General features: G+C 57.4%; 80 protein-coding genes and 2 tRNA genes (1 of these 82 running past the window's edge). 59 read left to right on the forward strand and 23 right to left on the reverse strand.

What is annotated here, in order from left to right; all coding sequences use genetic code 11:
• Positions 1-1,470: 1,470 nt before the first annotated feature.
• The 21 genes from Q4P78_RS07410 (at position 1,471) to Q4P78_RS07510 (ending at position 26,385) form a co-directional block, all read left to right on the forward strand.
• Positions 1,471-2,349 carry a thioredoxin domain-containing protein gene (locus tag Q4P78_RS07410; RefSeq protein ID WP_303339725.1) on the forward strand — a complete coding sequence of 293 codons (879 nt, stop codon included), beginning with the start codon at positions 1,471-1,473 and terminating at the stop codon, positions 2,347-2,349.
• 151 nt (positions 2,350-2,500) lie between these two features.
• Positions 2,501-3,538, forward strand: a complete 1,038-nt coding sequence (locus Q4P78_RS07415) for an HAD-IIA family hydrolase (RefSeq protein WP_303339726.1) — start codon at positions 2,501-2,503, stop codon at positions 3,536-3,538.
• 9 nt (positions 3,539-3,547) lie between these two features.
• On the forward strand, positions 3,548-3,820 hold the full coding sequence (locus Q4P78_RS07420; RefSeq protein WP_303339728.1) for a hypothetical protein: 273 nt from the start codon (positions 3,548-3,550) through the stop codon (positions 3,818-3,820).
• The gene (locus Q4P78_RS07425; RefSeq protein WP_303339729.1) at positions 3,820-4,560 is read left to right on the forward strand and encodes a TlyA family RNA methyltransferase; all 741 of its coding nucleotides are present in this window, start codon (positions 3,820-3,822) and stop codon (positions 4,558-4,560) included. Before Q4P78_RS07420 ends, Q4P78_RS07425 begins: the two co-directional genes overlap by 1 nt.
• 533 nt (positions 4,561-5,093) lie before the next feature.
• A complete protein-coding gene (locus tag Q4P78_RS07430) occupies positions 5,094-6,125 on the forward strand; it encodes an NAD kinase (RefSeq protein ID WP_303339730.1) in 1,032 nt (343 codons plus the stop codon).
• A complete protein-coding gene (recN, locus tag Q4P78_RS07435; RefSeq protein WP_303339731.1) occupies positions 6,122-7,828 on the forward strand; it encodes a DNA repair protein RecN in 1,707 nt (568 codons plus the stop codon). The genes Q4P78_RS07430 and recN overlap by 4 nt, the downstream gene beginning before the upstream one ends.
• Before the next feature lie 281 nt (positions 7,829-8,109).
• Positions 8,110-9,807: a CTP synthase gene (locus Q4P78_RS07440; RefSeq protein ID WP_303339732.1), complete on the forward strand. Its 1,698-nt coding sequence runs from the start codon at positions 8,110-8,112 to the stop codon at positions 9,805-9,807.
• 271 nt (positions 9,808-10,078) lie between these two features.
• Positions 10,079-10,858 carry an NUDIX hydrolase gene (locus tag Q4P78_RS07445; RefSeq protein ID WP_303339733.1) on the forward strand — a complete coding sequence of 260 codons (780 nt, stop codon included), beginning with the start codon at positions 10,079-10,081 and terminating at the stop codon, positions 10,856-10,858.
• Between the two features lie 3 nt (positions 10,859-10,861).
• A complete protein-coding gene (locus tag Q4P78_RS07450) occupies positions 10,862-12,004 on the forward strand; it encodes a site-specific tyrosine recombinase XerD (protein WP_303339734.1) in 1,143 nt (380 codons plus the stop codon).
• Positions 12,005-12,122: 118 nt separating this feature from the next.
• Positions 12,123-12,983: a ParA family protein gene (locus Q4P78_RS07455; RefSeq protein ID WP_303339735.1), complete on the forward strand. Its 861-nt coding sequence runs from the start codon at positions 12,123-12,125 to the stop codon at positions 12,981-12,983.
• 357 nt (positions 12,984-13,340) lie between these two features.
• Positions 13,341-14,366 carry a ScpA family protein gene (locus Q4P78_RS07460; protein ID WP_303339736.1) on the forward strand — a complete coding sequence of 342 codons (1,026 nt, stop codon included), beginning with the start codon at positions 13,341-13,343 and terminating at the stop codon, positions 14,364-14,366.
• On the forward strand, positions 14,363-15,247 hold the full coding sequence (gene scpB / locus Q4P78_RS07465; protein ID WP_303339737.1) for an SMC-Scp complex subunit ScpB: 885 nt from the start codon (positions 14,363-14,365) through the stop codon (positions 15,245-15,247). Before Q4P78_RS07460 ends, scpB begins: the two co-directional genes overlap by 4 nt.
• 106 nt (positions 15,248-15,353) lie before the next feature.
• Positions 15,354-16,424, forward strand: a complete 1,071-nt coding sequence (locus Q4P78_RS07470; RefSeq protein ID WP_303339738.1) for a pseudouridine synthase — start codon at positions 15,354-15,356, stop codon at positions 16,422-16,424.
• A 50-nt stretch (positions 16,425-16,474) separates the two neighbouring features.
• Complete coding sequence (locus tag Q4P78_RS07475) at positions 16,475-17,614, forward strand: prephenate dehydrogenase (RefSeq protein WP_303339739.1); 1,140 nt, start codon at positions 16,475-16,477, stop codon at positions 17,612-17,614.
• A gap of 112 nt (positions 17,615-17,726) precedes the next feature.
• Entirely contained in the window at positions 17,727-18,440 is a 714-nt protein-coding gene (cmk, locus tag Q4P78_RS07480; protein ID WP_303339740.1) for a (d)CMP kinase, read from the forward strand.
• 67 nt (positions 18,441-18,507) lie between these two features.
• Positions 18,508-20,085 (forward strand): ribosome biogenesis GTPase Der, encoded by a 1,578-nt coding sequence (der, locus tag Q4P78_RS07485; RefSeq protein ID WP_303339741.1) that lies wholly within the window; start codon positions 18,508-18,510, stop codon positions 20,083-20,085.
• Positions 20,086-20,394: 309 nt separating this feature from the next.
• Positions 20,395-20,468: transfer RNA gene (locus Q4P78_RS07490), tRNA-Pro, on the forward strand.
• A 73-nt stretch (positions 20,469-20,541) separates the two neighbouring features.
• A complete protein-coding gene (locus Q4P78_RS07495; protein ID WP_303339742.1) occupies positions 20,542-21,570 on the forward strand; it encodes a DMT family transporter in 1,029 nt (342 codons plus the stop codon).
• Between the two features lie 411 nt (positions 21,571-21,981).
• Positions 21,982-23,619: an L-lactate permease gene (locus Q4P78_RS07500; protein WP_303339743.1), complete on the forward strand. Its 1,638-nt coding sequence runs from the start codon at positions 21,982-21,984 to the stop codon at positions 23,617-23,619.
• Positions 23,620-24,065: 446 nt separating this feature from the next.
• Positions 24,066-25,697: an L-lactate permease gene (locus Q4P78_RS07505; RefSeq protein WP_303339744.1), complete on the forward strand. Its 1,632-nt coding sequence runs from the start codon at positions 24,066-24,068 to the stop codon at positions 25,695-25,697.
• Between the two features lie 310 nt (positions 25,698-26,007).
• Positions 26,008-26,385, forward strand: coding sequence for a DUF1304 domain-containing protein (locus Q4P78_RS07510; protein WP_303339745.1), 378 nt, complete (start codon positions 26,008-26,010; stop codon positions 26,383-26,385).
• A gap of 128 nt (positions 26,386-26,513) precedes the next feature.
• On the opposite strand, the gene Q4P78_RS07515 is transcribed toward Q4P78_RS07510, so the two are convergent.
• Positions 26,514-27,131, reverse strand: a complete 618-nt coding sequence (locus tag Q4P78_RS07515) for a methylated-DNA--[protein]-cysteine S-methyltransferase (RefSeq protein WP_303339746.1) — start codon at positions 27,129-27,131, stop codon at positions 26,514-26,516.
• A 221-nt stretch (positions 27,132-27,352) separates the two neighbouring features.
• Here Q4P78_RS07515 and Q4P78_RS07520 point away from each other — a divergent pair, with 221 nt between their 5' ends.
• The 6 genes from Q4P78_RS07520 (at position 27,353) to Q4P78_RS07545 (ending at position 35,252) form a co-directional block, all read left to right on the forward strand.
• Positions 27,353-28,606, forward strand: coding sequence for a DUF6287 domain-containing protein (locus Q4P78_RS07520; protein WP_303339747.1), 1,254 nt, complete (start codon positions 27,353-27,355; stop codon positions 28,604-28,606).
• A 189-nt stretch (positions 28,607-28,795) separates the two neighbouring features.
• The gene (locus Q4P78_RS07525) at positions 28,796-29,509 is read left to right on the forward strand and encodes a hypothetical protein (RefSeq protein WP_303339748.1); all 714 of its coding nucleotides are present in this window, start codon (positions 28,796-28,798) and stop codon (positions 29,507-29,509) included.
• Between the two features lie 370 nt (positions 29,510-29,879).
• A complete protein-coding gene (locus Q4P78_RS07530) occupies positions 29,880-31,448 on the forward strand; it encodes an Hsp70 family protein (RefSeq protein ID WP_303339749.1) in 1,569 nt (522 codons plus the stop codon).
• Between the two features lie 78 nt (positions 31,449-31,526).
• Positions 31,527-33,080 carry an Hsp70 family protein gene (locus Q4P78_RS07535; RefSeq protein WP_303339750.1) on the forward strand — a complete coding sequence of 518 codons (1,554 nt, stop codon included), beginning with the start codon at positions 31,527-31,529 and terminating at the stop codon, positions 33,078-33,080.
• Positions 33,081-33,177: 97 nt separating this feature from the next.
• Positions 33,178-34,521 (forward strand): hypothetical protein, encoded by a 1,344-nt coding sequence (locus tag Q4P78_RS07540; RefSeq protein WP_303339751.1) that lies wholly within the window; start codon positions 33,178-33,180, stop codon positions 34,519-34,521.
• Between the two features lie 32 nt (positions 34,522-34,553).
• The gene (locus Q4P78_RS07545; RefSeq protein ID WP_303339752.1) at positions 34,554-35,252 is read left to right on the forward strand and encodes a nucleotide exchange factor GrpE; all 699 of its coding nucleotides are present in this window, start codon (positions 34,554-34,556) and stop codon (positions 35,250-35,252) included.
• Positions 35,253-35,370: 118 nt separating this feature from the next.
• Here Q4P78_RS07545 and Q4P78_RS07550 read toward each other — a convergent pair whose 3' ends face one another.
• From Q4P78_RS07550 to Q4P78_RS07565, 4 genes are all read right to left on the reverse strand, one after another.
• Positions 35,371-36,090, reverse strand: a complete 720-nt coding sequence (locus Q4P78_RS07550) for a hypothetical protein (protein WP_303339753.1) — start codon at positions 36,088-36,090, stop codon at positions 35,371-35,373.
• A gap of 416 nt (positions 36,091-36,506) precedes the next feature.
• Positions 36,507-38,063: a glycerol kinase GlpK gene (gene glpK / locus Q4P78_RS07555; RefSeq protein WP_303339837.1), complete on the reverse strand. Its 1,557-nt coding sequence runs from the start codon at positions 38,061-38,063 to the stop codon at positions 36,507-36,509.
• A 61-nt stretch (positions 38,064-38,124) separates the two neighbouring features.
• Entirely contained in the window at positions 38,125-38,922 is a 798-nt protein-coding gene (locus tag Q4P78_RS07560) for an MIP/aquaporin family protein (protein WP_303339754.1), read from the reverse strand.
• A 452-nt stretch (positions 38,923-39,374) separates the two neighbouring features.
• Positions 39,375-41,135, reverse strand: coding sequence for a glycerol-3-phosphate dehydrogenase/oxidase (locus tag Q4P78_RS07565; protein ID WP_303339755.1), 1,761 nt, complete (start codon positions 41,133-41,135; stop codon positions 39,375-39,377).
• A 143-nt stretch (positions 41,136-41,278) separates the two neighbouring features.
• Between Q4P78_RS07565 and Q4P78_RS07570 the strand changes: the two genes are divergently transcribed.
• The gene (locus Q4P78_RS07570) at positions 41,279-42,226 is read left to right on the forward strand and encodes a sugar-binding transcriptional regulator (protein WP_303339756.1); all 948 of its coding nucleotides are present in this window, start codon (positions 41,279-41,281) and stop codon (positions 42,224-42,226) included.
• A gap of 65 nt (positions 42,227-42,291) precedes the next feature.
• Here Q4P78_RS07570 and Q4P78_RS07575 read toward each other — a convergent pair whose 3' ends face one another.
• The 6 genes from Q4P78_RS07575 to Q4P78_RS07600 form a co-directional block, all read right to left on the reverse strand.
• Complete coding sequence (locus tag Q4P78_RS07575; RefSeq protein ID WP_303339757.1) at positions 42,292-44,340, reverse strand: S-layer homology domain-containing protein; 2,049 nt, start codon at positions 44,338-44,340, stop codon at positions 42,292-42,294.
• A 441-nt stretch (positions 44,341-44,781) separates the two neighbouring features.
• Positions 44,782-47,346, reverse strand: coding sequence for a hypothetical protein (locus Q4P78_RS07580; RefSeq protein ID WP_303339758.1), 2,565 nt, complete (start codon positions 47,344-47,346; stop codon positions 44,782-44,784).
• A gap of 182 nt (positions 47,347-47,528) precedes the next feature.
• A complete protein-coding gene (locus Q4P78_RS07585; protein WP_303339759.1) occupies positions 47,529-48,209 on the reverse strand; it encodes a hypothetical protein in 681 nt (226 codons plus the stop codon).
• 465 nt (positions 48,210-48,674) lie between these two features.
• The gene (locus tag Q4P78_RS07590) at positions 48,675-49,331 is read right to left on the reverse strand and encodes a hypothetical protein (RefSeq protein WP_303339760.1); all 657 of its coding nucleotides are present in this window, start codon (positions 49,329-49,331) and stop codon (positions 48,675-48,677) included.
• Between the two features lie 12 nt (positions 49,332-49,343).
• Entirely contained in the window at positions 49,344-50,723 is a 1,380-nt protein-coding gene (locus tag Q4P78_RS07595) for a 6-pyruvoyl tetrahydrobiopterin synthase (protein ID WP_303339761.1), read from the reverse strand.
• A 228-nt stretch (positions 50,724-50,951) separates the two neighbouring features.
• Positions 50,952-51,854 (reverse strand): LysR family transcriptional regulator, encoded by a 903-nt coding sequence (locus Q4P78_RS07600; protein ID WP_303339762.1) that lies wholly within the window; start codon positions 51,852-51,854, stop codon positions 50,952-50,954.
• A 470-nt stretch (positions 51,855-52,324) separates the two neighbouring features.
• Between Q4P78_RS07600 and Q4P78_RS07605 the strand changes: the two genes are divergently transcribed.
• The 7 genes from Q4P78_RS07605 to Q4P78_RS07635 all read left to right on the forward strand — a co-directional run bounded on the left by Q4P78_RS07605 (position 52,325) and on the right by Q4P78_RS07635 (position 63,198).
• Positions 52,325-55,819 carry a bifunctional proline dehydrogenase/L-glutamate gamma-semialdehyde dehydrogenase gene (locus Q4P78_RS07605; protein WP_303339763.1) on the forward strand — a complete coding sequence of 1,165 codons (3,495 nt, stop codon included), beginning with the start codon at positions 52,325-52,327 and terminating at the stop codon, positions 55,817-55,819.
• Between the two features lie 339 nt (positions 55,820-56,158).
• On the forward strand, positions 56,159-56,545 hold the full coding sequence (gene gcvH / locus Q4P78_RS07610) for a glycine cleavage system protein GcvH (RefSeq protein ID WP_303339764.1): 387 nt from the start codon (positions 56,159-56,161) through the stop codon (positions 56,543-56,545).
• Between the two features lie 655 nt (positions 56,546-57,200).
• A complete protein-coding gene (locus Q4P78_RS07615) occupies positions 57,201-57,980 on the forward strand; it encodes a MerR family transcriptional regulator (protein ID WP_303339765.1) in 780 nt (259 codons plus the stop codon).
• A gap of 257 nt (positions 57,981-58,237) precedes the next feature.
• Positions 58,238-58,807 carry a MerR family transcriptional regulator gene (locus tag Q4P78_RS07620; protein ID WP_303339766.1) on the forward strand — a complete coding sequence of 190 codons (570 nt, stop codon included), beginning with the start codon at positions 58,238-58,240 and terminating at the stop codon, positions 58,805-58,807.
• A gap of 245 nt (positions 58,808-59,052) precedes the next feature.
• Entirely contained in the window at positions 59,053-59,961 is a 909-nt protein-coding gene (locus tag Q4P78_RS07625) for a ParA family protein (protein ID WP_303339767.1), read from the forward strand.
• A gap of 224 nt (positions 59,962-60,185) precedes the next feature.
• Positions 60,186-61,646, forward strand: coding sequence for a mycothione reductase (locus tag Q4P78_RS07630; protein ID WP_303339768.1), 1,461 nt, complete (start codon positions 60,186-60,188; stop codon positions 61,644-61,646).
• Positions 61,647-61,788: 142 nt separating this feature from the next.
• Positions 61,789-63,198, forward strand: coding sequence for a zinc-dependent metalloprotease (locus Q4P78_RS07635; RefSeq protein ID WP_303339769.1), 1,410 nt, complete (start codon positions 61,789-61,791; stop codon positions 63,196-63,198).
• Between the two features lie 108 nt (positions 63,199-63,306).
• Here Q4P78_RS07635 and Q4P78_RS07640 read toward each other — a convergent pair whose 3' ends face one another.
• Positions 63,307-64,314 (reverse strand): S9 family peptidase, encoded by a 1,008-nt coding sequence (locus Q4P78_RS07640; RefSeq protein ID WP_303339770.1) that lies wholly within the window; start codon positions 64,312-64,314, stop codon positions 63,307-63,309.
• 175 nt (positions 64,315-64,489) lie between these two features.
• Here Q4P78_RS07640 and Q4P78_RS07645 point away from each other — a divergent pair, with 175 nt between their 5' ends.
• From Q4P78_RS07645 to Q4P78_RS07680, 8 genes are all read left to right on the forward strand, one after another.
• On the forward strand, positions 64,490-65,392 hold the full coding sequence (locus tag Q4P78_RS07645; RefSeq protein WP_303339771.1) for a hypothetical protein: 903 nt from the start codon (positions 64,490-64,492) through the stop codon (positions 65,390-65,392).
• A 104-nt stretch (positions 65,393-65,496) separates the two neighbouring features.
• Entirely contained in the window at positions 65,497-66,777 is a 1,281-nt protein-coding gene (locus Q4P78_RS07650) for a PDZ domain-containing protein (protein WP_303339772.1), read from the forward strand.
• A gap of 198 nt (positions 66,778-66,975) precedes the next feature.
• Positions 66,976-69,984, forward strand: a complete 3,009-nt coding sequence (locus Q4P78_RS07655; protein ID WP_303339773.1) for a UPF0182 family protein — start codon at positions 66,976-66,978, stop codon at positions 69,982-69,984.
• A 168-nt stretch (positions 69,985-70,152) separates the two neighbouring features.
• A tRNA-Met gene (locus tag Q4P78_RS07660) sits at positions 70,153-70,226 on the forward strand.
• A 112-nt stretch (positions 70,227-70,338) separates the two neighbouring features.
• A complete protein-coding gene (locus Q4P78_RS07665) occupies positions 70,339-71,199 on the forward strand; it encodes a PHP domain-containing protein (RefSeq protein ID WP_303339774.1) in 861 nt (286 codons plus the stop codon).
• Between the two features lie 813 nt (positions 71,200-72,012).
• Positions 72,013-73,410 (forward strand): hypothetical protein, encoded by a 1,398-nt coding sequence (locus tag Q4P78_RS07670; protein WP_303339775.1) that lies wholly within the window; start codon positions 72,013-72,015, stop codon positions 73,408-73,410.
• 370 nt (positions 73,411-73,780) lie between these two features.
• Entirely contained in the window at positions 73,781-74,092 is a 312-nt protein-coding gene (locus tag Q4P78_RS07675; RefSeq protein ID WP_303339776.1) for a type II toxin-antitoxin system RelE/ParE family toxin, read from the forward strand.
• Positions 74,085-74,372 carry an addiction module antidote protein gene (locus Q4P78_RS07680; protein WP_303339777.1) on the forward strand — a complete coding sequence of 96 codons (288 nt, stop codon included), beginning with the start codon at positions 74,085-74,087 and terminating at the stop codon, positions 74,370-74,372. Before Q4P78_RS07675 ends, Q4P78_RS07680 begins: the two co-directional genes overlap by 8 nt.
• Positions 74,373-74,460: 88 nt before the next feature.
• On the opposite strand, the gene Q4P78_RS07685 is transcribed toward Q4P78_RS07680, so the two are convergent.
• The 4 genes from Q4P78_RS07685 to Q4P78_RS07700 form a co-directional block, all read right to left on the reverse strand.
• Positions 74,461-75,738, reverse strand: a complete 1,278-nt coding sequence (locus tag Q4P78_RS07685; RefSeq protein ID WP_303339778.1) for a site-specific DNA-methyltransferase — start codon at positions 75,736-75,738, stop codon at positions 74,461-74,463.
• Between the two features lie 9 nt (positions 75,739-75,747).
• The gene (locus tag Q4P78_RS07690) at positions 75,748-77,331 is read right to left on the reverse strand and encodes a DEAD/DEAH box helicase (RefSeq protein ID WP_303339779.1); all 1,584 of its coding nucleotides are present in this window, start codon (positions 77,329-77,331) and stop codon (positions 75,748-75,750) included.
• A gap of 389 nt (positions 77,332-77,720) precedes the next feature.
• A complete protein-coding gene (locus Q4P78_RS07695) occupies positions 77,721-77,942 on the reverse strand; it encodes a DUF3107 domain-containing protein (RefSeq protein ID WP_303339780.1) in 222 nt (73 codons plus the stop codon).
• Between the two features lie 101 nt (positions 77,943-78,043).
• Entirely contained in the window at positions 78,044-79,288 is a 1,245-nt protein-coding gene (locus tag Q4P78_RS07700) for a glutamyl-tRNA reductase (protein ID WP_303339781.1), read from the reverse strand.
• Positions 79,289-79,506: 218 nt separating this feature from the next.
• Between Q4P78_RS07700 and hemE the strand changes: the two genes are divergently transcribed.
• The 5 genes from hemE to hemC all read left to right on the forward strand — a co-directional run bounded on the left by hemE (position 79,507) and on the right by hemC (position 85,768).
• The gene (gene hemE, locus Q4P78_RS07705; RefSeq protein ID WP_303339782.1) at positions 79,507-80,676 is read left to right on the forward strand and encodes a uroporphyrinogen decarboxylase; all 1,170 of its coding nucleotides are present in this window, start codon (positions 79,507-79,509) and stop codon (positions 80,674-80,676) included.
• A gap of 185 nt (positions 80,677-80,861) precedes the next feature.
• A complete protein-coding gene (gene hemG / locus Q4P78_RS07710) occupies positions 80,862-82,325 on the forward strand; it encodes a protoporphyrinogen oxidase (protein WP_303339783.1) in 1,464 nt (487 codons plus the stop codon).
• An 84-nt stretch (positions 82,326-82,409) separates the two neighbouring features.
• Positions 82,410-83,189 (forward strand): hydrogen peroxide-dependent heme synthase, encoded by a 780-nt coding sequence (gene hemQ / locus Q4P78_RS07715; RefSeq protein WP_303339784.1) that lies wholly within the window; start codon positions 82,410-82,412, stop codon positions 83,187-83,189.
• Positions 83,190-83,391: 202 nt separating this feature from the next.
• Entirely contained in the window at positions 83,392-84,579 is a 1,188-nt protein-coding gene (locus Q4P78_RS07720) for a ferrochelatase (protein WP_303339785.1), read from the forward strand.
• A 109-nt stretch (positions 84,580-84,688) separates the two neighbouring features.
• Entirely contained in the window at positions 84,689-85,768 is a 1,080-nt protein-coding gene (hemC, locus tag Q4P78_RS07725) for a hydroxymethylbilane synthase (protein ID WP_303339786.1), read from the forward strand.
• Between the two features lie 230 nt (positions 85,769-85,998).
• On the opposite strand, the gene hemL is transcribed toward hemC, so the two are convergent.
• On the reverse strand, positions 85,999-87,345 hold the full coding sequence (hemL, locus tag Q4P78_RS07730; protein WP_303339787.1) for a glutamate-1-semialdehyde 2,1-aminomutase: 1,347 nt from the start codon (positions 87,343-87,345) through the stop codon (positions 85,999-86,001).
• A gap of 324 nt (positions 87,346-87,669) precedes the next feature.
• Between hemL and Q4P78_RS07735 the strand changes: the two genes are divergently transcribed.
• A complete protein-coding gene (locus Q4P78_RS07735; RefSeq protein ID WP_303339788.1) occupies positions 87,670-88,398 on the forward strand; it encodes a hypothetical protein in 729 nt (242 codons plus the stop codon).
• Positions 88,399-88,549: 151 nt separating this feature from the next.
• On the opposite strand, the gene Q4P78_RS07740 is transcribed toward Q4P78_RS07735, so the two are convergent.
• Entirely contained in the window at positions 88,550-89,893 is a 1,344-nt protein-coding gene (locus Q4P78_RS07740; RefSeq protein ID WP_303339789.1) for a threonine/serine exporter ThrE family protein, read from the reverse strand.
• A gap of 173 nt (positions 89,894-90,066) precedes the next feature.
• Here Q4P78_RS07740 and Q4P78_RS07745 point away from each other — a divergent pair, with 173 nt between their 5' ends.
• From Q4P78_RS07745 to Q4P78_RS07755, 3 genes are all read left to right on the forward strand, one after another.
• On the forward strand, positions 90,067-90,762 hold the full coding sequence (locus Q4P78_RS07745) for an exonuclease domain-containing protein (protein WP_303339790.1): 696 nt from the start codon (positions 90,067-90,069) through the stop codon (positions 90,760-90,762).
• A 107-nt stretch (positions 90,763-90,869) separates the two neighbouring features.
• Positions 90,870-94,646 (forward strand): PD-(D/E)XK nuclease family protein, encoded by a 3,777-nt coding sequence (locus Q4P78_RS07750; RefSeq protein WP_303339791.1) that lies wholly within the window; start codon positions 90,870-90,872, stop codon positions 94,644-94,646.
• Between the two features lie 16 nt (positions 94,647-94,662).
• On the forward strand, positions 94,663-98,769 hold the full coding sequence (locus Q4P78_RS07755; RefSeq protein WP_303339792.1) for an ATP-dependent DNA helicase: 4,107 nt from the start codon (positions 94,663-94,665) through the stop codon (positions 98,767-98,769).
• Between the two features lie 251 nt (positions 98,770-99,020).
• On the opposite strand, the gene Q4P78_RS07760 is transcribed toward Q4P78_RS07755, so the two are convergent.
• Both Q4P78_RS07760 and Q4P78_RS07765 read right to left on the reverse strand, forming a co-directional pair.
• Positions 99,021-99,545 carry a M48 family metallopeptidase gene (locus Q4P78_RS07760; RefSeq protein ID WP_303339793.1) on the reverse strand — a complete coding sequence of 175 codons (525 nt, stop codon included), beginning with the start codon at positions 99,543-99,545 and terminating at the stop codon, positions 99,021-99,023.
• Between the two features lie 239 nt (positions 99,546-99,784).
• Complete coding sequence (locus Q4P78_RS07765; RefSeq protein ID WP_303339795.1) at positions 99,785-101,731, reverse strand: ATP-dependent helicase; 1,947 nt, start codon at positions 101,729-101,731, stop codon at positions 99,785-99,787.
• Between the two features lie 227 nt (positions 101,732-101,958).
• Here Q4P78_RS07765 and Q4P78_RS07770 point away from each other — a divergent pair, with 227 nt between their 5' ends.
• From Q4P78_RS07770 to Q4P78_RS07790, 5 genes are all read left to right on the forward strand, one after another.
• On the forward strand, positions 101,959-102,918 hold the full coding sequence (locus tag Q4P78_RS07770) for a phosphotransferase (RefSeq protein WP_303339796.1): 960 nt from the start codon (positions 101,959-101,961) through the stop codon (positions 102,916-102,918).
• A gap of 621 nt (positions 102,919-103,539) precedes the next feature.
• A complete protein-coding gene (locus tag Q4P78_RS07775) occupies positions 103,540-104,373 on the forward strand; it encodes a uroporphyrinogen-III synthase (RefSeq protein WP_303339797.1) in 834 nt (277 codons plus the stop codon).
• A gap of 414 nt (positions 104,374-104,787) precedes the next feature.
• Positions 104,788-105,780: a porphobilinogen synthase gene (hemB, locus tag Q4P78_RS07780; protein WP_303339798.1), complete on the forward strand. Its 993-nt coding sequence runs from the start codon at positions 104,788-104,790 to the stop codon at positions 105,778-105,780.
• A gap of 192 nt (positions 105,781-105,972) precedes the next feature.
• Positions 105,973-106,992: a DUF262 domain-containing protein gene (locus Q4P78_RS07785; RefSeq protein ID WP_303339799.1), complete on the forward strand. Its 1,020-nt coding sequence runs from the start codon at positions 105,973-105,975 to the stop codon at positions 106,990-106,992.
• Position 106,993: 1 nt separating this feature from the next.
• Positions 106,994-107,593: a HEPN domain-containing protein gene (locus Q4P78_RS07790; protein ID WP_303339800.1), complete on the forward strand. Its 600-nt coding sequence runs from the start codon at positions 106,994-106,996 to the stop codon at positions 107,591-107,593.
• 508 nt (positions 107,594-108,101) lie between these two features.
• Here Q4P78_RS07790 and Q4P78_RS07795 read toward each other — a convergent pair.
• Entirely contained in the window at positions 108,102-110,201 is a 2,100-nt protein-coding gene (locus Q4P78_RS07795) for an AMP-binding protein (protein WP_303339801.1), read from the reverse strand.
• Between the two features lie 12 nt (positions 110,202-110,213).
• Entirely contained in the window at positions 110,214-111,308 is a 1,095-nt protein-coding gene (locus Q4P78_RS07800; protein ID WP_303339802.1) for a carboxylesterase, read from the reverse strand.
• 174 nt (positions 111,309-111,482) lie between these two features.
• Between Q4P78_RS07800 and Q4P78_RS07805 the strand changes: the two genes are divergently transcribed.
• Both Q4P78_RS07805 and Q4P78_RS07810 read left to right on the forward strand, forming a co-directional pair.
• Positions 111,483-112,223, forward strand: coding sequence for a 1-acyl-sn-glycerol-3-phosphate acyltransferase (locus tag Q4P78_RS07805; RefSeq protein WP_303339803.1), 741 nt, complete (start codon positions 111,483-111,485; stop codon positions 112,221-112,223).
• Between the two features lie 264 nt (positions 112,224-112,487).
• Entirely contained in the window at positions 112,488-113,867 is a 1,380-nt protein-coding gene (locus Q4P78_RS07810) for a class II 3-deoxy-7-phosphoheptulonate synthase (protein WP_303339804.1), read from the forward strand.
• A gap of 109 nt (positions 113,868-113,976) precedes the next feature.
• On the opposite strand, the gene Q4P78_RS07815 is transcribed toward Q4P78_RS07810, so the two are convergent.
• On the reverse strand, positions 113,977-115,343 hold the 3' portion of the coding sequence (locus Q4P78_RS07815) for a serine/threonine-protein kinase (protein WP_303339805.1). Its footprint extends 235 nt past the window's final position; the window shows 1,367 of its 1,602 coding nt (coding positions 236-1,602); its start codon lies off the right edge, out of view; the stop codon is at positions 113,977-113,979.

Raw genomic sequence — 115,343 nt, forward strand, 5'->3', positions numbered from 1 at the left:
CTTTTCAAGATGTTGTGTTGTTTGCGTTCACTGTATGGTTTTTGGGTAATAACCCCGTTTGGGTTGTTTGGAGAGGTTCTGGGGTCACGGTTGTGGTTCTGGGGTCTCTCTTTTTTGTGGTTGTGTGGTTGTTGGGGGTGTCTTTGGGTGCCCCTTTTTTTTGTGTGTGTTTTGGGTGCGGGGGTGGAAAGGGGTTTGTGCTGATGCTCGTGGCGCCGTGTATTTGAATTGATGGGCTAATGCGAGGGAGGAGTCCCAGGTACTAGTATTGTTGAGACCAGTAGCGTGTGTTTTTTGCCTGTTCGTCAGAGGCTCATCCCATACGACTACTGACAGGCTGTGAGCGTAGATAATGCTCATTGAGTCATGAAATACTCTACTCAATAGACACTTTGCCCGCTCACAGCTTGTCGGTAAATATCGTTCTTGGGCATGGGCTGGGAATAGCACATCAGGTCAATATGGGCGCATAGGACGGTCCCCAGACAACTGCGTTCTTTCAGGCCACTGGCATGTGCTTCTTACCTGATCGTCAGAGGTCCATTCCATGCGGGTGTATAAGATACCCGCTCACCTCGCGAATACTATTTTTCATCGCGAGGGAAGACACCCCTCGCGACAAAAAATAGTATTCGCGACACGGAAAGAAAACATAGAGCACTCAAGAAAAAAAAGGGGGAGAAGCCCCAGAAACGTTACCACTCCGAAGTTGGGGAAAAGAGCACTGGGCAATGCGTGGGGAAGGTGAGAAGCGTAGAACCCCATTCTCCGTCCCCTCTCAGGACTGTACGCGGATAAGCCCCAACCATCTGCAGAGTGTGAGAGGTAATGGGGAACCCACACGGGAGATCAGGGAATCCAGCCATCTTGGGAACGCAAGATACAGACCAAAGCCAAGCAGAAAAGAAAAGCAGCAATCTCGGGAACTGGAGCAGGGCAGAGGAAAAGGTTGAGCGCTATTAGCCTGGACATTTCGTTCCAGCGAAATGATCAGGGTCGTGCGCGAACGCCTTTTCCTCGCACCGCGACCCAACCTCAGAAAGCCTGGGTCTAAAGAGCATCATCCCTGGCGAATGTTTTAGCCACAGCCTTGCCGGATTGGTGACCACAGCCTTGCCGGATTGGGGTAAAAAGATATGTAATCGGGTTCAAGATGCAGAATCTATGAGACCGATAACACAAGTAAACGCACAGAACCTATGAGACTAATAAGGCATACAAACACATAGAATCTATGAGAGCATGAGAGCATGAGAGCACTCAGATACGCAGAATCTAGTAGACGTATATAGCCATTAGATAGCCAGAAATTCACTAAATTAGTTGTAATGTAAAATTTTGCTCAAAGCGTGAGAACCCACATTTTGGGTCATAAACTAGCGTTCCGCCCAGAGCTTAGGTAGGGTAGATAAAGATACCTCCGGCGCGTGCTCTCAACAACGCGCCTCCACGAGATATAAAGGAGCAGGTATGTCTACTGACGCCCGCGAAAAAGCCCGCCAGCTCGCAGCTAAGCAGGCGAAGAACAATACTGCTGCATCGAGCCGTCGTTGGATTCAGCTGACCGTGTTGCTGGTTGTTGCGGCTCTGGTCGCTGTCTTTGCGTTTGTGTTTTATCAGAACCAGAACTCGAAGATCCCGAACTCCGGTCCGGTGCCGGCTAGTGCGAACCAGTACGGCGGTATTGTGCTGACCAAGGACGGCATTGTAAAGAATGCGTCCTCCGAGCAGACCCGTAATCTTGAGGCTCTGGGCACCTCCACTGTGAGCATTAACCCGACCCTGAACGGCACCCCGGATGCAACCGCCCACGCGCTGCCCCTGGGCATGCAGAATGCTGAGGAGTCCGCGAAGAACGGCCAGGCTGTGCGCGTGACCGTGTTCCAGGATTTCAACTGCATCCACTGCCGCGAGTTTGAGGAGCGTTACGGCGAGGAGATTCAGAAGCTGGTTGAGGACGGCACCATCACTCTTGAGGTGCGTAACCTGATCTTCCTGGATCGTGTTTCCCCGACTCAGTACTCTTCTCGTACCGCCAATGCAGCCTACGCTGTGGCGAACCAGGTGTCGACCACCCAGTACCTGAACTTCCAGCGTGAGCTGTTCACCTACCAGGGTAAGAAGGACCTGACCAACCAGGAGATCGCTGATATTGCTTCGAAGTACGGTGCTGATATCTCTTCGGATTTGAACGAGAATAAGTGGCGCCCCCTGGTGGATGTTCTGAACACTGAGTCTGTGAATAACGGTATTGCCGGTACTCCGACCGTGTTTGTGGATGGCGACCAGTACACCGGTAGCGATTTTAGTGCTTTCTTGAAGCAGAAGATTGACGCGAAGAAGAAGTAGTTTTTCGCTTCGATAGCCCTCGTGCGTATGCGCGGGGGCTATTTCTTTTGCCCCGGTGTGCGTGTGGGCGCGGAGCCTCTGGGGTTGGCGGGGCGCCTGAGCGTAGAATAGAGGAAGATGTACAGCGTATGGCTGATGAAAGGTTTGACTAATGGCTTCGTTGATTGAGTCCTATGATGCTCTGCTTTCGGATTTGGACGGTGTGGTGTACGCCGGTCCATTTGCGATTGAGGGTGCTCCGCAGGCTCTGAACCGTGTGCAGGCAAGCGGTATCCCGGTGGTGTTCGTGACCAATAATGCCTCGCGTTCTGTGGAAACCGTGGCGCAGCATCTGCGCGATTTGGGCGTTGAGACCGACGCGGACCACGTGGTGAGCGCGGCGCAGGCGGCGGCTCGTGTGCTGGCTGAGCGTTTGGATGCGGGCGCTAAGGTGCTCGTTACCGGTACCGAGGATTTGGCGGATTGCATTCGCGAGGTGGGTCTGGTGCCGGTGCGTTCTCAGGCGGAGGAGCCTGTTGCTGTGGTGCAGGGCTTTAATCCGAAGATAGTCTGGGAGGATTTGGCGGAAGCTGCCTACACCCTGGCGGATCCGGAGGTGCTGTGGCTGGCGACCAATACCGATCAGTCGATCCCAAAGGAGCGCGGCATCGCCCCGGGTAATGGCACCCTGGTGGCTGCTGTGGGTACTGCAACGCGTCGCACTCCGCTGGTGGCGGGTAAGCCGGAGGCTCCGATCTTCCACGCTGCGGCTCAGTCTGTGAATTCGCAGCGCCCGGTGATTGTGGGCGATCGTTTGGATACCGATATTCTGGGCGGTCACCGTGCGCAGATGGATAGCGCCCTGGTACTCACCGGCGTGCAGAGCTACGCCGATGTGATTGCGGCTGTTCCCGACCAGCGCCCGACCTATGTGCTGCGCACTCTGGAGGATTTCTTTGCTGAGTATCCTCAGATTGACGTCATGTATGAGGGCTATGAGACCATTGCCTACGGCCCGAAGTGGCAGGCTATTGTGCGTGGAGATTCGATTCATATGTATGCCCCGGAGGGCTTTGCTGCCGATGAATCTTTTGCCGGTAGCGAGTCTGAGCTAGAGGCATGGCGTGTGGCTATTGCTGCCTGGTGGGCAAGCTACCCGAGCGAGGCGAAGACCCCGAGCTTTGTTAATATGCCCGGTCAGGATTCCTAAGGCACCTCTATGAGCATGAACGATAACCTGAGCGTTCAAGAGCGCGCCGCTATAGAAGGTGTGGAGCCCTCGGCTCTTGAATCTGCGATTCAGAACGAAGAACAGGCATTCTTTGAATCGCTCAAGGAGCTGGATATTCAGGCGCTGGTATCCGGGGAAAGCGACGCCCAAGAGCAGCTGGAGAGCCTGGTATCTACCCTGGAAGAATCTGTCCAGGAGTTGAGCGAACCGGAGAGCGCCTCCACCGCTGAACCGGGCAATTCTGAAGACAAAGGAGAATAGTGGCTGAGCGCCTGGATAAATACCTCGCCGCGCACGGGCTGGCCTCTTCGCGCACCCTCGCGGCGAAACTCATTGCCGCAGGAGACGTACACATTAATGGCCGAGCCATACGCAAAGCCTCCTATATGGTGCAACCCGAGGACACCCTGCGCGTGCTGGCCAGTGAGCTGACCGAGTACGTTAGCCGCGCCGGGCATAAGCTTGCCGGTGCCCTGGATACCTTCAGCGAGATTAGCGTGGAGGGTAAGCGCTGCCTGGATGCGGGCGCCTCCACGGGCGGTTTTAGCGATGTGCTGCTGCGCCGCGGAGCCGAGCAGGTGTGCGCCGTGGATGTGGGGCACGACCAGCTGGTAGACGCAATACGTCACGATGAGCGAGTGCAGGTCTATGAAGGCATGAACGTGCGCTATATGACCCCTGAGGATATTGGCGGTCAGGTGGATCTGACGGTCTCTGACCTGTCCTTTATTTCGCTGACCCTGGTGATGAAGGCTCTTGCCGAGGCGACTGCCCCGGGAGGGGATCTGGTGCTGATGGTTAAGCCTCAATTTGAGGTGGGTAAGCACCAGATTAACCGCGGCGGCGTGGTGCTGGACGAGGCAGTACAGCAGCAGGCTGTGGATCGTGTGCTGATGAGTGCTGTGGAGCACGGGCTGCAGGTGCGCGGTACAGTGCCTTCGCCTCTGCCCGGTCAGGACGGTAACCGTGAGTATTTCCTCTGGTGCGTAAAGCCCGTTTAGAAGTACAGAGCGAGTAGGGAACAATGCGGGGTGTAGAGACTATCTACACCCTGCACTGTTCTATCGTATAAGGATGCTCGCCAGGAGAACACAAGGTGCTGGGAAAAAAGCGCCTGAAGGGTACCGCCACCCCCCTTTGTTCCTATACAAATAATCAAGGTTGAAACAGGTCTCCTTGATCGAGGTATAGGAATTAGAAGTGCGATTCGCACGCTTCTGAGTATCACCCGTCTGGTAGGCGTAATTGTGCAGCTGTACCTAGTCGTTCAGGAAATCCAGAAGCTTAATTTGGTCTTCAATATCTACATCCTGATGAATTACTGATACGGGTACATTCTGCGCTGGGCCTTCCAATCCTGCAGCGCCCAGTCCATAGAAAGAGGCCGACAGAGGAGAAACGTTCGGGAGGCAATCCATGCTCTGCACGAAATAATCTTCGAATATGCGCGTGACACGCCCCAATTCGCAGCCCATGGTGTAGTATGGGTATACGAGATAATTTATCGGGATTATCTTCGATAGAAAGGATTGTCATGAGCGCGCGCACCGAGCGTAAAATCCTCGTCTTCGCCCACACCGGGCGCAAGGAAGCACGAGATGCCGCACGTCAAACCTGTGCGCAGCTGCACCACGCCGGGCTCATTCCTGTCATGAGTCGCTCCGATCTGGAGGCACTCATGGAGAACTGGCAGCAGCCCGTACCCGTGCAAATGCTACACGAAAGCGTGGCGCTCAATGATATTGAACTTGGCGTGGTCCTCGGTGGTGACGGCTCCATTCTGCGTGCCGCCGATATGGTTCGCCACACCGAAATTCCCCTGATCGGCGTGAACCTCGGCCACGTGGGCTTCCTTGCCGAATCCGAAGAAAGCGATCTGAGTGAAACCGTCGAGTGTATCGTCAACCGCGAATACGAGGTTGAAGAGCGCATGGCAATCGATATTGAAGTCTGGCACGAGAGCAAATGCGTGCACAAAAACTGGGCACTGAATGAAGCCAGTGTGGAAAAAGGCGATCGCGGCAAAATGATCGAGGTCATTATTGAGGTCGACCGCCGACCGTTGAGCACCTTCGGCTGCGATGGTGTGGTCATGGCAACCCCCACCGGTTCCACTGCCTATGCATTCTCCGGAGGCGGCCCTGTAGTCTGGCCTCAGGTGGAGGCGATTCTCATGGTTCCCCTATCTGCCCACGCCCTCTTTGCACGCCCCCTGGTGACCTCGCCCGACTCTATGATGGCGGTTGAGATCCTACCCGATAATCAGGCTCCCGGTCTGCTCTGGTGCGATGGCCGCCGAACCTGCGAACTGCTACCCGGTAGCCGTATCGAGGCACGCCGCAGCCCCAAGCCCGTGCTGTTGGCGCGCATCCACCCCGCTCCCTTCTCGGAGCGCGTGGTGCGTAAATTTGAGTTGCCCATTCGCGGCTGGCGTGGCCCGCAGGGGCATCGTTCTCGTGTTCCTCATCTGGATACTCAGGGTGCAAAAGCGAACGATAATTCTACGAACAATGATTCTCTAAACATTTCTGACGTGCCGGAAACTCAGGAAGGAGCGAAGCAATGATTGAAGAAATCCATATCCGCGATCTGGGTATTATTACCGATGCCCGCCTGCCCCTAGAGCCCGGCCTGTCCGTACTCACCGGCGAAACCGGCGCGGGTAAAACCATGGTCGTTACCGCCCTAGGTATGCTGCTGGGCAATCGAAGCGATGCGACCAGCGTGCGCAATGGCGCCAAGAATGCGCTCGCAGAAGCGGTCATTCGCCTACCCAAAAACCACGCCGCTTTGGACTTGGCTCATAACGCCGGCGGCACCGTGGAAGACATTGACAGCGAAAGCTCCGAGCTGCTGCTGGCACGCACCGTTAACGCCTCCGGCCGATCCCGTGCCCATGTGGGTGGTTGTACCGCACCCATTGGTACCCTGGCAGATATTGGCCGAACCCTGGTTGCCGTCCACGGTCAGTCTGATCAGCTGCGCCTGAAATCCAGCAGCGAACAGCGCCATGCCCTGGACTCCTACGCCGGTGCGCCCCTGGTTCAGGCACTGGAGGAATACCGCGGCGTGTACGAGCGATACCGTGCGGTTGCCTCGGCGCTGAAAGAAATGCGTGAAAACGCCCGCGCCCGCGCTCTGGAAGCTCAGACCCTGCAGGGCGCCCTGGCAGAAATCGACGCCGTCGCACCCGTAGAAGGCGAAGATGAAGCGCTGCGTGTTGAAAGCATGAAACTCATGAATGTGGAGGCTCTACGTCAGGCCTCCGCTATCGCCTCCGCAGCTCTTTCGGGCAGCGAGTATAGCAGTGGGGACGAAAGTAACGTACTTGCTCTGCTGGATGCTGCCCGCACCGCCCTTGCCGCCCAGTCCTCCTCCGACGAGGCACTAGCGGCCCTGACTGAGCGCGTGAATGAAGTGCTGATCCTAGCCACCGACGCCGCCAGCGATCTGGCATCCTATATGGCATCCCTGGATAGTGACGGCCCGGGGCGTTTGGCGCAGGTTCAGGAGCGCCGCGCGGCTCTCAAAACCCTTACCCGCAAATACGGCGCCGATATTGCCGAAGTGCTCGCATGGGCTGAAGAATCCCGTGTGCGTCTAGAGAGCCTGGACGATAACCCCGCACGTCTTGAAGCCCTCGAAAATGAGCTGGTACAGCTGCGTAAAAACCTCGGTGAATCCGCTCAAAAGCTTATGCGTATGCGCCAAGAGGCCGCGCAGAAGCTTGCGCACGCCGTGAGTGAAGAACTCACCGCACTTGCCATGCCCAACGCCAGCTTGGTTGTTGAGGTCAGTGAAGCTGAGAAATTCTCTGCCCACGGTAAAGACAGCGTGAGCTTTATGCTCGCGCCCCATAAAACCGCGGTGCCCCGCCCCCTGGGTAAGGGCGCCTCCGGTGGTGAGCTCTCGCGCGTGATGCTCGCTCTGGAAGTTGTGCTTGCAGAAGTCGACCCGGTACCCACCTTTATCTTCGATGAGGTGGACTCGGGTGTGGGTGGTAAAGCAGCTATCGAAATCGGTCGCCGTCTAGCCATGCTCGCCAAGCATGTACAGGTTCTGGTGGTCACCCATCTGCCGCAGGTTGCTGCCTTTGCCGACCAGCACATCCTCGTGCTCAAAAATGACGATGCTTCCTTATCCAAGGTGCAGGTACTGAGTGAAGAAGAGCGCGTGGTGGAGCTGGCGCGTATGCTCTCCGGTCACGATCAATCCGAGGCTGCTCAGGAGCACGCTCGTGAGCTGCTGGCGGCTGGTCGCCAGGTCTAGCCCGGCAGCAGGGCTTCTCCCTGTCATATGGGCAGGGGAGAAGCGTAAGAAGCGGTGTGGATGAAAGCAATAACACCTTCGAACACACGCCCCAAAACAGGGCACAAAGCCCGCCGCTGGTATAGAGTAGAGGGTAGGGAATAAAAGCCCGCCCAGGGTACTTATAGTGCCTAAAGAGTCGAGACGCTACAGGCGCTATACAGCGCCTAAGCAGACCGGCTACCCCCTAATACAGGGATTCGCCCACCGGTGAATCCCTCCTTGAGATAGGAGTAGTACAAATGGTATCCTTGAATTCCGTGGTGAATGAAAATATTAACGCGAATAATGCGTCTTCCAACGGCAAGGTAACCCGCCAAATCTTCGTAACCGGCGGCGTTGCATCCTCCCTCGGCAAGGGTCTCTCTGCCTCCTCTCTCGGTAACATCCTGCGTGCACGCGGCCTGTCCGTAACCATGCAGAAGTTCGACCCCTACCTGAACGTCGACCCCGGTACCATGAACCCCTTCCAGCACGGTGAAGTGTTCGTAACCGACGACGGCGCAGAAACCGACCTCGACATTGGACACTACGAGCGTTTCCTCGATGAGAACCTCGACCAGTCCTCCAACGTGACCACCGGACAGGTATACTCCACCGTCCTGGCAAAGGAACGCCGCGGCGAATACCTCGGGGACACCGTACAGGTCATCCCCCACATCACCGATGAAATCAAGGCACGCATGCGCCACGCAGCGCAGGGCGAAAACGCACCCGACATTATCATCACCGAAATCGGTGGCACCGTCGGCGATATCGAATCCCTGCCCTTCATGGAAGCAGCACGCCAGGTACGTCGCGATGTAGGACGCAACAACGTCCTGTTCCTGCACGTCTCCCTCGTGCCCTTCATCGGCCCCTCCGGCGAGCTGAAGACCAAGCCCACCCAGCACTCCGTTGCAGCACTGCGCGGCCTGGGTATCCAGCCCGACGGTCTGATCCTGCGCTGTGAGCGCGACGTGCCCGATAGCCACCGCAAGAAGATCGGCAACGCATGCGACGTGGATGTTGAAGCAGTTATCTCCTGCCCCGATGCACCCAGCATCTACGACATCCCCAAGACCCTGCACTCCCAGAAGCTGGATGACTACATCCTGCGCTTCTTCGGCATCGAAGCACCCGAGCCCGACTTCACCAAGTGGGACCGCCTGCTCAACGCAGTGCACAACCCCGCATCCGAGGTCAACGTAGCACTGGTCGGTAAGTACATCGACCTGCCCGACGCATACCTCTCCGTCTCCGAAGCACTGCGCGCCGGCGGCTTCGCAAACAATGTGAAGGTCAACATCAAGTGGATCGCAGCTGATCTGTGCGCCACCGAAGAAGGCGCAGCACACCAGCTGCGCGACATGGACGCAATCCTCGTACCCGGTGGCTTCGGCATCCGCGGCCTGGACGGCAAGATCGGCGCACTGCGTTACGCCCGCGAAAACAAGGTACCCACCCTGGGTATCTGCCTGGGTATGCAGTCCATGGTGATCGAGTACGCACGTAACGTGCTGAACCTGCCCGAAGCATCCTCCACCGAGTTCGATCCGGAGACCCCCGTCCCCGTGATTGCAACCATCGAAGAGCAGAAGCAGTTCGTCGACGGTGCAGGCGATATGGGCGGCACCATGCGTCTGGGTCTGTACCCGGCAACCCTGGTTGAGGGTTCCCAGGTTGCCAAGGCATACGGTGCAACCGAAGTGGCTGAGCGTCACCGCCACCGCTACGAGGTGAACAACGAATACCGCGAGCAGCTGGAAGCAGCAGGCCTGCGTATCTCCGGTACTTCCCCGGATTCCTCCCTGGTGGAGTACGTGGAATTGCCCGCTGAGGCTCACCCCTACTACGTGGCAACTCAGGCACACCCCGAGTACCGTTCCCGTCCGACCGTGGCACACCCGCTGTTCAACGGTCTGATCTCCGCGGCTATTGACTTCCGCGATGCTAAGTAAAGACATATAGGTCTTGAACCAAAGGCTCGTAACCGAAGAGGTTACGAGCCTTTGATGTTTTCTGAGCGTGAGTTTTTGAGGCTGGGTCGCGGTACGAGGAAAAAGCATTCGCGCACGAGCTATCATATTTCGCGAGGGCGAAATCTGTCAGCTAATAGCGCTCAACCTTCCCTCTACCTGCTCCTGCTTCTTAAGATGGCTGGCATATTGCCCCTCACGTCCCTGAAAAGGGGCAGCGGAAGGGGAGAAGCCGAACGGATAAAATGGGTGTATGACCTCGAAGAATACCTCCTACGCGCACCAAATAGTAGTTACCGAACATGACGGACACACTGTGCCGGTTGAAGACCTCGAATCCATCCGACCCATTACCGGCCGGAGTCTGCGCTACCACGGATACGTAGTACAGATGATGGAAGAAACCTTTATGCTCAATGAGCATGAAGAACTGCGTCGCGACGTAGCCTCCCTACCCGGTGCCGTAGCGGTAGCCGCCGTGAACGAAAAGAACGAGATCTTGCTACTGCGCCAATACCGCCACCCCACGCGCCTGCTTATGTGGGAAATCCCCGCCGGGCTACTTGATAATGACGGACTGAGCGCCGAAGAAATCGCAGCAGGAGCTAATGAAGCCCCCTTCGCCGTCGCCGTGCGCGAACTGGCAGAAGAAGCCGACCTTCGCGCCGAAACCTGGCACTCCCTCGTAGACTACTTCAGCTCCTCCGGACAATGCGATGAAGCCAGCCGCATCTACCTGGCACGCAACCTGAGCGAAGTGCCGGTGCACGAACGCCACGAACGCAGCGCCGAAGAAGCCGAAGCAATCTTCGCCTGGGTACCCCTGGAGAAAGCCGTAGCCCTGGTACTGGGCGGAAAAATCCACAACGGTATGACCGCCCAAGCAATCATGGCAAGCTATGTTGCCTCCCTCAACTCCTTCGAAGGACTGCGCCCTGCCGAAGATTCCTGGGATTTCCACCCCTATCGTTCGGGCCGCCGCACCCGCTATAGCGAGGGCGAATACCCCACCCTCGAAGAGAAGAAGGCGTAGCCGGTGGGGGAACAAACCGCCCTCGAAGAATATATTGAACAGTATGTGATTCACGTGCGCGCCGAAAAAGGCGCCAGTGAACATACTGTTGAATCCTATGCCCGGGATTTGCGCCGCTACGCGCGAGTGCTACAAGCGCGCGGCATCGTGGATGCAACCTCCATCCGTACCGCTGATGTGCGCTTCTTTATGCGCGAACTGGCAGACCCCACCATCCCCATGCCGGTGCGCCTTAGCGCCGCGGAAGCAGAAGAGAGCCTAACAGAGCTCATTATGAGTTCTTCCATGGGACGCGCGCCCAAGAGAAACGCGCAAGCGCCCGAATCCGCACAACCTGCCTCCCCGACAGATAATGCTGAGAGCCTGGATGCTCTCAAAGAGCTACCCCCGGCATTGGGCGCCAACTCCATTGCGCGCGCCATGGCATCAGTACGCGGCGCCCATGCCTTCTGGTTTGAAACCCGCATGCTCGAACAGGACGTTGCCGCCCCGGTCAAACCCCCGAAACTCACCAAACGCCTACCCAAAGCAGTCAGCGTTGAGGATATTCAGCGCTTGCTGGCAGTACCCAATACCGAAACCCCGGCGGGATTGCGCGAGCGCGCCATGCTGGAATTCCTCTACGCCACTGGCGCGCGCGTGAGCGAAATGCTCGGCGCCGATATTGACGATATCCACCTGGGCAAAACCACCGTGGATGATCATGGGCAGAGCGTGAGCCTACCGGGCTATGTGCGTCTTTTCGGCAAGGGATCCAAGGAACGCCTGGTGCCCCTGGGCTCCTACGCTCAGCGGGCAATTGAAGAGTATATGGTGCGCGCTCGCCCTTCTTTTGTGGCTCATGGCGCGGGTACTTCGGCTCTTTTTGTTAATGCCCGCGGGCAGCGTCTGAGCCGTCAAACCGCCTGGACCATGCTTAAAGAAGCCGCGGCAGAGGCTGGACTGGGGCAGGAGTTCTCCCCGCACTCCATGCGTCATTCTTTTGCCACTCATCTGCTGCAGGGTGGGGCTGATATTCGCGTGGTGCAGGAGCTGCTGGGCCACGCCTCGATCGCCACCACGCAGATTTATACCAAGGTGACTCAGGACGCGATGGCGGAGGTGTATCGTTCGGCTCATCCGCGTGCGCACTACCGCGCGGGCTAGAACGGAGGCATAATTGGCTGTTCGCTACGGGTTTCTGCTCGTATTTTCGCCCGTGGGCGTGTTTCTGCGGTAATCTTGACTTTAGAGTTTTTGTTGAATTTGGAGAAGGTAAACGACGTTGACCCAATCACAGGTAGAAGAATTCGGACCGACCGGGCGCCCCTTCCGCGTCTACCCGGACCCGAAGCCCCTGACCAGCCACGGACCCGCCCGCATTATTTCGATGGTGAATCAGAAGGGCGGCGTGGGTAAGACTACCTCGACTATTAACCTGGGCGCCGCTCTTGCTGAGTGCGGTCGCAAGGTGCTGATGGTCGACTTCGACCCGCAGGGCGCGCTCTCCGCAGGTTTCGGCGCGAACCCGCACGAGCTGGATTTGACCGTCTATAACGTCATGATGGACCGCAAGGTCGATATTAAAGACGTTATTCTGCACACCAATGTGGAGAATATTGACCTGCTGCCCGCCAATATTGACCTCTCCGCCGCTGAAGTGCAGCTGGTGAATGAGGTTGCGCGTGAGCAGGTGCTGGCAAGCGCCCTGCGCAAGGTACAGGATGAGTACGATGTGATCCTCATTGACTGCCAGCCCTCCCTGGGCCTGCTGACCGTCAACGCCCTGACTGCCTCGGACGGCGTGATTATTCCGCTGATTTGTGAGTTCTTCGCTCTGCGTGCTGTGGCTCTGCTGGTGGATTCCATTGAGAAGGTGCAGGATCGTCTGAACCCGAAGCTGGAGATTACCGGCGTGCTGGCGACCATGTTCGATGCGCGTACCTTGCACTCTAAGGAAGTGCTGGCGCGTATTGTGGACGCCTTTGGCGATAAGGTTTTCGACACGGTGATCAAGCGTACCGTGAAGTTCCCGGATGCGACCGTGGCGGCTGAGCCGATTCTCTCTTACGCCTCGAATCACCCGGGTGCGCAAGCGTACCGTCAGGTGGCTCGTGAGCTGATTTATAAGGGCGGTGCTCCCTAAACCCTTAGGGGTAAGCATAGGCGGGGTGTTTCTTTTCGGCTGTGCTGCTGCCGGTTACTTCCGGTGGCGGTACAGGCAGAGGAGAAGCACCCCGTTTTCGTATCCTGGGGTGCCACGTTTTTGTGTTCCGTGTGCGCCCGAAAACAGGGGGTAAGCAGACGCTCGCGGGGCTGCTGGCAAGCGCTGGAGAGGCGCGGGCGCAGCTTCTGCTGTGGGGTGCATCCACCTCGAGAATCCCATAAATCTCTTGTTTTTAAGGCGCCCAGAGGGTAAAATTGTAAGTAGCTCTGTGCTCTATACAGATGCTCGTGTGCGGTGAAAATCCGCACCTCTCAAACTCTAAGGAGATAAGGTCGTATGACCACAGTCGCTGCCGAGACGGTACCGACATCGAACCCGCAGAATGCGGAGCCTACGGTGGACGGTGCAGTCTTTACCGTGAACCTGCCGAATTTCTCGGGTCCTTTTGATTTACTTCTCACCCTTATTACCCGCCGCCAGCTGGATATTACCGATATTGCCCTGGCGGAGGTTACCGATGAGTTTATCGCCTATATTAGCCAGCGTTTCCCCCTGGGCACTCCCGCCCTGGAAGAAGCCAGCGAATTTCTGGTGACCGCTGCGACCCTGCTGGAGCTCAAAACCCTGCGTCTGCTACCCACACACCGTGAGCCGACCGAGGCGGATGTGGCTCTGCTGGAGGCGCGCGATCTGCTCTTTGCTCGCCTGCTGCAATACCGTGCGTACCGTCAGGTTGCCGATATTTTTGCTTCCCGCTGGGCCGCTGAGGCGCAGCGTTTTGCGCGCACGGTCAGCCTGGAGGAGAAATTCGCTAAGGCTCTACCGGAGCTGGTTTTCGATGTGGGTGTGGAAGAGTTCGCATCTATTGCGGCGGCGGCTTTTGCTCGTGCTCAGAGCGCCGAGCATCGGGATCAGAAGGAACCGGAACAGCTGGTTGAAGAGCTGAACGAACATCTGCATTCTTCGGTGACGACCATTGCCGAGCAGGAGCGTTTCGTGCTCGATACGCTTTCTGTAGCGCCCGGCGAGCCGGTGGATTTTAGAACCCTGGTGCGCGGTGCCGGTAGTGTGCAGGTTGCGGTGGTTCGCTTTTTGGCGCTACTGGAACTCTATAAAGACGGCGCGGTGCAGCTGAGCCAGGAGCAGAGCCTGGGACAATTGCGCGTGAGTGCCGGTGAGCGTTTTGAGGTGCGTGCCGCGGGCTTTTTCACCCGCGAGGACTATGAATCCTATCTGGCTGAGCGCGACTCGAGCAAGCGTGAAACTCTTGAGCCCGGTGCCTTGCAGGTCAGCGAGATAGAGTCGGAATCTGCACATGAACCTGCACAGGATACAGAAGAATCGGAAGGGGAGTATCAATGAGCGGCGAACGTTTTGAGGATCAATTTACTCCGGATGATTTGGATATTATTCTGGGTGGCTCCTGGGGCGCTGAGGATGAACCGGTAGAAGAAACGGCTGAGCCTGTATCTGAAACTATTGCTGACTCTGCTGAGTCCGAGCCCGCACCAGAACCGGAAGAGGCAGATATAGTACGAGCCTCCTTACCGAAATCTGCCTCCCGCACGAGTGCCAAGCAGGAACCTCAGCAGGCAGTACCTGCCGATAGCGATGATGAATTTGCCCGCGTGGAGCGCATCCCCGGCGGCGTAAAATCCGCCATTGAAGCGATTCTTGCGGTTGCCGACACCCCGGTGAGCGTGCGCGAATTTGCCGCTGCTCTCATTGTGCCCGAGCGCCGAATCGAAGCGGCGCTGGACGAGCTGGTGCGCGAATATAACGGCGATAGCGATTCGGAAGACCCCCACAAGGCTGAACCCCGCGGCTATGAGCTGAGGCAGATTGCCGGCGGCTGGCGCCTATACTCCCGGGCGGAATTTTCCCCCTGGGTGGCGCGCTTTGTTACCCGCAGCCACAGTGCCAAACTGACCCGCGCCGAGCTGGAAACCCTAGCGGTTATCGCCTACCAGCAGCCGGTCAGTCGCAGCGCCATGAGCGCTGTGCGAGGAACCAGCGCCAATGCGGCGGTGCGTAAACTACTGCAACGGCAGCTCATACGAGAGGCGGGCAAAGAGGGCGGCACTATGCTTTACGAGACCACCGAGCTGCTGCTGACCAAGCTGGGGCTTGAATCCTTAGAACAGCTACCGGAGCTGGCGCCCCTGCTACCGGATGAAACCGAAGCAAGCGTGCTCGCCGAAGGTACCGAACGATCCGGCGCTCCCGATACGCTCGATAGCTAGTCAATAGACATATGTAGCTCAGCGGACTCCCGGGTGCATAAGACTTTAGATAAGACCTTAGATAACCGGTGATAAGCACCGGCATAGACAAGAAAAGAGACAAACCATGGCATATGGAAACAACGCACGACGCGGCGGAGCGGCAAGCTCCCGCGGCGCAAAGCCCGGCGCACGCACCGCAAAGGGCGCCCCCAAGGGCGGCAAGGGCTTTAAGGGAGCCTCCGCCTCCAAGTCCAGCAAGTACGGCGCACCCAAGGGCGGCGCTGGCGCTCGCGGCAAGTTCTCCGAGCTGCCCAAGCGCGAACGCCGCGCACCGGGTCGCCCCTACCGCTCCGGCGAAGCATTCGCCAATGAGCGCGGCGAGTACCGCGTATCGAATAACTATGCCGGTCCGCACCGCCCCCGCCGCCCGCGCAATGCCCCGGTGGACCACTTCGACTTCTACGATAATGACGGCGTGCGCCTGCAGAAGCTCATGGCGCAGGCTGGCGTGGCATCCCGTCGAGTGTGTGAAGAAATGATCCTTGAGGGTCGCGTGACCGTCAACGGTGAAGTGGTGCGTGAGCTGGGCGTGCGCGTCAAGCCCGAAGATGTCACCGTGCAGGTGGACGGCATGACCGTGCAGACCAACGACAAGCTCATTTACATGGCGTTCAATAAGCCCGCCGGCGTGGTCTCCACCATGGAAGACCCCGAGGGCCGCCCCTGCATTAAGGACTTCCTGCGCTCCTCCATGACTACCCGCGTATTCCACGTGGGTCGTCTGGACGTTGAGACCGAGGGTCTGCTGCTGCTGACCAATGACGGCGAGCTGGCGAACCGCCTGACTCACCCCTCCTACGAGGTGCCCAAGACCTACCTGGTTCAGGTTCACGGCCCGGTGGAGCCCGGTATTGGTGCTCAGCTGAAGAAGGGCGTTCGCCTGGAAGACGGCGTATCCCGCGTAGACACCTTCAAGCTGGTGGACTCCACCCCCGGCCACGTGCTGATCGAGGTCACCATCCACTCCGGTAAGAACCGCATTGTGCGCCGTATGTTCGACGCTGTCGGCTACCCCGTGGAGAAGCTGGTGCGCGTGGAAATGGGCCCGATTCGTATCGGTTCCCAGAAGCAGGGCACGATCCGTAACCTCTCCAAGGTTGAGATTGGCCACCTGCTGGCATCGGTGGATATGTAATCAGCTAAAAGCTAGCCAGAAGCGTATAAGCCTAAGAGAAGGTGCAGATCGTGACTGAAAACCACGACCCCATCCTCAGCCCCCAGCTGAGCGGGCCGGTGCTCATTATTGGCACCGGTCTGCTGGGCGCGTCCATCGGTCTGGGGCTGCGCGCGGCAGGTCTGAGCGTGTACCTGCAGGATATTTCGCCCACCGCCGAGGCAGTCGCCACCGATATCGGCGCCGGCGTGCCTTTGAGCGCCGTTCAAGCTCGGGCTGAAGCAGGTGGTGAAGAATTCACCCCTCCGAGCCTGGTTATTGTGGCGGCACCCCCGGATATTGCCGGACAGGTGGTCGCAAGCGCACTGAACACCTACCCGCAGGCGCTGGTTACCGATGTCGCCTCGGTCAAGGTGCAGGTGCTCGACCAGGTGCTGGCATCGGGTGCGGATGCGCGCCGCTATGTGGGCTCGCACCCCATGGCAGGACGCGAAAAATCCGGCCCCGTGGCAGCACGCGGTGAGCTTTTCCAAGCACGCCCCTGGATTATCTGCCCGCACGAAGCCTCCAGCCCCAACGGGGTGAAAATGATTCGTGCGCTCGCGGGTGAGCTCGGATCCATTATTACCGTGCTGGATGTGTACGAGCACGACCAGACCGTGGCGCTGATTTCCCATGTGCCTCAGGCAATGAGTTCCCTGCTGGCTTCTCGTCTGCAGGATACCCCGCTATATGCTCTGGGGCTTGCCGGTCAGGGCCTGCGCGATACGGTACGCATCGCGGCAAGTGACGCGAATCTCTGGGTACAGATATTCGCTGCTAATGCCCAGCCGGTCGTCCAAACCCTCTACGGAGTGCGTGAAGACCTCAACCGTCTCATCAACACCCTAGAGAACCCCACCGGCCCCGGCGCTCGCTTGGACCTCGCCCAGCTCATGAGCGAAGGCAACGCCGGTGTGGCGCGAATCCCCGGCAAACACGGCACCTCGCCTACCGCCTTCTCACGCCTGACCGTACTGGTGGACGATACACCCGGCACGCTCGCCCGGCTGCTCGCCGATATTGGAGAGCTCGAGGTCAATATTGAAGATTTGCGTCTGGAACACTCCACCGGTGCGCAAGTCGGTATGGCGGAAATCTCCGTCAACCCCTCCAAACATGATGGACTGGTCAAAGGACTGAGCGAACGCGGCTGGAAGGTCGTAAAATAACCACAAGCACCCGCGCGCCGCATCCGCCGTGAAGAACCCGGCGCGCATAGAGACAAATGCGCAGCCGCCTCAGCGCGGCACAACGAGCACAGGCACAGCAGAAAGAGACGATATGCACGAGAACCCCAAACTCACCGTCGCCATGGACGGCCCCTCCGGCAGCGGCAAATCCTCCGTCGCCAAAGAAGTAGCACGCCACTTCGGTCTGGCATATCTGGACACCGGCGCCATGTACCGCGCCGCCACCTGGCATGTACTCGACCAGGGCATTAGCCTGGACGACAAAGCAGCCATCGCCCAGGCAGTCAAAGCCATGAACCTTATCTTCAGCTGCAACCCCGCAGAAGAAGAAATCATGGTCGGCACCCGTGATATTCGCGAAGCAATCCGCGGCGAAGAAGTCTCCAACGCCGTCTCCGCAGTAGCCAGCGTGCCCGAAGTGCGCGAACACCTCATCGCCCTGCAGCGCTCGGCCATCGACCACGCCATGAACGGTATGGTTGCCGAAGGCCGCGACATCACCACCGTTGTCGCTCCCGATGCGGACGCGCGCATTCTGCTCACCGCCAGCGAAGAAGTACGCATGCGCCGCCGCGGCCTGGAACTGGCAGATAAGGGAGATAGCCAGGATTTGACCAAGCAGATTAGCGAACGCGACGCTAAAGACTCCAAGGTCAACAACTTCATGCAGGCTGCAGAAGGCGTAGAACTGATCGACAGCAGCGAGATGGACTTCAACGAAACCGTCAACGCCGTGATCAACTCCATTAACGCGCAGGTCAAAGCCAAGCGCGCCGCGGCAAGCAACGCCGACGAACTCGAATAAACGTTAGACAGCCCGCCGGGTTCTGCACAAGAAACCGCGCACGGGCACAGCAGGAAAAGGAGCCACCATGGCTGAAGAAAACTACGAAGACTACGAAGCCAAATACCTCGACGGCGGCGAAGACGATATCGCAGAACGCCTGGCAAGCATTGACGACGAAACCGCCGAACAGCGCGCACAGGCGCTGCTTGACGGTCTGGACGACTACGAACTCGACGAAGAAGACCGCGCGCTCCTGGGCGCATGGGGCTTCGATATTGACGAGCCCGAAGAGCAGCTCGCAGACCCCGTCGTAGCCATCGTCGGCCGCCCCAACGTTGGCAAGTCCACCATTATTAACCGTATCCTCGGCCGCCGCGAAGCAGTCGTGGAAGACAAGCCCGGCGTGACCCGCGACCGCGTCTCCTACAAGGCAGAATGGCTCGGCAAGCACTTCACCCTGGTCGACACCGGCGGTTGGGAAGCCGACGCACGCGGTATCGACGCGCAGGTCGCCCACCAGGCAGAAATCGCCATTGAACAGGCAGACGCCGTGATCCTCGTAGTCGACGCGCGCGTGGGTGTCACCGCCAGCGATGAGCACATTGTGCGCATGCTGCGCCGCTTCAAGCGCCCTATTATCCTCATGGCAAACAAGATCGACGACGCGCACCTTGAGCCCGAAGTGTACGGTCTGTGGTCTCTGGGTATGGGTCAGCCCTTCCCCGTTTCCGGTCTGCACGGCCGAGGCCTGGCAGATGCCCTGGACGAACTGCTGGAAGTGCTGCCCGAACACTCCCAGTTCGCAGAACCCGAAGCCCCCGGCGGCCCCCGCCGAGTGGCTCTGATCGGTCGCCCCAATGTCGGCAAGTCCTCCCTGCTGAATAAGCTTGCAGGTAGCGAACGCGCCGTGGTCAACGACCTTGCAGGCACCACCCGCGACCCCATTGACGAAGTCATCGAACTCGGTGGCAAGCTCTGGCGATTTGTCGATACCGCGGGTATCCGCCGCCGCCAGCACATGGCAAAGGGCGCTGAATTCTACTCCTCCCTGCGCACCCAGACCGCCCTGGAACGCTCCGAGGTGGCAGTGATTCTGCTGGATGTCTCCGAACCGCTGAGCGAACAGGACGTGCGTATTATCCAGACCACCATTGAGTCCGGTCGCGCCATGGTGCTCGCCTTCAATAAGTGGGACACCCTGGATGAAGACCGCCGCTGGGATCTGGAACGCGAAATTGAGCGCGACCTGGCACATGTGAAGTGGGCGCCGCGCGTGAACATTTCCGCAAAGACCGGCTGGCACAAGGATAAGCTCGTACCCGCCCTGGAGCACGCGCTCGAGTCCTGGGACTCTCGTATCCCCACCGGCCGCCTGAATGCATTCCTGGGCGAAATCGTTGCAGCACACCCGCACCCGGTGCGCGGTGGTAAGCAGCCGCGTATCCTCTTCGGTACGCAGGTCTCCTCCCGCCCGCCGAAGTTCGTGCTGTTCACCACCGGTTTCTTGGATCCCGGCTACCGCCGATTCATTACTCGCCGTCTGCGCGAAACCTTCGATTTCACCGGTACTCCCATTGAGATTTCGATGCGTGTGCGTGAGCGCCGTTCCCTGGGCGAGCGTCAGAGCGCCAAGGCTAAGAAGAACTCCAAGGGTCGTCGCTAATCGATAGCTCCTGGAGCCTAAGCCTTTCTTGATTCCGCGTGCGACAATGGAAGCGGGAGCTACAGGCTAAGAAGAGAGTCATAGATTTCTACCATTAGTGGTTTGGAAATCTATGGCTCTCTTTGTCTGTACCCAATCCGGATAGCCAGCCACAGCCTTGCCGGATAGCCAGCCGCAGCCTTGCCGGATTGGGTAGTAAGAAACCGGAAATGTAGAGTGTGATTGAGGTAACTAGAAAAAAGGCTGATTTGAGTTGCACGAGCCCAAAATGGCCTGTATAGTAGTATGAGTGTTCAGGAGAACACGGAACGGGTTGTGGCGCAGCTTGGTAGCGCACTTGACTGGGGGTCAAGGGGTCGCAGGTTCAAATCCTGTCAACCCGACAGACAAAGTCCCGGATGGAAACATCCGGGACTTTTTCGTATCTACAAGGCAAACAATATCAAAGTACAGCAGATGAGCACACACAATACTCAACCCGAATCTCATCAGACACATACCGGCAGTCATCGCGCCGTCGGCTATGCCCCTGTCCCAGAACCCGGGCATCATGCGCACCCGCTCAAGGGCATCCTGCTCTGCCTGCTCGCCGTAGTACTCTGGGGTGCTATGTACCCGGTAGCCGACCACCTGGCGCACACGGTCAATATGTTCCACGCGACCCTAATCCGCTACGGCACTGTAGCGCTGATTCTTGCCGCCATGCTCTACCGTGCAGAAGGTAAAAAAGCCTTCCACCTGGAGGGGCACGGTGTGAACCTCTGGCTGCTCGGTTCTGCTGGTTTTGGTGGTTTTGGTCTGACGGCGCTCACGGCTCTCTCGTACACCTCCAGCACGAATATTAGCCTGATGATGGCGACCATGCCCGCCATTAGCGCCGTGATTGCAGGTATTGCCACGCGTACCCTGCCGCCGCGCTACACCATGGCGGCTATTGTGATTGCATTTGCCGGTGTGTCCCTGGTGCTCACCAATGGCGACTACACTCACCTGATTTCCTCCCAGGATGCGCTCGGGGTGGCTCTCGCGCTCTTTGCCGCGATTTGCTGGGTGCTGTACACGCGCGGATCCAGCTCCTATGAGCATTGGTCCACCCTGCGATTTAGTGCACTGACCACGCTGCTTTCGGTACCTTCTATTGCTGCGGCGACCCTGATCGCTACCGCTGTGGGCTATATTCAGCCGCCCGGTTTGCAGGATATTCTCGGTGGCTGGTTTGAACTCGGGTATCTGATTATCTTCGCGGGTCTGCTGGCGGTTATCTGGTGGAACGAGGGTAATAAGATCATTGGCCCGGTCAATGGCACTCTCTTTGTGAACCTGGAACCGGTCACTACTTTTGTGGTGGTGGCGTGCATGACCGCAACCCTACCCTCGGTGCCCGCTGTGCTTGGTTCGCTGCTGGTTATTGCTGGCCTGGTGATGAATAACCTGTATGTGCGCCGTGAGCTCAAAGACGCTGAACAGGCCGAGTCTAAGGCATAGACCTCTGGGGTGCCGGTTGTCTACATAATAGAATCTCAATACCCGCGGGGTGCGTATGGGAGCGGCTGCTCTGATGCGCACCCCGTTGTGTATATGGTTTTGCGGAGTGAAAAGTAGGGCTTTAAAGCACACATTTCTAAAGGTTTAGGTAGACCTTAATGTAAAGGTGCACAGTGAACTATGAGCTTGCAGTCACTTTGTGGGAATATGTGGTTTTATGTGGGAATAGGGGAGTAGAGTAAGAAGTGGAAAAGCTCTTAGGCTCCCCGCAGGAAATCATGAGATAGTGCGGTGACCTAGGGTTTCATCCCGACATGTGCACGTGGCGATAACCTATCAACCGGCAAACCGAAACCCACATAAACCAACATGTGGGCTCGGGTTGCCCCTCACCTGCCTCAAGGAATAGCCATGTGGTCACAAGTCTACGACCCGCTGAATCAGCCCATTCTCTCAGCCCTGGTTGCTGCCATCCCCATTATTTTCTTCCTGCTCGGCTTGACCGTGCTCAAGCTCAGCGGCCTAAAATCAGCCATTATCTCCCTGGCGCTCGCCGTGGTCATCGGAATGATGGTCTTCGGCATGCCCGGCAGCGTTGCTGCAGGAGGCATTCTCTACGGTTTCCTATCCGGCGCCTGGCCAATCGGCTGGATCGTGCTCATGGCGGTCTGGCTCTACCGCCTGAGCGTGCGCGCCGGTAATTTCTATATTGTGCGCGCCTCCATCTCCTCCATTTCTACAGACCAGCGCGTGCAGATGCTGCTGATTGCCTTCGCTTTTGGCGGCTTTTTGGAAGGAGCAGCGGGCTTCGGAATCCCGATCGCTATCTGCGCCGCGCTACTCGTCTCCCTGGGTTTCAACCCGCTCAAGGCATCCATGCTGGCGCTCATCGGTAACGTAGCCTCGGGTGCATACGGTGCTATTGGCATTCCCGTCACCAACGGCGCGGAAAAAGGCGGTGTGGCACTGGCGCACCTGAGCGCAGATATGGTGCCCGTGCTGCAAATCTTTGCCCTGCTCACCCCTGTGCTCATGGTTGCTATTCAGGACGGTCTGCGCGGTCTGCGCGAAACCGGTCTGGTGGCTCTGGCAGCCGGTGCCGTCTATAGCGGCGCCCAGTCCCTCATGCTTGCCACCATGGGCAGCCCCGAATTGGTGGATATCATTCCGCCGCTGCTTTCTCTGATTGCTCTGGCGCTTATTGCCCGCGTGTGGCAGCCGAAAAATATTTACCGTGAACCCACTGCACTCAGCCTTGAAGAACTGGAACAGCAGGGCAGTGAACACTATAGCTTCAAGCAGGTGATGGCCGCCTGGAGCCCCTTCTACTACCTGTCCATTGTGATTCTGCTCTGGTCTACCGCTATGAAGCCGCTCTTTGCTGTCGGTGGTGCCCTGTCCTGGACGAGTATTACCTTCCCCATTCCCGGCGTGCACCTGGCAGTGCAGCAAACGGCACCCATTGTCGCCAACCCCACCCCGGTCAAGGCAGTGTACACCTGGCAGATTCTGGGAGCCTCGGGCACCGCGATCCTGGTCGCGGCTCTGATTACCGTGCTCACCGCAAACATCACCTGGAAGCAGGCTGGCGAGGAACTGGTCGGTACCTGGCATCAGCTCAAGAGTCCGATTCTAATGATCTGCCTGGTCATGGCGGTCGCTAATGTGATGAACTACGGCGGTATGATTTCGGCTATCGCCCTGGCTCTTGCCGGTGCGGGTACTCTCTTCCCGGCGTTCTCGCCCATTGTGGGTTGGATTGGTGTGTTCGTGACCGGTTCGGTGGTCAATAACAATACTCTCTTTGCCGGTTTGCAGGCGACCACCGCCCAGCAGATTGGCGCGACCCCGACCCTGCTGGTGGCTGCCAATACCGCCGGTGGTGTGATGGCTAAGATTGTCTCCCCGCAGTCCATTGCGATTGCCGCGGCGGCGGTGGACTCCGCCGGTCAGGAAGCAAAGATTACCTCCATGTCGATCCGCTATAGCCTGGGGCTGCTGGTGCTGCTGTGCGCCTGGGTGTACCTGCTCTCCCTGGTGGGCGCTTAGCGCCCGCTTGAGGGCCTGAGGGGTCTGAGAAGAAATACTGCAGCCGGATGCGTTCCTTCTGTTCTTCATCAGGTGCGCATCCGGCTGTGCTGTATTGTGTTTTCTCTTCGCGGACTCTCCTGTGTTCTCTTGGGGGTGCTGTGTTTTGCGCATAAAAATCAGCTGTGACTGGGTATAACTATAAGGATTCTCATGGTAGGGTGGTCTTTAGGTAAAACTGCATTAAAGGGACCTGTGCACTGCACATAGACCGCAGGCGATGAGCCCTCGAGATACTCTCGATAATTCACAGCCCGCGGAATATTTACGATATGCTGCACGTTGTACCCAAAGACACACTGCCGTTCGCCCGAGCACCCACAAGGAGCCCGGAAGAACGGCATTTCCATCGCACTATTTCCACAGTACTGGGTGGCAACCCCGCCCAGGGAAGGAACCAGCACTCGATGCTACAAAACTACGACCCGCTCAATAACACGGTGCTCTCAGCACTCGTGGCAGCGCTCCCCATCATTTTCTTCCTGCTCGGACTGACCCTGCTTAAGCTCAAGGGTATTACCGCAGCACTCATCTCCCTGGCGATCACTGTCGGCGTGGGCGTGCTCCTCTTTGGACTGCCCTTCACCGCCGCAGCAGGCGCCATCGGCTACGGCTTCCTCTCGGGCGCCTGGCCTATTGGTTGGATCGTGCTCATGGCGGTCTGGCTGTACCGCATTAGCGTGCGCGCCGGTAATTTCGATATTGTGCGCTCCTCCATCTCCTCCATTTCTACCGACCAGCGCGTGCAGATGCTGCTGATTGCCTTCGCATTCGGCGGCTTTTTGGAAGGCGCTGCGGGCTTCGGTATCCCCATCGCGATCGCTGCGGCAGTGCTCGTCTCCCTGGGCTTCAACCCTCTGAAGGCTTCCCTGTACGCGCTGATCGCAAACGCATCCACCGGCGCATACGGCGCGATCGGTATCCCCGTGACCACCGCAGCCACCCAGGGCGGCGTGGAACTGGCACCCCTGTCCGCAACCATGGTGCCCGTCCTGCAGATCTTCGCAGTGATTATCCCCGTTATCCTGGTGACCATTCAGGACGGTATGCGCGGCCTGCGTGAGGTCGGCCCCCTGGCGCTGCTGGTTGGTCTGATCTTCTCCGGCACCCAGTCCCTGCTGCTGCTTGGTATGGGTAGCCCCGAACTGGTGGATATTATCCCGCCGCTGGTCACCCTGGTGGCTCTGGCGCTGATCATGCGCGTATGGCAGCCCAAGAACATCTACCGCGAACCCACCGCCCCCACCCTGGAAGAGGTGCAGGCACAGGCATCTGAGAAGCACACCGCAGCTCAGATCCTCAACGCGTGGAGCCCCTTCGTGTACCTCTCCGTGGTAATTCTGCTCTGGTCCACCCTGCTCAAGCCGGTCTTCGCTAAGGGCGGCGCCCTGGCATGGACCACCATCACCTTCCCCGTGCCCGGCGTACACAACGCTATGCACAAGATGGTCAAGGGCGTAGAAACCGCGATCCCCGTCAATTACTCCTGGGCAATCCTGGGCGCATCCGGTACCGCGATTCTGGTGGCGGCACTGATTACCGTGCTGACCGCAAACATCACCTGGAAGCAGGCTGGCGAGGAACTGGTCGGTACCTGGCACCAGCTCAAGACCCCGATTCTGATGATCTGCCTGGTCATGAGCGTTGCAAACGTTATGAACTTCTCCGGTATGACCACCTCGATCGCGCTCGCAGCGGCAGCCGCAGGCTCCATTTTCCCGCTGATCTCCCCGATCATTGGTTGGATTGGCGTGTTCGTGACCGGCTCGGTGACCAATAACAACGTGCTGTTTGCAAACCTGCAGGCAACCACCGCGCATACCATTGGTGTTGACCCGACCATGCTGATCGCGGCAAATACCGCCGGTGGTGTGATGGGTAAGATCGTTTCCCCGCAGTCCATTGCGATTGCGGCTGCGGCGGTGGATTCCGCCGGTCAGGAATCGAAGATTACCTCTATGGCGATTAAGTACAGCGCTATTCTGCTGGCTCTGGTCTGTGTCTGGACCTTTGTCCTCTCGCTGTTCATGGCTCACTAAATCCTATAGCGTGAGCTGAGCCCGGTGTGTAGGTTTTCTACACCCAAGCTCGAGGCGGCGGGTGCCTTCTTCTCAAGGAGGCGCCCGCCGCCTTTGTCTTTTCTGTTTGGCTCTTCTTCGGGGCGGTATGTCCTGGGAGCTGTTATGCTCTCGGGCGAGGCACGGCGTGTCTCGAATCATGCGCCCCTGTGTTTAGGGGAACAGCAGCAGGACTGCAAAAGCAAGAAGTGCCTTGTCAAAAGGGGAGTAGAATAGTGCCTTGTCGCCGTTATACCGGCGGCGTATCACTACTCAGATTATGGAGAAAACAATGACTATTGCACTGAGCATTTTCGCCCTGCTGGCGATCGCCCTGCACGTATACATCTGGTACATGGAGACCTTCCTCTGGGCAAAGGAAGCCGGCATGAGGACCTTCGGCATGAGTCGCGAATTCGCAGAATCCACCCGCGAAATGGCAGCAAACCAGGGCCTGTACAACCTCATGCTTGCAGGTATTGGTGCAGCCGGCCTGGCACTCTTCTGGGCAGGTCAGAGCGCAGTGGGCGCGGCTCTCATGTACGCGGGCATCGGCTCCATGCTGATTGCCGGTCTGTTCCTGTTCGTCACCTCGCCGAGCAAGCGCCGCCCGGCAACTATTCAGCTGACCTTCCCGCTGCTGACTGTGCTAACTCTGCTCTTTGTATAGATAGGGATATAGCGGATACGGACTTAGTAGAAGCACATGTACATAGACACCTTATGTTTAGGTAGACACGTTATAACTTGTCTACCTAAACATAAGGTGTCTATGTATATATATGGGGCTATAGGCTCCTAAAAGAGCCTACCGGCGCGAACCTCCTCAGGCTCCTCCAAATCGAGCAGGAATTTCTTACGCTCAATACCACCGGCATAACCGGTCAGATCCCCATGAGAACCCACCACGCGGTGGCAGGGGATAATAATCGAAATCTTATTGCGACCCACCGCCTGACCGACCGCCTGCGCCGGAGCACCCGGACCAACAATACGCGAAATCTCACCGTAGGTGGTGGTGTACCCGCTGGGCACGGTTTTGAGATGCTCCCAGACCATGAGTTGAAAATCGGTACCCTCGGGGTCAAGAGGCAGGTCGAACTCGGTGCGCTTGCGGGCGAAGTATTCATCCAGCTGAGCCATGGTGCGTGACAGAAGGCGCGCGGCGGGCACATAGTCATGCTCGGTGGCTTCTTCCGCCTGCTGCCCGATGGAATCAGCGATTTCTTGGGCTTCGGCGGCAATACCTCGCGGATCCTCAATCAGCTCGCCCAGCTCATGGGGCAGGGGATAGTGCGCCTGGTTCTGATACCACACGCCGGTAATAGCGTGACCGTTGGTGGCGATATCCAGCACGCCAATGGGGGAGGAGTAGTGAGCGTGCCATCGCGCGGCTGATTGCTGAGTATCGGTCATTATTCCTCCCGGGGTCTTTCTTTTTATTGTAGAGTGTGAGCGGAGGAATACACAGCTTATTGCGTGATGAATCGGGATTATATAGAGACGGGGTTAGTGAGCGGCGGAATATTTTCACCGGCGATATTGTCGATCATATAGTGTGTGTGCGTGCTATTCTAATGCTCGCGGGGCAAAAGCGCTCTGCATCTATGACACTCATACTCACACATTTAAAGGACATGATGAAAACTCTTCGCCATGCCGCGAGCCTGCTTGCCGCGGGCACACTCCTACTTGCCGGATGCTCATCCCCGGCAGCTACCTCCACTTCTGCAAGTAGCGCCTCCGGTTCTGCCAGCGCAGCGGAGGCAAGCCCCAGCGCCTCCTCCAGTTATTCTTATTCGCCCAGCCCCTCGGCTGCTGCGAGCGCCCAGCCGAGTCCGACGGTGCCCGGAGCTTCGATGAACCTGGCTGAGATTACCAAAGGCAACTACGCCAGCGTAGAAGGAATCTGGTCGAATAGCGAACAGAGCCTGACTATTACCCCGCAGGGTATCTCCTGGAATCATAACTCTCAGCATTTTGCGCAGATTGAGGGCACTACTTTTGCCCTGAAAACCTATCGGGAGACCTATAACCGTGCGCCCGACTACCCGGAGAAGTTGGAGGTGGCGCGTGAGGTTTCTGGCGTGGCTGATATGGCGTGGATTTATGCCTATAACGGTAACCGTCCTGCACCGTATGATGAGCGTGCTCGTCTGGTGTTTTTCCCCGCGGGCGTTCCGGCGGTGCACCCTGATCTGAATAATCAGCCCATTGATTCGGATGTATCTAAGCCGCGTATTTTGGCGCTACCGGGTAATGACGTGGGGCGTATGCAGCCTACACCGGATAAATTCAAGGATTATATTCTGACTGCTAAGACGGATAGTCCCGCAGCGAGTGCTTCGGCGAGCTACTCTTATTCGCCGAGTCCTTCGGCAGGTAGCGGCTCGCAGGCTTCCTCTGACTCCAAGGCTATTCCCTCTTACGCTACAAAGATTACGACGGTGAGCCCGAGCGGTAAGTACGCGACGATTCAGACTCCCTCAAAGAATATTGGGTGCGATATTTATATGGAGCAGAACACTCTGCTGTGCCTTGGCTGGTCGTGGAACGAGAACGAAGAGATGAAGGAATCGACAGTTCCCGAGAGCATGAAAAATCGTACGGATTTGCCCCGTTATATGCGCTACTTGGGTGTTCCCGCGATTACGCTCAATACCGGTGAGATGAAGATCGGTCCGAAGAGCGATTCTCCGAACTTCATGGGTGGTAACGGTCTGAAGGAAGATATGATTCCGGCGGGTCAGGTTATTCCCTACGGCACCACCGTGTATTACGGTGATTTTGTGTTTTCTTCGGAGGAGAACGGTTTGACCGTGTGGAATGCAAAGACCGGTCACGGTGCATTTTTGAACCGTGAGGGTGCGACCCCGATTAAGAAGTCGTAACAGATCCTATCTGGGGAAAGTTGAGGGTCGTTTGAGAGAAGTTTAGCTTCTCCCAAACGACCCTCTACTTTTTAAAATATTTTATAGGTAAAGTATTTAGTTGGAATCACAAATTGACTTGACAAAAGTGCGGGGGGGGGGGGCATTCTTGGAAATGCACCGTTTATATCGTTGTTCAAGGAGAACGAAGTGACCCAACCCTCGGCTGTCGGTAACGTGACCGAAAACAGCACTGATTTTATGCTTGCACCCGGTGAAGCGAATGTCTATGGCGACCGCTTTCTGATTTCCATTATCGCTCCCTACCTCAAGGGTCAGATGATGTGCTCCACCACCCGTTTTGTGTTCAAGGTCCCGAACACTCTCTTGGGTATTATCCCGGTGGGTAGCAATGAAAACACTATGCCTATTTCTGCTATTGCTGCAGTATCGACCTCAAGCAAGCTGCGTGTCGGTCGTGCCATTCTGGCTCTGATTTTTATCCTCGTGGGCCTCTCCTCCTTCGGCGGAGGCACCGGTGGTGCAATTATGACCGGTATTATCTGTACCTTGCTGGGTATTTCTTTCGCAGCAACCTGCATGCCGATGGTTCTCCTGGTACAGAACCACGCCGGTGGTGCAACCGCTCTGGAAGTTGCGATTTTCGAGCGCGCTAAGCTGGAGCGTTTCCGTCAGGAACTGCAGAACCGTGTCTTTGCTGATATGAGCCAGATTCGTCATGATCAGGCACAGCAGACTCAGAACCAGCAGCTGAATATTCAGCAGATGCAGCTTCAGCAGCAGATCCCGCAGCCTACTCAGCAGCAGATTCCCCAGCCGGCTCCTCAGCCGCAGCAGATCCCGCAGCCTACTCAGCCGCTGCCTCAGCCTAACCAGCAGCCGTACGGCTACCAGCAGGGCTAGCAGTAATTTTATAGTCTCCCGCACGGTTCCCTTTTTAGCTGATTATCGGTAATTTTCTGGCTGTGATGTTGCCGTGCGGGTTCCTCTCTCAAAGCGAGCGGAGTTTCACCGCGTGAGTCTGAATCTATAGGCTCTCTTGCGCTGAGGCTCCGCTCGTTTTCCTCTAAACGTGTGTAATGAAGTGGCTTGACACAATAGCGGTCCATTTTGAGTAGAAACCGTGTGATATATCTCTGCTGGTTATCGCGAATTTCTAGTATGGATTTAGCCACGCGCTGTCTCTTTTTCGTTCTATATTTTCCAGATAGAGCACCGAAGCACGCTCTTCACACTACGTATTCCATCATCGATTAGAATAAGGAACCTTCATATGGGTATTGCCGTCGGTATTGACCTGGGTACCACGAACTCTGCTGTCGCTGTGCTGCGACCTAACGGAAAACCGGAGATTCTGAAGAACCGTGAAGGTTCTTCCACTACTCCTTCGGTGGTACTCTTCCAAGACTTTGGTGCGGGCGATGAGCCTTTGATCGGTGAGCAGGCAAAGCGCTCCGCCGAGCAGAGCCCCGATGATGTGGTGCAATACGTTAAACGCTATATGGGTGACCCCACCTGGCGCTTCGACGCCCAGAGCGGCGCTCGTTATAGCTCGGAAGAAGTCTCCGCACTTATCCTTAAGCGTCTGAAGGAAGATGCTGAACTGGCGCTCGGGGCGCCCGTGACCGACGCTGTGATTACCGTGCCCGCATATTTTGACGATGCACGCCGTACCGCAACCCGCCACGCTGGTGAGATTGCGGGTTTGAAGGTGCTGCGCGTGATTAATGAGCCCACTGCGGCGGCTCTTTCCTACGGAGTAGACACCAAAACCAACGGTAATGTGATGGTTTATGACCTAGGTGGCGGTACCTTTGACGTAACCATTTTGAGTATTCACGGTAATGAATTTACTGTTGCCGCAACCGATGGCGATCGTAACCTGGGCGGTTTCGACTTTGATAATGCCTTGATGAAGTATCTGAACGGAGCTTTCCAGAAACAGGGCGCGCCGGATATGTTTGAGGATATCGACCTGATGGTTGCGTTGCGCGAGCGTGCAGAAAGCGCTAAAAAGACTCTCTCAACGGTGGAAGCAGCTCAGGTGACCATGAATATTTATGGTCGCCCCTACCGTGTGCAGATTACCCGTGATATTTTTGACCTGCAGATTACCTCTCTGCTGACTCGCACCCAGGAAATTATGGAAGACACTCTGGAAGCCGCGGGACTGACCTGGTCTGATATTGACCGTGTGCTTCTGGTGGGTGGCTCGACTCGTATTCCCGCGGTGCAACAGAAGATTAAAGAGATGTCTGGCAAGACACCTGAGCTGGGTGTTAACCCCGATGAAGCTGTAGCGCTGGGTGCCGCTATTCAGGCAGCCCTCTCACAGGCTGAGCCGGAACCCGAGCCTGAATTTGAGGGTCTCATTGGCGGTCGTAGCGCTGTTGAAGGTCTTATTGGTGGCCCCATTAAGGTTCAGGACGTTACCAGCCAGGGGCTGGGCGCTTTGGTGTATGAGGAGGGGACAGATATCCTCATCAACTCGGTGATTATTCCGAAGAACTCTCCTGTCCCCGGCGAGTATGAGAAGACTTTTTATACTCGTGAAGAAGGGCAGACAGGGTCAAATGTTCAGGTTACTCAAGGTGATGATACAGACCCGGACTTTGTGACTGTTGTAGGCACTGGAGCACTCGACTATGATGCTCCTCGTCCCAAAGGGTCACCGATTAAATATATTTACCGCTACGACATCAACCAGATTATTGAAGTTGAGCTTATTGATATGACGACCAATAAATCAATGGGTACCTTCCAGATTGATCGTATTGCCAACCTTAAACAAGAAGAGGTTGAAGAAGCAGCAGTCCGTATTGGCGGCATGACCATTATGTAGTCTTTGGGCTACAAGCCACCCCTCAATTTTAGAAACAATTACACACTTCCGATAGATAGATCCCAAGGAGATAAACGTATGGGCGTTGCAATTGGTATTGACCTGGGTACCACCAACTCGGCTGTTTCGGTGGTTCGTCCCACCGGTCTGCCTGAAGTACTGAAGAATAAGGAAGGTGATCCGATTACTCCCTCGGTGGTTCTCTTCCAGTCTTTCGGCGGTCCGGATGAGCCCCTGGTGGGTGAGCAGGCAAAGCGCCAGGCAGCAGCATTCCCGGAGGATATCGTTCAGTACGTTAAGCGCTTCATTGGCGATCCCTCCTGGAAGTTCGAATCCTCCTCGGGCACCTCTTATACCGCAGAAGAAGTCTCCGCAATCATCCTCAAGCGTCTGAAGGAAGATGCAGAGCTGGCGCTTGGCGAAGAGGTCACCGACGCCGTGATTACCGTGCCCGCATATTTTGACGATGCACGCCGTACCGCAACCCGCCAGGCAGGTCAGATTGCAGGCTTGAACGTTCTGCGCGTGCTGAACGAGCCCACCGCGGCAGCTCTGTCCTACGGTGTGGAAGCCGATGCCAATGGTACCGTGCTGGTCTACGATCTGGGCGGCGGTACCTTCGATATCACCATCCTGAAGATTGCCGGCACCGAATTCGAGGTTGTAGCAACTGACGGCGACCGCAACCTGGGCGGCTTCGACTTCGATAACGAGCTGATGAAGCACCTGAACGAAGAACTGAAAAAGCAGGGTGCTCCCAACGCTTTTGAAGATCCTTCGCTCATGGCAGCCCTGCGTGAAAAGGCAGAGTTTGCCAAGAAGGCACTCTCCACCGTGCCGAAGACTAATGTTCAGTTCTCCGCAGAGGGCAAGCACTACCGTGTGGCGCTGACCCGAGAAGAATTCCAGGAGGTCACTCAGAGCCTGCTGAACCGCACGGAAGAATTGGTCGCAGATGTGCTGGACGCTGCAAAGATGACCTGGGCTGATATTGACAAGGTTTTGCTGGTGGGTGGTTCGACCCGTATGCCCGCTGTACGTGAACTGGTGGAGCGTATCTCCGGTAAGAGCCCGGAACTGAATGTGAACCCGGACGAAGCAGTGACCCTGGGTGCCGCTGTACAGGCAACCTTGGAAGGCGATGTAGAGGTCAGCACCGAGCAGGTCGGCTCCAAGTCCACTATTGAGGGCTACCTGGGTGGTCCGGTAACCATTAGCGATGTCACCAGCCAGGCACTCGGCGTGATCCTTTTCAAGGAAGACGGCGTCACCGAGTACAACCGCGTGATGATTGAACGCAACGAGAAGGTTCCCGCCACCGCGGAGATTAACGTAAAGACCGCGATTGATCGCATGACTGCCGTGCATGTGAAGGTGACTCAGGGCGATGATAGCGATCCGGAGATGGTCACCATTGTGGGCGAAGGCCAGCTGGCTCTGCCTCCCTACCCCAAGGGATCTCCGTTGCGTGTCTCCTACTCCTATGATGTGGATCAGACCGTGGTCGTGGAAGTCTTTGACCTGACCGCTGATAAGTCCCTGGGCACTATCGAGATTGAGCGTGTGGCAAACCTGGGCGAGGGTGACCTTGCTGAGTTTGAAGAGAAGATTGGCGGTATGCAGATTAACTAATCTGTAGCATGCAGAGTACCCCGGCAGAGGAAAATATAATATCACTTTGCCGGGGCGCTGTTCATTGTATATAGCCGCTCACCAGTACAGGAGCTTTATGGAATACTCCAATTACTACGAACTGCTTGATATCCCGCAGGACGCAGATACCCAAACCATTAAAGATGCTATTCGTGCAGTTCGCCGTCGCTATCGTGTGCTCACCGAATCTCCAGACATGGAGAAACGCTCTAAAGGTGAGCGTATTATGGCTGATTTGGCGGAAGCTGAAAAAACTCTATACGATGCGCAGCTGCGTGCAGATTACGATGAGCAACTTCTGAACGAAGAATCATATGAATATGAGGACGAATCGGAAGAAGAATATGAAGATGAGGAGGACGAAGAATACGAGGATGAACCTCAGCCCTATAATCCGAATTATGACGACGAGGAAGAAATCCTTCGTCGCGCAGAATATATTCGGTGGGAACGTCAGCGTAAAGCAGAAGAGGAAGCACGCCGTCGACACGAGGAACAGGAACGCCGCCGCAAAGAACAAGAGCGTGCGCGTTACGAGGCTGAACAGCGTCGCCGTGTGGAGGCAGCCAAGACTTGGCATGAGTCTGTACTAAAGTACCGTCAGGCCCGCGACTTTAAGAATATGCTGCATGCTGCTCAGAATCTGACAGAGCTTGATCCCAAGAGCCTGGTGGGTTGGGAAGCACTCGCAGAATCGCAACTAGAATGGGGAAAATACAACGAAGCGATGATGGCTCTCTCCCGAGCCCGCCAGCTGAGTAGAGGACCTTCGGATTATCATACCTATCTGGAAGGCCTGATTTTGGGTAATCAAGGAAACGGCCAGCGGGCGGTTGAAATTTTCCTGGATCTTGTTAACAAAGAGCCTAGTAATGCCGATTATATTGCGAAGTATATTTGGTCTCTTCGTGTGGCGCGCCAAGTAACTCATGCGGTGAGTGAAGGTGAGAAAGCACATCAAGCTTTTCCTGAAGATACTGGGATTTCTCGCCAATATGGAAATGCGCTCTATGATGTAGCTGAGGCCTCGGCGTACACACACAATGGCAGAGTGTACATCACGAGTTCCCAACAGGTGCATACCTATCAAGAGTCGCTTGCAAAGATTAAAGAGCTTATTCCTCAGGTGCCAGAATTGCAAAACTTAGCAGATCTCTTGCAAGAGAATATTAAAATTGCCATGGGTCGCCAATTGCGTCCTGGCAGCATATTGGTTCGAGTTGCGTGGGTTGCACTCGTTATTTCTGGTTTTAATCTGATTGGCTCAGTGTTTTCTTTGGTTGTTGTGATTTCTGCCTTAGAACTGGCTTCATCTATTGCTCTTCTGATGCCTGTATTAATGCAGCTTGGGATTATATGGCTATGTTTCAATTATGTATATCCCCGTACTTGGCGTATTAATAAGGCCATCTATGGCTAACCTTTTAAATTTCACCGATAGAAAGGACTATCATGTCTGATACCCCTCAGGAGAGTCAGCAGACTCCGGCTGCTGTCTCCGCAGAATACAGCGAAGAGATCAGCACCCGCAGCATTACCGTCTCGGCATTCGTCACCCCCGGCTTTGAAGAGAAGGTGTTGAGCGAACTGAACGATCTGTGCACCCGCTTCTCTCATAAGATTGCAGAGGACCGTGCCAAGAACCAGCTCATCGTCTCCCTGCAGCAGAGCCTGAAGGAACGCGATGAGCAGGCTCGCGGCGAAGCCTACCGCGGTATGTTCCGCGAAGTACTGGTAGCCCTGGACCGCCTGATGGATCAGGAACCCTCCGAACAGCTGAACGCATCTGTACGCGAAGAAATCCTGGACATTTTTGCCTTGCGCGGTCTGGAACGCATCGAAACTACCGGTGCCTTTGACGCCTCCGTGCATGAAATCGCTGCGGTTGTTCCCGCCACGGACGCGAACCCGGCAGGTAGCATTGTGCATGAGGAAAAGGAAGGGTTCATGCTGGGCGAGCGTGTGCTGCGACCGGCGCGAGTGGTTGTTGCCAATGACATCCCCGCACCCGACCTGTCGACCATTCCGGCACCTGTTCCTCCGGTTAAAATTCCCGTTGTAGAAACTATTTCTAGCGAAGAGAATACTGAGGTAGCGGAAGAGGAACAGAACGAAGACACTGCTGTTCTCGAAGTTCCCGAGCAGAACTAACCCACTGCACCTGTTTGGGCGACTTTTCCTCGTTTGGGCGAACTTTTATCGCTCCAAACAAGGAAAAGTCGCCCAAACCCGTTTAAATTACGGGGAAGCTAGGGCTCTTTCTAACGGGTTACTTACGGATACGAGGTGCGTTTTTCGTCTCCATATGGAACGCAGGTCCCGAGAGGTTACGCGGGGTGGAGCAGGTTACCTCATTGCGGTACCTTACTGACATGGAGCAGTGGAAATCCTGGATATCCTTATGCCCGCCCTGACCGCCAGTCCACGGGTCAAATGGAGTAGTGAAGTATTCCTTCAGAATCTCTAGAGCATGGTCGCAATCCACCGGGCCCTGATCCACATAAATGACTGATTCTTTACTGGTCACGGGCGCAGACGCAGAACCCGGGCAGTAGCCATTTGAGGCAATGGTTACGGACTGCGCGGGTGCACTACTCTCCTGAGGCGCTGGATCAGCTTGAGCAGCTGCGCTGCTTTCCTCAGGCTCTGGAGAGGAGACCGTGCTCGGTTCGGTGCTTTCAGAAACAGTGCTTTCCGAGGTAGCTGATTCAGATGCGCTAGGAGTGCTGGGCAGAGGTTCTTCAGTTGCCAACGTTGGCAAAGGAGAAACACTTGCCTGGCTCGGTTCAAATGATGCTGAAGTACTCACGCTCGGAGAAACACTGGGAGAACTCGAAATACTGGGGCTTGCGGACACCGAAGCGCTGGGGCTTGGTACAGGCTGGGATGCAGGGCTGCATCCTGCGAGCCCAAGGGCAGTGCAGAGCAGTAACGAGGGCAGGAACGCGACGCGATGTGCGCGCTGGGCGCGGGGGATGGACGGGGTCATCAGAGGGGTCCTCTCTTAGATAGACTTCTCTATTTTCGGTGGAAATGAGCATGACTTTAAAGCCCCAGTTGGGCTAAGTCATAGTCACACAATAGTTAAGAGCCCGCACGGCATAGGAGAGGAAGACCCCTTGCGTACCGGCAGATGTTGAGAGTACACAGCACATGCACTCTCAACATGAACTTTATACTTTTACTCTAGCAGAGTTGATGCGGGTGTGTTCGCTATGGGGCCATCTGAGCGATTCGACCATCTTTGAGTCAGATAAAAAGGGCAGTTAGGGCGAATCTAAACTTCACCCACACAAGGAAAAGCCGCCCAAACGCATTTAAAACAATAGGGCGCCGTCTCACATGAAAATATTCATGTAAGAGGCGCCCTATAACAGTGCTAACAGCCCTAATGAGCGTTAGTGACTAGGCAGTGGGAACGTCCTCATCCACCCAGTCCAGGGTGCGGGAGACAGCCTTCTTCCACAGGCGGTACTGGCGAGCCACCTCGTCAGCGTCCATCTGCGGCAGCCAGCGCTTATCCTCAGCCCAGTTAGCCACCACATCAGCCTCACCGGCCCAGAAACCAACCGCAATACCGGCAGCATATGCCGCACCCAGAGCGGTGGTCTCCACAACCTTCGGGCGGATCACGGGCACGCCGAGAATATCAGCCTGGAACTGCATCAGGAACTCATTAGCGGTCATACCGCCATCCACACGCAGCTCGGAGAGCTCCACACCGGACGCCTCATTCATCGCATCCAGCACCTCGCGAGTCTGGAACGCGGTAGCTTCCAGAGCAGCGCGCACAATATGCGCTTTGTTCACGTAGCGGGTCAGACCCACAATCACACCGCGAGCATCGCTACGCCAATGCGGAGCGAACAGACCCGAGAACGCCGGAACAACATAGCAACCGCCGGAATCCTTCACCGAGGTAGCCAGAGCCTCCGACTCGCTCGCGTGACCAATCAGACCCAGGTTATCGCGCAGCCACTGAATCAGCGAACCGGACACAGCCACCGAACCCTCCAGGGCGTAGACCGGCTTCTGATCGCCAATCTTGTACGCCACGGTGGTCAGCAAACCGTTATCGGAGAACACGGGCTCCTCACCGGTGTTCATCAGCATGAAGTTACCGGTGCCGTAGGTGTTCTTTGCCATGCCCTTCTCGAAGCACGCCTGGCCGAAAGTAGCAGCCTGCTGATCGCCCAGAATACCCGCAATCGGGGTGCCACGCAGCAGACCGGTCGGGCGGCCATAACCGTACACCTCGGAGGAGGACTTAATCGCCGGCAGCATGGACATGGGAATACCCATATCCGCGGCAATCTGCGGATCCCACTCCAGGGTGCGGATATTCATCAGCAGGGTGCGGGACGCGTTGGTCACGTCGGTGACGTGCACGCCGCCGTCAACACCACCGGTCAGATTCCACACAACCCAGGTGTCGGTGTTACCAAAGAGCAGGTCGCCACGCTCTGCGCGCTCGCGAGCGCCCGGAACATTGTCCAGAATCCACTTAATCTTAGGTCCGGAGAAGTAGGTGGAGAGGTTCAGACCCACGATATCGTGGTACTTGCCCACGCCTTCTTCGCCAGCCAGTTCGTCCACGATATCCTGGGTGCGGGTGTCCTGCCAGACGATTGCGTTGTATACGGGTTCGCCGGTGTTCTTATCCCACACCACGGCGGTTTCACGCTGGTTGGTAATACCGATGGCGGCGATATCGTGGTGGTTGACCTCGGCATTTGCCAGGCAGGTTGCGACAGCCTTGCGTACGTTCTCCCAGATTTCGATGGGGTCGTGCTCCACCCAGCCGGCCTTGGGGAAGATCTGCTCGTGTTCGAGCTGACCGACGGAGACGTTCTCGCCCGCCTTGTTGAACAGGATGGCGCGGGAGCTGGTGGTGCCCTGGTCGATAGCGAGCACGTACTTACGTTCAGCGTTGAGGGTTTCGCTGTGCAGCGAGGTAGTCATCATGACCTCATTTCTTGAAAGGGGCGCGCCACACTCGGCGCGAAAAAACTATGAAAAATATTTAGATCGGCAGGAAGACCGGCACGAGCAGGCCTGCCAGTACGCCACCGATGACCGGGCCCAGGACCGGCACCCATGCGTAGGACCAGTTGGAGTCGCCCTTACCCTTGATGGGCAGGATGAAGTGGGCGAAGCGCGGTGCGAGGTCACGGGCGGGGTTGATGGCGTAGCCGGTGGCGCCACCGAGGCTCATGCCGATGGATACCACGACCAGTGCCACGCCGAGCGGGCCGATTTCTGCGGGGGTTTTACCGGATGCGAGCACCCATGCTACGAGCACGAAGGTGCCCAGTGCTTCGGTGACGAGGTTCCAGCCGTAGGATTTGATGGCCGGGCCGGTGGCGAAGATGCCCAGGCGGCTGCCGGGTTCGCTGTCGTCGTCGAAGTGCTTCTTGTAGGCCAGGAAGGCGAGCACTGCACCAACGAATGCGCCCAGGAACTGGGCTGCCAGGTAGATGCCGATGTTCGCGCCGGTTGCGGGGACATTGGTCGCCAGGTCACGGCCGGCGGTTGCCAGGCCGAGGGTCACGGCGGGGTTCAGGTGTGCACCGGAGGGGAAGGAGAGGTACACGGCGGTGAAGACCGCGAAACCCCAGGCGAAGGAGATAACAACCCAGCCCGCGTTCTTTGCGAAGGATTTGGGGAGGGTGACTGCTGCGCACACGCCGGCGCCCAGCAGGATCAGGATCATGGTGCCGAAAAATTCGGATGCAAAAAGCCCCATCGTGGTCGGGGTGGCGGCAACAGTCTGTTCGGCTGCCGCGGCGATCACGGTGGAGGTGCTAGCCAAGAGCGACATAGCGTTCCTTTCTTCGCGGCTTTGTTGCCGCATTAACTATCCAGGTGAGCATTTTTGCTCGTATCCTGCGGTAGCAGGGGTGACGCCAAACCTTGGGTTTCAAGGGGCGTCGTTGCCGTTAGGTTCACACTTCGGTTTGGTTCAGTTTCACATGCGTTACGTCGGTGGCGTGTAGCGTTGTGGGGGTGCCTGCCGGTTCGCTACCCCGGGAGGGGTGCCGGTGGGCGGGTGCTCGGCGGCTGCTACACGGGGCTGCCGGTACCGTTAAAACTATGGGGGCGTGTGCCCGATTTATATACGCTGATGCGTATGTGCTTCTGCATGCTTGTTGGGTCGGTTCTTGTGCCGGTGCTGCTAGAAGCGGGGGAGTTACCCTTGCGGGTAGTGTCGGCTAGTGAATGTTTGAGAATTTCACTAGCCGACACTTTTACGCGCTGTGCGCCGGCTGGCTTTTAGTGACCTGCCAGCGGGGTGCGCGGTGCCACCTGCGGTGCTGCGGTGACCTTAGCAGCTGCAGCCTCATCCGTGGTGGTGGATTCAGCTTCGCGGATTGCTGCCACGCGTGCTGCGTACAAATCGTACTCTTCCTGGGACTTCTCTTCGGACCAGCCCAGTTCCTCGCGCATAATGCTCAGGATTTCGGGGGCTGCGCTCAGGCCGCGGTCGCGCTGCTCCAGATCGAGGCGTGCGCGGCGGACGAGCACATCCTCCAGGTGCAGGGCGCCCTCATAGCGCAGGGCGAAGACGATGTCTGCGCGCAGGAACTGCGGTGCGTATGCCAGGGGAGTGTTCAGCTCGGGGTTCGCGTCGATCAGCGCGCCGAGGTCTTCAATCTGAGCACCGTAACGCTCCAGCAGGTGAGTGATACGAGCCTCATCCCAGCCGTAGCGTGCCGCGTACTGAGCACGAGAAGCCTCCACCGCACGGTAACCATTAGCACCCACCAGGGCAATAGTCTCAGTCACCGAAGGACGGCTCTTCGCCTCCTCACCCAGGGCAAAATTCACAGCATCGGCAGCCATGGGACGGTAGGTGGTCAGCTTACCACCGGCAATAGCGCACATACCCGGTGCCACCTCGGTCACGGTGTGCTCGCGGGAAACCTTGGTGGACTGAGCGCCGTCACCCTTGACCTTGGGCTGCAGCAGCGGGCGCAGACCCGCATAGGTGCCAATAATGTCATCGCGGGTCAGGGGGTTAGCCAGCAGCTTATTCGCCTGATCCAGCACGTAGTCAATGTCCTTGGCGGTTGCGACCGGGCGTTCCTTATCCTCGGTGTAGGGGGTGTCGGTGGTGCCGATAATCCAGTAGCGCTGCCAGGGGATGACAAAGAGCACGGACTTTTCAGTCTTGGTGAAAATACCGCTGGTTGCATTAATGCGATCGCGCGGAACCACAATGTGAATACCCTTAGATGCCAGCACCTCAAGGCCGGCGTTGGGGTTTGCAAGGGTCTCGGTCTCTTCGGTCCACACGCCGGTGGCGTTAATAATGCGCTTGGCACGCACGGTGAGCTTCTCGCCGCTTTCCAGATCCACCAGCTGAGCGCCAATCACGCGGCCGGTGCTGTCCTTATCAATAGCGGTCACCTGGGTACGGGAGGCAGCCAGGGCACCGTAACCGCTGGCGGTACGCACCAGGTCAACGACCAGGCGGGCGTCGTCCACGCGCGCATCGTAGAACTGGATAGCGCCGGCAAATGCGGAGTCCTTAATATCGGGGAAGACGCTCTTAGCGCCCTTGCGGGTGAAGTGACGCTGGGAGGGAACGCCCTTATTGCCGCGGGATACCGCGTATGCCAGGGAGTCGTACATGCCGATGCCCACAGCGGAGTAGGAGCGCTCAATGAAGGAATCCTTCAGAGGCCAGAGGAAAGGCTGAGCGTGCACCAGGTGCGGAGCGATCTTATCCAGCAGCAGACCGCGTTCCTTCAGCGCCTCGGCAACCAGCTTGAAGTCCAGGTTGTACAGGTAGCGCAGGCCGCCGTGGATCAGCTTGGAAGACCAGGCGCTGGTGCCCGCTGCCCAGTCGCCTGCCTCGACAATGCCGGTGCGCAGGCCGCGAGTTGCCGCATCCAGGGCAATGCCCGCGCCGGTCACGCCACCGCCGATAACCAGAATGTCCAGTTCGGGGCCGTTGCGGAATTCGTCCAGGGCGTGTGCACGGCTGGAGGCGGTTAGCTGCGAGAGCTGTTCGAAGCGCTGAGAGCTCATGGTGTTCCTTTGTCCGTTCTCGGTGGCACGGTGCGTGTGCCAGGTGGTGGGCGTATTGCCCTTTGCGTTGAAATCTAGTAAAACGGATAGATGAACGCTTTACCAAGCGTAATGAACGAATTTTCACACACTTGCGGGGACATATGAACGAACGTATAAACCAAACCTACGACGCCGCCCAAATGTACTACGTACACAATATGACCATGGACGCCATCGCAGCACGCCTGGGCGTCTCACGCGCCACCGTCTCACGCCTGCTCAAAAGCGCCAGAGACACCGGTGTGGTCCAAATCAAGCTCGATGACTCCTACCGCAAACGCAGCGAACTAGAACGACGACTCGGCGAAAAATACCGCGTGCGAGTCAATATGGTCAACACCCGCGCCGATGCAACACCCATCGCCAAAACCTCCCGAGTCACCCGAGCAGCAGCCACCCTACTCGACTCCCTCGTCCATGACGGCACGGCTATTGGAGTCGCCTGGGGTGCCACCGTGACCGAAGTGACCGCGCACCTGCCCAAGCGCACCGTCAACGGCGTGAGCGTCGTGCAGCTCAACGGTGCAGGCAACGCCCACCACTCCGGCATGCCCTATTTGGGAACCCTCATGGGCTCCCTCGCCGAAGCCTATAACGCCAATATTATTCACTTCCCCGTACCCGCCTTTTTCGACTACGCCGACACCAAAGCCGCCATGTGGCGCGAACGCAGCGTGCAAGCAACCCTGCGCGCTCAAGCCACCGTGGACGTCGCGATTTTCGGTGTCGGAGCCTTTGGCGGTGCGATCCCCTCGCACGTCTACTCCGGAGGCTACTTCGACGCATCCCAGCAGCGCGCCCTACGAGAACAGGGAGTGGTGGGGGATATGTGCACCGTGCTGCTCCGCCGAGATGGCACCTGGGCGGATCTGGAAATGAATCAGCGTGCCTCCGGCCCGAGCCCCAGCGAGCTCGCACGAATACCCCGGCGCATTTGTGTTGCCTCCGGGGTACATCGTGCCGCCGTGCTGCGCGCCGCCCTGAGCACCGGAGCGATTACAGACCTGGTGCTCGATGAGCAGCTAGCGCAGGCGCTCATGGAACACTAGGTTCCCTATGAGTGAGGTCGCCCGAGCTCATCAGGAGCCCTAAATAGTGCCCTGAGGGAACTCCTCTAGGAGATATGAGGAGCCCACAGGTACAGGAACGCCGCAAGTTCCGCGCGGCTTAGCGGCTGGTGAGCGCCAAAGGTGCCGCCACCGTCGGTGAGCTGAGCCGGAACCAGGTGCAGATTCTGCGCCCACTCCAGCTGCTGCTGCAGGCTCGGGTGCGGCTCCTTAGGGAAGGCATCCAGACGGTAGAGCAGATTCAGTACGAACTGCCGGTTAACCTGCTCGCCCGCGTTGAAATTGCCCTGCTCATCCGGGGAAATCAGACCCTGCTGGGTTGCCCACATAATCGCGTTGTAGTGCTGGTAGCCCCAGTTAATATCCTTGTACGGATTGCTGATGTATACGCGGGGCGAACCGTAGAGACGGTAGAGGGTCGAAATCACCTCGGCACGGTTCACATTCCACTGCGGACCCACGGCGCCATCCACGGTACCCATATAGCCGTTCTTGACCGCCCAGCTCAGCTCCTTATGGTAGGCGTGATCCTCCTGGGCATCCACCGGGCGGGTAGAAGAGATGGCGTTTTCTACAACGTAGATGTGGTTATAGAGCGAGGGATCGTACATCCAGTTACCGTTGCCAATCTTCAACCAGAGAGTGTAGTGGCCATCCTGCGTAATGGCAGCATTCTCGTAGGTGAAGGTGATATCCGCGCCGCCCTTGCCATCAAAGACGAGCTTATAACCCTCTGAAGGGAACATCTCAGTCTTTTCGCCGGTCGCAGGGTTAGTCTTCGTCAGATACGCCGTAATGTAGAAGGAGGGAGACTCGCGGTACCCGTTGACGTTATCCAGGTGGAATTGTGCCGTTGCCTTACCTGCCTGGGTAATGGCGGGAATACGCGAGTGCACCTGGATCTTGCTCTGCGCAATCTGCAGATTGCGCATACGAACGCCAAGCACACTGCCATCGGCAGCATATGCAGTAGCGCGTACCTGATAGGTAGACTTGTAGAAAATATCAGCGCTGTTGTACGTCAACGTGCGGTTAAATGCATCGCTCAGCAGCTGGTTGCTATCACCCTGAGCGGTGATAGTTTCAGAGGCAATAGCCTGTTCTTTCTCCGCCCACTGACCGTCGAACCAACCTTCTTGAGTCTTGATCAGCTCAAAGGTGACCGAGTCTGCTTTAAGCAGGTCGAAATGGTTAGCGTAGACCGTGAGGCTATGCTGATCAGCGCCAGTTACCACTTCGTCAGAAGAGGTGGTCACATAAGCGTTCTTATCATTATTAATCTGCACAAGACGCTGGGTGTCACCAATAGAGGAGTAGCCGGCTTTCTCTGAGATATAGCTGGCGATTTCGTAGGCAACAGGCTCCAAATCCGCAGTATTAACGGTCATCTCAAAGTAGTAGAGATCGCCCCATGCTTCGCCATGCTCATCATGGCTCTGGGCAGAATCGGGCACAACCACTCGGTTCAACTGTGCTTTTTTGACACCGTGGATATTATCGGGGTGCGCCGCATCCACTGTGCGCAGGAAAGGAATATAGGAATCAGCCGAATTCTTATTGCGAACCCACCCGGTAATACGTGCGGTCGGCTGAGACATATCGATGATTCGGTTTTCCAAACGAATCATACCCGGTGCAAGATCCTCACCCTTATAGTGAGTGGGAGCTACCAGCTCAGCCTTTTCTTCAGCTGCTGCGCCAGTTGCGTCAGGGCCCGTTTCAGTAGTCGGCGTAGGCTCAACATCGTCAGGTGCTAGCTCGATAGGCAGTTCCGGCAGTTCGGGCTCAATGGGTGCTTCGGTAGGTACCGCCGAGATGACGGGTTCAGCCTCCTCGCCCTCTGCATTTGCCTCGGTATAGGATGCAACCGGCTGGGTTGCCAGAACCGGCGTTTTAGTCGGAAGAGCGACGGGGGAGGCGCTCGCCGCGGGTACTACCTCGGGAGCGGTGGTCGCATCCACAGCCTGAGCCGGGAGTGCCAGAGGCAGGGCGAGGCTGCCTCCAAGAATCAGAGCGCATGCGGTGCGCCCGGGGTTTGCGGTGCCCTGTGCGCCGCTTTTCTGCGCGGTGCTGGGCTTCCGGAAGAATGAACTCATCTCTAAGCTCCTTAGTGGTTGGTGCGGGGCGGTGTTGCCCTCACACTCCCACCATATCTTAATTTAAACCTGAGGTTAAGGGTTTTGGTGCGTTTCACGCTCAATGTTTTTAAATGTTGTCATTCGTTGGTGTATCATCGCACGAAAATAGGGCGCCCGGGGCAAATCTCACCCCGCACGCTCAGCTCAACGAGCCTATATCTCGACCGAGTCTAGATATACTTTGAGCATGCCTGAAGAGAATAGAACATGGGGTGCGAGCGGTAAACTCGCACCCCATGTATAGGTGGTATAGGCCAATGCTCGAAAGAAACGTATAGGGGCATTGACGCTATACTGTCCAGGTATGTGGCGGTCAGACCCGCTCATATCTTTGGTGTCTCTCTTAGAGACGCACCGTGATACAGCGATCCTGAACTACCGCAAAATCTAGCTTGGCGACTAATCCACAAAGACCGGATGCAGAGCATTCCAGCGGTACAAGAAACCCGCCAAATCAGCACGAGTCAGCGCCAAACGCGGACCAAACTCTCGCTCAGTCATAGTCATCTGCAGCGGCGCCAGATTCTGCTCGAAAGCCCAGGAAATCTCGGTGCCGAAATAACCGCGCTCGCTATTATCCGGCTGCTTCACCTCATGATCCAGACGGTACAGAGCTGCCGCCAGGGTCGCACGAGACACCGCACGCTCGGGGTGGAAACGGCCGCTGGGTGCATCCACCAGGCGCTGCTGAGAAGCCCACACAATCGCACGGTACTGCTCCGAATCATCAGCGGTCACATCCAGATATGGGGAGGAAGTGGGCAACTGAACTTCGGGCGAACCCGACGCACGGTACAAAGCCAACGCCATATCAGCGGTGCTCACATTGGCCTTCGGATCCAGCACGCGGTCGTGCACCGGAATCACCCGATGCTTCTGAGCCCACGCCAACTCGGTCGCATAGGCCTCAGACTCCGGCGCCACCAGGTCAAAGCTGGCGGTCGTGACCGGCTCCGAATGGTAGCCGCCGTGCACCAGCTGCACCTGCAGACGGTAGGTGTAACCGGGCAGCACATCGGAATTCTCAAAGTGGTAAATCGCCAGCGCACGACCGTCACTATCCACGCTCGGCAGGGTCAGGCCGTCGCTCAAGAACGTACGCTCGGTGCCGTCCGGGGCAGTGCCCACGAGCTGGAACTTCACAAAGTTCGCGCCGTCGCTATAGTCGGCTGCATCCGCAATCTCAAAAGTGAAGGTATTGTAGCCGTACTGCTGCAGATGAGTGCTTTCAGCGGTCAGCTTCGGCGCACGCTTCTCGGGCTTCGGCTCCGGCGTAGGCTCCGGAGGCACAGGCTGGGTGGGGGCATTGACCAGCTCAACCGGGGCGTAACCGTACATTGCGGTGTAGCCGTGGCCCTCATAGACCAGGAAACCCACATTGTAGTTCTTGGAAGGATCCACGGTGCTCGTATCTACCTCAATGCTGAAGGAATAAAGGTCACCCAGCTGAGAATTCTCTTCAATACGGGTGAAGGTGCCTTCTGCGTAGGCGCGAGGTTCGCCGTACTCAATAGCGGCAAATTCATCGACATCGTAAAGAACCACCTTGAAGCCATCATTCATACGCTTCGGGTCCTCACGGTAGGTGCCGCTCAGAGTCACCTTCGGCTGAGCCATATCAATCGTGGAAGAATCCAAGAAGACACGATGGCTTTCATTATCTTCTACCGCACCATCCAGGGTGAAACGTGCATTAGCCTGCGCAATGTTCTCGCTTCTAAAGGTGGTGTAGGCAGAGAGACTCACGAGATAGGTATCGTCTGCCGAGAAAGAAGAAGACGGCTGAGAAATAGTAGCGTCTATGGTGCCGTCTTCGTGTCGAGTGATCGGCACCTCTAAGAAGAACGCAATACCGGTTGCGGCGTTTTTCTCGCTCGAAATGGAGCCGCTAAAACCAATAAAGCGGCTCTGGCGGTATCCCTCCAAGCCCGTAACGCGAAGGGTCAGCTTTAGCTCACCTTTGTCATCGCGCGAAAATTCGGTAATGGAAGCGTGCGCATCCGGCGAAGCTGCAGGAACATACTCGCTTCGGCTATCGAGAACCTGCCCCTGAGCATCGCGTACGATAACACGGATATAGTGCGCCTTAGAATACAACACATCGTAAGCGTTGTACTTCAAAGAAATACGCTCATTATCAGTGGAACCAGAAACGCGGCTCAGAACGGTTGGCTCGCCATCAGAGGCGCGGTAACCGTCAGCGGATTCATAACTGATAAGCTCAACATCAACCTGCGCATGGGTAAACTGTGCGTAATTCTTCAAGCCGACAGTAATCCAAGAGTCGTTATTTCCGGTAGCAAGCTTCTGCGAACCAACAGAAATAGAAGTGCTCTGCTCCGTATTCTTCAACTCAATGGGAGAAGAATAAAGGACAGTAGACTCTTCTTGCCTTTGAACATTTTCAACGATCAGCTGATACTTCGTGGAAGAATTCAACACGCTCGTATCAATAGTCAGCTCAAAGCTGTGATGATACAGACCGTCAACCAGGGTCACCTTATCGGTATGGCCGTAGAGTCCCAAATAAGCTGAGGCATAGGAATACGGGGTGTGAATCGACGGAGACTCGGGAGAAACACTCTTCACATCATCTGCACGGACAAGAGCAACGCGAGGAGGCACCGTGTCGCTAGTCTTTGAAGAAATGTAATCACCCTTAATGGTGACCGTCGGCTGAGACATATCAATGCCATCAGTATCCAGCTCAACCAGATCCGTAGAAGCCGGAGTATTATCCTCAGCAGGCTGAGCGCCTACAGGCGCGGGAGCAACCTGTTCAGTCGCCAGGGGAATAGCCTGCTCAGCAGTAACCTGAGCATCAGAAACAGCCGGGGTTACCCATGAAAGGGGAGCAAGCGCATCCGCAGCCTGCGCGGGCAGAAGAGGCAGCACCATGCTACCGCCAAGAGCCAGAGCGCACGCCGTACGGCCCGCACCCTTCCGGAAGAATGAAGAATCCATGGGACACTCCTATGTAGTTGGTATATGTGGTTGTGGTTCGGTGAGCATATGAAGGTGTCCGATTAGTATACCTAAACCATAGCTTAAAGGTTGAGATTTGGGGTAAAACGCGCAAAAGAATATCCCACTCTGCCGGTATATAACCGACACGGGCGGGATAAACAGCTAATTGTAGGGCGCGCCTAGTCCAAGGAATACACCACAAGCAGGGGCGCAGAATCCATCACACGGCGCTTAGAATCGACCAAGATTAGCTCGTAATTCTCAGCCGCGTCCAAACTACCAGGCTCAATATCCAGGGTAAAACGGGCAATCTCCAACGAATGTGCCGCATACTCAACCTGCGCCGTACCAATCGTAAAACCAGCACTCACATCCGCGCTCTTCTGACGCAGCAGCACCTGATACTCCCCCAAATCAGCGCCCTCATCCAGGCGGAAAGAACCCAGCAGAGTCACCTGAGACTCCGGGTCAATATTCGGGTTCAACACGCTTAGCGCCGGATCAAAAACGCGAAGAGAAGGTGTCGCGACATCGGGTAGAGCCTCAACAGGCTGCGCGCCATCCAAAACAATCACCAGCTCAGAATCAGAGCTGAGCGGAATAAACTCACTATCATTGAGAACCACGTTCTCAGGCAGAGCCTCAATGGGTAGGGATTCAGTAGATAGGGCAGGAGAGACCGGAACATACTCCGGGGTAGCATAAGGAGCCGCCATCGGATCCGCCGCAACAGGGGACGGCAAATAAGCATCCTCGTCAATGGTTGCGTGGACAGGAATAAGCGGCAGGGCAAGAGTGGTGCCTAAAAGAACGGTGTACACGTGGCGTTGCGTGTGTCCCCGGAAGAGAGCGGAACTCATAGGTGAACCCCGGTGCGGTCAAAGGAACGGTGTCTGGACACTATATCTTAACTTAAATCTCAGATTGAGGCTTATGACCCCGCGTACAGATTTCCCCCTAATATTACGAGTCTACGTCGTAGAATCTGGGGTTAGTTTCTAATTTCTGGATGCTGTGGTTGCGTTCTCCTGCTTGGAAGCGAGACCAGAGAGCATGTTCCAGCTCAAACAATGCCAAACCCCGCACTATCTAGTAGAGATTCTTAGCGTGTAGGTAGTGCGGGGTTTGTCATAACTCGTAAGTTGCGCGCCTTAGGAATTACGCCCGCATGGGATGATGCTCTTTAGCTCCGGTAAGGCTGGGAAGCAGGCAAACCCTGAAACTCAGCCATCAGGGCATCGTCCCATGCGCCATAAACGGGTTGAGCGCAGTTTCTTCAGTTTGCACTAAAGAAACTGCGCTCAAACGCTTTCAGATACTAATGATTAGCCAATAGTTGCGAAAGTTGAGATTTCCGGCGACTGTACTTCCCAATACTCACCGGCAATACTAGTCATATCCAACTTGGCAATAATGTGCGCATTCGACAGGGTAGAGACCGGAACAGATACCGGGACACGCCACGTCAAATCCACGCTCACACTGCGACCGGCAGGAATAGACACACCCAACTCACACACCGTATCTGTACCGGCAAAACGCACCGGGCGTAGCACAGCCGCACCGTGACTCGTGCCCGACACCAGCTCGTAACAGCCAGCCGTCTCCAGCAGGCTCGTGTCTTCATTCGTGCGGCGAGCGCGAATAGTCACCGTCGACCCGGCAGGAATCACGCGGGAACCATCATTAACAATCACCAAACGCACGGGCATATCACCCACGCGCACACGAGCCGACGCCGGAACCTGCACGATAGAGCCGCTGGGTGCCAGATTCAAGCGGGCAGCCGCCTCATTAAAAACAACCGGCACGCTCTCAAATACCACAGAAGAGTCAGTCGGGCGGCTCGAAGAAACGGGGCGAGCGGTCACCGGGCGCGGGCGACGACGAGTAGGTGCCGCCTGCGCCGCAGAAGCACCCGCAAGCGTAGCGCCGGTACCCAGTGCACCGGCAATAACCATCTGACGACGATTCATAGTCATTTTCTTTACCCCTTACGCCTTTGCAATGCGGTACACACCGCTAATAGTGCCCTGCCACCAGGTGCCGTTTCTATCGATCGTGCCCACCATCTGCAGAGTATCGCCACCGCCGAGCACAAGATTCACGTGGTGAGGCAGCTTCTGCTCGTGCACCGTGCGACCGGTGTGAGCATCTAGTGCCACGGCGTGCACGTAGGCGCCATCAGCCAGACCCGCAGGACCGCGGCGACGCTCGCAGGTGTAAATCAGCCCGTCAGTGGTGGACAGGCGCGGAACAGCCGAAGAGTACACCTCGGCACGCTTCCATATTTGTTTCAGACCGGAAGGGGTCACATCCCAACGCTCCATACCGGGCGCAAAGAGCGCACTGGCGGGCACCGAACGACCCGCACCATCCGGGTACTTCGGGTAGGGGTAGCCGTAGGTGCTCGCCCCAATCATCATGGAACCGACACCGATCATGGAGTTCTCCGTACCCGAAGCGCCCGGAGTGAACAGGCCGGCGCTACCCACGCGTGCGCCGTCAGCGGTGCGATAAACAATCACGTTTTCCTGCACATCGGAGTTATCGGTCAGCATGACGTAGTCGTCACCGTTCGGTCCGAAGAACGTCGGCGAGGCGCCCGAACCCCAGGCGAGCTTGCCCGGCTTGCGGGCGCTGCCTCGGTCGTAGGCACGGAACCAGCGTAGCTGCGGGGTGCCCGCGGCGGATGCCGAGAGCATATAGATAGCGTGGCTGGTAATAATGCTCACGCCCTGTGGGCATGCCGAAATTGAGTTATCTACCTTTTCACCGGCAGTTTGAACCTTATTCAGGCGCAGGGAGCGAATCGACCCGCGCTCGCGATCCACCACGGCAACCTGACCGCCGGCAGTTGCCAGCCAGATACGTCCCTGCCAATCGGGTACCAGACCGACCACACGGTCGGTGCTGCCATTGTGGGTCAGGAAGTCGGAGAGGTCGAATCGCTCGTCAACCCACAGACGCTTACCATCGGAGGAATGCGCCACATAGATCAGAGAGTTGGAGCCATCAACCAGTACCATGCGATCGCGGGAATCAAGGTATGCGTACACGCCGCCGAGTAGCGCACCCTTGGGGATATCCAGGTGTCCAAGTTCGCGGCCGGTGTTCGGGTCGAGAATGGAGATTTTTGGGGTGATGAATTCACCGTGCGCAAACACCTGGGTGCAGAGCACCTGGATCAGTCCGTCACGGCCGGCGAGGATGGTGGGGCATGCGCCGCCGAGGCGGGTCATGCTTACATTCCAGCGGTTGGCACCGGGGCCGGGTAGAGGGGTTGCGTCGGAGGATTGCGCGTCTCCGTGCATGGTTGCGACACCGAGCGAACCGATGTGCGGGTTCGCCTGGGCGTTATAGATCAAAGCCATGTATGTACTTTTCTGTTGAAGTGAATATGGTGCTCTCGCACGACAGGTCTGTGTTGAGTGTGCCGAGCCTATCAAGCATATAGCATATGGACTCTAATAGTGTGTTCAAGCCGCTTATGACGCATGGGACGATGCCAGGGGAGTAGCGTTTCAGGGTTCACCTACGTCCCAGCCCTTCCGGAGCTAAAGAGCATCATCCCATGCGTGGTATCTGACATCGTCACATTGTTATTTGTGAGATACGCGCTGTTGTACGGCGTAGTGCATGGCTTCGCGGACCATGGCAACCGCCGGGTTATTGGCGGAGTCTTTACGCACCGCGGTGTAGATGGAACGGTAGGGGGAGTTGGGCAGCTCCACAACCCTGATTCCTTCGGCATTGGATAGGGCTGCGAGCACGAACCCGGAGACGATACTTGCCGCGTGTCCGGAGCGAACCAGGGTCGAGTTGGTGATCATATCATTGGCGTGGAAGCGAATATCGGGTTCGAATCCGGCGAGTCGGCACTGGTTAGTTGCCCACTGCGCGGAGGTGTTTTGTTCGCGCTCGAGAGCCCATCCGATACTATGCGCCTGGCGAATGGAGGTGATTCCGCTGTGTTCGGGCACGATCAGGTGCAGGGGGTCTTCGACAAGTAGCTCGGTGTGCAGGTCGGTGTATTGGGGGCTGGGATGCTGGGGATAGCTTTCGGTCAGCACCATGTCGTATTCGCGGCTGCGGGTGAGCGATAGCCCGGTTTCGGGGTCGATTTGTAGCACTTTGAGGGTGAGCTGCGGTGCGTGTTCTTTGAGGTAGGTGAGTGCGCCGGGTAGGAGTGCAAAAGCTGCTGACTGGAAGATGGCGAGTTTGACGACGCCTGCTGCTTCTTCGGCGAGGGAGGCGACGTTGGTGGTCATGCGGTCGATTTCGCCGAGGATGGTGCGGGCTGCTTCGACGACGATGAGTCCTGCGCTGGTGAGCTGTACGCGGCGGCCGACGCGGCGTAGTAGTTGTACTCCGGCTTCTTTTTCGAGGTTGGCGATTTGCTGGGAGATGGCGGAGGGAGTGAGGTTGAGTGCGTTGGCTGCGGCGATGACTGTGCCGCGTTCGTGGATTTCTAGGAGCATTTGCATGCGTCGCAGATCGTACATGGTGCCTCGTGGTGTGTGTGGCGCGTGGTGCGCTGGTGGGGTGTTTGGTGTTTTTAATGGTACCGGTCGTAGCGTGTTAGGGCGAGGATTGTGCGGTCTTGATGCAGAGTGCTGCCATTCTGGTGTCGTCATATTCTGGTGCTTTGGGCGTGGTTTTAAGCTCCGGGGTAGTGCCGGGATAGTGTCAGAGTGTGGAATTTCTGCCGAGATGGCTAAGGTTATTGACCTTAAGGTAACCTGGGAGATGGCTGAAGGCTTGCTGGGTAAGTTCCTCTTGCCCGGTATTGCGCGGAAGCAAGGTGTACCTCTTAAGTGATTGTTTAGATTTTCTAAACAAAAACTGCCGTAAACATTCAGTTTTACTAATGAGGTATCAGCCACCCTTATGTGGTGAAATAGAGATATCTGATTAATTCTCGTGTGTCGCCCGTCAAGCGGCACGCTATGTATTTGAAGTAAAGGAGTCGAGGATGACGACGCATCCTTTTGCTACCGAGCACTACCAGAAGTTGGCTCAGGAAGCACGCCAGCTCGTTCGTCAGTGGGTGGACGAGTCTCAGGCAATTAAGCCCACCTTTGCTGCAGAGCAGCTGGCAGGTGTGCTGAAGGACCCGAACGGTCTGCCCTTCACCGTGGGCTTCGTGGACGGCGTTATCCGTCCCGAGGACGACAATGTTTCCGGCCGTAACCTGGGCCGTATCGCAAACCTGGCTCCGTCCTTCCTGCCCTGGTACATGAAGTCTGCTGTTGGTCTGGGTGGCAAGCTGGCTTCTAAGGTATCCTGGCCCACCGTTCCCGTGGCACGTCGCGTGCTGCGCGAGATGGTTGGTCACCTGATTGTTGACGCTTCCGATGAGAAGCTGGGCGATGCAATTGCAGAGCTGACCAAGACCGGTAACCGCCTGAATGTTAACCTGCTGGGCGAGGCCGTCCTGGGTGACCACGAGGCAGAGCGTCGCCTCTCCGAGACCAAGCGTCTGCTGGCTCGCCCCGACGTTGACTACGTATCTATTAAGGTGTCCGCTGTTTCCGGCCCGCACTCGCACTGGGCATACGACGAGGTCGTTGCCGAGGCAGTTCGCCGCCTGACCCCGCTCTATGAGCTGGCAGCATCCACCTCTCCCACCAAGTTCATCAACCTGGACATGGAGGAGTACAAGGATCTGGATATGACCATCGAGGTCTTCACCAAGATCCTGGACCAGCCCCAGCTGAAGAACCTGGAAGCTGGCATCGTGCTCCAGGCTTACCTGCCCGATACCCTCAGCGCAATGATGAAGCTGCAGGAGTGGGCTGCTAAGCGTGTTGAGTCCGGCGGTTCCCCCATCAAGGTTCGCCTGGTTAAGGGTGCAAACCTCTCCATGGAAATCGTGGAAGGCGTTATGCACGGCTGGCCCGTGACCACTTGGGACACCAAGCAGGCTTCGGACACCAACTACAAGCGCATCCTGGATTACGCTCTGCGCCCCGAGCATGCAAAGAACCTGCGTCTGGGCATTGCAGGTCACAACCTCTTCGACGTGGCATTCGCACTGCTGCTGGCTGAGGAGCGCGGCGTTGCTGATCGCGTTGAGTTCGAGATGCTCATTGGTATGGCTGAGCAGCAGCAGGAGATTATCCGCCGCCGCGTTGGCCACCTGCTGCTGTACGTCCCCGTGGTTAACCCCAAGGAATTCGACGTTGCAATCGCCTACCTGATTCGTCGTCTGGAAGAGAACGCTTCCAGCGAGAACTTCATGTCCGGTATCTTCGACCTGTACTCCGATCCGGAGATCTTCAAGCGCGAAGAGGATCGCTTCATGCGTGCACTGGAGTCCGTCACCGACGAGGTTCCCGCAGCAAAGCGTACCCAGAACCGCTCCACCGAGACCGAAGAGAATGTCTTCGTTCCCGCTGGCCGCTTCGAGAACACCCCCGACACCGACCCGGCTCTGGCTGGCAACCGTGCATGGGGTCGCGCAATCCTCGAGCGCTCCAAGACCTCTGAAATTGGTATCGCAACCCTGAAGGCTAACGAGCTGACCAGCGTTGAAGAAGCTGAGAAGCTGATCAAGGATACCGAAGCGGCAGGTAAGGAATGGGGCAAGCTCTCCGGTAAGGAGCGCGCTGAGATCCTGCGCAAGGTCGGTAAGGCAATCGCTCTGCGCCGTGGCGACTTCCTGGAAGTTATGGCTGCAGAAGCAGGTAAGACCCTGGAACAGGGCGATACCGAGGTTTCCGAGGCAATCGACTTCGCGTACTACTACGCAATGCTGGCTGAGAACCTGGAAGAGATGGACGGCGCTAAGGCTAAGTCCGTTGACCTGACCCTGGTTGTTCCGCCGTGGAACTTCCCGACCGCTATTCCCGCCGGCGGTGTGCTGGCAGGTCTGGCAGCAGGTTCCGCTGTTATTTTCAAGCCCGCAACCATCACCGCTCGCACCGGTGCCCTGATTGCTGAGGTTATGTGGGAAGCTGGCGTTCCTGCTGAGGTTCTGCGCCTGGTCAAGGTTGTTGACCGCGCAGCTGGTAAGGTCCTGATTGCTCACCCCGAGGTTGATCGTCTGATCCTGACCGGTGGCTACGAGACCGCTGAGCTCTTCCGCTCCTGGCGTGCAGACCTGCCGCTGTTCGGTGAGACCTCCGGTAAGAACTCCATCATCGTTACCCCCAACGCTGACATCGACCTGGCTGTGAAGGACGTCGTTTACTCGGCATTCGGCCACGCAGGTCAGAAGTGCTCCGCTGGCTCCACCGTGATTCTGGTCGGTTCCGTTGCTGAGTCCGAGCGCTTCCGCCGCCAGCTGCTGGACGCTGTGAACTCCCTGCACGTGGCACACCCGCAGGACATCGAGTCCCAGATGGGCCCCGTTGTTCAGAAGCCCGAAGAGAAGCTGCTGCGCGGTCTGACCACTCTGGGTCCGGGCGAGAAGTGGCTCGTTCAGCCCAAGGAGCTGGATGAGACCGGTCGCCTGTGGAGCCCCGGTGTTCGCGAGGGCGTCAAGCCCGGTTCCGAGTACCACATGACCGAGTACTTCGGCCCGATCCTGGGTATCATGACTGCTGAGACCCTGGAAGAGGCAATCGAGCTGCAGAACGCTCCCGACTACGGTCTGACCGCTGGTCTGCACTCCCTGGATGCTGACGAGCTGGAGCTGTGGCTCTCCAAGGTTCAGGCAGGTAACCTGTACGTGAACCGCCCGATTACCGGTGCAATCGTTCAGCGTCAGCCCTTCGGTGGTTGGAAGAAGTCCACCGTGGGTTCCGGTACCAAGGCTGGTGGCCCGAACTACCTGATCGCACTGACCGATTGGGAGAACGCAGAAGCAACCGCTACCACCGTTCCTCAGTCCCTGGCTGTCCGTGAGGTTCTGGCAACCTCCAAGGATGCTCAGCTGTGCGCAGGCGCAGACCTGGATTACATCGAGCGCGCAACCGCTTCCGATGCTCACGCATGGGAGACCGAGTTCGGTTACGGCCACGATCCCTCCAAGCTGGGCGTTGAGCGCAACATCCTGCGCTACATGCCGACTCAGGTTTGGGTACGTGCAGACGAGTCTGCTAACCCGGTTGAGACCCTGCGTGTGGTTCTGGCTGGTTTGGCTGCTGGCGCTCCGATCGCTCTGTCGGTTGGTAAGGACCTGCCGGTTGCTGTTCGCGGCATCCTGGAGAACAACGGCGTGAAGTACGCTGTTGAGTCCGACACTGCATGGCGCTCCTGGCTCAAGGCCAACGCTAAGACCTCGGTTCGCGCTCTGGTGGGTACCCCGCTGGAAGGCACCCGCATCCGCTACATCGGCGACGACGTGCTCTCGGTTTACGAGGCTCTGGAAGGCCGCCCGGATGTTGCAGTGTACTTCCACCCGGTCACCGAGGCTGGCCGCATCGAAATGCTGCCCTACCTGCGTGAGCAGGCTGTCTCGATTACCGCACACCGTTTCGGTAACCCGAACCGCTTCTCTGAGGCTGTTATTCAGTCTCGCTAAGCAGCCGCACGCTGCGTATGTAGCGTGAGGTAATAGTGTTTGAGTAAAACCCCCGTGTTCCTAAGGAACGCGGGGGTTTTGCGTATGCTCGCGGTGTTGAGGGAGGCAGGGGAGTGAACAATAGCGGGAGAATATGGGGTTGGCTTTGCGATGAGCGTGCGGGGAATCCCGGGGTGTGAAAAAAGTTTTGTGAAATAGTTGGCGTAGGGTGCACAATAACGTGCTGGAGGTTACGTTTGTGTGCGATAATTGCACTATAGGAGTCGCTTCCCACCTTTGAGCGACTAGCGCAGTGCCACCCGGTGCTGAGTGCACGTACACACTGAAAGGAAACATGCTATGAGCAACGTTCCCGCAGAACTGTCTTACACCTCTGAGCACGAGTGGGTTGCCGCTCTGAGCGCAGAGGGTACTGTCCGTATCGGCATCACCGATTACGCTCAGGAAGCCCTGGGCGATGTGGTCTACGTTGACCTCCCTTCGGTGGGCGATAGCCTGGATGCTGGCGAGACCTTCGGTGAGGTTGAATCCACCAAGAGTGTCTCTGACCTGTTCGTTCCGGTATCCGGCGAGGTTGTGGCTGTCAATGAGGGCCTGGAGGACGATCCGGCTCTGGTGAACAATGACCCCTACGGCGAGGGCTGGCTCATTGAGCTGCGTCCTGCTAACGAGGGCGATCTGGCTGGCCTGCTCAGCGCTGAAGCTTACCAGGCAGAACTGGACTAATATCGTGTGTCAAAAGCCCGTCGCGTATGCGGCGGGCTTTTTGCATACCCTCGCGGCGTGCCTGTTGCGTGAGGGGGCACGGTGGATCAGTAGCGTATGCTCTTGCTGTGTGCTCTTAGGGCACATTGTTACGGCGTAGAAGAGTACCGTATTGAACCATTCTGCACCGCTTGCTGAAGCGCTATCTCAAGTGTCAGTTGAGAGTTAGGTGCGCGTGCGTGCTGTAAATCTCTTGCACGGTAAATAGTTTACAACCCTCCACCTGAAGCTTAATATCACCCTCTGTCGGTTGATTAACTGTTGTTCGAGATGCTGGTTGAGATATTATTAAAGCTGTACTGGCGAGTTTGAATCAAAAAATCCGCCCCGTGCATGCCCCTTTTGATAGCACAGGGTATAAACGGGTGCTAAGATTAAGGAGCTGATTCAGCCTTAACCTTCTGCAGGGCTAGAAAGACCATTGTGCGGGCGCATTATTTCTCACGTATGCGCTCGTTTTCTAATCCATGCGGCGGGACAGCTGGGCGGTGCTCATCACTCTCAAACACAAATGAACATCTGGCTGGCGTCGCCACTCACTCAACCGGCATAGCTACCGATACGGTTCACTCCCGTGAAGCAGCTACGCGCTTGCCACTCTTTTTGAAAGAACACTATGAATTCGCACCTCGACGAAAACGTCGCACGCGCTGAAGCCCTGAAGGGGGGCGTTGAGCGCGGTGAAGAAAGTCGCGACCCTCGCGACGTTAAAAGCCGTACCATCGGACAGGTTCTCAGCCAGCTCGACATCGAATTCCCTGCTATTACAGCCTCTAAGATTCGTTTTCTAGAAGACCGTGGCCTGGTGCAGCCTCTACGCACCGAGAAGGGTTACCGTAAATACTCCCAGATGGATATTGAGCGTCTGCGCTATATCCTGACCATGCAGCGTGACCACTACATGCCGCTGAAGGTGATCCGTCAGCATCTGCTGCAGTTGGACGCCGGGCAGAGCGTCACCACTATCCCGGTGGCTGTGTCGGAAGAAGTACTTGAGAAGGTTATTGGCAGCCAGGGTGAGCGCAAACGCACCTACACCCTGCAGGAGCTGCGTGACTACACCGGCGCGAGCGCGGATTTGATGGAGGATCTGCTCGAGTACGACCTGATCGAGAAGAACTCCGACGGCGGGTACGACGAGTACGACATGATCACGGTGAAAACCAGCATGGAGCTGACTCAGCACGGTATTCAGCCGCGTCACCTGCGTTCTTTCAAGACCGCTGCTGAGCGTGAGATTGACCTGGTGGAGATTGCGGTGGCGCCTTTGGCTTCGCGCCGTGATTCTGCGTCGCTGTCGAAGGCTCAGGAGCGTGCGAATACGATTCGTAACCTGTGCCTGCGTTTGCACGCGAGCCTGGTTGAGGGCGCTATGCCCAGCTACGAAGCGAACTAGTCTGCACCGCGCACTATAGAGGCGGGCAGGGGACGTGCCGGTGTCGAATGTACACGATGCCGGCGCGTTCAGTTTTAAAGATGGCTATTTTTCGGTTAAGATAGAAGAACCGCGCTATTGGGCGCGGTAACCCGCTTAAAGCTGTGGTTTTCGCTGTTAACTAACAGCGGCGGTCATTATGCCGGGCGCACTGTGCAAGCAGGGCAGAACCCGGTAGGATGAATACGGGAACGCACGCAACATACTAGGAGGCACCGATGGATCAGCCATTAGACGGCTTTGAGGCGCTTATGCCCTCAACCCCGCCCGTTCGTGGCGAACAGGGTGTACTCTTTGACGACCCGGTCTCGGTGGTGGAAGAAAACCTGGGCTACCGTGGTTCTGTGGCGTGCAAGGCGGTGGGTATTAGCTACCGTCAGCTGGATTATTGGGCGCGTACTGAGCTGGTGGTGCCTACGGTGCGTAGCGCTAAGGGTTCGGGCACGCAGCGCCTGTATAGTTTCCGTGACGTGCTGGTGCTCAAAATTGTGAAGCGTCTGTTGGATACGGGTGTATCTTTGCAGCAGATCCGCTCGTCGATTGAGCATTTGCGTTCTCGCGGTATTGAAGATTTGGCCGGCATTACGTTGATGAGTGACGGTACGACCGTGTACGAATGCACCTCGCCCAGTGAGGTGATTGACCTGGTGCAGGCCGGTCAGGGTGTGTTCGGTATTGCGATTGGGCGCGTGTGGGCTGAGATTGAACAGACGCTCAACGGTCAGCCGGGTGAAGAGACCCATATTGAAGATGAGCTTGCTGCCGCTCGTGCGCGTAAGGCGCTGTAGGCGGTTATAGATATGTAGTGTGCGGGGCGTGCGGGGGTAAACCCTGTACGCCCCGCCTGCTGTAGGAGTGCGCTTTGCGTGCAGTGCGGAAGGCATGCCGGTCCCGTGGTGGAGGGCACCGGGAACCAGCTGTAAAAAGCTGTCATAGTGTCTTGGACACCGGGCAAATATTGCTAGAATGGTAAGGCACTCATTCAACCTTAACGGTAGCTATAATCCTTGACGGATAGGAATAAATACACGCTATGGCTCGCATCGTTAGTATCAGCAGCCTCAAGGGCGGCGTGGGTAAAACCTCGCTGACTCTCGGCTTGGCATCCGCCGCTTTGCATAGCGGTTTGAAGACTTTGGTTATTGACCTTGACCCGCACGCTGATGCGAGCACGGCTCTGGCAGTGGACGCCGAGAGCACCGATATTGCTGCCATGCTGGTGGGGCGTAACAATCGTGCCCTGCTGGACGCTGTGGTGCCTAGCGGGTGGAATGCGCAGGCAGGCAAGCCGACTTTGCTGACCAGCCGCCCGGTGTCCGGTGGCGAGATTATGGTGGCTCGCGGCTCTACCCGTTCGGCGCTGATTGATACGCAGAAGGCTTTGCCATTTGTAGCGCGAATGCGTGAGCTGATTGAGGCTACCGGGAATCGTTACGATGTGATTCTGATTGATTGCCCGCCCTTCCAGGGTACGTTGACGGCGATGGGGTGGGCTGCCAGCCAGCGTGTGCTGTCGGTGGCGGAGCCTTCGCTGTTCTCTGTGGCGGGTACTGAGCGTACGTTGCGCGCTATTGCCAAGATGCAGGATGCAGCCGATACGAATGTTGAGGCGGCAGCTGTGGTGATGAATAAGGTGCGCCCGCAGGAGCCGGAGCATATTTACCGGTGCGAGGAGATGCGCACGCTCTTTGGTGAGCTGGTGGCTGAGCCGATGCTATACGAGAACCCTGACTTTCAGCGTGCGACCGGTGCGGCGCATCCGGTGCATTTTTGGCCGGATGAGGGTGCGGTGGATATTTCGACTCGTCTGACGCGTCTGCTGGCGGGTTTGATGGCGCAGGTGTCCGATGAGGAAGAGCCTGCCAAGGAGGCTGAGGTTCAGCAGGAATCTGCGGATACTGCCGAGGTGAAGGATTCTCAGGTTGAGGATTCTGCTTCCTAGGAGGAATCTGCGGACGAGCCTGAAACCGCTGAGGCCTCTGATAAGAGCGCATCCTTAGATGATGCTAAGAAATAACGTCACGGAATAAGAAGCACGGTACCCATCGTTATAGTGGTGGGTACCGTTCTTGCACCCGCTACAGGGCTCTGCTGCCCTGGTGTAGATAATCCGGCACCTGTATTTTGAGTGTGCGCTGTGAGCGCCCCTGATGAAAGAGAATACCCATGAGTATTGAGAATCTGGCTGAAGAGAACGGCGTGAAGCTGTACGATCTGGTGATTATTGGCTCGGGGTCGGGCAATACGATTATTGGCCCCGAGTGGGACGATAAGCATGTGGCGCTCATTGACGGCGGTATTTTTGGCGGTACCTGCCTGAACGTGGGGTGCATTCCCACCAAAATGTTTGTGTACCCGGCAACTATCGCGGCTAAGACCCGTGAGGTTGCGGCTTTGGGCGTGCAGGCCAGTGTGCAATCGGTGGATTGGGTGGGTATGCGCGAGCGTATTTTTGGGCAGCGTATTGACCGGATTTCTGCCGGGGGTCGGGATTGGCGTGCGGGTTTGCCCAATGTCGATTTTTACCCGGAGTATGCGCGTTTTACCGGCACTCATGAGCTGGTGACTTCTAGCGGTGTGCGTGTGCGTGGGCGTCAGGTGGTGGTTGCGGCCGGTTCACGCGCGGTGCTGCCAGAGGTGCCGGGTATTGATTTGCCGCAGGTGCATACGAATGACACGATGATGCGTCTGGAGAATCTGCCGGCGCGTACGGTGGTGCTCGGTGGTGGCGTGATTGCGGCGGAGTTCGCTCATGTGTTCTCGGCTTTGGGTTCGCAGGTGACGCAGGTGCATCGTTCCTCGACGCTGCTGCGCGGTGTGGATGAGGAGATTGTGCAGCGTTTTGAGTCTTCTGCGCGTGAGCAGTGGACGATTGCCACGAATCATGCGCTGCGTGAGATTCGCCCGGCCTCTGATGGTGCGGGTACCGGCGCGGTAACGGTGGTATGCGAGCATGAGGGCCGTGCCGTTGAGTTTGAGGCTGATGCGGTACTGGTGGCTACCGGGCGCACCCCGAATACGGATCGTTTGGATGCGGCGCAGTTCTTTGATGTTGCCGAGTGCGGCAGTTTGCGCGTGGACCGCTATCAGCGGGTGCTCTCGGACGGGGAGCCGGTGGAGGGTGTGTACGCGCTGGGCGATGTGAGCTCGGATCACTTGCTCAAGCATGTGGCGAATCATCAGGCGCGCCTGGTGCAGCATAATCTGAGCCACCCGCATGATTTGCGCGCCGATGATAATCGCCCGGTACCTGCCGCGGTGTTTAGTCACCCGCAGATTGCTTATGCGGGACTAACGGAGTCCGAAGCGCGCGAGTTGGCTGTCTCTGAAGGTTTTGAGGTGCGTGTGAAGACCCAGAATTATGGGGATACCGCCTATGGCTGGGCGATGGAAGATAGTGTGGGTGCGTTGAAGCTGATTGCTCGCGCCGATACCGGGCAGTTGCTGGGTGCGTTTGCTGTGGGTGAGGAGGCTGCAACGTTGATTCAGCCGCTGGTGCAGGCGATGACGTTCGATTTGGATGTGCATTCGATGGCGCGCGGGCAGTATTGGATTCATCCGGCGCTGACCGAGGTGGTGGAGAACGCCCTGTTGGGTTTGGAGATTGGCCCGCAGCCTGCTCTCTAACGCTGTCTCGCGCTTGTCGTAGCGCAGGGCCGAAACTTGAGTGTCTTTGACTCAATGCTCAGCTGGTTCTCAGCTTCACCGGCTATGCTTGTGGTAGCGTTGATGTCAAAGAGTCTTCAGTGCACGATATGAAAGGATAATCGTGGCAGAAAATAGCAACAATAACCCCCAGAATGATCCTCTGGAAGAGTTCTTGAAGAAGCTGCGTGAGCAGGGCTTCGACCCGGCCGCTGAGAACGCCGCCGACGCCCAAGCTGCAGCGAACAACCCCTTTAGCGGCATGTTTTCGTTGCCTTTGGACGGCAATATTGACCCTGAAGAGTTGAAGAATATGGGTTTGCCGTTTGATCCGTCGATGCTGCAGGGCATGTTTTCGCAGATGCAGGCCATGTTTTCCGGTCAGGGCGGGGCTGCTGAGAAGGGTGTGAATTGGTCGCAGGTGAAGGAGCAGACCCGTCAGCTCATTAGCCGCGGTTCTGACCCGAGCGTGCCGACGAACCTGGAGTACGCTGCGGTGGACGCTGCGAACCTGGCGGATTTGTGGCTGGATACCGCCACCGTGTTTGAGCGCCATAATATTCCCCTGGAAGCGTGGGGTAAAACGGAGTGGCTGGACGCGTCGTTCTCCTCCTGGCGTACGATGATCGAGCCGGTTGCTGCTGAGGTGACCGAGTCGATGGTTATGCCCATGCCGGGGGATGTGCCGCCGGAGATGGCGCAGATCCTCAATAATGGTGTTTTGAATAATATCGGTGCCACTATTTTTGGTGCGCAGACGGCTCAGGCGTTGGCCGGGCTGGCTGATGAGGTGTACACCTCGACCGATATTGGGTTCCCGTTGGCGCCGGGTCGTACCGCGCTGCTGCCGAACGGGTATGCGCAGCTGAGCGAGGAGATTGAGGTTCCCGCTCAGGAGATTCTGCTGTACCTGGCGGTGCGTGAGGCGGCACTGGTGCGTTTGCATCGTCATACTCCGTGGCTGCTGGAGGATATTAATGCGCTGGTGGCTCGTTATGCGCGCGGTATTCGTGTGGATATGAACCGTATTCAGGATTCGATGAGCACCCTGGATGTGCACAGCCCTGAGGAGATGCAGGAGGCGCTGGAGGGCGGTATGCTCAACCCGCAGCGCACTGAGGATCAGGAGCTGGCGGTGGCTCGTTTGGAGACGCTGTTGGCTTTGATTGAGGGCTGGGTTTCGTTGGTGACGGAGCAGGCTACCCGTAACCTGCCGGGGTCTGCGAAGATGGCTGAGATGATGACCCGCCGCCGTATTGAGGGCGGTCCTGCCGAGCAGGTGTTTGCGAACCTGGTTGGTTTGGAGATGCGTCCTCGTCTGGTGCGTGAGGCTCAGGAGTTTTGGCGTAACTTTGAGGAGAACCATGGCTATGAGGCTCGTGACGGCCTGTGGGCTGCCCCGGAGACTCTGCCGACCGCTGACGAGTTGGAGACCCCGGGCGCCTATGCTGCCCGCGTGGCCTCGCAGCAGGTCAGCGATGATGATTTTGATTCTGAGCTGCAGAAGCTCCTCGACGGCGGCTTTGAGAGCTAAAAGCTTCTGAAGCATTGATACATAGAACTAAAGCCCGGCTAATCACTAGCCGGGCTTTAGTGTATCTAGAATATAGAGCGTATTGAGTCGGTATTATACCGCGCTCCTTTAGCGAATATGCTGGTTCAAAAACGCCGTAATATACTGGTTCGACTGAGCCGTCTGCGCAGCATTAAAGAAATGGCTGGCACCAGAAATAACCTCCAGGCGCGCATCCTTAAATGTACTCACCGCACGCTGAGAATATCGCAGCGGCGCAATCTGGTCGGCGTCCCCGTGCACAATCAGCACCGGCTTGCTCACCTTCGGCATATCCGCATACGGGTCATAGTCCAGCGACTTCTCAAAATACACGCGGCCCACATTATTGCCGCGATGGTTATACACCGCCGGCACCTGATCCACCGAACTAAACAGGGCGCGCGCATCATCAAAAAGCACAAACGCCGGGTACACCAAAATCAGGCCCGCAATCTTATCGTTATTCTCCTCAGCCACCATCGTCGACACCACGCCGCCCTGACTCTGACCCATCAAAAACACGCGGCTCGTATCGGTAAAAGGCTGCTGCACAATCATTGCCAGCACCGCGTTCAAATCGTCCTTCTCGGTAAAAGGCGACATGGCCAAAATATTATTACCGCTGCGGCTGGACGGGTTACCGCCCATAAAATCGAAGGAATACACCACGCAACCGGTGGCTGCCATAGCGTTCGCCCAATCGCGCACGCTTTCGGCACGGCCGTTAAACCCGTGCGAGAAAATCACTACGGGCAGCTGCGTGTCACGAAAATTCACCGGTGCGGTCACATAACCGTAAATATCGCCGTGCGGGCCGGCAGCGTGCAGCTCCTCGGTCACAATGCGGGAGGTATCCGCCGGGATACGTGCGGCGGTGGTGGATGCGCTCGCCTGCGCGGTTGCTTCCGCGGTGGCCTGCATGGTTGCTTCTGCGGTGGGGGAGGCGCTTGCAGGGCTGCTCAGGCTCGGGCTGGGTGAGGGGCTGGCCGATGATGCGGCGGGCGAGGCGCTGTTATTTTGCGCTGCGGCGCAGGCGCTCAGGGTGGCTCCCGCGGTGGCGATCATGCCGGTCAGGGCGATTCGACGGTTAATCATAGTGTCCTTTCGTGTCGGTCTAGAATACCCCGCAAAACCTTGCAAAGTAAAGTAATTGCTGGGATATTCAAAAGATAAACCGCACACACTATCGCTCCTCTGGCGCTCAGCCCGCGCGCCCTGCACCCGCTAAGATAGATGTATAGGCACCGCATGTTCAAGCGAAAGGTACACCGTGTTCCGCATCCGCCGCAACGAAGCACAGCAACCCGGCATTCGCGCTGCTTGGCGTCCCAAAGGTCTGCGCGCACGCAGCGCCGCCGCAACCCTGCTGCTGATTGCCGGTGCCTTTGTCGCCCCCAGCCACCACACCACGGTCACCGGTGGTCCTCTCTACGACGCTATGGGCCAGTACCAGGGGCAGGATGTGCTCACTGTACAGGAGCAGAAGGCCACCACGGGTGAAATTTACGTGTTGAGCTTACGCGCTACCGGCATTCCCGGCGGTAGCGCTGATAGCGGTGCGCAGGCGTTTACGGCATGGCTGGCGTTGTCGTCGGCAAGTAGCGGCTACCAGTATCTGGCGGTGCCCACCGAACTCATGTACCCGCACGGCGCCTCAAACGCAGACACGCAGAATCCCGACGCGGCGCGTCTGGCGGCGCAGAACTACCTGGGGCGCCCGGTGCAGGTGCAGGTGAATGTTCCTGAGGCTAATAGCCAGGATTTGATGCTTACCCTAGCGATGATTAATAAGCTCAGTGCAGAGAAGCTGATGGCTGACCCGCCGGATCTTTCGCAGCCGGTTAACCGTCGCGAGGTCAATATTTATCGTGACCGGCTAACCGGTAGTGCCCGTGTGAATGCTGACGGTACGGTCCATTCTGCCGGGGCGCTGGAGTATAAGCTGCGTGCGGCGGGGGAGAATTTCGCACCCTATTTCATCATTGCGCAGGAGGACTGCGAGCAGCTTGCCCATATTAAACCTAGCAGCCGTATGTATATTCGCGACCGTACAGACGGCATACCGTATTACGAAGAGATCCGTATTATTCCGGTGAGCACTGTGGACGGCGCGGTGCAGGCGATGCGTCTGATTCGTGACAGCAAGGATAACGAACTGCCGCGCTGCTCTTAGACAGGCTCCTCTGCAGGCGAATGCCCCCTATGGTGAGTGCTCCCGTTAATTACTGGGGCGCGGTGTGCGCCGCCGGGCGGGTGTGAGTGCGGTACCCTTGAACTATGACTAAAAGCACCGGGACTCATAGCAGCGCATCTGAAAACACCGCAGAATCCGCTACCGTAACCGAACCTGCCAGCGCTAAAATATCCGCGGCCGATAAACAGCGTTCCGGTGCACGCCGTGCACGTGTGCGCATTCCCGGTGTGCGTATGCCCAGTTTGCGTGCGGTGAGCGGTGTGGCTGCTTTTAGCCTGTGTTTCGGTGCCCTGGTGGCTCCTGCAGCCTATGTGGTCGATAGCCCGGGCCCGCTCTTTAATGTGTTGGGCACTCACCAGAATGAGCAGATTATTCGGGTGCAGGGTGCGCGCACGGGCGGCTCCGGTGAGTTGAATATGACCACTGTGTCGGTGGCGGGCGGCCCGTACACGCAGATTAGTGGTGTGGAGGCTTTTACCGCCTGGTTGCATCGTGCCGAGAATGGTACGGGCTATGATCAGGTGGCGGTGCCCACGGAGGCACTGTACCCGCATGTGACGCAGGAGCAGGCGCAGAGCGCTTCGGGTGCGCAGATGGCTGATTCGCAGACTCAGGCTGCGGTGGCTGCCGCTCGTTATTTGGGTAAGCCGGTGACGGAGAAGACTCTGGTGCGCGCGGTGGTTTCTGATGGTGCCTCGGCTGGTGTCTTGCAGCCGGGCGATCGTTTGCTGCAGGTGGGAGATAAGACTATTTCCACGCTCAGCGATGTGAGCGCGGCGGTTCAGGCGTCGGAGGGCCGTGAACTTGTGGTGCGTTTTGAGCGTGAGGGTGCGCAGCATAGTGTGCAGTTGACTGCGCGTAAGGGCACAGTGAATACTGATTCTGGCGCCCAGGAGCGCTGGCTGCTGGGTATTAGTCTGGCGCAGGATTATGAGCTGCCGTTTAGTATTGAGTACAGCCTGGACGGTATTGGTGGCCCGAGCGCGGGCATGATGCTGACTCTGGGTATTATTGACCGCCTGGGCGATACGTCTTTGCTCTCTGAAAGCGGTGAAGGTAACCGTAATATTATTGCGGGTACGGGCACGATTAATGCTGCCGGTCAGGTCGGTCCGATTGGTGGTATTCGTTTTAAGATTCGTGCTTCGGGTGCGCACGGGGTGCCGTATTTTTTGGCTCCTGCGGATAATTGTGCGGATATTGTGCGTGCTAAGCGTCAGGATCCTGACTTTGATGCGTATTTTGTGGATGGTCGCCGTGCGGGACAGATGCGTATTGTTCCGGTGAAGACTATTGATGATGCGGTTGCTGCCTTGGAGACGATTCGTTCCGGTGGCGTGGATTCGCTGCCGACCTGCTCCTAGCGTCCCTCCCTAGACCCCCGTTGTGGGGTCTGGGTCGTTCCCCGTGACTGCCCCGTTTTGGGCGCACATTGTTGCTTTGGGCTCACATTTTCTGCGCCCAATGGTACTTTTTGCGCCCAAACCGGTATTAGCACAGCCGGTGCCACTTTTGAGATAATAGACCCAAAGTGAAGAAACACAACCGGCAAAGAGGTCACTGTGGCATCTAAAAAACCATCAACCGAATCGAAAACCCCACCGCGCCGTTTCGGCACCCTGCGCCTGACCCTGGTCATTGTTGCCGTGCTGGTGTTGGGCTTTGTGGGGTTCACGCAATTGTATACCGACTGGCTGTGGTTTGATCAGCTGGGGTTCACGGGCGTGTTCACCACCCAAATCATGTATAAGGCTGCGGCGTTTGTGATCACGGCGCTGGTGATCGCTGTACCCCTGTGGTGGAGCATGCATTATGCCATTAAGCACGCCCAGCCGCTGGAGCGCACCCCCGGTTCGGTATTTAGCAGCGGCCCGCGTCAGCAGCGCCGCGTTAAGCGCGAGGAAGAAGACAAGGATGACTCCTCCCCGATCGATGAAGCGGAGCGTCTTTTCCGTGATGCGATGGGCGAGAGCCTGAATCACGCGATGCTGCGCTATCGTCAGGCGGTGGAGAACCTGAAGAAGGTGCTGCTGTACCTGGTTCCTGCCGGTTTGGGTATTTTCATTGCGATGGGTGCTGTGAATCAATGGAGCACTCTGGCGCTCTTTATGAACGGCCGTAGCTTTGGGCAGGCAGACCCTGAATTTGGCCTGGATTATGGTTTCTATATGTTCACCCTGCCGTTTTTGACCCTGGTGGCAAGTCTGCTGACGGCGTCCTTGGTGTTTAGTGCTTTGGGTGGTGCGGCGATGCACTATTTCTACGGTGGTATTCGTGTGCTGCCTAAGGGTGTGGCCACCTCGAAGTATTTCCGTCGTCATGCGGCGCTGCTTGTGGCGTTGTTTATGCTGGTGCGTGCTGGAGATTTTTGGCTGGATCGTTATCGCTCCTTGCTATCGCAGAGCGGCAAATGGGCTGGTGCGATGTATACGGACGTGAACGCCTCTATTCCGGTGCAGATGATCCTGGCGTGTTCTGCGGTGCTGTTGGCGGTTCTTTTTGTGGTGGCTGCGGCGCGTAATCGTTGGCGTTTGCCGATGATGGGTACCGCGATTTTGCTGGTGATTGCGCTGGTTGCCGGTGGTTTGTATCCGTGGGTAGTGCAGCGTTTTCAGGTGGTGCCGAATGAGCAGAGCACGCAGTCGCAGTTTATTCAGCGTAATATTGACGCGACTCGTTTTGCATTTGGTCTGAATAATATTGAGACCACCTCCTATGATGCCAATGGTACGGCTGGTAGCGGCGCATTGCGTTCCTCGAGCGCGACGATTGAGAATATTCGTTTGCTGGATCCGAATGTGGTGGCTGCGGCGTTTGCGCAGATGCAGCAATTCCGCCCGTATTATCGTTTTGATAGTAATTTGGCGGTGGATCGTTATGCGGTGGGGCAAAAGACTCAGGATACTGTGATTGCTGCCCGCGAGTTGAACCCGGATCAGACCCGTGGGGATTCTTGGTATAACCGCCATGTGGTGTACACGCATGGTTATGGTGTGATTGCAGCCTACGGTAATCAGGTGGATAGTGCCGGTAACCCGAAGTTTATGCAGTCCGGTATTAAGGCGACGGGTGTGCTCAGTGAGAGCTACGAGCCGCGTATTTATTTTGGGATGAGTTCGCCGGAGTATTCGATTGTTGGCGGTCGTGGCGATACCTTGGAGCTGGATCGTCCGCAGTCTGCGGAGGAGACCAATAGCGCCGATGCGAAGTACACGTTCGCCGGTTATGGCGGCCCGCGTGTGGATAATACCTTGGCGCGTCTGTCGTATGCGATTAAGTTCCGTTCTTCTGATATTTTGCTCTCGGATGCGGTGCGTGATGGTTCGCAGATTTTGTATGAGCGTAATCCGCTGGATCGTGTGCGTAAGGCTGCCCCGTATTTGACGGTGGATTCGAAGGCGTACCCGGCGATTGTTAATGATCGTGTGGTGTGGATTGTTGATGCGTACACCACCAGTAGCAACATGCCCTATGCGCAGGCGTATACTCCGGAGGGTTCGCGTACGAGCGTGAATTATATGCGTAATTCGGTGAAGGCTACGGTGGATGCCTATGACGGTAAGGTGACCTTGTATGCCTGGGATGAGCAGGATCCGGTCTTGGCGTCGTGGCAGTCGGTGTTTCCGGGGACGGTGCATTCGTGGCGTGAGATGAACGCTCAGTTGCTCTCGCATGTGCGGTACCCGACTGATTTGTTTAGTGCGCAGCGTCAGATGCTCAATAAGTATCATGTGACCAACGCTGCGAGTTTTTACGCTAATGATGATGTGTGGTCGATTCCGAATGATCCGACGAATGAGAGCGGTAAGGCGATCCCTCCGTATTATTTGAGTTTGCAGATGCCGGGTGAGAACCGTGCGCATTTCTCGTTGACGACCACGTTTATTCCGCAGCAGGGCGATACGAATAATTCGCGTAATGTGATGTACGGTTTCTTGGCTGCTAATGGTGATGCCGGTACGGGTAAGGATGGTGAGCGTAGCGCCGATTACGGTAAGTTGCGTTTGTTGGAGTTGCCGCGTTCTTCGGTGGTGCCGGGCCCGGGCCAGGCGCAGAATATTTTCAATTCTGATGCTGAGGTGTCGAATCAGTTGAACCTATTGCGTCGTGGTTCTTCTGAGGTGCTCAACGGTAATATGCTGACCTTGCCGGTGGCTGGCGGCATGTTGTATGTGCAGCCGGTGTATGTGCAGTCTAGTGGTGATGCGAAGTATCCGCGCCTGCAGCGTGTGCTGGTGAGTTTTGGCGATAAGGTTGGTTTTGCTCCGACCCTGGATGAGGCGTTGAATCAGGTGTTTGGTGGTTCTTCTGGTGTGAAGCTGGATAGTAGCGGCAGCACGGATTCCAACTCGTCTGGTTCGTCTAGCTCCTCTGGTTCCTCGAGTTCTTCTAGCTCTTCTAGTGCGCAGGGTGATACCTTACAGAAGGCGCTGGCTGATGCTTCTGCCGCGATGAAGGAGGCCGATGAGGCGATGAAGCGTGGCGATTGGGCTGCGTATGGTCAGGCGCAGAAGAAGTTGCAGGCGGCGTTGGAGCGTGCGCTTGCTTTGGAAGCTGCCTCGCGTAAGTAATGCCGGGTGCTTGGCGATGTGCCGGGTGCTGGTTCTGCCAGACGGCCAGTGTGGGGAAGCCGGTGCAGAGGGCAGGAGCACTAATACACAAGTTTATGTGTTCCTGCTCTCAAATGGCTGTTTGGGCTTGCGAACCTCGTGGCGGGCGCGTATAGTTATATGAGTCGCCGCGGGGTGGAGCAGTTCGGTAGCTCGCCGGGCTCATAACCCGGAGGTCGCAGGTTCAAATCCTGTCCCCGCAACGAATAAAGGCTCTCGAAGTAATTCGAGGGCCTTTTTGCTTTAACCTTTTCTGGTGCCCTGCTGTTCTGGTGTTTCCGGGGGCACCGGCGGGTACGGGTCTACAATGGTTGTATGGAACCTCGCTACGATTTGCATATTCATTCTGCGTTATCTGACGGCACTCAGTGCTTGGAGGAGCTGGTGCCGCTGGTGGCGCGTGCGGGCTTGGCTGGTTTCGCCCTGACTGATCACGATACGACGGCCGGTTGGGCGCAGGCTGCTGCATTGGCGGGGGAGTACGGTCTGGATTTTGTGCCGGGTGCGGAGTTCTCCTGCCGCTATGTGTATGGCACCGATTCTGGTTCCGCTTCGAAGACTATTCACCTGCTGGCTTATGGTTTTGACCCGGTGACCTCTGAGCTGGCGCGGCAGGTGGAGCGTATTCGCGCCAGCAGGCAGGGGCGTGCGCAGGCTATGGTAGAGCGCCTGGCGGCTGATTTCCCGATCACCTGGGATCAGGTGACGGCGCAGGCTGGTGCGGGCAATCAGGCGATTGGTCGCCCGCATATTGCCGATGCCTTGGTGGCATTGGGGGCGGTGCCGGATCGTTCTGCGGCTTTTGAGCGCCTGCTGTATACGGGGAGCAAGTATTATGTGCCGCAGCTGGCTCTTGACCCGGTGGATGCGGTGCGCCTGGTGCGTGCGGCCGGTGGTGTGCCGGTGATTGCGCACCCGATGAGTCGTATGCGCGGCCCAGCGCTTTCCCTAGAGTATCTGGAGCAGTTGGTGGCTGCCGGGCTGGGTGGTATTGAGGTCTTTCATCGGGAGAATGGCGCAACCGATCGTGAGCGTCTGTTGGATTTCGTGCGCGGATACCCGCATCTGTTGGTGACCGGTAGTAGTGATTATCATGGTGCGGGTAAGCCGAATGAGTTGGGGGAGAATACAACCTCGACTTCGACGGTAGCGGCCCTGCGTGAGCAATGTATATAGGCCTTGCGTGAGCAATGTATATAGACACAGTGTGGGTAGTTTATATAGGGCGCCCTGTGGGTGCCGCGGTGTATTATATATAGGTGCTATGTGGGCGTTTATCTGGGGTGTTGGCGGAGCTATTGCTAAGGTATCAACCTTGCCCCAGGGGTGCGCCGATATAGGCCCGCCCCGCTTTTTCGCACCGGGCAACTCCAACTGAGGTAATACTGCGTGCTTAACGGCACAGCCCGCTGACCTCGTGCCCTCACGACCCTCCCGGAGTTCCTTTTTAACAGTGCGGAAGCCTTAAAACAACCGCTAGCGGTAACATGTGCGCACGCATATCTCGAATATGTCACTAAACCTTCAATAAATAGTTGATACGTTACTCAATTCCCGCTTGAAACCCGCGGCCGGGGTGTGATTAAGTCTTAAATTTCTGCGGCTCATAATGCTTGCAAGCGCCCCCGGATGCGGTATGATTGTCCATGAATCATTACGAATTTGCGGCATTTTTGCCACAATCTTCACGAAACGGTACCGCGCACACCCGCTTCAGTGCGGGGGTGGAGTGCTGAAACGTTATCCATCCTCATCTGATAACGGCGGCACGGCGCCCGGAAATAGTGAAGATTTCGAGGAGACGCCACCGACAGGACTGGCGCCCGCGCCTGTGGTAAAGTTGCGTCTCTGATTCACACAGGCTTTCCCGCCTTGAAGGCTATCACTCACTCACCTGAGCTAGATACCTGCGAGAGGGAGAGAGCGCCCCGCTTCATATGGGCGGACGCGCTTCAATATTCACTTTGTCTAGATACCTCGAGGATCTACATGGAAAACACTAACATTTCCCGCCGTAAGGTGGTTGCCGGTGCTGCATGGGCAGCTCCGGTTGTTGCTGCCTCGGCAGTAGTGCCGGCGTACGCGGCGTCGAACTGCACCGATTTCAACACTACCGCTACTTTGGGTAACACTACTACCGACGGTTCGCTCGTTACCAAGACCTTCACCGTTCCGACCGGCGTGACTTCGATTAAGTTCACCGTGGTGGGCGCAGCTGGTGGTGGCGGCCGTGGTGCTTCTGCAGGTCTGAACTACGCTGGTGGTGCTGGTGCTCAGGTAACCGGCACCCTGGCTGTGACCCCCGGCCAGACCCTGACTCTGACTGCTGCCGGTGGCGGTATTCAGAACTACAACAAGTTCAACTCTAACTCCGGCCCCAACTTCGCGGGTGACACCTGGTTCCACAATACCGGTGGTAAGGGTTGGAACGGTGCAAACGGTGGTGACACCGCTAACCTGTGGGATGACCACATTAGCGATGCAGACAGCCTGACCAACGGTGAAATGAATAAGCGTAAGGGCAATATCTTCGCTCACCAGAATGTTACCGAGCAGTACCCCCTGCCCCAGGCTGGCGGTAATCCGACCAACCTGCTCTACGCTCGTGCAACCCCGCGTTACGGTGGTTCCGGCGGTGGCGCATCCGCTCTGCTGCTTGACGGCGACCTGGTCGCTGTTGCCGGTGGCGGCGGCGGTGCGGGTATCGGTTGGTCCGCTAACTACCCGCAGGCTACTGCACCCACTGGTTCTGTTTTCGCTAACAGCTCTGCACCCGGTGGCTACGCAGGTACCAGCCCCAACGCACCCTCGGTCACCTGGAACACTCAGACCGGTAGCTTCGTGACTACCGTTACCCCCGGTGGTAACGGCGCAACCTCCAGCGGCGGCACCATTACTCCGGGTACCGCAGCTTCGGCTGGTACCAGCACCGTGAATGCATCCGGTTACGTTAACAAGACCAATGCAAACGGTACCTTCTACTCGCGCAATGCTGCATCGGTTGCTGGTGGCACCTACGCGGGCGCAAGCTCCGACTGGGGTATGACTGCTGTATACCAGGGCGAAGCTCCCGGTAGCGGTAACTACCAGGCAGCAGCTATGATCAGCCCCGGTGCGGGTGGCGGTGGCTACGGTGGCGGCGCTTCGGGCGTTTCCGTTGCAAGCTCTTACCAGGCTACTTCCCCGGACTCGGCAGGTAAGTACAACGTTATTGGTGCAATTCATGGCTCCGGTGGTGGCGCTGGTGGTTCCTTCGTGAGCACCAAGCTGGCTTCTGACGGTGCTATTGCAACCGCTAACAACGCTAACACCGTTGGTGGTAGCCGCGTAAACGGTAACATCGTTCTGAGCTACTGCACCGACAACGGTGGCACTGTTTCCCTCTAAGCCTAGTGCTTAGAAGAACAGAGCACCTGCTCTAGCTGATAAACACACCCGTGGGGTGGCGGTTTTCCCGCTACTTCACGGGTGTGTTTTCTTATCTCCCTGTCCCTCTTCCCCGTTCTTATCTCTCTCGGTTTTATCCCCTCCCCCCGTTTTGGGCGCAATATGTTGCTTTGGGCGCAGATAATTTGCGCCCGTTGTGACTTTTGCGCCCAAACCGATCTCACTCGCCTGGTTTTGGTGGTTGATGAGTATATTCGTCGGGCTTGGCAGGGGAGAACCTAGCACTGGAGCTTGTATCCATTGCACTTACCCCACAGCATACAAGCGCAATACACTCCCATTTCTGTAGCCTATGGGCTACACTTAAGGTATGGAGATAATCCGAACAGAAACCTACGATCGGTGGTTCCGCAAGCTTAAGGACGTGCAGGGCAAGGCGCGTATCAATATTGCTCTGCGCCGGTGCGAACTTGCTGGGAAGATAGTAGGCGATGTGAAGCCAGTAGGAAACGCGGTGATGGAACTGCGCATACATACTGGCCCTGGGTATCGTATCTACTACACCTTTGAAGGCGATACTCTGATGCTGTTACTTATTGGCGGTGACAAAAGCACCCAACAGCGTGACATAGATGCAGCGCATAAAATGGCGCATGATATTCGAAGGAAGAACGATGACTGAAGTACTTAACCGCTGGGACGTCAGCGACTACCTAGCCACTGATGAGGATATTATTGCGTATTTGAATGCTGCTCTTGAAGACCCTGACTCGCGTATCCTGCAAGCGGCACTGGGGGATATTGCTAAGGCTCGTGGTATGAGCCGTGTCGCGAATACGGCTGATCTTAACCGTGAATCCTTGTATAAAGCACTCTCTACTAATGGTAATCCGTCGTGGAATACGATGCGTAAAATATTTGATGCTCTTGGATTACAGCTTGAAGTGCGGGTAGCTGCTTAACATCTCCCCGTTTTGGGCGCAATGTGTTGCTTTGGGCGCAGAAAAATTGCGCCCAATGTTACTTTCTGCGCCCAAACCGGGGGAGGGGTTAAGAAGCAGCGCGTTTCTTCGCCAACTCCTGACGTCGCCGCTCACGCCGCAAATGCTCACGCGCCTGCACACGCAATTGCTTCTCCACAGCATCCGTGGAGGAATGCCGCACAAACTCGCAGGCAGCACCCTCTACCGGCTGCACCTGCTGCTGCAACTTCACCCGCTGCGCCGCCAATGCCTTACGCGAAGCCGCCATCAACGCATCCCGCGAGGTACCGCCACGAACCCCCACACTACGATGCGGCGTAAACAACACCGACGCACCGCGAGGCACCCCGCGATACGCCTGCAAAGACGTTTCGCTCGCATTCAAACGGTGCGCCATCGTCTCAATAGCGCTCGGGTTCTGATCAACACACACGAACTTACGACCCAGCGAAGCCGCCGCCGCACCCGTCGTACCCGAGCCGGCAAAGAAATCCAGCACCCAATCGCCCGGACGCGAGGACGCCGCAATCATACGGCGCAACAAACCAACCGGCTTCTGCGTGGGGTAGCCAGTCTTCTCTTTGCCTGTGGGAGAAACAATCGTATGCCACCACACATCCGTGGGCAGCTTACCGCGAGCCGCTTTCTCCTCGGTCACCAAAGAAGGCGCCATATAGGGTTCGCGATCCACCTCAGCCGTATTAAAATAATAGCTGCGAGAATTCTTTACATACACCAAAATATTATCGTGCTTTGTCGGCCAGCGGCGGGTAGATTTAGCGCCGTAATCATACGCCCAAATCAATTCGTTCAAAAAACAATCGCGGCCAAAAATCATATCGCACATAATCTTGGCATAATGCACCTCACGCCAATCTAAATGCAAATACAGGGTGCCGTCCTCAGCGAGCAGACGGTGAGCCTCGCGAATACGCGGCTCCAAAAACGCCCAATAATCCTCAAAAGAATCAGAATAGCTAGCAATAGTCTGCAAAACAGTACTATAACTCTTACCCTTAAACCCGGTACGCTGCGCAGAATCCTGCCCGCCAGAGCCCTTAGAATCACCCTGCGCATCGGCAGAACGCGCACTATAGGAACGGCGCGTCTGCGGCTTACCCGTATTAAACGGCGGGTCAATATAAATCACCGTAAACGATGCATCAGGCAGAGTACGCAGGTACTCCAAATTATCCGCCTGCACCAGCAGCGACGGACCGGCCGGATCAAACACCGGGTCAGTGGCCGCCGGGGCGGGGGAGGCAGAACGGGCGTGGGCGCGCGCCGCTTTTGCGGTGGCCTGCGCATCAGCATGATGGGTGGGCGAAAGATGAGAAGCAGACATAGTGTGGAACTATTCGCCCTCAACCACGCGGCGGGTACGACGACGCGGCCTGCGGGTACGCTGACCCTGCTCGCCGCCCTCAGCCTGTGCTCGCTGCTCACCGCGAGGCTGAGCATTATCGGCCCCGGCCTGCTCGCCCTCTACACGGCGGGTACGGCGGCGGGAAGAAGAACGGGTGCGCTCAGCGTTAGTGCCGCGCTCAGCACCATCGCGGCGCTCACCGCGAGAAGAATTACTGCCACCGCGGCCACGCGAACCCGAACGCGAAGAACCGCGCTCGGAACGAGAACCGCGGCCACGCTCACGGCCATCCCCGTAATCCTCCAGACGCTCCGCATCCAAACCCTCCAGGGTGCGCTCGGCGCGCGGCAGACGACCCTTGGTGCCCGCCGGAATATTCAAATCATAGAACAGGTGCTCAGAGGAAGAGTAGGTTTCTACCGGGTCGGGCACACCAAGCTCCAGGGCGTCGTTAATATGACGCCAACGCGGCACATCCTCCCAATCCACAAAGGTCACAGCGGTGCCCTCATTGCCGGCGCGGCCGGTGCGGCCGGTACGGTGCAGGTAGGTTTTCTCATCCTCGGGCACACGGTGGTTAATCACATGGGTCACATCTTCCACGTCAATACCGCGGGCTGCCACGTCGGTTGCCACCAGAATATCCACCTTGCCGTTGCGGAAGGCACGCAGCGCCTGCTCACGTGCACCCTGGTTGAGGTCACCGTGCAGGGGAGCGGCGGCGAAACCACGGCTGATCAGCTCATCTGCCACGCGCGCGGCGTCACGCTTAGTCTTGGTGAAAATCACGGTGCGGCCACGGCCCTCGGCGCGCAGAATACGGCCGAGCATTTCGTCCTTATCCATGTGATGCACACGGTAGACCACCTGACGGATCGACGCCTTGGTTTTGGCCTGGTCGTCCGGGTTGGTGGCGGTAATACGCATGGGCTTGGTCATGTACTGGCGCGCGATAGCGACGACCGGGCCGGGCATAGTTGCCGAGAAGAGCATGGTCTGGCGCTTTTCGGGCAGGTAATCCAGGATCTTTTCAACCGGTTCCTGGAAGCCCAGATCAAGCATTTCGTCGGCTTCGTCCAGGACGACCATGGAGATCTGGGAGAGGTTCAGGTCACCGCGCTGGTACAGGTCAATCACTCGGCCGGGGGTGCCCACAATGACCTCAACGCCGCGCTGCAGCAGCTGGATCTGCTTGTCCATGGGCGCACCGCCGTAGATGGTGGCTACGCGCGCATTGCGCAGCTTGGCAGCCAAAGCGAGGTCGTCGCCCACCTGCAGTGCCAGTTCGCGGGTGGGGACGAGGATGAGCGCCTGCGGTGCGCCGGGGGTGGGCAGTGCATCCCAGCCTTCGTCCTCGCGGCCGATAACGCGCTGGATCACGGGCAGACCGAAGCCGAGGGTTTTACCGGTGCCGGTTTTTGCCTGGCCGATAATGTCGTGGCCGGTCAGGGCTACGGGCAGGGTCATTTCCTGGATGGGGAAGGGGTGAGTGATACCGGCTTGCGCCAGGGCTTCGGCGATGTCTTCGCGCACGCCGCATTCAACAAAAGTCTTGGGAGCTTGTTCGGTCATGATGTTCTTTCACGCTCAAAGGTTGATAGCCGATCGCGGTTCTGCATGCGGTGCGCCGTGCAGGCTGCTGGCCGCTGGTAGGGAAGCGATTCATTATTACGGGCGACCGGTCAATCACTTAACCCTCTAATATTAACCCGAAGCGGCGCAGAATGCACCCTCGGGCTGCGGGTGATATACGCCCTGTTCTTATGCCGTTTTGGGCGCAATTTGTAACAACGGGCGCAATTTTCCTGCGCCCAATGTTACTTTTTGCGCCCAAACCGGGGAGGGAGAATACAAGTATCCCCGGCAGCCGCCGCATTATGCGGGCAGGATACCGGGGACACTCAGAGACTATCCGGGGATAGGCGCGAAACTTTAGGGGCGCCGGATGCGGCACCGGAACTTTAGGCAGCGAAGCCTACGCGGCGCTTTTCTTCGGTACCGAGCTCTACGTAACCGATCTGCGCGCCGGAGATCAGGGTGGTTGCGCCCTTTTCATCGACCAGTTCCAGCAGGGTGCCGTTGGTCAGGGCTTCGGAGACCTTGGCGCGGATTGCGTCAATCTCTTCCTTGGATTCGATGATGATTTCGCGGGTCAGGTGGCGTACACCGATTTTGATTTCCATAATGCTCCTTTGAGGTATCGCCGGGTGGCTATCAATTACTTCTAAGTGTACCCGCCCGCCACTGATTCTGGGCTTTATGCGCTCAGAGCTTAGGGAATTACCTAGTCAGTAATATCAATTCCATACAGAGCCTCAAGAGCAGCAATGTACTCATCGGTTCGACCCAGAGCAGCCAATTGCTTAGCACGCATCATGGGAGTGTGCAGCAGGGACTTGACCATGCGTCGCATAGCAACCTCAAGGTGCTCAGCGGCGGCACCGCATCCATAGTGTGCACGTGCCTTTTCGAGCTCTTCATCCAACACCTGCATGGTGTGAGAGCGCAGCGCGACGATTGCCGAATCAATGGATCGGGTCTTTTGCTTGGCAATAAAGGTGCTAGTTTCGGATTCGACGATGGTGCGGGCGGTGTGTACTGCCTCTTCGGTTTCGGCAGGGGCGACTAGGCGTACCGATTCGAGGGTAATGAGTTCAACCTCGGGCAGGTCTGCTACGGCGGGGTCGAAGTCGCGGGAGAGTGCCAGATCCAGGATGGTGTGACGACCCGCGGGGATTTCGGAAGGATCCAGGGGCGCGGAGCCTCCGGAGCAGCCGATAATGACATCACTGGTTGCCATGGCGGCGTAGAGTCCGGTGTCTTCCACCGCGTTGATTTCGCGTTTTGCGGCGAATTCTTCGGCGCGGCCGGAGCGGGAGTAGACCCAGATATCTTCGCATCCGAGCTCGCGCAGGGCTGCAACGGTGGCACCCGCGTAGGCGCCGGTGCCGAAGATGAGCGCGCGGCGGTTTCCCCAGTCTTTTTCAGTGACGGCGTCTGCCAGTTCCAGAGCGACGGAGACGATGGAGCGTCCCTGTGCTCCCAGGGCGGTGTGTTGACCGACCTGCTTGGCGGTATGTGCCGCGTGTTCAAAAAGCTGAATGAGTTCGCTGGTGGCGGTGCCTTGCTCCTGCGCCTGGGTGAGTGCTCGGCGTACCTGACCTGCGATTTCACGCTCACCGACCACGGCGGATTCGAGCCCGGAGGCTACCGTAAAGAGGTGGTGCGCGGAGTCGGTATCGCGGTGAATTTCAAAGCTGGTTTCAACAATGTTCAGTGCCACATCTGCCGTGGAGGCGATGGCCTCGTAAATCATGGTGCTCACGGGTGCCAGGTGTTCGGCGACATCAATGTGCACGTATATTTCGAGGCGGTTGCAGGTGGAGAGCACCACGCTGCCACGCACGCCCAGTTGTTGGGCGGTGGGGGAGGTGAGGAGTTTGGGTACGATTGTGGCACCGTCGGCGAGGAGCGCGACGGTGGTCAGGTCTACTGTCCTGTGGCTGGCAACGAAAGCATAGGTAGTCACTAGTTTCTAATCATAGCCATAAGGTGCCGGTGGGTGTAAAGCGAGTGTGACTTAGTGGGTAGAACGGTTAACCTGAGTTATCAAGCACGAGTTTAAGCTTAGGGTTAGCTTAGGGGATAGGTGAACTTTTACTCCCCCAGTTTTAGGTGTACTTCAGGCGCTAGCATAAGTGACAGAGTGTCGCAAAAGAGCGCTCTAAAAACTGGCACACTGGGGGTATGACTGAAAGCATGACCGCACCCGCAGGTGCCCCGCGCGCACCCTACCGCCCCCTGCTGACTGAGGATCAGCTGGCGCATCTGCCGGCGAACCATCCGCTGCGTCGCGCCGAGGGCGAGATCCGCGCGAATACTGCCTCCTCGCCCATGCTGCTGGCGCTGACCGGCCGCGGGAATCAGGCCTCGCACCGCCCGGTGTGGTTTATGCGCCAGGCGGGCCGTTCTCTGCCGGAGTACCGCGCCGCACGCGAGGGTATCGCCATGCTGGATGCCTGCCTGACCCCGGAGCTTGCCGCTGAGATTACGGTGCAGCCGGTACGCCGCCACGCCGTGGATGCGGGTATTTTCTTCTCGGATATTGTGATTCCGATGAAGCTTGCGGGTGTGGATGTGGATATTGTTCCCGGCCGTGGCCCGGTGCTCTCCTCCCCGGTGCGTACCCTGGAAGATGTGCGCGCCCTGCCGGAGCTTGAAGATTCGGCGCTGGATGTTATTCGCGAGGCTATTGCCGCCACGGTGGAGAAGCTGGGCGATACCCCGCTGATTGGTTTCGCCGGCGCTCCTTTTACCGTTGCCGCCTATATGGTGGAGGGTGGTCCTTCGCGTGACCACCTGCGCCCGCGCACTATGATGCACGCCGACCCCCAAGCGTGGAAGGAACTGGGTGCTTGGGCTGCTCGTACTGCCGGGCAGTTCTTGCGTGCTCAGATTGAGACGGGTGCTTCGGCGGTTCAGCTTTTTGACTCCTGGGCTGGTTCGTTGAGTGAGGGCGATTATCGTCGTTATGTGCAGGAGCATTCGGCGGCGTCCCTGGCGGCTGTGGAGGAGTTCGGTGTGCCGCGTATTCATTTTGGTACGGGTACCGGCGAGCTGCTGGGCGCCATGTACGAGGCCGGCGCCGATGTGATGGGCGTTGATTACCGCCTGCCCCTGGATATTGCTAGCCAGCGACTGGGTGGCAAAGTGGTACTGCAGGGCAATATTGATCCGGCTCTGCTGGCTGCCGGCCCCGAGGTTCTTTACCCGCATGTTGATAGCGTGTTGCAGGCCGGCTCCGCAGCTCCCAGCCATGTGGTGAATCTGGGTCACGGCGTGCCGCCGACCACTGACCCGCAGGTGCTCACCGATCTGGTCTCCTATATTCACCGTAAGACTGCGCGTACTGTCTAAGGATAGAGAACGGGGTAATATCCCGTCATAATCTGTCATAAACACGTATACGAGATACAAAACACAGTGAATCCGGGTAGTCTGAACAGGGAATATTACCCGGTATTCACAGTGACCATAGTCGATACCTAACACGCCGCGCAGAATACACACCGCACAGGATCAACGCAGGAAGAAGGACACACGTGACTGACTCGCCCACCCGCCGCACCGCCATCGTTATCGGCGGCGGAGTTTCCGGTCTGCTGGCAGCACGCCAGCTGCGCGCCGCAGGTCTACGCGTAACCCTGCTGGAGGCACGCGAACACCTCGGTGGCGCCGTAGGAGCCCACGAAGTCGCCTCCCTCATGCTTGACTCCGGCGCGGAATCCTTTGCAACCCGCTCCACCGCCGTGAGCACCCTCATTGAAGAGCTCGGTCTCAAAGATAAGATTGTCACCCCCAATGCCTTGGGTTCGTGGCTGTACCTGCCGCAGGGCGCTCGTAAAATGCCCAGCAGCGGCATTATGGGCATCCCGGGTGATTTGAACGATAAGAGTCTGATCGATGTGCTGGGTAAGGGCGGTCTGCGCCGCGCCCAGCTGGACCGTGTGCTGCCCATTGCCGCCACCGAAAAGATTCGTACCCTGGGCGAGTTGGTGCGCGTACGCATGGGTCGCTCTGTACTGGATAACCTGGTGGCTCCCGTAGTGTCCGGCGTGTATTCTTCCCACCCGGACTCCCTGGATATTGACGCGACCATTCCGGGTCTGCGCGCGGCTATGCGCACCCACCGTTCCCTGGCGGGCGCCTCCGCTGCTTTGCGCGCAGCCTCCCCGGCAGGTAGCCAGGTGGCGTCCCTTGCCGGTGGTATGAATCAGCTGACTGAGGCGCTGGTTCGTGATATTCAGGCAGCCGGCGTGCGCATTATTGCCGGCTTTGACGTCATTGCTGTGGATCGAGACCCTGCAACCGGCCAGTGGCTGATGATTCAGAAGAACACCGTGGGTGGGGATAAGATCGCCACCGCCCGCGCTGACTACCTGGTCATTGCCTCGGACGGTCCGACTACCGCGCGATTGCTTGCCCCGCATATTGAGGGCCCGGCTCTGCCGGTCATTGAACCAGGCCCCGAGGTTGCACTGGTGACACTGGTGGTGGATCAGAAGCTGCTCAATAGCAATCCCCGCGGTACCGGTCTGCTGGTATCCGATCAGGTGCGCGGTGTGCGTGCTAAGGCTCTGACTCATGCGAGCGCGAAGTGGGATTGGGTACGAGACGCCACCATTGACTCGCGTCATGTTGTACGCCTGTCCTATGGTCGCGGAGGCGAAGACTCCCGCTTCAACGACGTATCCCTAAGCGATGAGCAGCTCATCACCCTGGGCATGCACGACGCCACCAAACTCATGGGTGTGCCCATTACCGGCGAGCAGCTGGTAGACGCCGACGTGATTCGCTGGCGCGGCGTGCTCCCGGCAGCAACCCCCGGCTACCGCGACCGTGTGCAAAACTTCCGCACCCGCGTCGCCGAGCTGGATAATGTGTGCATTATTGGCTCCTGGGCGGCAGGTAGCGGCCTGGTCAAGGTCGTGGGAGATACCACCACCCAGGTACAGGGCTTCCTCAAACGCCATAGCTACGCCGATCAGCTGCACACCGACTCATAGCGGCAGACAGCCCCAACAATTTATTCATGAAGTGCACGCCGCCACAACAACGTGACGGCACTACCAGAAGAAAGAGAGAACACCATGTCCCACGCATACGGCGCAAACCCCGTCGGCGATAAGGCGCCCCAGCACATCAGCTACGGCAACCTGCCGCACTCCCCGGCTGAGGAAAACAAGCGCGGCCGCGAAGAAGGCGAAGTACTGCACTACACCCTGTACACCATCTTCGCCCGTGAAGGCGCACGCCCCGAAGAGGCCAATAGCCCCGAAGCAATCGCAGAATTTGACGCACTGCGCGAAGAACTCGCAGCAGAGGGCGTGACCTTGCGCGGCGTGTACGATGTCTCCGCTATGCGCTCGGATGCAGACATTATGGTCTGGAACCACGGTCAGCACCCCGAGAAGCTACAGGAGGCAGTGCGCAAGATCCGCCGCACCCGCCTGTTCTCGGCAACCCGCATTGTGTGGTCCACCATGGGCGTGCACCGCGAGGCAGAATTCACCCGCCAGCACACCCCCGCCTACGCCCGCGATACTCAGCCCGAGCGTTGGGTATGCGTGTACCCCTTCGTGCGCTCCTATGACTGGTACTACATGAACCCGCAGCGCCGCGCCGAGATGCTCAAGAACCACGGCATGAAGGCTATTGACTTCCCGCAGATCCTGGCAAACACCGTGGCAACCTTCGGCTTGAATGACTACGAATGGGTTTTGGCTCTGGAAGCTCCGGAGTTGGTTGACCTGGTGGATATGATGCGCCACTTCCGTAACACCGAGGCTCGCCTGTACGTGCGTGAGGAGACCCCCTTCTACACCGGCCGTCGTATTGAGAGCGCTGAGGTAGCTGAGGTTCTCTCCTAATCGGAGGACTCTCACAGGGAGGAAGGTTGCGCGCTAATAGCCTGAACATTTCGCCCCAGCGAAATGATTAGGGGCGTGCGCGAACGCCTTCCTCCCGAACCCCTGGCATAACTCTCACATCTACAAAAACCGCATCCTCACAACCCACACACCATTACATCCACCCCATACAACCAAAACACTCTCACGCAGAAAGACCCTCATGTTCGAACCTCAGCCCTATGACCTGGTGGTCCTTTCCTCCTACGGCGGCCCGGAAGGCCAGGAGGATGTGATTCCCTTCCTGCGCAATGCCACCGCCGGCCGCGGTATTCCCGATGAGCGTCTGGAAGAGGTCGCGGTGCACTACCGCGCCAATGGTGGAGTTTCGCCCATTAATGCACAGAATCGTGCCCTGCGCGCAGCCCTGGAAGAAGCCCTGGCTCAGCGTGGCCCGGCTCTACCGGTGCACTGGGGTAACCGCAATTGGCATCCTTTGGTGAGCGATGTGCTGCGTGAGGCGTATGCAGCCGGCCACCGTAATATTTTGGTGCTGCCCACCAGCGCCTACCCGGGCTATTCCAGCGACCGCCAGTACCGCGAGGACTGGGGCATGGCTCTGGAAAATCTCGAGGCCGCCGGTGATATTGAGCCCGGCAGTGTGCGTATCGCGAAGATTCCGCCCTTTTACGCGGCCGATGGCCTGGCGGTGGCTTTTGCCGATGGGCTGCAGGCGTCCCTGGAGCAGGTGGTGTCCGCTGTGGCTGAGCGTGTGGGGCAGGACCGTGCCATTGAGCGCACCCGCATTCTTTTCTGCACGCACTCTATTCCCGTGACCTCCTATGCGGATGTGGAAGCGGGTAAGGAGCGTTACGAGGGTGGCCACGCCTATGTGGAGAAGCATGTGGAGAATGCGCGTAAGATTATGGCTCTGCTGGCTGAGCGCGATGAGCGTTTGTCGGCGATTGAGTGGGAGCTGGTGTATCAGTCGCGTTCTGGCCCGCCCCAGATGCCCTGGCTTGAGCCGGATGTTAACGACCGTCTGGAGGAGCTGGAAGGTCAGATTGACGGTGTGGTTATGGTACCCTTGGGCTTTATTTCGGCACATATGGAGGTTCAGTGGGACCTGGACACCGAGGCGCTGGATACCTGCGCTCGTTTGGGCTTTATCGCTCAGCGTTCGGCAACCCCGGATACGCACCCGGCGTTTGTGGAGTCCCTGCGGGATCTGATCGCCCAGCGTGTTGCAGGCACCGCCGAATCTGAGGAGGTGAACCTGGGTCAGCGCGCGCATGTGTGCTCGCCGGCTGCCTCCCCGGTACCCGCGGCTGCCTGGGGTGAGGATGAATGCACAACCCTGTGCTGCAAGCCCCTGCGCGGTGCCTCAAAAACTATGGTGGATAACCACTAGAAGCCCCTACCCGGTGCATGTACTCTGGTAATGCACCGGGTATTCTTGCGGATACTCGAATCACATATAACACATCACCTCAAGAAACCAACCGATAGAAAAGAGAGCCATGAAAACCACCTACCGTCTGGGCACCCGAGGATCCGCCCTAGCCCTCACCCAAAGCACCCTAGCAGCCCGCCACGTAGAATCTCTAGCACCCGCCGTAGAATTCGAACTGACCACCGTCAAAACCGAAGGTGACGTACTCACCGGCGCCCTGGCAACCCTCGGCGGCACCGGAGTATTCGCCGCAACCCTACGCCAACGCCTGCTCGATAACGGCGTAGACATGGCGGTCCACTCTCTCAAAGATCTGCCCAGCGCCCCCTGCCCCGGCTTGATCGTCGCGGCAGTACTCGAACGAGAAGACCCGCGCGATGCCCTGGTCGCACGCGACGGCCTGACCCTGGATACCCTGCCTACCGGTTCCACAGTAGGCACCGGCTCCCCGCGCCGCGCCGCCCAGGTACGAGCCCTGCGCCCCGACCTGGACGTTATTGATATCCGCGGCAATGTCGGCACCCGCATTGCCCGTGTGAAGGGACTGGAAGAGCACGGAAACCGCCAGGTCGTACTGCACGAAGGCACCGAAACCAACCAGCAAGCTGACACCGGCGTAGGTGCCGAACTCGCCGGTGATTGCGACGCCGTGGTGCTCGCCGTCTCCGGGCTCAAGCGTCTGGGCAAAGAAGAGCTCATTACCGAATACCTCGACCCTACACGCATGCTGCCCGCACCCGGCCAGGGTGCGCTCGCCCTGGAAGTCCGCGAGAGCGAATACGCTATGACGCGCGACCCCTCCCAGGCAGAACCCGGCGAGGCGATCGCTGAGCACTCCGAACGCTCCTTGGGCGCCGCATTGTTGGCTGCAGACCACGCTGAAACCCGTCTGGCTGTCACCGCTGAACGTGCGCTACTGCGTCGCCTGGAAGCAGGATGCGCCGCCCCCATTGGCGCCTACGCACAGATTATTGAGGGCGATTTGGTGCTCAATGCTGTGGTTGCATCTATTGACGGCACCCAGCTGCTGCGACACTCCTCGGCTGTGAGTGAGCCCGATGTCGCTGCCGCCTATCGATTGGGTGTGCGAGTGGCTGAGGACCTGCTACAGCTCGGCGCTGCTGATCTTGCAGAGCTGAGTGTGTAGACTATATGAACCTTTCACTGATCTGAATGTCTAGATTGTACGGACAGGGTGTGAGCGTAGTTAGTGCTCTTTGACTCATATATTTCATGGCTCAAAGATACTTATCTACGCTCACACCCTGTCAATAAAATACGCCACATAAATGACACTTAGGTGAATCGATTACCTATATACCACGCAATATTCCACATGGATATTCAATGAATGAGCTTACTAGACTCGATCTATAGTTAGACAGAAGCTGCTGCTTGAGCTGCCGCAGGTAGAGCAGCATAAATGCGTTCCATGGCAGCATCGTCGTGCTTATCCGAGAGGAACCACGCCTCAAATGCGCTTGGCGGCAGGTACACGCCGGCGTCCAGCATAGCGTGGAAGAACGCGGTGTAACGCTCGGTGGCGCTTGCCTTAATATCCTCGTAGTTGTGTACACCGTGCTCGGAGGTACCAAAAGCAACGGAGAAGAGGTTACCGGCGGACTGAATCGAGTGGTCAACTCCGGCACGGGTGAGCTCTTCGGAGATGCGTGCCTGCAGCTTAGCAGAGCGCTGATCCAGTCGCTCGTATACGCCCTCGTCGGCAAGGCTCAGGGTCGTAATACCGGCTGCGACGGAGAGGGGGTTACCGGAGAGGGTGCCTGCCTGGTAGACGGGGCCGGTGGGGGCGAGCTGCTCCATAATATGCTTTTTACCGGCAAGGGCTGCGATGGGCATGCCGCCGCCGATGACCTTACCGAAGGTGAAGATATCGGGTACCCAGGTGGTGCCGTTTTCGTCGGCGTCTACGGGTGCGAATTTGCCCCAATAGCCGGCGGGGGATACACGGAAGCCGGTGAGTACTTCATCGAAGATCAGCAGCGCGCCGTGTTCGTGGGCGATATCGTGTAGTGCCTTATTGTAGCCGGGGGCGGGCGTCACGACACCCATATTGCAGGGGGCTGCTTCGGTAATGATGGCGGCAATTTCACCGGGGTGTGCTTCGAAGGCGGCGCGCACAGCGTCGATATCGTTGTAGGGCAGCACAATGGTTTCGGCTGCGGTGGATGCGGTCACGCCCGCAGAGCCGGGCAGAGCGAGGGTTGCCACTCCCGAGCCTGCTTCGGAGAGTAGGGAATCAACATGGCCGTGGTAGCAGCCTGCGAACTTGATGATTTTTTCGCGGCCGGTGACGCCTCGTGCCAGGCGGATGGCAGTCATCGTGGCTTCGGTGCCGGTGGAGACCATACGCACCATATCGATGGCGCCGGGCACGACTGAGTTCAGACGGTCGATGACTAGGGACGCGAGATCCACTTCGGGTGCGGAGGCAGCGCCGAAGGAGAGGCCTCGTGCGGCTGCTTGCTGGACTGCTTCGACGACTTCTTGGCGTGCGTGGCCCAGTAGTGCCGGACCCCAGGAGCAGACGAGGTCTACGTATTCGTTGCCGTCGGCGTCGTAGAGGTAGGCATCTTTGGCACTGTTGACGAAGGCGGGGGTGCCGCCGACGGAGTTGAAGGCGCGCACGGGGGAGTTCACGCCGCCGGGGATGCGGGTTCGTGCGGTGTCGAAGAGGGTTTGGCTTACGCTGTGTTGTAGGCTCATAGGGTGCCTTTCGTCGTGGGTTTGACCTTCTTCTATGATAGGGCTTTGGGTGCGCCTGTACCTGCGACATGACGTCACTAAGGGGGGTAGATTGTGGTGCTCTAGGGTAGCGCGGGCAGAGTTGCATGCTCGAGAAATAGCGTAGGGGGAGTATTCAGCGCTCGCAGCCGCTTCAAAAATTGGCGAGCCTGCACGCATCCGTGCCTAATCCGGGTTAAGAATTTCAACGGCTATATTTCACGCCCCGCCCTCCCGTAGAATGGACATAGACGGCGCACCGTTTGAGTGCGCACCCAGCACGTAGCGCTAAGCGAGGAGGGATCCGTGCGCACACTACTGGAAACCATAGCGCGCGGAGAAACCATTGCTGCGCTCTACCAATATTCTGCCGCGATTAATTTTCTCTATTTCGCCTGGCTGATCATCCGCCATGTGATTGAGTCGCGCTTGCATCCCTACCGCAATCGCTTTGGCGTGCGCGGTCGTGTGATTGCCAGCCTGGTTATGACCCTGGCTATGGGTGGCATGTCGGCATTTATCCGCCATAGCGTGAACGATTTTGAGGGCGCCACCTATTGGGTGGTGCTGATTCTCATCGAGGGTGTGTTTTTGCAGATTGTGCTCGGCGAGCGCATGCACTATATTGATGCCCACCCCGACCGTGTGGTGTACCGCCCCAAGCTGTGGCGTGGCTACACCGCCTACTATGCTGATGTTCACGCCTATTCCTATAGCAAGCAGATTGATCGGGAGCATAATTACTCGAACTATCATCTGCGTTTTTATGATCGGGATGCGCAGCTTCTGTTGGATTATTCCCCGCGGCTCATTCGTGACCGCACGGTGACCGGCAATGTGGTTTTCCGACTGCTCATGGGGCGCTGGGCTGACCCGGATAATGTTCAAGATCAGCGCGCTTTGGCGTCTCTGAGCGAGGAAGAAATTTACGATTATTTGCGTGATTTTAGGAGCGATGAGCCTCGGGGTTTCCCGCAGCAGCCGGCGGAGGCAGCCCTTCGCCAGCGTTTAGAACGCGCGGGGCATACGGCATAAGACGCCGCGCCTTTCGCGCCGGCCCCGGAACCCGCCTCCTGCCCAGGCGCTGCCTGCAGCCTAAGGTACTCAGCGCCTCCCTATACAGATAAAAGAATCCCTCCCCGAAAATACGGGGAGGGATTTTTCGCATAAGGACTAGCGTAAAGACCTAACGCATATGACGCTCAGTATCGAGTTTGCGCATCACCTGAGTATCCTGGTCGAAAATCCAGTTCTTATCAAAGAGCAGACGCACAAACGCCAGACCCAAACCCAGAGCCAGGAAAACCAGCAGGGACTGCGCCAGACCACCCACCGCAGAGTTCATATCCCCCATAGACAGGTGCGACATGGCGGTGTAGAAAGGCACACCCGGAACCATAGTCACCACGGCGGGCACCGAGAGAGAAATACGCGAGTAGCGGCGCTTATGCAGGGGCGCGATCACCTCAGCCATAATACCCACCGTAAAGACCGCCAGTACCGCCGCCAGGTAGGGGGTCCAGCCCTGATTGACCAGCAGAATACGCGCCGTATTAGCAATACCGGCAATCACGCCCGCCCAGAGCACCGCCGTGTGAGAGGCAGCAAAGAGCATCGCAAAGCCCATCGCCGCAATAGCGGAGGCAAGAACCAGTAGCATCACATACAACCAATAGGGCATGGGCGGCAGCTCATTTTGAGCCAGCGGCAGGTGATAGATCGTAATCATGACCCATACCGAGAAGGAGGCGCTCACCAGCAGCACCGTCACATAGGTCAGGCGCGCGATACCGGCAAGGAAGTCCATGCGCGCAATATCGAGCATGCCCGTGACCATGGGGAAACCGGGCACCAGGTAAAGAATCGAGGAAATGAAACCGACCATATGCATTGGCCCGATCAGCCCCGCCGCGGATAGGGATGCGACCACACCCACGTACAGGCTGGTGGAGAGGAAACCGCAGAGCATCCAGATTGCCATGTGGTTAATGCCGCGCTTAATCATGGTAGAGCGCAGGTACTGACCGGCACCGGCGGCAAGCAGCACCGCGAAGCATTCCACATAGCCGCCTCGGTTCAAAAAGGCGAAGGCGGCACAGGCAATACCGGAGGCGAGGGTGAGCATCCAGCGCGTGTACAAATGCGGCATGGAGTCAATACGGTCCAGTTCCGCCTCGGCCTGGGCGGGAGTAATTTTCTCGGGTAGGTTCGAGATGAACACACCCAGCTGGTCGATTTTATAGGAGTTAATGCCCATGGTGCGCTGCTCGGCGACCTCGGTGCGGAAATTACCGTTGGCGTAGGCGCTGGTGGATAGTTCGGTGAAGGTCACCTGGGCGTGGTGCTCATCCAGCCCGATTGCTTTTGCCAGTCGTGCCATGGAGGCTTTAATACGGTAGGCGCTCGCGCCGGATTTCATGAGGATTCGACCCAGGCGGAGCACGACCTGCGATTGCGCAACGATGTGCTTGTGCTGCTCTCGTGAGGAGCCCAGGTAGATACTATAGGTGTTGGTGTCGGTGTATTCCATGGTGTTCCTGAAGTGGATTACATAGAGAATACTCTCTTATGGATAAGGCTTACCTAAATATTTTAGCCGATGTACGGGATACACGCGGGGATAAACAGCCCATTCCTACGCCATATTCGAACACTAACGCCCCAAGATGCAGCGCGGGGTATAAGTGGCGTATTGTTGCATATATGAGCTGGATTGATAAGCCTCGCGCAACCTTTGACCTTGAAACCACCGGTGTGGACGTAAAGACCGCCCGCATTGTGACCGCCTCCCTGCTGCTGGTAAACCCCGACGGCAGTATTGAGCGTGCTGGTCAATGGCTGGTGAACCCCGGAATTGAGATTCCGGAGGGTGCAGCGGCGGTGCACGGCATTACCACCGAGTACGCGCGCGAGCACGGCATGCCCGCCGATAAAGCGGTGTGGGATATTGCCGGTGCCCTGGGATCGCTCTTTCTGGACGGTATTCCCGTGGTGGCTTTTAATGCGGCCTATGATTTTTCGGTCATGCACTATGAGATGCTGCGCTACAACATTAAGGACGGCCAGCTGCCGCCCGGCTTTATCCTTGACCCCTATGTGATCCATAAGCACGTGATTCCGCGCAAACGCGGTAATCGCCGCCTGGAGACCCTCGCCGCTGAACACGGTATTGCTCTGGATAATGCGCACGCTTCCCGCGATGATGCGCTGGCTGCCGAGCGTCTGTTGGATGTGCTGGCGCGCCGTTTCCCACAGGAGCTGGATATCCCCCTGGATCAGTTGCACCAGAACCAGATCGCCTGGGAGGCTCAGCAAGCGGCTGATTTCCAGGCGTGGATTCGCACCAAGCCCGGTCGTGAAAACGAGATTATTGAGAGTGGCTGGCCCATTCGATACTAGTCTTTGGAAACCGCTCGGTTTGTAGATTCAATCTGTGGACTCGGTCTGCGAGCACCCCAGATATCACCACATCACCCCAATGACATCCACCCAATGACGGGAGAATCATGAGCTCAACTTTTATCCTCGGCGCACCGGGCACCGGCAAAACCCATGCCCTCATTCAGCGCGCCGTTAGCTACCTGGAGACGGGCAATAACCCCGAATCCCTGCTGATTCTAGCCCCCACCCGTCAGGGTGCCACCCGCATGCGTCACGCCATTGCCCGCGCCAGCGAACGAAGCCTCTCCCAAGCACCCACGCGCGCCTGGGCTGCCTACGCTTTCGATGTGCTGCGCCGCGCCTTTGTGCTGGGGCTGCTGCCGGGGGTGCAGGCGCCTCCTAAGCTACTCTCGGGCCCCGAGCAGGACACTATGATTGCTGAAATGCTCACCCAGCATCGCGCGGGGATCGGTGCGCAGGTGCGCTGGCCGGAGGATTTGAATCAGGCGTTGGATACGCGCGGTTTTCGCCACGAGCTGCGTGATTTCTTTGACCGTATGGCAGAGTATAATCTGAACGCCGATCAGGTGCGCCAACTGGGTCGAGAGCACGGTCATCCGGAATGGGTTGCCGTGGCTGATTTTTATACCGAGTATGCCCAGGTGCGTGCCCTGCGAGCGCCCAATGCCTTCGACCCCTCGGCACTCATTCACCGCGCCTGCAATTTTCTGCTGACTCACCCGGAGTTTTTGGCGCAGGAGCGTGAACGTTTCCGCCTGATTTTAATTGATGATGCGCAGGAGATGTCCCCGGCGACCTACCGTTTGCTGGGTGTTTTGACCGGCTCTTTTGAGTACCTACTCTCGCGTTCCATTGTGCCCGCGAATCTGGGAGAGGCAGCGCGCGATCAGCTGGCAGTCGCCTGTGCTCAAGCGCCCTCGGTGGTTATCACCGGGTGTAGCGAGAATACCCTGCAGGGTTTCCGCGGCGCCCGACCGGAAATGATGAGTCTTTTCTCGGTGCTCTACCCGAACCTGGTACAAGAGCATCTGAGCTCCTCCTATCGCATGTCGGAGCCGGTTGCTGCAGGCTGGGAACAGCTGGTGCGTCGTCTGCCGGTGGTGCCTCGCGCCGCTACCGTGCGACAGCTGCAGCCGGCTCAGGTGCGTGAGGAGCAGCAGAGCCTGCTGGCTGTGAACGAACTGGGCGATATTCTGGACTCTACCGCGGTGGGTGAGTCGGCGCTGGGCGTGCAGGCTCACCTGCTGGCAAGCGCCCAAGATGAGGCAAACCAGATTGCTCAAATGCTGCTGGAGGATTACCTCTACCGCGGTCGTATGTACCGTGAGTCGGCGATTATTGTGCGTAATTCTAGTGAGGTGGCGCGTCTGCGCCGCGTGCTGGCAAGCGCCGGTATTCCCACGGTGACTCCTTCCTCACTGACTCCTCTGCGTGATGAGCCCGCGGTGCGTCCCTTTTTGGATGCGCTGGCTCTGCTGGTGTACACCCTTAAGCAGAGCGCTCAGTGGCTGCGCCTGCCGGAGCTGGGTGCTGTGGTGCCCGGTGCGACTGAAGCTACTTCTACATCGAGTACCGAAGCCGGCGAAACCCATACTGACCCCGCTGAAAATCAGGCAAACCCGGCAGAAACCAATGCCGAAAAGCTCTTCCGCCGCAGCCTCCACGATGTGCTCGCCGAAGAAGACCGAGCCAACCCCGGCTCCGGCGCGCACAATGCCATTAGCCTGCTCACCTCCCGCCTGGGTGGCGCCTCCAGCATGGAGGTACGCCGCCTGCGCCAGCAGCTACGCGCCGCAGAATTGCTCGCCGGAGGCACCCGACCCAGTGATGAGCTGCTGCTCGGTGCCCTACTTGACCCCGAAGCCCTGCCCGCAGAGGGTATTGGTGTGGCGGCACGTCGCGTATCGGCGGTGCTCTCTGCCGGTATGCGCGCCCTGAATGACCCGGATGCTGACGCCCAAAGCGTGCTCTGGGAGTTGTGGGAAGCCAGCGGTCTGGAACGCATCTGGACCCGCGAAATTCATATTAATGGCAATATTGGCCCTGTGGCTGAGCGCGCCCATCGCAATCTGGACGCCATGATTGGTCTTTTTGAGTCCGCGGAGCGTTTTACCGACCAGATGCCCGGCTCCACCCCGGAGCAATTCTTGGCGTACCTGGATCAGCAGGATTTGGCAATGGACTCCCTGGCGGCGCGCGGTCAGCGCTATGATGCGGTGGAAATTCTGACCCCCGCTCAGGCGGCGTCGCGCTCCTGGCAGACCGTATATGTGAGCGGCATTCAAGAGGGTGTATGGCCCAATACCACCCTGCGCGGCTCCCTGCTAGCAACCGCCGATTTGGTGGATATGTGCGATAGCGCCCTCAATGGTGGCGAGTTTATGGGCACGCGCAGCTATGCCGAGCGTGCCCGCGATGTGCGCCATGATGAGCTGCGTATGTTCGCCAGCGCTCTCTCTCGTGCCCAGAAGAGCGTGGTTCTTACCGCCGTGATTGATGAAGACAGTGCCCCCAGCGAATTCTTCTATGCCCTGGCGCCGGAGAAAACTAGCGATGATATTACCCGTGTGCGCCGCCCGCTGACCCTGCGCGCCCTGGTGGCTCAGCTGCGCGCTGCCGCGACCGGCACCGATCCTGTACGTGCCGCTCTGGCGCTGGATCAATTGCATTCTTTGCTGGAACGCAGCGGCACCTTAGCTCCCGAATACCGTGTGTTGGATACTGAAAATCGTAGCGGTGAGAGCGATTCGGCTGAGAGCCAGTCAGGGGAACAATCGGAGGGGAATAACTCGATTATTGAACGCCGTATTGGTATTCCCGGTGCCCACCCGAGCCAGTGGTGGGGCATTAAAAACCTCAGTAGCACCGACCCCATTTTCACCCCGCGCCACACGGTGGATGAGCACGGCATGCCCGGGGCTGAACGCCTGGTTGTGCCCATTTCCCCCTCGCGCCTGGAGCGCATCCATAAGTCGCCCCTGGACTGGCTGGTTGCCGCCGCCCGCGCCGAATCGCCCACCGACCTTTCGCGTAGCCTAGGCACGCTGATCCACGCCATTGCCGAGGAAATGCCCGCCGCCTCCCAGGTTGAGCTGCGGGAAGAACTCGAGCGCCGCCTGGATGCCCTGAACCTGCCCGACACCTGGGAGAGCCAGCAGCTGCGCGAGCGCGCCGAGGCAATGATTATGAAATTCTCGACCTATATTAATGAGATTATGCCCGGGGATGAGCGCGAACTGGTCGGCGTGGAGGGCTCCTTTAGTGTGCTCGTACCCGGTGCGCAGCTGGACGCCCAGCTGGACGGTCGAGTGGACCGTCTGGAACGTGATAGCGAGGGGAAATATTTGATCGCCGATCTTAAGACCGGCAAGCATAAACCCAATAAAAACGAGATTAAAGAGCATGCCCAGCTTGCTGCCTACCAGGTGGCTATTGAGGCGGGCGCCGGGGCAGCCATGCAGGCTCGCTTTGAGGGTGCCGGCGGGCGCTCCCGAGAGCTCTTTAGCGGGCTGACCGGCTCTAGCGCGGGCGCCTCCCTGGTGCAGCTGGGTGACGGCACCGTGCCCACCCCCAAGAATCGACCCCAGGCGCAGGAACCGCTGGGTGAGGATGAGAAAACCCAGCAGATGAGCGCCTACTTGGCGCAGCTTGCCTCCGGTGCGCTGAGCTATGAAGAGATGAGCAGGCTCTTTAATGTGGTCGATGAGATCACCCCGCAGCCGGGTACCGGTCAGTGGGCGCACGAGCTGATTATGCGCGCCGCCGAGCTGATTGTCTCTTCGCAGGTGCAGGCGCGTCACCGTCCGGGGGAGAGTTGTGCCCTGCCGGATATTTGCCCGCTGTGCGTGCGAGGGCGTCAGCTTACCCAGGATGAAGACTAAAAGGGGAGGAGAAGCAATGGAGAATCACGTGGAAAACACCGAAAATATGAACGCTATTCAAGGTAATGTAGCCCAGGAAAACCGACCCCAGAGCACCCCGCGTTTTAGCGCCGTGGAACTGGCGGATATTCTCGAGCTCAACCGCCCCACCCCCGAACAGATCGCCATGATCGAGGCGGATATGAGCAGCCACCTGGTTATTGCCGGCGCAGGCAGTGGCAAAACCGCGACCATGGTCGACCGCGTGATCTACCTGGTCGCCAATGGCTTCGTGCGCCCCCAGGAGATTCTCGGCGTGACCTTCACCCGCAAAGCGGCAGGTGAGCTGCGCGAACGCATGCGCGCCCGCCTGGCAATCCTACGCGCCAAGGGTTACATGCCCGAAGCCACCGAAGAAGAACTCATCGCCGGGGACTCCGACCCGGTGATCTCCACCTACCACTCCTACGCCAACACCCTGGTCAAAGATTACGGTCTGCGCCTGGGCTATGAGCAGGACGCGCAGCTGCTGGGAGATGCCCAAAAATACCAGCTCGCCGCGCAAATCGTCTCCTATTGGGATGGGGAACTACCCCGCAATAAAAAGGATGAGTTCCAAGCCAAAAGCACCATTATTGCCGCCATGCTCACCCTCTCCGATCAGTGCGCCGAGCACCTGCAAAGCCCCGAACAGGTGCGTGAATTCTGCGCCCGCCAGCTGGAAGCCTATACCGAGACCTTTGAGGAATCTAAAGGCAGCCGCGCCGAGTACAGGGAGATTACCCTGCACCTGAAAAACACCATCGCCCTGAGCTATGTGGTTGAGCGCTACGCCCTGATTAAAAAACGCATGCAGGTTATGGACTACGGCGATTTGATGGTGCTCGCCTCCCGCATTGCCCGCCAGTTCCCGCAGGTGGCGCGCGCCGAACGCGAACGCTATAAGGTGGTGCTCCTGGACGAATTTCAGGACACCTCCCACACCCAGATGTGCCTCTTCTCCGACCTTTTTGGTTCCGGCAGCCGCGCCGCACACTCTACCTCTCACGGCACTGGTGCGAGCGAGAGCCTACCCGAGCACCCCGTCATGGCGGTGGGCGACCCCAAACAGTCCATCTACGGTTTCCGAGGCGCCTCTTCCGGTCAGCTCTTTAGCTTCTACGACTACTTCCACTCCGCCGACCCGACCCCGCTGTATCTAAGCGTGGCATGGCGCAATGACAAAGCCATTCTGGATGCCGCAAACCACCTGGCGGAACCCCTCAAACACGCCCCCGAATGGGTGCGCGGCTCCGTACCCTCCACCGTGCCCGATCTGCAGCTGCGCGCCGTGATCACCCAGCCCGACCCGGCAGGACTCGAAGCCATGCGCGGCAGGGTAGAACTAGCGCGCTACGGCACCGCAGCTGCTGAAGCTCAGGCACTGGCAGAGCGTATTGCCGCCGAACGCGCCCGCACCGCACCCGGTCAAGAACACCCCACCATGGCGGTACTGACCCGCACCCGCGCGCAGCTTGAACCCATCGCCCAGGCGCTCACCGCGCTGAACATTCCCTCCCAGCTGGGCGGTATCGGTGGTCTGATCGATAAACCCGAAATTATCGACATGGTTGCCACCCTGCAGATTCTCGCCGACCCCTCCCGCTCGGATGCGCTCGCGCGTCTGCTCACCGGCCCGCGCTGGCGCATTGGCACCGCCGATATGATTGCCCTGGGCGAGTACTCCAATGAGCTCGCGCGCACCCGCGGCATGGCGTTGCCCGAAAACCCCGAAGCCATGGAAGAAATCAGTGACTTCGGCTCCCTGATCGAAGCCATCGAAAACCTCCCCGAACCCGGGCATGTCACCGGCAAAAACGGGCGCAGCATGAGCCCCGAAGCCTTGGCGCGGCTGCAGGAATTCCGCGAAGAACTCTACACCCTGCGCACCATGCTCACCGAAGATTTGGGTACCCTGCTCTACGAAATTGAGCGTGTGCTTATGCTCGATATTGAGCTGGCGGTACGTTCCGGGGATAGCTACGCCTCCCGCGCCAATTTGGATGCGTTCCACGATGTCGCCGCGCGCTACGCCCAATCCTCCCCGCGCATTAATGCCACCATTTATGCGGGCGCAGACGGCACCAGCGAGGACGAAGAAAAAGCCACTCAGCGTTTCGTGCTCTCCGCCGGAGGCGTGAACTATCTGATGGGCTTCCTCGCCTGGATTGAAGAAACCGCTCGCAGCGAAAAGGGTCTAGCGCCCGCCATTGAACAGGCGCGCCCGGGCACCGTGCAGCTGCTGACCATGCACGGCTCCAAAGGTTTGGAGTGGGATAATGTGTACCTGCCCGGCTTGGCGGACCGCGCCAATACCAGCGTGAAAACCTGGCAGTACGGTCCGCTCGGCGAGCTGCCCTGGCCGCTGCGAGGGGATAAAAACTATATGCCCTCCCAGCTGGAAAGTCTTCAGGAGATTCGCGAGCTCGAGTCACTTAAAGAGCTCAAAGAGACGCTGACTCTTGCCAATGAGCAGTGCGAAGAATACCAGCTCGAAGAAGAAAGGCGCCTGATGTACGTGGCGGCAACCCGCGCCCGCAGCCTGCTGGTGGCAAGCTGCGCCCGCTGGCGAGGTGCTAACGCCACGCCGCTGGTTGCCGACCCCTTCTGGAATGAACTGGTGCACTTTGCCACCGGTGAGCCTCTGCCCGGCGGTGCCGAGGATACACAGAGTGCTTCTCCCGAGCCGGAAAATTATCCGCACTATATGGGTACCGGTGTGGTCAACTACGCCTGGGATCAAGACCCCAAAAAGAAACCTCGAGCGATTGATATTGACGCCTATTTCGGTTCCCGTCTAGAGGACGAGGGACAGGATTACGCGGCCCTTGCTCGTGAGCTTGTGGCGCAGGCTCCAGTACCCGCCCCCGTACCCTATGCTCAGGCGTCCTCCCTGCAGGAGGCGTTGAGCTGGCAGGTGCGCCCGGTTATTGCGCAACGCCTGATCGACCCCGTGGCATGGACTAGTTATAACCCCGACCAGGGTAGTGTGCTCACCGCCATGTGGCCCTTTGACCCCTTTGAAGGTCCCAGCGTATACCGTTGGGAATCCGAGAAGGCGCTTGCCGCCGGTATGCTGCTAGCGCTGCGCCACGGTGTGGCGCTGCCTCCCGGGCGCGTGCCCGCTAACTCCGCGGCGGAGCGTGCCGATGAACGTGCTCGTGCTGCCCGTGCGCAGGAACTCTTCGGAGTATCCGGCGTCTCTGGAACTGTGAATGTGGCGGCGGGGGAGAACCCTGAACTGAATACTGTTCAGGAACCCGGTTGGTTCGCCAGCCTGCCCACCCGTAAAGAACGCACCCTCGCCGCAGCCCGCATGCTCCTGTCCTATCCCGGTGTACTCATTGAGCACGAGCAGCTCACCCCCGCCCAACAAGCCCAAGCCAAAGACTGGGCACAAGAAGCAGACATGCTGCTCAAACTCGCCCGACGCGAAGTAGGAGTCACCCTCCCTGCAAAACCCGAAGCGTTCTCCGCCTCCACCCTGATCGAACTCAACGAAAACGCCGCCGCCATGCGCGCACAACTCATGCGCCCCGTACCGCGCAAACCCAGCCGTGCCGCGCGCACCGGTACGCTCTTTCACGAATGGGTTGAGGGGCACTACAACTCCGCGCCCATGCTCGACATTGACGAGGAACTCTACGAAGACGACGATAGCGACTTCAGCAGCACCATCGAGGAGCTACGCGAATCATTCCTCGCCAGCCAATGGGCACATCGCACCATGTGGGCGGCAGAATACCCCGTGGAAACCCACCTGGCGGGAACCTCAATCCGCGGCCGAATCGACGCGGTATTCCGTACCGAAACCGTAGACGAACAGGGTAACCCTCTCACGCTTTGGGAGCTTGTTGACTGGAAAACTGGTCGAGTGCCCAGCAAGAGCGCCATGCGCTCCAAGAGGATTCAGCTGGCTGTCTACAAGATTGCCTTTGCGCGCGTGATGGGAGTCGACCCCGACACGATCCGCACCGCATTCCACTATGTCGGGCCCAACACCACCATTTGGGACAGCGATATCCAGGGTGGAATACCCAGTGCTAGTGAGCTGGAGCGACTCATTACCAAACACAAATGGTCCGAGTCGAACACCGAAGAGTAAATCCATAACTGCTAAGACATTCCATATGGGCTAATACCCAATCCGGCAAGGCTACGGCACGCTATCCGGCAAGGCTGCGGCCGGCTATCCGGCAAGGTTGCGGCCACCAATCCGGCAAGGCTGTGGCTACAACACCCGCATGGGATGATGCTCTGACGAACCGATAGGGCTGGAAGGTAAGCAAACCCGGGAACGTAACTGCCTGGGCTCGTCCCATGCGCAATGTAAACCACGTAGACGCACCGTTTTATCTAGTCTGTGATACGAGACGCTGCGAAGGTCATACCACCAAGAAAAGCCTGCGCCTTATCGTACTCAGGAAAACGCTTTTCCAATGCGCGGAAACGCTGATTATGGTTCATCTCAATAAAATGGCACAGCTCGTGGTGCAACACAGAATCAACCACATATTCGGGCGCGCCCTGCAATTGATCACTAATGCGGATTCGCCCAACGGCAGGAGTCGCAGAACCCCAACGGGTGCGCTGATTCGACACCCACCGGATAGAGACAGGGCGCTCCTCCTCAGATAATTCCAACAACTCGGGAAGGTAAGTATTCATCAGGAATTCGGCACGCTGAACCAGGTACTCGTCGGATGCGAAGCGCTCGCGAGCTGCGGTTCGTTGCGTCCGCTGACGCTCAAGCCGAGGCAGCAGGGACGCTAAAGCATCGTTAATTTCTGCTTGGCTTGCGCGCGCGGGGACGAGCAGACGCACAGAACCGTCAGAATTATTTTGTGCGGTAATGGTGCGGGTTCGTCGGGTAGAACGCACTATTTCAATAGCTGGATGTTGATCAGTTGCGGGAATTATTTCAGTAATTTTTGCTGCTCGTCGAGTGGCCGTAATTTGCTCCTTAAATTCTTTATTGGGATTTATAGTGTCGCCGATGAGAACACTTTGTGCATTTCTGTTCACGCTCAGCTGCAGCCTTGCCGGATTGCTGATCGTGGCGGCACCGCAACCCATTCTCAGAAATGCAACCCGTGCATCCTAATACTCGGGAGAGGGTATTAGTTCCGAGTCTTACCTTCGGGGTGAATATCATCGAGGAATCGCGATCGTTTGCGGTGTCCTCGTCCGCCGTGCGTGCGCGATAGCGACCAGCTGAACGTCAGGTACTTACGCGCGCGCGTGATTCCGACGTAGAGCAGTCGGCGTTCTTCGTCGATTTCGTCGCTGGTTTTGGCGAAGGTGATGGGTAGCAGTCCTTCGTTGAGTCCGCAGAGGAACACGGCGTCCCATTCGAGGCCTTTGGCGGCATGGATGGAGGCGAGCGTTACGCCTTCCATAATGGGTGCGTCTTGATTGTTTTGGCGGTGTGCCAGGGTTGCGACGAGTTCGTAGAGGGTGAGGTTCGCGGGGATAGGCATGCCGTCGCGTCGTGCTGCTTGCTGTTCTTCTGCGCGGTCGGCAATTAACGAGTCGGTCATGGTGACCAGTGCTGCGAGGGATTCCCAGCGTGCTCGGACTGCGCCGTTGTTTTCGGGCGCAGTGTGGCTATAACCCAAGGGCTTGAGCGTGTCTCGTACTACTTCTGCAACATTTTCGGTGCCGTCTGAACCTGCAATAGTGCCTTTAAGAGCCTGAATTGCTTGTTTTACTTCACCGCGTTCAAAGAATTGTTCTGCACCGCGCATCTGGTAGGGAATATTGGCGCGCGAGAGCGCACTTTCAATAGCGGCAGATTGTGAATTAGTGCGATAGAGGACAGCAATTTCACTGGGTGCTACGCCGTCTTTAGATACTAAATCGGCAATATCTTCGGCAATTCCCTGTGCTTCTTGATCGTCGTCGGCATAGGAGAAAAACTCGGCAGATACGCCGGGGCCTCGTTGTGAGCGCAGCTCTAGGGGAGGCGCCCAACTATAGCGGGTGGAGTCGGGGCGCGGCTTGCGTGCAGCCAGTAGCTGATTGGCTAGTTCCACAACTTCGGTGTGGGAGCGGTAATCGCGAATGAGCCGCACGGTGACAGAACCGGGGTATTTTTTAGGGAATGCGAGCAGATGTCGGCTGGTCGCGCCGGTAAATGAATAAATAGTCTGTGACGCGTCTCCCACGACACATATATCCTTGCGTCCTCCCAGCCACGCGTCGAGCAGTCGCTGCTGCAGGGGAGAAACGTCTTGATATTCATCCACCAGGAAATGACGGTATTGGTTGCGAATTGTTGCAGCAAGCTCGGGATTATCTTCAATAATTCCAATGGTGAGCAGCAGAATATCTTCAAAGTCGATCATATTTTTTTCGTCTTTGAGCTGTTCGTACATGGAATAAAGTTGCACCATAGTGTGCGGGGTAACGGCGCTGGGTAGCATATGCACAGGCATATTTTCCATGAGCATTTCGGGCGTTAGCATGCTAACTTTTGCCCATTCAATGACGGCGGCAATATCACGCAGAATTGCGCGGTCGGTGGGCAGCTGCAGGCGTCGCGCGGACTCGGTGATCAACGGCGATTTGTGCTTAATAATGTCGGGAAATGACCCGCCGACAGCTTGCGGCCAGAAGAAGCGTAGCTGGCGTAGCGCGGCGGAGTGGAAGGTGCGTGCTTGTACGCCGACGGCTCCTAGGGCGCGCAGGCGGACTTTCATTTCTTCTGCGGCGCGCGTGGTGAAGGTGAGCGCCATGACTCGGTTGGGCACGTAGCGGCCGATGGCGATTCCATAGGCGATGCGGTGCGTAATGGCACGGGTTTTGCCGGTTCCGGCGCCCGCGAGTACGCGCATGGGCTGGTCGAGTTCGGTGGCTACGCGGCGCTGTTCTGCGTCGAGGCCTTCGAGGATCGATTCGGGGCTGGGTGGCTGTACGGGGGTCGCCTGCCCGATGGGCGCCGGAGCGTATCCCTGCGCGTAAGAGCCGCGTTGTGTATTCCCACTGCGCTGTGCATTTCCTCCGCCGTGCGCGGGTGCGGTGCGGTAGCCTCCAGCGGGATTGCCGGGTGCGGGGTGCTGGCTCATAGTTCTCCTTGGCTGGGGCTCACGGTGCGGGTGGAAAATGACAGGCAACGCGACCAATACGCAACCGGCCGAACACACGCCTTCAACCTGCACACAATATAGACAGGGACTCTTATACTTTACCCTCTCGCCCGACCGGGCTGCCGGGCGCGCCGTTATCTTCGCTGTCAGGGGTAAAGTTTCGTTATAAACTACCGGGTGAGTGCAATCTTAGGTAATCTTAGGATGTGACTTTACATCCGCTTCATCTTGCTGCAATTGTTTCGGCGGGCATTCCGGGAATTTACCCGGTGGGTGCCCAAGAGCTCCCTGACGCCGTGCGCGGTTATGATGCTGCCGTGATACAAGACTCAGCGGAGCGTCGCTGGCGCGTACTGGCACCCCAAGACGCCGAAACCAGCATCCGCCTCGAAGCAGAACACCTGATTCTGCAATCCTTTACCCCCGCCCTGCGCGCCCGCCTGCCCTTCGCCGTGCCCACCGTCGCCGGCACCGTGCCCTACGACGGCCGCAGCGTATTCATCTACACCTACGTGCCCGGCAAAAGCTACAGCATCAACAACCTCGCCGCGCTCAATGCCCAGGTGGCGCGCGCTGCAGGAGCCCACCGCGACCTCGCCCAAGAAATTGGCACCGACATCGCGACCCTGCACGTAACACCCGAAGACATTATTTATGAGGCGGACCTGCCCTCCTATAGCGCCGAGGAGCTGCGCGTGCGCAAGGCATCCGAGCTGGAGCGCGCCGCCGCCAGCGGACATATTCCCGCCGATTTGCTGCACTATTGGCGTATGCTGCTCTCGCCCGAGCACCCCATGTGGCAATTCCGCCCGCGCGTGGTGCACGGCTCGCTGGATTCTGAGAAGCTGGTGCTGAATCGCGGTAAAGTTGTTGAAGTTACTGGGTGGTCCGAATTACATGTAGGCGATCCGGCGATTGATTTCGCATGGCTATACTCCTGCGAAGATACCGATTTTGCTGACCGAATTATTGAAATTTACCGTCAGCAAATGCCTCAGCTGCCCGATGCATATTTGGCGGCTCGCGCTGAATTCTACGCCGATTTTGCCACCGCACGATGGCTACTCAACGGCATGAATTCCGGCAATGATGAAATGGTTCAAACTGCGCTATCGATCATGCTGGATATTCAAGACGATCTGCGCGCTACCGGCCGTATCTCCTAAACGATTTTCATATGACTAGCGTGTGATAGATATAGGCTGTGCTATACACCCGCATGGGATGATGCTCTTTAGGTCCGGTAGGAAGCCTAACGCAAGTGAAGTCTGGAACGTAACTATATTGGCATCGTCCCATGCGCTTTATTCGATTTTTAAGGCTAGGTCGCGTTCCGAAGAAAAGGCGTTCGCGCACGACCTGTGCCTTCGCGCTGGGGCGCGAATGCCCAGCTAATAGCGCTCAACCTTTTCCTCTTCCCGCTCCGCTTTCGCAGATGGCTGGGGCTCGTCCTATGCGCTATGTAATAGAGTCAGATATTCGGAGTCTCCATAATTTATCTCCGCGTCGCGAATAGTATTTTTCGTCGCGAGGGAAGACACCCCTCGCGACGAAAAATACTATTCGCGACGTGAAGGGGAATCTAAACACCCACATGGGATCAGCCTCTGACGAACCGGTAGGAGTGCCAACGCAAGTGGATTCAGAAGGGTTCCTCTCTGGGGCTCGTCCCATGTGCTGTATCCGACCCAGTCCTTAGACATCTTATTTCTACTCAGACACGTTATAACCTGTTTCAGTACCCCACCCCCAGCGCCTACAATAAAGACATGACCGTGAAAGTATTAATGACACGCACGCGTGCTAAGGCCGCTGAGTTCATTGAGGAATTGCAGCAGCGCATGCCCGGTATGCATATTGATTGCGCGCCTATTTTTGAGCCCGAATACCTGCCCTTTAGCCTGCCGAATGACCTGGCGGAGTACGCCTATATTACGGTCACCAGTGCTAACACAGTGCATGCTCTCACGAACTCCCAAGTGAACCGGATACGCGCTGCGGGCGCACCCATTGCCTGCGTTGGAGGCGCCACCGCTAAAGCGCTCACCAAGCGCGACCTGACGGTTGTTTTTACGCCCAGCCGTGCGGATGCTTCCACCATGCTGGCTGAGCTTCCCGACAGCCCCGCGGGCAGTACCGATAAGGTACTGGTACTGGAGGGAGCCACAGCACGCCCGACTCTGCGCGAGGGGCTCGCTGCTAAAGGCTATACGGTCACGGTTGAGAAGACCTACAGCATGCGCCCGGTACCTGCCGAGCACCTGCATGCGGGGGAGTGCTCCCTGGAGTACGCTCAGCAGCACTTGCAGAGTTATGACTGTGTGGTGGCTACGGCTCCTTCGCTGCTGACGGCGCTCGCACTGAGCCCGGAGTACCTGCACGCTCAGCAACATCCCCACGATATACCGCCGCTAGAAGCTATTGCATCGGGGTTAGCAATCCAAGACCCCCAGGCTTATGTGAATGGCACTTTCCCGCAGAATCTGGTGGCTATTGGTCGTAGTACGGCAGCGCGCGCGGAACTTATGGAGCTGACTCATAGTGTATCGGCAACCCCCAGCGCGAGCGATTTAGCGGCGGCAGTACTCGCCCTGCTAGACCCCAAACAGTCAAGAGAATAACAGCGAGGTGAATGGCGTGCAGGCTGTTCTCTGACAGAGCCAATGCTAGGGGAAGGCATAGCTCAGCAGCGCATGATCTAGCGACCGCAGTACTCGCCCTGCTAAAACCCAAACACTCAAGGGAGTAAGATTCCTTGAGCCGTAGTAGCGTGCTCCTATCGCCTAGCATCTTCTACCTATACCCCAAAGAACAGTAAGTACACGAGCGTAGATATATGGCGCGCCTACAGGAGTACCTCGCAGATTCACCGGGCGTAGGGTAAGGGTAGATTTCCCCAAATATCCTACCGTGTCGCCGCCCTGTCTATCTGACATACCGGCCAGCAATGTTTTATAGTGGAAGGTGGAGTGTCTCCGGCGCTCTGCCCTGCGTGATCACCTGCGGGGCTGGCTCTCTATGTTAGAGGTTGGCTTATGGAACTGGTCCGTCGTCCGCGCCGTTTGCGTTCGAGCGCTGCTATGCGTGAGTTGGTTGCTGAGAGTGCGTTGCGCCCTTCGCAGCTGATTCAGGTGTTTTTTGTGCGTGATGGTATTGATTCTCCTCAGCCGATTGCGTCGATGCCTGGGCAGGTGCAGCATACTGTTGAGTCGCTGTTGCCGGCGGTTGAGCGTGCGATTGCTGCGGGTGTGCGTGCGATTGACTTGTTTGGTGTGCCGCTGGATGACGATAAGGACGAAACTGGTTCTATCGCCTGGGATCCGGATGGTATTTTGAATCGTGCGATTGCTGCGGTGCGTGATCGTTTTGGTGACGACGTTGTGGTGATTGCTGATACGTGCCTGGATGAGTTTACGACTCATGGCCATTGTGGCCCGCTGGTTGATGATGGCCGCGGTAACCTGGTGGTTGATAATGATGCGTCGGTGGAGGCGTATTGTCGTATGGCTGTGTCTCAGGCTCGTGCGGGTGCTCATGTGGTCTCGCCTTCGGGTATGATGGACGGCCAGATTGCTGCGATGCGTGAGGCGCTGGATCGTGCTGGTTTTGAGGATGTGTCGATTCTGGCGTATTCGGCGAAGTACGCTTCGGCGTTTTTCGGTCCGTTCCGTGATGCTGTGGGTTCGACGTTTAAGGGTGACCGTATGACCTATCAGCAGGATCCTGCGAATGTTCGTGAGTCTGTGCTTGAGGTGCAGCTGGATATTGAGCAGGGTGCGGATATGGTGATGGTTAAGCCTGCCGGTTCGTATCTGGATGTGGTTCGCCGCGTGGCGGATATGTCTACTGTTCCGGTTGCTGCCTATCAGGTCTCTGGCGAGTACGCGATGATTGAGGCAGCCGCCGCGAACGGCTGGCTGGACCGCAAGCGCGTGGTTATGGAGTCCCTGCAGTCCATTCACCGCGCCGGCGCTGACATGATCCTCACCTACTACGCTACTGAAGTAGCGGAGTGGCTTAATAACTAATACTAGAAAGGAAATACATAATGGTTTCTACCCCCCCCCGTAGATACTGAGGAAACCCAGGATTACGAAGAAGAATATCGTAATTCACATCTTACTGATGAGGAGCGTGAAGATTTAGAAGATTCTTCTGAAGCCTCACCTCGTGTAACCTATAAAGGGCAAGATTTTGATATTGAAGGTCTTGTTCGACGTATGGGACGTAAGCAAATCTTAATTCCTCGATTTGGTGATTTAGAAGATAAAGATTTGATTGAGACTGCTAGTTTTCAGCGGGGATTTGTATGGAAAAAGCAGCAGATGGATCGATTTATTGAATCGATCTTAATGGGTTATCCTATCCCTAGTATATTTCTGGTAGAACAAAGTGATAATAAAAAGCTTGTTCTTGATGGCCAGCAGCGCCTTACTACTCTGTATCGTTTTATGAATGCAGAAGATGAATATAAGGCAAAAGATCTTCAGTATGTATCTGATGAATATAAAGGATACTCTTTCAAGACCTTGCCCGAGGACTTAAAGAATAAGTTTATTGATACGTATCTTTCTGCCGTTATTGTTAAATCGTCTCCTAATCCGGATGACATGAGTGCAATTTATCAAATTTTCGAACGCCTTAATTCTGGGGGTTCTCAGCTTACACCTCATGAGATTCGCGTCGCACTGTATGGCGGTGAAATCGTGCATGAAATTACCCAGCTTAATCATGACGGAAACTGGCGAAAAATTTACAATAAAATTGGCGATGATAAACTGGATCCTCGTGTTCGCGATCATGAGCTTGTAACCCGTATTTTAGCTATTTATCTTCACGGTGCAGAATATAAGAAGCCGATGAAGTCTTTCTTGAATCGTTTCTTGGAAGAAAATAAAGACGGTGTTACTGATGGCGCTGCAGAGGCTATTCAGCTTTTTAAGAAAGCAAGTGCGCTGCTGGCAGAGATTGACGAGGACAAGAATCGAGTGCTACGTCTGTCAACCACCTCAACTGTTGCAGTTGCATGGACTGACGCTCTTTACTATGGACTCATGAAAAAGCTCTCTACTGAAGGGGCTGTAACCCTTCAGGCTTTGAAGGGTATTATTGAAGATTTGCGTGGCTCTGTTGATGTTAAGGGCACTGAGCTTCATAATGCGTTTACTCGTGCAGGTAGCGATGATAAGCAGCTTAAATTACGTCTTGCTACTGTAGCAAAGGCATTTGGGGTGTTGTAAGATGACTAGCTTTTCGGTGAGGCAAGGTATTTATGATAGTGCAGATGACCTGCGGAATTTAAGAGAAGTAGCGCAACATATAGAAATCATTCGAGAATCATTAAATTCATTTTATGGGGTTCTTCAGGCATTGCGTCATGACGAAGATCTTGAACGTCTAGATGATATTGTCAATTCGCTTGATAATTTGGAAGATGCGATATCTAAATTTCTTCTTCTTCGTTCTGCTGGGCATGTAGAATATGTTGTAAAGAATATGGTGAAGGACGCAGTTAAGCATTATGTGTTGAGAGACAGCTCGCAAGAATCTGAGTACTTTACTAAGCTTCTTAATTCTGCTCTTGCGGATAATCAGGTGGTAAATCCTTCTTGGGGTAATATTGTGAAACATATTTCACAATATGATAAAGACTGGAAAGAAGCGATTGATGACCGTATAGATGAGGATGCTAAAGAAAATCTTAATAGAATAACAAAGATTCGTAATAGCGTTGCTCATGGAGGGAGTCAGAATGTCTCTCGAGTGAAAGCTATTGAAGATAGTGAATTTGCTGAAGAATTTGCTAATATTGTAGTGGATGTTATATCTCCGAAAGGCTAGTCAGAAGGAAATCTAATTGTCTCTGAGCGTAAATATATAGAATGTGAACTAGAACCTGCAGGCTGTGAAGTATAATAAATCCCTGCAGCTGTAGGCAGATTAGAAATGTTTGCCCACCAGGTGTAGGGTTTACATCGTTTAGGATGGTTCTCCGGGGCTCTTGTATTTGCTTTGTACCTGAACTAGAGAGCGCCGCCCTAAACGGCTACATATAGCAATCCGGCCACATCTGAAGTAGATGCGACCGGATTGCGGTCGTAGAACACTTATCCCATGTGAGGACAGCGTAAAGCGAATAAAGCGCATGGGACAAGCCCCTGGGAGTAGCGTTCCCGGGGGCTCTTACGTTTGTTTCTTACCTGAGCTAAAGAGGCTCATCCCATGCGGGTGATATATGACCTTCTGAACCTTTAATAAAGCAATCCGGCGTAAGCTGGGGATTGCTATCAGGCCTCGCAAGCTTCGGCCGGATAGCAATCCGCAGCATAGCCGGATTGCAGTCTAATAACTACTGCTCTTCGCTAGGAGTATCCTGATCCTCACGAGAAGCACGGTATTCCTGCAGGCGTTCATTGAGCTGTTCGCGGGTGAGCTCCAGGCGTTCGGCGGCCGCCTCGCGCGCTTCCACCAGCTGCTCGCGAGTCTGCTCGAACTGCTCAGCCAGCTGTTCGCGAGCCTCAGTTAGCTGCTCGCGAGTCTGCTCGAACTGCTCAGCCAGCTGCTCACGAGCCTGACCGAGCCTCTCTGAAGCCTGCTCCACAGCCTCCTTCAGGCGCTCACCCGTCGGGGTTGCAGTAACCTTACCGTACATATCATCCACATACGCCTGGAAATCAGCCAGCACCTTAGCGCGCTTCACCTTCTGAGAAGGGGTCAGGTAGCCGTCTTCCTCCGTCAGATCCTTAGACATAATACGGAACTCACGAATGGCCTCCGCGCGGGAAACCAGCTGGTTCGCCTCATCCACAATGCGCTGAATAGCCTCACGCACCGTCGGGTGCACCGCAGCCTCCGGCATAGCCAGCGATCGCGGCAAACCCAGGTGCTCCAATTGATCCGGCAGGGTATCCGGATCAAGAGTCACCAGAGCCGAAATAAACGGCTTCTCATCGCCCACCAGCATCGCCTGAGAAACCAGGGGAGAGGTGCGCAGATGATTCTCAGCAATCGCCGGGATCACGTTCTTACCGCCGGCAGTCACAATAATTTCCTTCTTGCGACCCACAATCTTCAGCAGACCCTGCTCATCAAAACGTGCCAAATCGCCGGTGCGGAACCAGCCGTCCTCGGTGAACGCCACAGCGTCCTCTTCTGGGTTCTTATAGTAGCCGCGAATCACGCCAACACCGCGAACCTCCAGCTCGCCATCTTCAGCAATACGACCCTCAGCACCCGGCAGCAGCGGGCCAATAGAACCAATCTGAAAACCGCGAATACGACCGGCAGCAATGGGTGCGCAGGTCTCGGTCAGGCCGTAACCCTCCACCACTTCAATACCCACTGCGTGGAAGAAATGATTCAGGCGTACACCCAGCGGGCCACCACCAGAGACCGCATACTTCAGCTTGCCACCCATAGCAGCGCGCAGCTTAGAGTACACCAGCGCATCATAGAACTTATACTGAGCCGCCAGCTTAAACGGCACGCGACCGGCAACCTTCGCCTGGCTCCAGCGCACCGCAATATCCACACTGCGCTCAAAAATACGCTGATTAGCGGTGCCGCCCTTAGCGGCCTTCGCCATGGCGCCCTCGTATACTTTCTCAAAAACGCGAGGAACCACCAGCAGGAAGGTTGGCTTAAAACTATCCAAATCCGATGCCAGGTTCTTAATATTGGGCGAGTGACCAACCACCACGCCCGCATCCAGCGCCAGCACCTCAATCAAACGCGCCAGCACATGCGCCAGGGGCAAGAACAAAATCAGAGAGTTCGAAGGGTTCGCGATCTCCGGCTCCACCATCTTGGTGTTCACGCTCAGGTTCAAGAAATTACCATGGGTGAGCGGGCAACCCTTGGGGCGGCCGGTCGTGCCGGAAGTGTACACAATGGTCGCCAAATCCTCGCCGGAGGCAAAGGCGCGGGAAGCCTCCACCTGCTCGTCGGTCACGCCCTCGGCAACACCCAGAGCAATCAGGGAGTCCAAGGCGCCATGATCAATCACCCAGGTGTGCTCCAGCTCAAAAGAGGCGAACTCGTGCGCTGTCTCAACGATGGCGGCAAGCTTATCGTTCTCCACGAAAATCGCCTTGACCTCGGCATGCTCCAGGGGGTACGCCACCTGAGCCGCGGCATTGGTCTCATAAATCGGAATGGACACGGCACCCGCATACCAGAGAGCAAAATCCAGCACGGTCCACTCAAAACGAGTACGGCACATAATCGCCACGCGATCGCCCGGCTCAATACCGCTCGCGATCAGGCCCTTGGCAACAGCCACCACCATGGAGCGGAAGGACTGGGCGCGCACAGGCTGCCAGTTACCGGGGGACTTCTGCCAACGGTAAATCACGGGGTTGGAAGAATCGGCGCAGCGGCGCTCAAGAATGCTGGTCAGGTTCAACGCCGGGTCGCACATAACCTCTGCGGGAACAGAATGAATCATCATTGACGTGCCTCTCTACTGCACTGTGCGCGTATCGCGCACCAAACCGTTAATGAACGAGCCGGTTTCCGCCAGCACGAATGCCGCGTCCCGATCCAGGGTTGCCACATGGTAACTATTGGGCAACCACCTAAATTCTACCGGAGATGAACAATGTTCCAGAAAAAACTCGTGGGATGAGTCCGAGACCACATGATCATTGCGGGAGCGCAAATACAGCACCGGCGCCTCCACACGGTGCACCAGTGAACGCGTCTCCTTACCCAACAGATGCAGCTGATAAATCGCCGCGGTGGGCGTGCGGCCATAACTACCCTCATCCACACCAGGAATGGAAATATCACTACCAATAGACGCCAAAGAAGGCAACAGGGGAGCAAGCCAGCGTGCGGCGCCCATCATGGGGTTCACATCCACCAGGAAGGGGTTAATCAGCACCAGTCCCTCAACTTTAAAACGCGCCGCAATATTAATCGCCAGCGCACCGCCCATAGACATACCCACCAGCACCACCTTAAAACCCAGCTTAGTCAGGCGACGATAGGACAGTTCCACAGAACCCAGCCACTCGCGATAGGTGGAGTCAGCCAGAGCAGCGGTATCGGTGCCGTGCCCGGTCAGCAGCGGCATTTCCACCGGGTAGCGGTTCTCACACAGATAATCGGCAATGGGGTACATGGAGTGCGGGGAGCCGGTAAAACCGTGAATAATAATGACCGCCGTATCATTATCGGCAGTGGCGCGCCCACCGGCGTAGTGAATCGGCTCGTGACGATACCCCTCGGGTGCATAAGCAATAGTGCGGGAGTTCAGCGGCACGCTCGCCAGGGCCTTGAGAGCGGTCATCAGTGGCAGGGAGGAGGCGCGCTCCGCCTGGCTCTGCATATGCTGCACGCCCTGGCTAACGCTCTGCTGAATCTTTACCTGCGCCTGCGCGGTCTTTTCCCGGGTAGCGGTGTTCAGCTGCGCCAGGCGTTCCTGGGCGAATTGCACGCGCGCATCGTGACCGTAGCGTTTGGGCTTATCCTGCTGTTCCTGCGCTGTGGATTGGGCAGCTTGGGTGTCCAATCGGCGTTGGGCTACCTGTTTGAGGTCGTCAATAAATTTCATGGCTCTCTCCTGCTGTGTCTAGGCTATCTTACCCTCTGACGTCGCGAATAGTATTTTTCCTCGCGAGGGGTGTCTTCCCTCGCGAGGAAAAATACTATTCGCGCGGCGGGGGAGGGGTGCAGTACAGTAGAATCAAAGACAAGAATCCGCTCCGCTCAACACACAGAGAAGACTATGTACGAATTTCTGAAAGCCGTTGGTACCCCGCTGTCCAATATGCTCTACAACCATGAGGTCACCGGCCTGGAAAACCTGCCCGAAGGCCCGGCAATCCTCGCCAGTAACCACCTGGCGTTTGTAGACTCCATTTTTATTCCCCAGGCTGTGGGCCCCAAGGTGCATTTTTTGGCAAAGAGCGACTACTTCACCACCCCGGGTTTGAAGGGTGCCGCTATGCGCCAGTTCTTCACCCGCACCGGCCAGCTGCCCATGGATCGATCCGGCGGTTCTAAGAGCGCCGAGTCTCTGCAGGCTGGTCTGGATATTCTGGAGCAGGGCGGCTACCTGGGCATTTATCCCGAGGGCACCCGCAGCCCCGACGGTCGCTTCTACCGCCCCAAGACCGGTGTTGCGCGCCTTGCCATGCTCTCGGGTGCGCCCGTGATTCCGGTTGGTCAGATCGGTACCGATTTGGTGCAGCGCGCTGGCTCCAACCGCCCGCACGCGCGCTACGCGGGTCAGAAGATTACCGTCAAAACCATTATTGGTAAGCCCCTGGACTTCTGGCACTACTCTTCTCGTGCCGAGGACTACTCGGTGCAGCGCGGTGTTGCCGACCGTATTGGTGAAGCGATTCGTGAGCTGACCGGCCAAGACTATGTCGATGTAGACGCAGCCAAGGTCAAGGCGCTGATGAAGAGCGAGGGCCTAACTGCACGCCAGGCAAGTGAGCAGCTGCTGGCTGAAAAGAGCTAGCCTGTAGCAGTGCAGCTGAGGCTGATGCGATATGCACACAAGGCGCCCGCGCCTGGTAATTCCTACCGAGCGCGGGCGCTTGCTTTACAGGTTTTTGCACCCTGTTCAGGGTTCGTTTTCTAGCGTGATGCCTGCACTTCGCTTAGAGCGAGGGGTAACTAACCATAAGCCTCGCACCTCGCCTATAATGGTGTGTGTAGCCCGCCGCACACAGACAAAACGCAGCAGGCACCAACCGGTACACCATAGGTAAGTGAGACACACATGAGCACCGAAACCACCGCAGCAACCAACGCCAAAGCCATCGACTACGGTCTGGATAACTGGCGTAAACTGCACATTGACCAGCAGCCGACCTGGGCCGAGCACCCTGACTATGCGCCCACCATCGCAGAGCTGAACGCCCTGCCCCCGCTGGTCTTTGCCGGCGAGGTAGATGCCATGCGCTCGCAGCTGGCTGAAGTTGCCGAAGGCAACGCGTTCCTGCTGCAGGGCGGCGACTGCGCCGAAACTTTCGAAGGTGCCACCGCTGATAAGATTTCCGGCCGCGTGAAGACCCTGCTGCAGATGGCTGCGGTGCTCACCTACGGTGCGTCCATGCCTGTGGTGAAGATGGGTCGTATGGCGGGCCAGTTCTCCAAGCCGCGTAGCTCCGATATGGAGACCCGCGGCGAGGTGACCCTGCCGTCTTTCCGCGGTGAGACTGTCAACGGCTACGATTTCACCCCCGAGGCGCGCGCCCACGACCCGAAGCGTATGCTGCGCGGTTACCACACCAGCGCCTCCACCCTGAACCTGATCCGCGCCTTCACTAAGGGCGGCTTCGCTGACCTGCGCAGCGTGCACGCCTGGAACCGCGGCTTCACCGACAACCCGAACCATGCACGCTACGAGCAGACCGCACGTGAAATCGGTCGAGCACTGAAGTTCATGGAGGCCTGCGGTGTTGATTTCTCGGCGCTGAAGACCACCGATTTGTACACCGGTCATGAGGCGCTGGTGCTCGACTACGAGCGCGCCCTGACCCGTATCGACTCGCGCACCGACCTGCCCTACGACACCTCCGCACACTTCCTGTGGATTGGTGAGCGTACCCGCGGTCTGGAGGATGCGCACGTGGACTTCCTCTCCAAGGTGCGCAACCCGATCGGCGTGAAGCTGGGCCCGACCACCACCGCCGAGGACGCTATCGCCCTGATTAACAAGCTTGACCCGAACCGCGAGCCGGGCCGCCTGACCTTCATTACCCGTATGGGCGCCGGCATGATTCGCGAGAAGCTGCCCGCAATCGTCGAGGGCGTGCAGCGCGAGGGCGCGAAGGTCGTGTGGGTGACCGATCCCATGCACGGCAATACCATTTCCGTGCCCAGCGGCTACAAGACCCGCCGCTTTAACGATGTCATGGACGAGGTGCGCGGCTTCTTTGAGGTGCACGAGGCACTCGGTTCCTTCCCCGGTGGTATCCACGTGGAGATGACCGGCGACGATGTGGCCGAATGCTTGGGCGGCTCCGACCCGGTGAATGAGGAAGAGTTCGCCGATCGTTACGAGTCGCTGTGCGATCCTCGCCTGAACCATGCGCAGTCCCTGGAGATTGCATTCCTGGTCTCTGAGTACCTGAAGGGCCGCCGCGGCACTAAGTAAACCGACATACCAATGACCCCGATACATCATGTATCGGGGTCATTTTCTTATGCTCTGTGAGCCTGGATAGTAGAGCCTTATAGCTAGAGCCCTGTATTAGAGTCCTGTACTAGAGTCCCAGCGTCTTAGAAATACCCTGCCAAAACGCCGATTGCAGCAGGGAAGTCGCCAGCAACCAGCCCAAGAAACTCGCCAGCAGCATCAAGAAAATCAGACCCAGCACACCAATACCGGCGGTTGCCGCATCCAGGGGAGTGCCCAGAGTTTCCTCCGGCACACGCGGATTGCGCGGACGCACCGGCGCCGGCTCAGCGGGCGCAGGCCCAGAAGTGGCACGCGGGCGCGCATAGGCATTCGGGGACGCCGCACCGTGAATCATCGAGCCTGAGGGGGAGGTATAAGAACTCGAAGACGGGGGAGCATCCATAACATTGGCGGTCGTGCCGGTCACGCCCGCCACACCGGGAGTGCCGGAACCCTGAGTGTAATCAAAAGCCACACCGGCACTAATAGCCTGAGTAGCGCCGGGCATCACCTGCTCCAGAATCTCCGGGGCATCCTCAGGTTCCAGGGTCGGAGGCAGCACCGATTGCGCGCGAGTCGCCGGGCCAAAGCCCACGGGAGCATCGGTTGCCTGCAGAGACTCGGCAGAGGAGAAGTACTGACCCGAGGGCAGCACACCGGAAATCAAAAGGTCATTGGGGGCGTTAATCGCGCTAATGGGTGCGCTGGCAATCAGCTTATCCCTACCGCTATTGGCGGTCAGCTTATCAATCTCATCGTGCAGGCTCAGCAGAGGAGGCGGCACCGGGCCATTACGCCAGGCACGATCGGCAGGGCTCAGACGCTGATTCAGCTCGGTCAGAGCCGCGAAAAGCTCAGCGGCGTCCTCGGGACGGTGTGCCGGGTTGCGGTTAGTGCACCAGGCAATAATGCCCGCAATATCGCGGTCAATACCGGGAGCCACCGAAGCAATGGCGGGCATATCCACATTCGCATTGTGGAAGAGAACCTCCTGGTCGCTCGCCAAACCCACAAAGGGCAGACGACCAGCCAGCATACGGTACATCATCACACCGATCGCGAAAATATCCGCCTGTGCACCCACATGAGCCTGCGGGTCCAGCACCTCGGGCGCAGTGTAGGCGGGGGTACCCATGGGAGCGCCCGCCTCAATCTGATCATCGCGGCGAGTCAGACCGAAATCGGCAAGTTTGACCGTGCCATCATCGCCAATCAAAATATTGCCCGGCTTAATATCGCGGTGCACAAAACGATGAGCGTGTACCTCGGACAGGCCCTCAACCACCGGCAGCATGAGCTCCAGGGTCTCGCCCAGGGACAGGCAGGAACGCACACTGAGCAACTGGGAGAGGGTGCAGCCGTGCACATACTCCAGCACCATGTACATGACCTGGTTATTGTCAATATATTCGGTGCCGGAAGAGAGCACCGCAATGGTGTGGTCGCTGCGCA

The organism is Rothia sp. (in: high G+C Gram-positive bacteria), assembly GCF_030540545.1.
Lineage (GTDB): Bacteria > Actinomycetota > Actinomycetes > Actinomycetales > Micrococcaceae > Rothia.

Coding starts and splice junctions, on each gene's coding strand:
- Q4P78_RS07410 (WP_303339725.1), top strand. CDS start 1,471: ATGTCTACTGACGCCCGCGAAAAAGCCCGCCAGCTCGCAGCTAAGCAG.
- Q4P78_RS07415 (WP_303339726.1), top strand. CDS start 2,501: ATGGCTTCGTTGATTGAGTCCTATGATGCTCTGCTTTCGGATTTGGAC.
- Q4P78_RS07420 (WP_303339728.1), top strand. CDS start 3,548: ATGAGCATGAACGATAACCTGAGCGTTCAAGAGCGCGCCGCTATAGAA.
- Q4P78_RS07430 (WP_303339730.1), top strand. CDS start 5,094: ATGAGCGCGCGCACCGAGCGTAAAATCCTCGTCTTCGCCCACACCGGG.
- recN (WP_303339731.1), top strand. CDS start 6,122: ATGATTGAAGAAATCCATATCCGCGATCTGGGTATTATTACCGATGCC.
- Q4P78_RS07440 (WP_303339732.1), top strand. CDS start 8,110: ATGGTATCCTTGAATTCCGTGGTGAATGAAAATATTAACGCGAATAAT.
- Q4P78_RS07445 (WP_303339733.1), top strand. CDS start 10,079: ATGACCTCGAAGAATACCTCCTACGCGCACCAAATAGTAGTTACCGAA.
- Q4P78_RS07460 (WP_303339736.1), top strand. CDS start 13,341: ATGACCACAGTCGCTGCCGAGACGGTACCGACATCGAACCCGCAGAAT.
- scpB (WP_303339737.1), top strand. CDS start 14,363: ATGAGCGGCGAACGTTTTGAGGATCAATTTACTCCGGATGATTTGGAT.
- Q4P78_RS07470 (WP_303339738.1), top strand. CDS start 15,354: ATGGCATATGGAAACAACGCACGACGCGGCGGAGCGGCAAGCTCCCGC.
- cmk (WP_303339740.1), top strand. CDS start 17,727: ATGCACGAGAACCCCAAACTCACCGTCGCCATGGACGGCCCCTCCGGC.
- der (WP_303339741.1), top strand. CDS start 18,508: ATGGCTGAAGAAAACTACGAAGACTACGAAGCCAAATACCTCGACGGC.
- Q4P78_RS07495 (WP_303339742.1), top strand. CDS start 20,542: ATGAGCACACACAATACTCAACCCGAATCTCATCAGACACATACCGGC.
- Q4P78_RS07500 (WP_303339743.1), top strand. CDS start 21,982: ATGTGGTCACAAGTCTACGACCCGCTGAATCAGCCCATTCTCTCAGCC.
- Q4P78_RS07505 (WP_303339744.1), top strand. CDS start 24,066: ATGCTACAAAACTACGACCCGCTCAATAACACGGTGCTCTCAGCACTC.
- Q4P78_RS07510 (WP_303339745.1), top strand. CDS start 26,008: ATGACTATTGCACTGAGCATTTTCGCCCTGCTGGCGATCGCCCTGCAC.
- Q4P78_RS07515 (WP_303339746.1), bottom strand. CDS start 27,131: ATGACCGATACTCAGCAATCAGCCGCGCGATGGCACGCTCACTACTCC.
- Q4P78_RS07520 (WP_303339747.1), top strand. CDS start 27,353: ATGATGAAAACTCTTCGCCATGCCGCGAGCCTGCTTGCCGCGGGCACA.
- Q4P78_RS07530 (WP_303339749.1), top strand. CDS start 29,880: ATGGGTATTGCCGTCGGTATTGACCTGGGTACCACGAACTCTGCTGTC.
- Q4P78_RS07535 (WP_303339750.1), top strand. CDS start 31,527: ATGGGCGTTGCAATTGGTATTGACCTGGGTACCACCAACTCGGCTGTT.
- Q4P78_RS07540 (WP_303339751.1), top strand. CDS start 33,178: ATGGAATACTCCAATTACTACGAACTGCTTGATATCCCGCAGGACGCA.
- Q4P78_RS07545 (WP_303339752.1), top strand. CDS start 34,554: ATGTCTGATACCCCTCAGGAGAGTCAGCAGACTCCGGCTGCTGTCTCC.
- Q4P78_RS07550 (WP_303339753.1), bottom strand. CDS start 36,090: ATGACCCCGTCCATCCCCCGCGCCCAGCGCGCACATCGCGTCGCGTTC.
- glpK (WP_303339837.1), bottom strand. CDS start 38,063: ATGACTACCTCGCTGCACAGCGAAACCCTCAACGCTGAACGTAAGTAC.
- Q4P78_RS07560 (WP_303339754.1), bottom strand. CDS start 38,922: ATGTCGCTCTTGGCTAGCACCTCCACCGTGATCGCCGCGGCAGCCGAA.
- Q4P78_RS07565 (WP_303339755.1), bottom strand. CDS start 41,135: ATGAGCTCTCAGCGCTTCGAACAGCTCTCGCAGCTAACCGCCTCCAGC.
- Q4P78_RS07570 (WP_303339756.1), top strand. CDS start 41,279: ATGAACGAACGTATAAACCAAACCTACGACGCCGCCCAAATGTACTAC.
- Q4P78_RS07575 (WP_303339757.1), bottom strand. CDS start 44,340: ATGAGTTCATTCTTCCGGAAGCCCAGCACCGCGCAGAAAAGCGGCGCA.
- Q4P78_RS07580 (WP_303339758.1), bottom strand. CDS start 47,346: ATGGATTCTTCATTCTTCCGGAAGGGTGCGGGCCGTACGGCGTGCGCT.
- Q4P78_RS07585 (WP_303339759.1), bottom strand. CDS start 48,209: ATGAGTTCCGCTCTCTTCCGGGGACACACGCAACGCCACGTGTACACC.
- Q4P78_RS07590 (WP_303339760.1), bottom strand. CDS start 49,331: ATGACTATGAATCGTCGTCAGATGGTTATTGCCGGTGCACTGGGTACC.
- Q4P78_RS07595 (WP_303339761.1), bottom strand. CDS start 50,723: ATGGCTTTGATCTATAACGCCCAGGCGAACCCGCACATCGGTTCGCTC.
- Q4P78_RS07600 (WP_303339762.1), bottom strand. CDS start 51,854: ATGTACGATCTGCGACGCATGCAAATGCTCCTAGAAATCCACGAACGC.
- Q4P78_RS07605 (WP_303339763.1), top strand. CDS start 52,325: ATGACGACGCATCCTTTTGCTACCGAGCACTACCAGAAGTTGGCTCAG.
- gcvH (WP_303339764.1), top strand. CDS start 56,159: ATGAGCAACGTTCCCGCAGAACTGTCTTACACCTCTGAGCACGAGTGG.
- Q4P78_RS07615 (WP_303339765.1), top strand. CDS start 57,201: ATGAATTCGCACCTCGACGAAAACGTCGCACGCGCTGAAGCCCTGAAG.
- Q4P78_RS07620 (WP_303339766.1), top strand. CDS start 58,238: ATGGATCAGCCATTAGACGGCTTTGAGGCGCTTATGCCCTCAACCCCG.
- Q4P78_RS07625 (WP_303339767.1), top strand. CDS start 59,053: ATGGCTCGCATCGTTAGTATCAGCAGCCTCAAGGGCGGCGTGGGTAAA.
- Q4P78_RS07630 (WP_303339768.1), top strand. CDS start 60,186: ATGAGTATTGAGAATCTGGCTGAAGAGAACGGCGTGAAGCTGTACGAT.
- Q4P78_RS07640 (WP_303339770.1), bottom strand. CDS start 64,314: ATGATTAACCGTCGAATCGCCCTGACCGGCATGATCGCCACCGCGGGA.
- Q4P78_RS07650 (WP_303339772.1), top strand. CDS start 65,497: ATGACTAAAAGCACCGGGACTCATAGCAGCGCATCTGAAAACACCGCA.
- Q4P78_RS07665 (WP_303339774.1), top strand. CDS start 70,339: ATGGAACCTCGCTACGATTTGCATATTCATTCTGCGTTATCTGACGGC.
- Q4P78_RS07670 (WP_303339775.1), top strand. CDS start 72,013: ATGGAAAACACTAACATTTCCCGCCGTAAGGTGGTTGCCGGTGCTGCA.
- Q4P78_RS07675 (WP_303339776.1), top strand. CDS start 73,781: ATGGAGATAATCCGAACAGAAACCTACGATCGGTGGTTCCGCAAGCTT.
- Q4P78_RS07680 (WP_303339777.1), top strand. CDS start 74,085: ATGACTGAAGTACTTAACCGCTGGGACGTCAGCGACTACCTAGCCACT.
- Q4P78_RS07685 (WP_303339778.1), bottom strand. CDS start 75,738: ATGTCTGCTTCTCATCTTTCGCCCACCCATCATGCTGATGCGCAGGCC.
- Q4P78_RS07690 (WP_303339779.1), bottom strand. CDS start 77,331: ATGACCGAACAAGCTCCCAAGACTTTTGTTGAATGCGGCGTGCGCGAA.
- Q4P78_RS07695 (WP_303339780.1), bottom strand. CDS start 77,942: ATGGAAATCAAAATCGGTGTACGCCACCTGACCCGCGAAATCATCATC.
- hemE (WP_303339782.1), top strand. CDS start 79,507: ATGACTGAAAGCATGACCGCACCCGCAGGTGCCCCGCGCGCACCCTAC.
- hemQ (WP_303339784.1), top strand. CDS start 82,410: ATGTCCCACGCATACGGCGCAAACCCCGTCGGCGATAAGGCGCCCCAG.
- Q4P78_RS07720 (WP_303339785.1), top strand. CDS start 83,392: ATGTTCGAACCTCAGCCCTATGACCTGGTGGTCCTTTCCTCCTACGGC.
- hemC (WP_303339786.1), top strand. CDS start 84,689: ATGAAAACCACCTACCGTCTGGGCACCCGAGGATCCGCCCTAGCCCTC.
- hemL (WP_303339787.1), bottom strand. CDS start 87,345: ATGAGCCTACAACACAGCGTAAGCCAAACCCTCTTCGACACCGCACGA.
- Q4P78_RS07740 (WP_303339789.1), bottom strand. CDS start 89,893: ATGGAATACACCGACACCAACACCTATAGTATCTACCTGGGCTCCTCA.
- Q4P78_RS07745 (WP_303339790.1), top strand. CDS start 90,067: ATGAGCTGGATTGATAAGCCTCGCGCAACCTTTGACCTTGAAACCACC.
- Q4P78_RS07750 (WP_303339791.1), top strand. CDS start 90,870: ATGAGCTCAACTTTTATCCTCGGCGCACCGGGCACCGGCAAAACCCAT.
- Q4P78_RS07755 (WP_303339792.1), top strand. CDS start 94,663: ATGGAGAATCACGTGGAAAACACCGAAAATATGAACGCTATTCAAGGT.
- Q4P78_RS07765 (WP_303339795.1), bottom strand. CDS start 101,731: ATGAGCCAGCACCCCGCACCCGGCAATCCCGCTGGAGGCTACCGCACC.
- Q4P78_RS07775 (WP_303339797.1), top strand. CDS start 103,540: ATGACACGCACGCGTGCTAAGGCCGCTGAGTTCATTGAGGAATTGCAG.
- hemB (WP_303339798.1), top strand. CDS start 104,788: ATGGAACTGGTCCGTCGTCCGCGCCGTTTGCGTTCGAGCGCTGCTATG.
- Q4P78_RS07785 (WP_303339799.1), top strand. CDS start 105,973: ATGGGACGTAAGCAAATCTTAATTCCTCGATTTGGTGATTTAGAAGAT.
- Q4P78_RS07790 (WP_303339800.1), top strand. CDS start 106,994: ATGACTAGCTTTTCGGTGAGGCAAGGTATTTATGATAGTGCAGATGAC.
- Q4P78_RS07795 (WP_303339801.1), bottom strand. CDS start 110,201: ATGATGATTCATTCTGTTCCCGCAGAGGTTATGTGCGACCCGGCGTTG.
- Q4P78_RS07800 (WP_303339802.1), bottom strand. CDS start 111,308: ATGAAATTTATTGACGACCTCAAACAGGTAGCCCAACGCCGATTGGAC.
- Q4P78_RS07805 (WP_303339803.1), top strand. CDS start 111,483: ATGTACGAATTTCTGAAAGCCGTTGGTACCCCGCTGTCCAATATGCTC.
- Q4P78_RS07810 (WP_303339804.1), top strand. CDS start 112,488: ATGAGCACCGAAACCACCGCAGCAACCAACGCCAAAGCCATCGACTAC.